General features: G+C 66.2%; 96 protein-coding genes (2 of these 96 cut by a window edge). 51 read left to right on the forward strand and 45 right to left on the reverse strand.

The window, feature by feature from the left end; all coding sequences use genetic code 11:
- The 5 genes from AB4Z00_RS11630 to AB4Z00_RS11650 form a co-directional block, all read right to left on the reverse strand.
- Positions 1-295: the 5' portion of a hypothetical protein gene (locus AB4Z00_RS11630; RefSeq protein ID WP_134094314.1), read on the reverse strand. Its footprint begins 200 nt before the window's first position; the window shows 295 of its 495 coding nt (coding positions 1-295); its start codon is at positions 293-295; the stop codon falls past the left edge of the window.
- A gap of 88 nt (positions 296-383) precedes the next feature.
- Entirely contained in the window at positions 384-899 is a 516-nt protein-coding gene (locus AB4Z00_RS11635; protein ID WP_442046049.1) for a hypothetical protein, read from the reverse strand.
- Positions 900-1,201: 302 nt separating this feature from the next.
- Positions 1,202-2,242, reverse strand: coding sequence for an alcohol dehydrogenase catalytic domain-containing protein (locus tag AB4Z00_RS11640; RefSeq protein ID WP_442046050.1), 1,041 nt, complete (start codon positions 2,240-2,242; stop codon positions 1,202-1,204).
- A gap of 18 nt (positions 2,243-2,260) precedes the next feature.
- Positions 2,261-2,785 carry a nuclear transport factor 2 family protein gene (locus tag AB4Z00_RS11645; protein ID WP_442046051.1) on the reverse strand — a complete coding sequence of 175 codons (525 nt, stop codon included), beginning with the start codon at positions 2,783-2,785 and terminating at the stop codon, positions 2,261-2,263.
- A gap of 10 nt (positions 2,786-2,795) precedes the next feature.
- Positions 2,796-3,605 carry an SDR family NAD(P)-dependent oxidoreductase gene (locus AB4Z00_RS11650; RefSeq protein WP_442046052.1) on the reverse strand — a complete coding sequence of 270 codons (810 nt, stop codon included), beginning with the start codon at positions 3,603-3,605 and terminating at the stop codon, positions 2,796-2,798.
- Positions 3,606-3,714: 109 nt separating this feature from the next.
- On the opposite strand from AB4Z00_RS11650, the gene AB4Z00_RS11655 reads away from it, so the two are divergent.
- From AB4Z00_RS11655 to AB4Z00_RS11665, 3 genes are all read left to right on the forward strand, one after another.
- On the forward strand, positions 3,715-4,626 hold the full coding sequence (locus tag AB4Z00_RS11655) for a LysR family transcriptional regulator (RefSeq protein ID WP_442046053.1): 912 nt from the start codon (positions 3,715-3,717) through the stop codon (positions 4,624-4,626).
- A gap of 183 nt (positions 4,627-4,809) precedes the next feature.
- Positions 4,810-7,323 carry a TonB-dependent receptor plug domain-containing protein gene (locus tag AB4Z00_RS11660; protein WP_442046054.1) on the forward strand — a complete coding sequence of 838 codons (2,514 nt, stop codon included), beginning with the start codon at positions 4,810-4,812 and terminating at the stop codon, positions 7,321-7,323.
- Between the two features lie 8 nt (positions 7,324-7,331).
- A complete protein-coding gene (locus AB4Z00_RS11665) occupies positions 7,332-8,432 on the forward strand; it encodes a cytochrome-c peroxidase (protein WP_442046055.1) in 1,101 nt (366 codons plus the stop codon).
- Here the strand turns inward: AB4Z00_RS11665 and AB4Z00_RS11670 are convergent.
- The gene (locus tag AB4Z00_RS11670; RefSeq protein WP_442046056.1) at positions 8,419-8,781 is read right to left on the reverse strand and encodes a hypothetical protein; all 363 of its coding nucleotides are present in this window, start codon (positions 8,779-8,781) and stop codon (positions 8,419-8,421) included. The genes AB4Z00_RS11665 and AB4Z00_RS11670 overlap by 14 nt on opposite strands.
- A 56-nt stretch (positions 8,782-8,837) precedes the next feature.
- Between AB4Z00_RS11670 and AB4Z00_RS11675 the strand changes: the two genes are divergently transcribed.
- Entirely contained in the window at positions 8,838-9,575 is a 738-nt protein-coding gene (locus AB4Z00_RS11675; RefSeq protein WP_442046057.1) for an energy transducer TonB, read from the forward strand.
- Between the two features lie 37 nt (positions 9,576-9,612).
- On the opposite strand, the gene AB4Z00_RS11680 is transcribed toward AB4Z00_RS11675, so the two are convergent.
- Entirely contained in the window at positions 9,613-10,926 is a 1,314-nt protein-coding gene (locus tag AB4Z00_RS11680) for a cytochrome P450 (RefSeq protein ID WP_442046058.1), read from the reverse strand.
- 227 nt (positions 10,927-11,153) lie between these two features.
- On the opposite strand from AB4Z00_RS11680, the gene AB4Z00_RS11685 reads away from it, so the two are divergent.
- A complete protein-coding gene (locus AB4Z00_RS11685; protein ID WP_165921425.1) occupies positions 11,154-11,747 on the forward strand; it encodes a TetR/AcrR family transcriptional regulator in 594 nt (197 codons plus the stop codon).
- 20 nt (positions 11,748-11,767) lie between these two features.
- Here the strand turns inward: AB4Z00_RS11685 and AB4Z00_RS11690 are convergent, their stop codons facing one another.
- Positions 11,768-12,511 (reverse strand): SDR family NAD(P)-dependent oxidoreductase, encoded by a 744-nt coding sequence (locus AB4Z00_RS11690; protein ID WP_442046059.1) that lies wholly within the window; start codon positions 12,509-12,511, stop codon positions 11,768-11,770.
- A 504-nt stretch (positions 12,512-13,015) separates the two neighbouring features.
- Between AB4Z00_RS11690 and AB4Z00_RS11695 the strand changes: the two genes are divergently transcribed.
- Positions 13,016-15,796 carry a TonB-dependent receptor gene (locus AB4Z00_RS11695; protein WP_442046060.1) on the forward strand — a complete coding sequence of 927 codons (2,781 nt, stop codon included), beginning with the start codon at positions 13,016-13,018 and terminating at the stop codon, positions 15,794-15,796.
- Positions 15,797-15,813: 17 nt separating this feature from the next.
- Here the strand turns inward: AB4Z00_RS11695 and AB4Z00_RS11700 are convergent, their stop codons facing one another.
- Positions 15,814-16,002 carry a hypothetical protein gene (locus AB4Z00_RS11700; protein ID WP_442046061.1) on the reverse strand — a complete coding sequence of 63 codons (189 nt, stop codon included), beginning with the start codon at positions 16,000-16,002 and terminating at the stop codon, positions 15,814-15,816.
- A gap of 315 nt (positions 16,003-16,317) precedes the next feature.
- Between AB4Z00_RS11700 and AB4Z00_RS11705 the strand changes: the two genes are divergently transcribed.
- The 3 genes from AB4Z00_RS11705 to AB4Z00_RS11715 all read left to right on the forward strand — a co-directional run bounded on the left by AB4Z00_RS11705 (position 16,318) and on the right by AB4Z00_RS11715 (position 20,961).
- Entirely contained in the window at positions 16,318-17,622 is a 1,305-nt protein-coding gene (locus tag AB4Z00_RS11705; protein ID WP_442046062.1) for a sugar porter family MFS transporter, read from the forward strand.
- 118 nt (positions 17,623-17,740) lie between these two features.
- On the forward strand, positions 17,741-18,532 hold the full coding sequence (locus tag AB4Z00_RS11710; protein ID WP_442046063.1) for a TetR/AcrR family transcriptional regulator: 792 nt from the start codon (positions 17,741-17,743) through the stop codon (positions 18,530-18,532).
- A 227-nt stretch (positions 18,533-18,759) separates the two neighbouring features.
- Positions 18,760-20,961: a glycoside hydrolase family 3 C-terminal domain-containing protein gene (locus AB4Z00_RS11715; protein WP_442046064.1), complete on the forward strand. Its 2,202-nt coding sequence runs from the start codon at positions 18,760-18,762 to the stop codon at positions 20,959-20,961.
- A 120-nt stretch (positions 20,962-21,081) separates the two neighbouring features.
- Here the strand turns inward: AB4Z00_RS11715 and AB4Z00_RS11720 are convergent, their stop codons facing one another.
- Positions 21,082-22,929: a DUF885 domain-containing protein gene (locus AB4Z00_RS11720; protein ID WP_442046065.1), complete on the reverse strand. Its 1,848-nt coding sequence runs from the start codon at positions 22,927-22,929 to the stop codon at positions 21,082-21,084.
- 175 nt (positions 22,930-23,104) lie between these two features.
- Between AB4Z00_RS11720 and AB4Z00_RS11725 the strand changes: the two genes are divergently transcribed.
- Entirely contained in the window at positions 23,105-24,805 is a 1,701-nt protein-coding gene (locus AB4Z00_RS11725) for a thiamine pyrophosphate-binding protein (RefSeq protein ID WP_442046066.1), read from the forward strand.
- A 15-nt stretch (positions 24,806-24,820) separates the two neighbouring features.
- On the opposite strand, the gene AB4Z00_RS11730 is transcribed toward AB4Z00_RS11725, so the two are convergent.
- The 3 genes from AB4Z00_RS11730 to AB4Z00_RS11740 form a co-directional block, all read right to left on the reverse strand.
- Positions 24,821-26,608: a DUF4153 domain-containing protein gene (locus tag AB4Z00_RS11730; RefSeq protein WP_442046067.1), complete on the reverse strand. Its 1,788-nt coding sequence runs from the start codon at positions 26,606-26,608 to the stop codon at positions 24,821-24,823.
- Between the two features lie 452 nt (positions 26,609-27,060).
- Positions 27,061-28,500: an NAD-dependent succinate-semialdehyde dehydrogenase gene (locus tag AB4Z00_RS11735; RefSeq protein WP_442046068.1), complete on the reverse strand. Its 1,440-nt coding sequence runs from the start codon at positions 28,498-28,500 to the stop codon at positions 27,061-27,063.
- A 202-nt stretch (positions 28,501-28,702) separates the two neighbouring features.
- A complete protein-coding gene (locus tag AB4Z00_RS11740; protein WP_134094334.1) occupies positions 28,703-28,909 on the reverse strand; it encodes a hypothetical protein in 207 nt (68 codons plus the stop codon).
- A 141-nt stretch (positions 28,910-29,050) separates the two neighbouring features.
- Between AB4Z00_RS11740 and AB4Z00_RS11745 the strand changes: the two genes are divergently transcribed.
- On the forward strand, positions 29,051-29,410 hold the full coding sequence (locus AB4Z00_RS11745) for a hypothetical protein (RefSeq protein ID WP_134094335.1): 360 nt from the start codon (positions 29,051-29,053) through the stop codon (positions 29,408-29,410).
- A 57-nt stretch (positions 29,411-29,467) separates the two neighbouring features.
- Here the strand turns inward: AB4Z00_RS11745 and AB4Z00_RS11750 are convergent, their stop codons facing one another.
- The 5 genes from AB4Z00_RS11750 to AB4Z00_RS11770 form a co-directional block, all read right to left on the reverse strand.
- Positions 29,468-31,276 carry a M14 family metallopeptidase gene (locus AB4Z00_RS11750; RefSeq protein ID WP_442046069.1) on the reverse strand — a complete coding sequence of 603 codons (1,809 nt, stop codon included), beginning with the start codon at positions 31,274-31,276 and terminating at the stop codon, positions 29,468-29,470.
- A gap of 22 nt (positions 31,277-31,298) precedes the next feature.
- Positions 31,299-33,479 (reverse strand): TonB-dependent siderophore receptor, encoded by a 2,181-nt coding sequence (locus AB4Z00_RS11755; protein WP_442046070.1) that lies wholly within the window; start codon positions 33,477-33,479, stop codon positions 31,299-31,301.
- Between the two features lie 348 nt (positions 33,480-33,827).
- Positions 33,828-34,430 (reverse strand): fasciclin domain-containing protein, encoded by a 603-nt coding sequence (locus tag AB4Z00_RS11760; RefSeq protein WP_442046071.1) that lies wholly within the window; start codon positions 34,428-34,430, stop codon positions 33,828-33,830.
- A gap of 87 nt (positions 34,431-34,517) precedes the next feature.
- Entirely contained in the window at positions 34,518-35,201 is a 684-nt protein-coding gene (locus AB4Z00_RS11765) for an anti-sigma factor (protein WP_442046072.1), read from the reverse strand.
- Positions 35,194-35,760: a sigma-70 family RNA polymerase sigma factor gene (locus AB4Z00_RS11770; protein ID WP_442046073.1), complete on the reverse strand. Its 567-nt coding sequence runs from the start codon at positions 35,758-35,760 to the stop codon at positions 35,194-35,196. Before AB4Z00_RS11770 ends, AB4Z00_RS11765 begins: the two co-directional genes overlap by 8 nt.
- A gap of 231 nt (positions 35,761-35,991) precedes the next feature.
- Between AB4Z00_RS11770 and AB4Z00_RS11775 the strand changes: the two genes are divergently transcribed.
- A complete protein-coding gene (locus AB4Z00_RS11775; RefSeq protein WP_442046074.1) occupies positions 35,992-37,065 on the forward strand; it encodes a Ca2+-dependent phosphoinositide-specific phospholipase C in 1,074 nt (357 codons plus the stop codon).
- A gap of 15 nt (positions 37,066-37,080) precedes the next feature.
- Here the strand turns inward: AB4Z00_RS11775 and AB4Z00_RS11780 are convergent, their stop codons facing one another.
- From AB4Z00_RS11780 to AB4Z00_RS11795, 4 genes are all read right to left on the reverse strand, one after another.
- Positions 37,081-38,427, reverse strand: a complete 1,347-nt coding sequence (locus tag AB4Z00_RS11780) for an MFS transporter (RefSeq protein ID WP_442046214.1) — start codon at positions 38,425-38,427, stop codon at positions 37,081-37,083.
- A 29-nt stretch (positions 38,428-38,456) separates the two neighbouring features.
- On the reverse strand, positions 38,457-39,665 hold the full coding sequence (locus AB4Z00_RS11785; RefSeq protein WP_442046075.1) for an MFS transporter: 1,209 nt from the start codon (positions 39,663-39,665) through the stop codon (positions 38,457-38,459).
- A gap of 94 nt (positions 39,666-39,759) precedes the next feature.
- The gene (locus tag AB4Z00_RS11790; RefSeq protein WP_442046076.1) at positions 39,760-41,319 is read right to left on the reverse strand and encodes an alginate export family protein; all 1,560 of its coding nucleotides are present in this window, start codon (positions 41,317-41,319) and stop codon (positions 39,760-39,762) included.
- A gap of 17 nt (positions 41,320-41,336) precedes the next feature.
- Positions 41,337-42,335: an MBL fold metallo-hydrolase gene (locus AB4Z00_RS11795; protein WP_207912993.1), complete on the reverse strand. Its 999-nt coding sequence runs from the start codon at positions 42,333-42,335 to the stop codon at positions 41,337-41,339.
- 150 nt (positions 42,336-42,485) lie between these two features.
- Between AB4Z00_RS11795 and AB4Z00_RS11800 the strand changes: the two genes are divergently transcribed.
- Entirely contained in the window at positions 42,486-43,145 is a 660-nt protein-coding gene (locus AB4Z00_RS11800; protein ID WP_132266859.1) for a TetR/AcrR family transcriptional regulator, read from the forward strand.
- A gap of 79 nt (positions 43,146-43,224) precedes the next feature.
- Here the strand turns inward: AB4Z00_RS11800 and AB4Z00_RS11805 are convergent, their stop codons facing one another.
- The gene (locus AB4Z00_RS11805) at positions 43,225-44,364 is read right to left on the reverse strand and encodes an FAD-dependent monooxygenase (protein WP_442046077.1); all 1,140 of its coding nucleotides are present in this window, start codon (positions 44,362-44,364) and stop codon (positions 43,225-43,227) included.
- 137 nt (positions 44,365-44,501) lie between these two features.
- On the opposite strand from AB4Z00_RS11805, the gene AB4Z00_RS11810 reads away from it, so the two are divergent.
- From AB4Z00_RS11810 to AB4Z00_RS11825, 4 genes are read left to right on the forward strand one after another with little or no spacing between them, the layout of a single operon-like run.
- Complete coding sequence (locus AB4Z00_RS11810) at positions 44,502-46,976, forward strand: TonB-dependent receptor (protein ID WP_442046078.1); 2,475 nt, start codon at positions 44,502-44,504, stop codon at positions 46,974-46,976.
- Between the two features lie 22 nt (positions 46,977-46,998).
- Positions 46,999-48,402: a sulfatase-like hydrolase/transferase gene (locus AB4Z00_RS11815; protein ID WP_442046079.1), complete on the forward strand. Its 1,404-nt coding sequence runs from the start codon at positions 46,999-47,001 to the stop codon at positions 48,400-48,402.
- A gap of 9 nt (positions 48,403-48,411) precedes the next feature.
- Entirely contained in the window at positions 48,412-49,332 is a 921-nt protein-coding gene (locus AB4Z00_RS11820; protein WP_442046080.1) for an NAD-dependent epimerase/dehydratase family protein, read from the forward strand.
- 31 nt (positions 49,333-49,363) lie between these two features.
- Entirely contained in the window at positions 49,364-50,368 is a 1,005-nt protein-coding gene (locus tag AB4Z00_RS11825; protein WP_442046081.1) for a LysR family transcriptional regulator, read from the forward strand.
- Positions 50,369-50,395: 27 nt separating this feature from the next.
- Here the strand turns inward: AB4Z00_RS11825 and AB4Z00_RS11830 are convergent, their stop codons facing one another.
- Positions 50,396-50,842 (reverse strand): winged helix-turn-helix transcriptional regulator, encoded by a 447-nt coding sequence (locus AB4Z00_RS11830; protein WP_442046082.1) that lies wholly within the window; start codon positions 50,840-50,842, stop codon positions 50,396-50,398.
- Positions 50,843-50,952: 110 nt separating this feature from the next.
- Between AB4Z00_RS11830 and AB4Z00_RS11835 the strand changes: the two genes are divergently transcribed.
- From AB4Z00_RS11835 to AB4Z00_RS11850, 4 genes are all read left to right on the forward strand, one after another.
- On the forward strand, positions 50,953-51,762 hold the full coding sequence (locus AB4Z00_RS11835; protein WP_442046083.1) for an SDR family NAD(P)-dependent oxidoreductase: 810 nt from the start codon (positions 50,953-50,955) through the stop codon (positions 51,760-51,762).
- On the forward strand, positions 51,762-53,345 hold the full coding sequence (locus tag AB4Z00_RS11840; protein WP_442046084.1) for a phytoene desaturase family protein: 1,584 nt from the start codon (positions 51,762-51,764) through the stop codon (positions 53,343-53,345). Before AB4Z00_RS11835 ends, AB4Z00_RS11840 begins: the two co-directional genes overlap by 1 nt.
- A complete protein-coding gene (locus tag AB4Z00_RS11845; RefSeq protein ID WP_442046085.1) occupies positions 53,345-53,584 on the forward strand; it encodes a hypothetical protein in 240 nt (79 codons plus the stop codon). The genes AB4Z00_RS11840 and AB4Z00_RS11845 overlap by 1 nt, the downstream gene beginning before the upstream one ends.
- A gap of 109 nt (positions 53,585-53,693) precedes the next feature.
- A complete protein-coding gene (locus AB4Z00_RS11850) occupies positions 53,694-54,764 on the forward strand; it encodes a VOC family protein (RefSeq protein WP_314466877.1) in 1,071 nt (356 codons plus the stop codon).
- A gap of 6 nt (positions 54,765-54,770) precedes the next feature.
- On the opposite strand, the gene AB4Z00_RS11855 is transcribed toward AB4Z00_RS11850, so the two are convergent.
- From AB4Z00_RS11855 to hisD, 7 genes are all read right to left on the reverse strand, one after another.
- Positions 54,771-55,772: an MBL fold metallo-hydrolase gene (locus AB4Z00_RS11855; protein ID WP_442046086.1), complete on the reverse strand. Its 1,002-nt coding sequence runs from the start codon at positions 55,770-55,772 to the stop codon at positions 54,771-54,773.
- A gap of 62 nt (positions 55,773-55,834) precedes the next feature.
- The gene (locus tag AB4Z00_RS11860) at positions 55,835-56,122 is read right to left on the reverse strand and encodes an antibiotic biosynthesis monooxygenase family protein (protein WP_132266839.1); all 288 of its coding nucleotides are present in this window, start codon (positions 56,120-56,122) and stop codon (positions 55,835-55,837) included.
- A complete protein-coding gene (locus AB4Z00_RS11865) occupies positions 56,119-56,526 on the reverse strand; it encodes a VOC family protein (RefSeq protein ID WP_442046087.1) in 408 nt (135 codons plus the stop codon). The genes AB4Z00_RS11860 and AB4Z00_RS11865 overlap by 4 nt, the downstream gene beginning before the upstream one ends.
- The gene (locus AB4Z00_RS11870; protein ID WP_442046088.1) at positions 56,519-57,547 is read right to left on the reverse strand and encodes a Rieske 2Fe-2S domain-containing protein; all 1,029 of its coding nucleotides are present in this window, start codon (positions 57,545-57,547) and stop codon (positions 56,519-56,521) included. Before AB4Z00_RS11870 ends, AB4Z00_RS11865 begins: the two co-directional genes overlap by 8 nt.
- Before the next feature lie 48 nt (positions 57,548-57,595).
- The gene (locus tag AB4Z00_RS11875) at positions 57,596-58,747 is read right to left on the reverse strand and encodes an alpha/beta hydrolase (protein ID WP_442046089.1); all 1,152 of its coding nucleotides are present in this window, start codon (positions 58,745-58,747) and stop codon (positions 57,596-57,598) included.
- Between the two features lie 25 nt (positions 58,748-58,772).
- Positions 58,773-59,528: an SDR family NAD(P)-dependent oxidoreductase gene (locus AB4Z00_RS11880; RefSeq protein WP_442046090.1), complete on the reverse strand. Its 756-nt coding sequence runs from the start codon at positions 59,526-59,528 to the stop codon at positions 58,773-58,775.
- A gap of 2 nt (positions 59,529-59,530) precedes the next feature.
- Positions 59,531-60,862 (reverse strand): histidinol dehydrogenase, encoded by a 1,332-nt coding sequence (gene hisD / locus AB4Z00_RS11885; RefSeq protein WP_442046091.1) that lies wholly within the window; start codon positions 60,860-60,862, stop codon positions 59,531-59,533.
- Positions 60,863-61,048: 186 nt separating this feature from the next.
- On the opposite strand from hisD, the gene AB4Z00_RS11890 reads away from it, so the two are divergent.
- Genes AB4Z00_RS11890 through AB4Z00_RS11910 form a run of 5 tightly spaced genes read left to right on the forward strand, consistent with a single transcriptional unit; the run spans position 61,049 to position 65,258 of the window.
- Positions 61,049-61,993: a fumarylacetoacetate hydrolase family protein gene (locus AB4Z00_RS11890; RefSeq protein WP_442046092.1), complete on the forward strand. Its 945-nt coding sequence runs from the start codon at positions 61,049-61,051 to the stop codon at positions 61,991-61,993.
- Positions 61,990-62,538: a cupin domain-containing protein gene (locus tag AB4Z00_RS11895; protein WP_442046093.1), complete on the forward strand. Its 549-nt coding sequence runs from the start codon at positions 61,990-61,992 to the stop codon at positions 62,536-62,538. The genes AB4Z00_RS11890 and AB4Z00_RS11895 overlap by 4 nt, the downstream gene beginning before the upstream one ends.
- Positions 62,538-63,287 (forward strand): SDR family NAD(P)-dependent oxidoreductase, encoded by a 750-nt coding sequence (locus AB4Z00_RS11900; RefSeq protein ID WP_442046094.1) that lies wholly within the window; start codon positions 62,538-62,540, stop codon positions 63,285-63,287. Before AB4Z00_RS11895 ends, AB4Z00_RS11900 begins: the two co-directional genes overlap by 1 nt.
- A gap of 50 nt (positions 63,288-63,337) precedes the next feature.
- Complete coding sequence (locus tag AB4Z00_RS11905) at positions 63,338-64,552, forward strand: MFS transporter (RefSeq protein ID WP_442046095.1); 1,215 nt, start codon at positions 63,338-63,340, stop codon at positions 64,550-64,552.
- Positions 64,545-65,258, forward strand: a complete 714-nt coding sequence (locus AB4Z00_RS11910; protein ID WP_442046096.1) for an SDR family NAD(P)-dependent oxidoreductase — start codon at positions 64,545-64,547, stop codon at positions 65,256-65,258. Before AB4Z00_RS11905 ends, AB4Z00_RS11910 begins: the two co-directional genes overlap by 8 nt.
- Before the next feature lie 3 nt (positions 65,259-65,261).
- Here the strand turns inward: AB4Z00_RS11910 and AB4Z00_RS11915 are convergent, their stop codons facing one another.
- Both AB4Z00_RS11915 and AB4Z00_RS11920 read right to left on the reverse strand, forming a co-directional pair.
- Positions 65,262-66,461 (reverse strand): MFS transporter, encoded by a 1,200-nt coding sequence (locus tag AB4Z00_RS11915; protein WP_442046097.1) that lies wholly within the window; start codon positions 66,459-66,461, stop codon positions 65,262-65,264.
- A gap of 10 nt (positions 66,462-66,471) precedes the next feature.
- On the reverse strand, positions 66,472-67,506 hold the full coding sequence (locus AB4Z00_RS11920; RefSeq protein WP_314466890.1) for an aldo/keto reductase: 1,035 nt from the start codon (positions 67,504-67,506) through the stop codon (positions 66,472-66,474).
- Between the two features lie 114 nt (positions 67,507-67,620).
- On the opposite strand from AB4Z00_RS11920, the gene AB4Z00_RS11925 reads away from it, so the two are divergent.
- Positions 67,621-68,532: a LysR family transcriptional regulator gene (locus tag AB4Z00_RS11925; RefSeq protein ID WP_442046098.1), complete on the forward strand. Its 912-nt coding sequence runs from the start codon at positions 67,621-67,623 to the stop codon at positions 68,530-68,532.
- A gap of 141 nt (positions 68,533-68,673) precedes the next feature.
- Entirely contained in the window at positions 68,674-70,227 is a 1,554-nt protein-coding gene (locus AB4Z00_RS11930) for a class I SAM-dependent methyltransferase (RefSeq protein ID WP_442046099.1), read from the forward strand.
- A gap of 13 nt (positions 70,228-70,240) precedes the next feature.
- Here the strand turns inward: AB4Z00_RS11930 and AB4Z00_RS11935 are convergent, their stop codons facing one another.
- Together AB4Z00_RS11935 and AB4Z00_RS11940 are read right to left on the reverse strand one after the other, a co-directional pair.
- Complete coding sequence (locus AB4Z00_RS11935; protein ID WP_442046100.1) at positions 70,241-70,885, reverse strand: alpha/beta hydrolase; 645 nt, start codon at positions 70,883-70,885, stop codon at positions 70,241-70,243.
- Positions 70,886-71,050: 165 nt separating this feature from the next.
- Entirely contained in the window at positions 71,051-71,437 is a 387-nt protein-coding gene (locus AB4Z00_RS11940) for a hypothetical protein (RefSeq protein ID WP_442046101.1), read from the reverse strand.
- 374 nt (positions 71,438-71,811) lie between these two features.
- Here AB4Z00_RS11940 and AB4Z00_RS11945 point away from each other — a divergent pair, with 374 nt between their 5' ends.
- Positions 71,812-73,572, forward strand: a complete 1,761-nt coding sequence (locus tag AB4Z00_RS11945) for a putative bifunctional diguanylate cyclase/phosphodiesterase (protein WP_442046102.1) — start codon at positions 71,812-71,814, stop codon at positions 73,570-73,572.
- 29 nt (positions 73,573-73,601) lie between these two features.
- Here the strand turns inward: AB4Z00_RS11945 and AB4Z00_RS11950 are convergent, their stop codons facing one another.
- Positions 73,602-73,811, reverse strand: a complete 210-nt coding sequence (locus AB4Z00_RS11950) for a hypothetical protein (RefSeq protein ID WP_132266810.1) — start codon at positions 73,809-73,811, stop codon at positions 73,602-73,604.
- 422 nt (positions 73,812-74,233) lie between these two features.
- Between AB4Z00_RS11950 and malQ the strand changes: the two genes are divergently transcribed.
- A complete protein-coding gene (gene malQ / locus AB4Z00_RS11955; protein WP_442046103.1) occupies positions 74,234-76,294 on the forward strand; it encodes a 4-alpha-glucanotransferase in 2,061 nt (686 codons plus the stop codon).
- Positions 76,295-76,310: 16 nt separating this feature from the next.
- Here the strand turns inward: malQ and AB4Z00_RS11960 are convergent, their stop codons facing one another.
- On the reverse strand, positions 76,311-78,728 hold the full coding sequence (locus AB4Z00_RS11960; protein WP_442046104.1) for a TonB-dependent receptor: 2,418 nt from the start codon (positions 78,726-78,728) through the stop codon (positions 76,311-76,313).
- A 142-nt stretch (positions 78,729-78,870) separates the two neighbouring features.
- Positions 78,871-79,902: an alpha/beta hydrolase gene (locus AB4Z00_RS11965; protein WP_442046105.1), complete on the reverse strand. Its 1,032-nt coding sequence runs from the start codon at positions 79,900-79,902 to the stop codon at positions 78,871-78,873.
- Positions 79,903-80,040: 138 nt separating this feature from the next.
- Here AB4Z00_RS11965 and AB4Z00_RS11970 point away from each other — a divergent pair, with 138 nt between their 5' ends.
- Positions 80,041-80,598: a DUF1993 domain-containing protein gene (locus AB4Z00_RS11970; RefSeq protein WP_442046106.1), complete on the forward strand. Its 558-nt coding sequence runs from the start codon at positions 80,041-80,043 to the stop codon at positions 80,596-80,598.
- Between the two features lie 24 nt (positions 80,599-80,622).
- Here AB4Z00_RS11970 and AB4Z00_RS11975 read toward each other — a convergent pair whose 3' ends face one another.
- Positions 80,623-81,354 (reverse strand): helix-turn-helix transcriptional regulator, encoded by a 732-nt coding sequence (locus AB4Z00_RS11975; RefSeq protein ID WP_442046107.1) that lies wholly within the window; start codon positions 81,352-81,354, stop codon positions 80,623-80,625.
- Positions 81,355-81,451: 97 nt separating this feature from the next.
- On the opposite strand from AB4Z00_RS11975, the gene AB4Z00_RS11980 reads away from it, so the two are divergent.
- Positions 81,452-82,063, forward strand: coding sequence for a glutathione S-transferase family protein (locus tag AB4Z00_RS11980; RefSeq protein WP_132266801.1), 612 nt, complete (start codon positions 81,452-81,454; stop codon positions 82,061-82,063).
- A 230-nt stretch (positions 82,064-82,293) separates the two neighbouring features.
- On the opposite strand, the gene AB4Z00_RS11985 is transcribed toward AB4Z00_RS11980, so the two are convergent.
- Both AB4Z00_RS11985 and AB4Z00_RS11990 read right to left on the reverse strand, forming a co-directional pair.
- Positions 82,294-82,926, reverse strand: a complete 633-nt coding sequence (locus tag AB4Z00_RS11985; RefSeq protein WP_442046108.1) for a response regulator transcription factor — start codon at positions 82,924-82,926, stop codon at positions 82,294-82,296.
- Positions 82,923-84,497 (reverse strand): sensor histidine kinase, encoded by a 1,575-nt coding sequence (locus AB4Z00_RS11990; RefSeq protein ID WP_442046109.1) that lies wholly within the window; start codon positions 84,495-84,497, stop codon positions 82,923-82,925. Before AB4Z00_RS11990 ends, AB4Z00_RS11985 begins: the two co-directional genes overlap by 4 nt.
- A 215-nt stretch (positions 84,498-84,712) precedes the next feature.
- Between AB4Z00_RS11990 and AB4Z00_RS11995 the strand changes: the two genes are divergently transcribed.
- Positions 84,713-84,943: a hypothetical protein gene (locus AB4Z00_RS11995; protein ID WP_132266798.1), complete on the forward strand. Its 231-nt coding sequence runs from the start codon at positions 84,713-84,715 to the stop codon at positions 84,941-84,943.
- A gap of 66 nt (positions 84,944-85,009) precedes the next feature.
- On the opposite strand, the gene AB4Z00_RS12000 is transcribed toward AB4Z00_RS11995, so the two are convergent.
- Both AB4Z00_RS12000 and AB4Z00_RS12005 read right to left on the reverse strand, forming a co-directional pair.
- A complete protein-coding gene (locus AB4Z00_RS12000; protein ID WP_442046110.1) occupies positions 85,010-87,046 on the reverse strand; it encodes a TonB-dependent siderophore receptor in 2,037 nt (678 codons plus the stop codon).
- Between the two features lie 224 nt (positions 87,047-87,270).
- Positions 87,271-87,780 carry a winged helix DNA-binding protein gene (locus AB4Z00_RS12005; protein WP_314466903.1) on the reverse strand — a complete coding sequence of 170 codons (510 nt, stop codon included), beginning with the start codon at positions 87,778-87,780 and terminating at the stop codon, positions 87,271-87,273.
- Positions 87,781-87,901: 121 nt separating this feature from the next.
- Here AB4Z00_RS12005 and AB4Z00_RS12010 point away from each other — a divergent pair, with 121 nt between their 5' ends.
- The 7 genes from AB4Z00_RS12010 to AB4Z00_RS12040 all read left to right on the forward strand — a co-directional run bounded on the left by AB4Z00_RS12010 (position 87,902) and on the right by AB4Z00_RS12040 (position 97,331).
- Entirely contained in the window at positions 87,902-91,525 is a 3,624-nt protein-coding gene (locus AB4Z00_RS12010) for a hydantoinase B/oxoprolinase family protein (protein ID WP_442046111.1), read from the forward strand.
- 24 nt (positions 91,526-91,549) lie between these two features.
- The gene (locus tag AB4Z00_RS12015) at positions 91,550-92,239 is read left to right on the forward strand and encodes a 5-oxoproline transporter, DUF969 family subunit (protein ID WP_442046112.1); all 690 of its coding nucleotides are present in this window, start codon (positions 91,550-91,552) and stop codon (positions 92,237-92,239) included.
- A complete protein-coding gene (locus AB4Z00_RS12020) occupies positions 92,236-93,189 on the forward strand; it encodes a DUF979 domain-containing protein (protein WP_132266788.1) in 954 nt (317 codons plus the stop codon). Before AB4Z00_RS12015 ends, AB4Z00_RS12020 begins: the two co-directional genes overlap by 4 nt.
- A complete protein-coding gene (locus tag AB4Z00_RS12025; protein WP_132266786.1) occupies positions 93,186-94,193 on the forward strand; it encodes a DUF2891 domain-containing protein in 1,008 nt (335 codons plus the stop codon). Before AB4Z00_RS12020 ends, AB4Z00_RS12025 begins: the two co-directional genes overlap by 4 nt.
- Before the next feature lie 84 nt (positions 94,194-94,277).
- Positions 94,278-95,207, forward strand: coding sequence for a histone deacetylase family protein (locus tag AB4Z00_RS12030; RefSeq protein ID WP_442046113.1), 930 nt, complete (start codon positions 94,278-94,280; stop codon positions 95,205-95,207).
- Between the two features lie 113 nt (positions 95,208-95,320).
- Positions 95,321-95,575 carry a hypothetical protein gene (locus AB4Z00_RS12035; RefSeq protein WP_134094381.1) on the forward strand — a complete coding sequence of 85 codons (255 nt, stop codon included), beginning with the start codon at positions 95,321-95,323 and terminating at the stop codon, positions 95,573-95,575.
- 115 nt (positions 95,576-95,690) lie between these two features.
- Positions 95,691-97,331, forward strand: coding sequence for a S10 family peptidase (locus AB4Z00_RS12040; RefSeq protein WP_442046114.1), 1,641 nt, complete (start codon positions 95,691-95,693; stop codon positions 97,329-97,331).
- 54 nt (positions 97,332-97,385) lie between these two features.
- On the opposite strand, the gene AB4Z00_RS12045 is transcribed toward AB4Z00_RS12040, so the two are convergent.
- On the reverse strand, positions 97,386-98,120 hold the full coding sequence (locus AB4Z00_RS12045; RefSeq protein ID WP_132266778.1) for a FadR/GntR family transcriptional regulator: 735 nt from the start codon (positions 98,118-98,120) through the stop codon (positions 97,386-97,388).
- Between the two features lie 184 nt (positions 98,121-98,304).
- On the opposite strand from AB4Z00_RS12045, the gene AB4Z00_RS12050 reads away from it, so the two are divergent.
- From AB4Z00_RS12050 to AB4Z00_RS12100, 11 genes are all read left to right on the forward strand, one after another.
- Entirely contained in the window at positions 98,305-101,070 is a 2,766-nt protein-coding gene (locus tag AB4Z00_RS12050) for a TonB-dependent receptor (RefSeq protein WP_442046115.1), read from the forward strand.
- Positions 101,071-101,107: 37 nt separating this feature from the next.
- Complete coding sequence (locus AB4Z00_RS12055) at positions 101,108-102,820, forward strand: GH39 family glycosyl hydrolase (protein ID WP_442046116.1); 1,713 nt, start codon at positions 101,108-101,110, stop codon at positions 102,818-102,820.
- A gap of 113 nt (positions 102,821-102,933) precedes the next feature.
- On the forward strand, positions 102,934-104,145 hold the full coding sequence (locus AB4Z00_RS12060) for an MFS transporter (protein WP_442046117.1): 1,212 nt from the start codon (positions 102,934-102,936) through the stop codon (positions 104,143-104,145).
- Positions 104,142-105,320 (forward strand): L-rhamnonate dehydratase, encoded by a 1,179-nt coding sequence (locus AB4Z00_RS12065; RefSeq protein WP_442046118.1) that lies wholly within the window; start codon positions 104,142-104,144, stop codon positions 105,318-105,320. The genes AB4Z00_RS12060 and AB4Z00_RS12065 overlap by 4 nt, the downstream gene beginning before the upstream one ends.
- Entirely contained in the window at positions 105,317-106,183 is an 867-nt protein-coding gene (locus tag AB4Z00_RS12070; RefSeq protein ID WP_442046119.1) for an NAD(P)-dependent oxidoreductase, read from the forward strand. The genes AB4Z00_RS12065 and AB4Z00_RS12070 overlap by 4 nt, the downstream gene beginning before the upstream one ends.
- Positions 106,184-106,303: 120 nt before the next feature.
- Positions 106,304-107,041, forward strand: coding sequence for an isocitrate lyase/PEP mutase family protein (locus AB4Z00_RS12075; RefSeq protein WP_442046120.1), 738 nt, complete (start codon positions 106,304-106,306; stop codon positions 107,039-107,041).
- A gap of 202 nt (positions 107,042-107,243) precedes the next feature.
- The gene (locus AB4Z00_RS12080) at positions 107,244-107,816 is read left to right on the forward strand and encodes an RNA polymerase sigma factor (RefSeq protein WP_442046121.1); all 573 of its coding nucleotides are present in this window, start codon (positions 107,244-107,246) and stop codon (positions 107,814-107,816) included.
- Between the two features lie 76 nt (positions 107,817-107,892).
- The gene (locus AB4Z00_RS12085; RefSeq protein ID WP_314466917.1) at positions 107,893-108,819 is read left to right on the forward strand and encodes a FecR family protein; all 927 of its coding nucleotides are present in this window, start codon (positions 107,893-107,895) and stop codon (positions 108,817-108,819) included.
- A gap of 92 nt (positions 108,820-108,911) precedes the next feature.
- The gene (locus AB4Z00_RS12090; protein WP_243654265.1) at positions 108,912-112,088 is read left to right on the forward strand and encodes a TonB-dependent receptor; all 3,177 of its coding nucleotides are present in this window, start codon (positions 108,912-108,914) and stop codon (positions 112,086-112,088) included.
- A gap of 68 nt (positions 112,089-112,156) precedes the next feature.
- Complete coding sequence (locus AB4Z00_RS12095; protein WP_442046122.1) at positions 112,157-113,155, forward strand: nuclease; 999 nt, start codon at positions 112,157-112,159, stop codon at positions 113,153-113,155.
- 14 nt (positions 113,156-113,169) lie between these two features.
- Positions 113,170-114,735 carry an alkaline phosphatase D family protein gene (locus AB4Z00_RS12100; RefSeq protein ID WP_442046123.1) on the forward strand — a complete coding sequence of 522 codons (1,566 nt, stop codon included), beginning with the start codon at positions 113,170-113,172 and terminating at the stop codon, positions 114,733-114,735.
- 34 nt (positions 114,736-114,769) lie between these two features.
- Here AB4Z00_RS12100 and AB4Z00_RS12105 read toward each other — a convergent pair whose 3' ends face one another.
- Positions 114,770-115,343, reverse strand: partial view of a YeiH family protein gene (locus AB4Z00_RS12105; protein WP_442046124.1) — the 3' portion only. Its footprint extends 494 nt past the window's final position; the window shows 574 of its 1,068 coding nt (coding positions 495-1,068); its start codon lies beyond the right edge, outside the window; the stop codon is at positions 114,770-114,772.

A 115,343-nucleotide genomic window follows, 5' to 3' on the forward strand; every position in this document is an offset into this window, starting at 1 on the left:
AAAAGGACCATTGCACGGTATAGGCCAGCAGCGCCGCGCCATTGGCGGTATTTGCCAGCGTGAAGGCATTGCTCGCGCCCGATCCGGTGGCCCTGATCGTATATCGCGACAGGCTGGCATAGACGCACACCGTCTGCGATCTCGTCTGGCTGGCCGTCAGGGACGAAAGCGTGCCGAAGGAGACATCGCTCAGCGCATTGATCTGGAATTGCTGCGCCTGCACCTGGGAGACAGGCAGGAGCAGGCCGGTCAGCGCAAGAGCGCAGCCTGCCGCCCGCCCCATCGACGAAGCCATGAACGGTCCTTCCCTTGGAGAGGCCGCTGCCGCTTCCGCATCGGGCGGGACCCGATGTGCCGAAGCGGCAGGCCCTGGTGAGCGCGCCTTACTGCGGCGTCACCAGCAGGGTCAGTACGCCGGTGTAAGCCGCATTCGCGATCATGGAGTTCTGGTCGGTGGCAAGGATGGTCACGAAGAGCTTCGCGGTCGGGCTGGCGCCGGCGGCGCAGAGCGGGGTGACCGCCGTGCTGGTGAAGGCGGCGGACGTGACATTGGTCGTCAGCCCGGTGCCCGAAGTCGCGCTTGCCGAATTGGCCCAGGCGACGGTGTAGGGCACGGGCGCGTTAGTGCCGCTGGCGAGTGTGAAGGCGCCAGTCGTGCCATTGCCGGTGGCCCTGATCGTATAGCTCTTGCTGGAAGTATTGCTCCACACGCAGACGTTTTCGGTCTGCTGCGCGTCGGCGGCACCCGTCAGCGCGCTGAATGTGATGTCGGTCAGGTTCGAGATCTGCACCAGCCCCGCGATGGTGGCGTTGATGGTGACGGTGCCGGTGGATGTCGTTCCCAGCGCGCCCTGCGTTGCCGCATGGGCCGAGGCGACAGGAAGAATAGAGCCCATCATGGCAAAGATCATTAAGGAACGGCGCAAGCGATTGTTGTTAATCACATTCATGGCCTTCAATCCTATCAGGACCACCGAAGATGGATATGATCCAATATGACTTCGATTGCGGTCGTTGAAGACCACCTATCTAACTCAATAAATTCGTTCAGTGCCATAGAGATCCCGAATATATTGGATGTCAGACCGGCTGTAATTTTGCACCGATCCAGTTCCATCATTAATAATGACGAAAATCTGTTCATTCGATGATCTGGCGGGGGTGCCGCGAGCCCACGCGGGACGGCTGCGATTGTGGCTCGTCAACCCGGCGTAAGGCGCGGATCGACGATGGTGCGGATCGGTGCCGATGGGCCGGACATGTCCGCCATGGCCTGCGCCACTCCGGCGATGCCGATCCGTTCTCCAAGCCAGGGACGCACATCGATGCGCCCATCGGCGATCGCGCGCAGGGCAAGCTGCATGTCCTGCGGCTCCTCACCCCCTGCGAACTGGATGTTGAGCCGCTTGTTCTGGGCCGCGAAGACCAGCAGCTGTTCCGGCTCCATGCAGTAGCCGCCCATGACGATGCGCGCATCGAACCCGACCGAAGAGATGATCTGCTGCAGCATGCCCGGCATGCCCACGTTCTCGTAGACGAGGTTCACGCGCCAGCCGCCAAGATCCGGCAGCGGCGCATAAGGAGAGATCTCGCGCGGATCGACGGCGATTTCCGCGCCCATGGCGATGGCAAGGTCGCGGCGATCCTGATGGAAGTCGGCGGCAACGACGGGCGCGATGCCCAGAAGCTCCAGCCCGGCGATGACGCCCAGGCCGATCGCCCCGCAGCCCAGCACCAGGACGACATCGTCCTTCGTCGGCCGCCCGCGCCGCGCATGCTCCAACCCCACGGCGAGCGGTTCGGTGAGGGCCGCAAGATCGTCGTCCAGGTCCGACGGCACTTCCAGCATCATGTCCTCATCGAGGAGCATGTATTCTCCGAAACCGCCCGGGCAGTCGTGGCTGAAGCCGACGATGGCATGGGCGCCCGACTGCCGCATGATCGGGATGGAGGTGACCTTGCGCCCGGGCTTCACCTTGCACGCACTGCCGGGACCGTAATCGATGACTTCGCCGACATATTCGTGCCCGGGCACGAAGGGCCGCGCGAAATCGAGACCGGCGTAAGGCCCGCCGTGCGACCGGGACAGGGCGATGATCGTCTCGCCGGCGTGGAGGAAGTGCGCGTCGGACGCACACATTCCGCAGCTATGCGTTCGCACCAGGGCCTGGCCTTTGCCGGGGATGGGGTCGGGCATGTCGCCAAGGCGGACCAGGCCGTTCTGGATGTAAGCGGCTCGCATGGGACGGGGCCTTTCGGATCAGGATTGCGCGCGGAGCACCGCGTAGGAAGGATCGTTTGCATCGCGCCGGGACAGCGGGTCGGCGGAGAGGCCGCCTATGTCGCGCATCTCGTCGAAATCGCGAATGGCCATGCGGTGATCCAGCGCCCAGTGGCCATCGCGGCGCGACCAGCGGTCGACGTAGCGGGAGCAGGTCGTGATCTGGAACGGCGTCTCTCCGCGCAGGCCTTGAAGCGTGGCGGTGACGTAGGACTCGCTGCCGGCGGTGTCGCCGCGCAGTTCGATCAGGATGTTCGCGATCTGGTGCGAATGGCGTAGCAGTTTGCGGTGATCGGCGCAGATCCTGTCGATCACATCCCGCCCGCGCCCGCTGTGATAGCCGCCGCCGTACTCGGCCGTCGCATCCTCGTGCCAGACCGAATGCCCGAGCGGAATGTCGAGCCGGTCGACGGCCCGGCAATAGCGATGGATCTGCTCGGTGATGGCCTGCTTGTCCAGAAGGGCCTGAATGTCGCGGGCCTGGAGGTCATCTCGCCCCGTCATGCCGAATACCTCAATTTCGCGTGCTCCCGGCCATGTCCGCCATGGCCTTTTCGACCATCAAGATGCGCTCGCGCCGCGCTGCCGCCGATTGGGGCGCGTAGCCCTGCTCGTCATCGGCCAGCCCCCAGTTATGGACGGGGCCATGGGGCAAGCGCTCGAGCCCCACCCGCGCGACGTCTTCGGGCGAGGCGAGGCCGACGGGGATGGGCGCGCCGCGGCTCTCCAGCAGGCGCCGCAGTTCCGGCGTATCGGTGCGGCCGAGCAAGAGGTTCAGCACATCGACGCCGTGCCCGCGCAGTTCGGCCCAGAGGCCCTCCCCGAAGCACAAGTCGAACGCTTTCGTGCCGGAATAGACACCAAGCCCCCGTGCACCGCCGTAGCAGGCCCCGGAGCCGACCAGGATGATCCCTCCGCGCTTTCGGGTCCTCATCGCCCCTGCGAAATGATGGCAGGCCAGCATCGTCGTCACGACATTGCGCTTCACGAGATCGAGCCAGGCCTGCGGATCGTTCGAGAGAAAGCTGGAACTGTTGGGATCGGCACCGGCATTGCTGACGAACAGGCCGATTTCCCGTCCTGCGCTGACAGTCTTGAGCTGTTCGGCGGCACTGTCGGAAGCCAGATCGATCGTTTCGGCGGTGCATTCGATGCCGTGCGTCGCCGCCAATTCATGGGCAAGCGCGTCAAGCGGGGCGCGCCTTCGGGCGATCAGCACCAGGTTGAGACCGCGCGCCGCCAGTTCGCGGGCGAAAGCCGCGCCGGTTCCTTCGGATGCACCGGCGATCAGCGCCCAAGGGCCGTACTTCTCGGTAAATGCCATGGCAGGCCGCTCCCCCTCGTGTTGTTTCATGGGGACATAAAATGGCTGTACCCATGCATCCATTTCAATTTACGTGCTCCTGTCATCGCAGAATGAGATAGGTCGTCATATGGAAATGCGCCGCCTGAGCTACTTCGTGCGGGTCGCCGAAGATGCCTCGCTGACCCGCGCGGCAGGGGTTCTCAATATCGCGCAATCGGCCCTGAGCAGGCAGATGCGCTTGCTTGAGGAGGAACTGGGCGTCGCGCTGTTCGCCAGAACGCCGCGCGGCATGCGCCTGACGAGCGAGGGCGCGCAGCTGCGAACCGCCGTTGCCGGGCCGCTGCGCGAACTGGAGCTGGCCATCCAGAACATGCGCGCGCTCCCTTCGCAGATCGACGGCAACGTGGCGCTCGGCCTGACGCCGGGGATCGCCGATCTGATTGCGCGGCCGCTGGCCGAGGAACTTCACGCGACTTTCTCGAGAGTCCGTTTCCGACTGAGCGAAGGGCCGACGGGCAGCCTGGAGGATTGGCTTCGGCGCGGGATGATCGACCTGGCCGTGCTGGAGCAGCCCTCCCAGAGCGAGCAATTGGTGGTCGATCCGCTGGCCGATCTGCCGTTCTGCCTGTTCGGCGCAAGCGCGGCCTCCGAACTCGGGTCGCAGGCGCCGGACACGCTTCTGAGCCCGGATGCGGCCTTCGCGTTCCCCCTGATCGTGCCTTCCCACCATATGGGCATGCGCCCGGCCATAGACGATGCCGCGATGCGAACGCGCGTGCAGCCCCGGATCGCGTTCGAGGCGGACTGCACCCGGCTTATCAAGGATCTGGCGCTTTCCGGAATGGGCCACGCCCTGCTGCCGCTGGCCTACATCGGCGCGCAGGACGGGAATATGCGCGTGCAACGGATCGACGATCCCCTGTTCACGCTGAGGATTTCGCTCTGCACCCGCAAGGACAGCCAGATCTTCGGCAGCAAGCGCGCGATGATCGATGCCGCCATTGCCCGAATCCTGCGCGAGAAGCTGGCGCTGGTTTAGGGCAAGGCCTGCAGCTTTCCCCGTATGGATGCTCACCGAGACGAGGGGCGCGAGATTGTCGCCCCGTCACCGCGCGGTCCCGACGCTTTCCGGACATGCAGTAAAATATGCTAATGAGAATCGGTTGCAATAACTGACCTGTCTGGCTAGAGGCCGCCCCAACAAAACAACAGGGGTCGCCCAATGCATATTACACTCGCGCGAGCGTTGCTCGCGACGGCTATGGTCGTGCCTGCCATTCCGGTGCAGGCGCAGGACCAGTCCGCCTCCGGCACGGTCGAGCAGCAGTTGCCGGCAGTCGTCGCGGACGGAGAGCGGGCCGATGAAAGCTATGTCATGGGCACCGGCGCGGAGGCCGGGACGACGCGGATCACCGAGAAGGAAATTCGCGCCCGCGCGCCGGGCTCCGGCGATGCCAACCAGCTCCTGAAAGCGTTGCCCACCGTGCAGTTCCGGCGCGACGAGTACATGGCAACGCGCGAGGATATCCAGGATATCCGTCCGTCTGACATCTCGATCTCTGGCGGGCGCTACTACGAGAACCTCATTACGCTTGACGGCATCGATGCCAATGCGCGGGTGGATATCACGGAGAACAAGGCCGCGAACTTTGCCGAACCCGTAGGCGCGTCCGCGCAGGCGCTCTGGGTCGACACCAATCTGATCGGCGAGATCACGCTTCGCGATTCCAACGTCTCGGCAGAGTACGGCCGTTTCACCGGCGGCGCGCTAGACATCAAGACCCGCGCACCGAAGCGCGAGTTCGGCTTTACCAGCACAGTGTCCTACAGTTCGGACGCGATGACCCACTTCAGGATCTCCGAGGGATCGCGCGAAAGCCTGGACGGAGAACTTCCCGCAAAGCCCTCGTTCGAGAAGTGGCGCTATGGTGCGACCGTCGACCTTCCCGTCAGCAGCGCCATCGGCCTGCTCCTGGGCTACAACCGATCGCAGTCGCGGGTCACTTATACCAAGGCGGAAGCCTACGGCAGCAAGCCTTACGGCCAGTCCAGCACCAGCGACAACTTTCTCGCCAAGGCGGATGCGGATCTTGCCGGCGACCTGAAGCTGACCGGGCAGTTCTCCTACACGCCTTACGAGAGCGAGGCCGAGGTGAACAATTCCATCGATTCGCAGATGGTGTCACACGGGGGCGGCGTGACCAGCCGGCTTGAACTGGCCAAATCGGGCGAGACCAACTGGTCGCTTTCCGCCAGCTTCTCGCACAGCGATACGAGCCGCGACGCGCCCGGCACGCTCTACAGCATTTCTTCGTGGACCGAAGTGGGCAGCGGATGTTCCACCTCCGCCAACTGCGCGATCGGCAGCTTCGGCGATATCCGGCAATGGCAGAACAATTATGCGTTGACCGGGCGCTGGTCGATGCCGCTGGGGCCGGGCCGTCTTGCCGCCGGCTTCGACTACCAGCGGATCGAGGCCATGCGCAGCCGCCTGGAGGACAATTATTCCTACCGGGGAACGACGGACCAATCGGACGCGGCGACCATCGCCTGCGCACAGCCTGACAGCCTGACTTGCACCACCGGTGAATATGCGCTGACGACCGCTTCGCTCTATCAGGCCTATCGCGCCCGCGTGAACCTGGACAGCGTGTCGGGATGGGCGGAATACACGGCCGAGATCGGCGATTTCACGCTGCGCGGCGGGCTGCGCTACGATTACGAGAGCTTCCTCGGCAATAGCAACTTTTCCCCGCGCCTTTCCGCGACGTATGCGCTGCCGTGGGACGGCTGGAGCGTGACGTTGGGCGCCAACCGCTATTACGGACGCTCCATGCTGGGTTATGCGCTGCGCGAGAAGTACCCGGACAACTACATCTATACGCGCACCGGCGTCACGAGCAGCGGGATCACCACCTATTCCGACGAAGACTGGTATCTGTCCAGCACCAGCCATACGGCCAGCTATTCGGACGGCAAGAAGAAGACGCCCTATTCGGATGAACTTTCGGCCGCACTGTCGGCACGCCTGCTGGGCGGCAGCCTGAGGATCAAGGGCATCTACCGCGAGGGGCATGACGAGTTCACCCGCTCGGCGGGTGAGAAGGTGAGCAAGACTCTCGATAACGGTAAAATCTCGACCTATACCCAGTACGTTCTCACTAACGACGGCTACAGCAAGTACCGGGGCGCGTCCTTCGAATGGACGCGCAGCTTCGGCAAGCACTCGGTCGCCTTCAATACCAACTTCTCGAAGACCACATCCACCAACGACGACTATACGGTGGAGGTGGACGACGACCTGGCGAACCTGATGGTATCGTTCCAGGGACAGGTCCTGAGCTATTCCGAGGTCATCGCCCTCAACCAGCGGCCCGACATGGCGGTGYCGTTCATGGCCAACATGACCTGGACCGCGCTCTGGCTGGACGACCGGATCACCACCAACGTCAATCTGCGTTATACGGACAAGTTCAAGCGTATCGAGGACACCGGCAGGAACGAGACCGTCGATGGCGCCAGTTACGATGTCTACGACTATGTGAAGTATCCACGCTCGATCGACGTGAACCTCAATGCGCAGGCCGAACTCGTCCGCTCCAGCTATGGCGTACTGACTGCGGACGTGGGCGTGGCGAACCTGTTCGACCGGATTCCCTCGCCGAACAGCACGGCGACCGCGCAGCCCTACCAATATGGACGCTCGTTCTGGGTCGGCCTCAACTACCGGTTCTGATCGTCTCGATGTCCGGTTTCCGCCTGCTGCCGCGTATCGTTCTGACGCTCGCGATCCTCGCGGTCGGGGGGAGTGTCGTGGGCCGCGCGCAGCAGGCGGGCGGGGAGGGAGTTCCGGCAGTGGGGGCACTGCGGGCGCTCTATGCGGGCGGTCCGGCAACATGGCCGCGCCCGCGCCTGGGGGAGGGGGCTCGCTTCACCGAGTTCGGCCCGCTTCCCCGGCTCCCCGAAGCCTCTCCGCGCGAACAGGCGCTGGCGGAGATCGGCAGGCGCATGTTCGACGATCCGGCGCTGTCGCGTTCCGGCCAGATTGCCTGCGCCTCGTGTCACAGCCCGGAACTGGGCCTGGCGGACGGGCTGCGCACCGCGTTCGGGCATGACCGGCAGCGGGGGCGGCGCAATGCCCAGTCGCTCTATGCCGCGGCCTGGATGACGCCCTTGTTCTGGGACGGCCGCGCGGCAACGCTGGAAGAGCAGGCGCTCCACCCTCTGCTCGACGGCAAGGAGATGGCGGGCAGCGCGCGCCTGATCGAACCGCGCATCAATCGCGACAAGGGCTACCGCGCCGCGTTTCGTGAATTGAATGGCCATCGCCGCGTGACCTTGCAGGACGCCGCTGCCGCGATCGCGGCGTTCGAGCGGACCTTGCGGCCCCCGCGTTCGCGTTGGAGCCGGGTAATGGAGCGGGGCGTCTCGGTGCTGACCGATCAGGAACTCGCGGGCCTGCATCTGTTTCGAACGAGGGCGGGGTGTGCTGCCTGCCACAACGGACCGCTGCTGAGTGACGGGCAGTTCCACAATCTCGGCATCAGTTTCTACGGGCGGTCTCGCGAGGATCTGGGGCGCTACGAGGTTACGCGCGATCCGGCGGATGTCGGTCGGTTCCGCACACCCTCCCTGCTGGGCGTAAGCCGCAGCGCGCCTTATATGCACAATGGTCTGTTCCCCACGCTCGAGAATGTCGTTGCGCTCTATAACGGCGGGGGCGGACGGGATCGGGCGAGGCGAATGGGCGAGGCACCCGCGCCGATACCAGACCCGCTGGTTTCGAAGCTCGGTCTGACGCGAGACGAGCAGGCCGCGCTCGCTGCCTTTCTCAGGACGCTTTAGCGTGAGCGCGTCTGGCTACGAGATAAGTGAGCGCGGGCGGCAGGATCGCAACCGGCGCGGTCCACGCGAATGGATCGGCAAAGCCGAGCAGCAGGCCGAACAGGCCGAAAACCAGCGCGGCGCCGTTCACGAGGGTCTGAAACAAGATGCGGCGGCGAAGCGGGCACAGGATGCGGGCAACATTGCCGAGCCAGAGCAGCGCCAGCAGCGCGAAACCCGCCACCAGAGCATGCTCGGGAGAATTGCCGAGCGCATGCAGCGACAGCAACTTGCCGACGAACCCGAGGCAAAGCAGCGCGTAAGCGCCATTCACGGAAAGGGCCAAGGTATCCAGCCAGCGCAATTTCATCGCAGTTTCCCGATATGCTATTGCGACACGATAGCAATAAACATAGGCGACGCGCAATGAATTCGTTTCGAATCTCGTCGCTTGCTCTGACTTGCGCCGTCCATGTGACCGTTCTCGGACTGGCGTGGATGGCGTTCGGTCCCTCCAGACAAGTGGGCGAACCCGGGCACCGGGGCGTCGTGTCGTTCCGCTCCGTGGACCTCTCCCGGCCGGACGAGACGCCGCAGGCCGAGCCCGCGCCGGATCCCCCTCGCAAGTCCCTTTCCGTGGCGAATGCGACCGATGCGCCCGCGCCGACCGTCAGGCCTGTGGTGCAGGTGGTCGCCCCGGTTTCCCCGCTGCGCCTGTCGGACGACATGGCGCCGGCACCTGCCGTTCCGCTTCTCGCGGCATCTCGGCCGCCGTCTTCGAACCCTGGGAGTGGAGTGACGGCGGGGTCGTCATCCGGCGAGGGCAAGGCAGCCGCGCAGGACCGTGCCGCGCCGCCGTCTGCGGGTAGCCGGGGCGAGGATTCCTATGCGCGCCGGGTCTTTGCATGGATCGGCCGCCACAAGGGTTACCCGGGGCGTCTGGCCCGCAAGGGCTGGGAGGGCACGGCCTTGGTGCGCCTGCTGATCGACGAGAATGGCCGCCTCGAAACGGCCGAACTGGTTGGCTCCAGCGGCCATCCGCCCCTGGACGGCCTCGCGCTGAAACAAGTGCGCGACGCAGTGCCCTATCCGCGTCCCCCCAAAGGCCTCCCGCGTGCAGGACGGCAGTTCCTTGTGCCCATGACTTATCAGCTGGAAGGATGAGCGGGCCGGTTGATTCCTGTGATTCAGCCGGACGAACTCAAACCGCGGGTTCCAGTTCGACATGGAGGTTCGCGAGGCCTCGCATGCTATAAGTGGGCTCGAAATCCAGGATGCGGTTCTCGGCGGTGCCGTGGCGATCTTCCGACAGCGATATCCAGCGCGTGTGTTCGAGGAACTTCTCGAAGATGATGCGGACCTCATAGCGCGCGAGCGGCGCTCCGGCGCAAGTATGGGCGCCGCGGCCGAAGGCCAGGTGCTGTTTGATACCCGGCCGCCCGAGCCTGAACGCGTGAGGTTCCTCCCACCGGCGTGGATCACGATTGGCGGCGGAAATGGCGATCACCACCTTGGTCCCCGGCGCGATCTCCATGTCGCCGACCCGCATGGCACGCCTGGCAAGGCGCTTGACCACTTTCGTCGAGCCTTCGAGCCTCAGCACCTCCTCGAGAAACGCCGGGATCAGGCTATGATCGTCGCGGAGTTGCTGCTGCAGGCCCGGCACGTCGACGAGATAGCGCATGGCATTGCCGATCAGCTTGGCGCTGGTGTCCTGCCCCGCTCCGAACAGGAAAGTGGCGAGACGGATCAGTTCCGGGATGTCGGGCTGGGTGCCGTCCGGATAGCGGGAGTGGGCGAACTCGGAAAGGACGTCTTCCCGGGGCGGCTGGGCCCGGCGCTCGGAAATGTAGCGGTAGAAATAGGCGGCCATATATTCGAGCGGATTGACTTCTTCGGTCTCGCGCGGCCTTGCAGCCCATTCCGCTTCCTTGCCCGGAGGCGGCGCGGCCTCCATGTTTCCGGGCGGCGGGGCAAGGTCGATGATGCGGCGAAAATCGTCCCGGTCGGCTTCCGGCACGCCGAGGATATCCGATACCACGAAAGTGACGAAGGGGCTGGCGATCGCGCCGATCAACTCGCATCCGCCCTGCGCGACGACGCCGCGAACCATGCGATCGGCGAGCGCGGTGACGTAGGCCTGGTTGGCCTTGAGGCGCGAGGGCGTGAAGAGGGCGGAGATCAAGGCCCGCGATTGGGCATGCGGCGTGCCGTCCTTGGCCACGAGGAGATCGGCAAGCGGGATGTCGCCGCGGTGCTCCTCGATCTGCCCGGAGATGTCCTCGGCGTCGGGTTCGAACGGCAGCGGCAGAAGCGGGCCGCTGACACTGATCGCGTTCGACCAGTCGGCCGCGTTGTTGAGCAGCTCGACCGCTTCCGCAAAGCCGGTGACGAGGACAAGATCGCGGTTGGCCATGCGGCATACCGGTCCCTTGGCGCGCATTTCCTCGAACCAGTCGTAAGGATCCAGCAGGACCGTGCGGTCGGTGTAGTAGTCGCGCTCCGTCGTGTTCATGATGCTCTCCCGTCAGATAGGGCCAGGGTCTCGGTCCGCACGGGGCAGGACCGCCGCCCATCGGCGCCGCTTCGAATGATTTTAGGCACATGAAGGCCGGCAAATGCCTTGACGCGGCGGGCCATTCGATGATGACGCTGATACCACCGCGTCGATGAATGAGCAGGCCGCCTTGCCGTTTCGGCGCGCCGCGTATTACCGTCAGCGTGCAACAGAGGATTGTTCGAGTGTCGATTCCAGACCGCGCCCGCGAACGCATCAGCAGACCGCACGACGCCCGCGTGACGCGCTCTCGCGAAGCGCTGAAGACAGCGCTGCTCGAACTCATAGACACCAAGCCCCTCGATCTCATCACCATCAAGGAGATCACGGCGCAGGCGAAAGTCAGCTACCCGGTGTTCTTCCGGCAATTCGCCAGCAAGGAAGACTTGCTGGCCGATGTCGCGACCGAACAGGTGCGCCATCTGCTGCGCCATTCGCAGCCCGCGTTCGAGCGCAAGGCCACCAGCTCGCTCGATGACTTGTGCCGCTACGTGAACGATCATCGCAAACTCTGGTCGACCCTGCTGACAGCCGGCGCGAACGAGAAGATGCGCGCGGAATTCTCGCGCATCGCCAACGAGATCGCGGAGAGCAGGCCCCGCGCCAACCCGGCCCTGCCGGCCGATCTCGTTACCGAACTCGTCACCAACGCCATATTCGACATATTGCGCTGGTGGCTGCGCCAGGACGAGGACTATCCCGTTGGCAATGTGGTCAAGTTGCTGGACACGCTGGTCGTGCGCGCGTTCACGCGGCCGATCGCGATCCATCTGGACTAGGCTGCCCGTCATCGGCCGGCTCAGGAGTACATGCCGCCGTTCACGTTGATCTCCTGCCCGGTCACGTATCCGGCATGGTCCGAACATAGCCAGTCGCAGGCAGAGGCAATGTCTTCGGGCATGCCGATCCGCTTCAGGGGGACGCCCTGCACCATCGCATCGATGCGCGGGTTGCTGCCGTCGACCTCGGTACGGCGGCTCAGCCCGGTATATACGATCGCAGGCGGGATCGTGTTGGCCGTAATGCCCAGTTCCGCGAATTCGCGTGCCACCGCCTTGGTCAGCGACGTGACGCCGCCTTTCGATGCCGAGTAATGCGCCATGCTGGGCGCGCCGACTTGCGCGCTCATGGACGAGATCGTGACGATCCGCCCCCACTTGGCGGCGATCATGTCGGGGATGGCCAGTTGGATGCAGTGAAACATGCCGGTGAGGTTGACGTCCAGCATGCGCTGCCATTCTGCCACGGTCATTTCGACGAAGGGCTTGTATTCCGAGATGCCGGCATTGGCGATCAGCAGTTCGATCGGTCCGAACGCCTGGCGCGTTTCGGCGACAGCCGCTTCCACCTGATCGCGATCCGCCACATCGACGGTGAAGGGACGCGTGTCGAAGCCCCCCGCATTGAGCTTGTCCGAGGCTGCCCGCACCTCATCCCCATTGCGGTCCATCATCGCCACCCGGTGCCCCTTGGCGGCAAACCACTGCGAAACACCCAGGCCGATGCCGGAAGCAGCGCCCGTCACGATTGTCACTCGTCCCATATCGAGTCCTTTTACATTATTAGGAATAACGTAAAATCCGAAACCTCGCAGGTCAATCCACGCCGGAGCGCGCGATGGGACTTCGCCCCGGCGTTGTTTCACGGTCGGGCCGGCTCGCTGATCCCGATCAATCGCAAAGCGCCTGATCTCCCCGCAGCAGCCAGTTCATCAGACAGTCCGCAGCCCGTCACGGTTGGTGCGTCCGGCGGCGGGACATTCCAGAGGGTGGCGGCATTCCGGTCATCAGCACCGGGCCGCTACCCTTCAAAGATTTAATCCAACAGCCGCCGGGCCGGAGCCGCCGCCTTTGTCGCCACTTCGATGGCCTGTCAGCGCACGGCTTTGCGACATTATCTGACTCAGGCGATATACTCAGACTAATTTTTGATTGTCGAATCGATTTGAGAGCGATAAATGAAACTCAAATAAACAGATATTCCCAATCCTACGGACCTTTAGTGGGTCGTCGGATCAGCGGAATTGGGGAAACGGGGGAGATGCCAGATGCTTAAAGTCGGACTGTATCTATCGTGCGCCTGTGCCGCATTCGCGGCGCCTGCTTATGGTCAGGACATCGCACGCGATGAGGCCAATCAAACGGATCAGAAGTCTTCGCAGCAGGATAAGGCCGATACTGCGGCTTCGGATCCTGTCTCGGCTGAGGACATCATCGTCACCGGCTTCCGGGCCAGCCTGTACAATGCGGCGCAGATCAAGCGGGAATCCGATGCGATCGTCGATGCCATCGTTGCGGAAGACATCGGCAAGCTGCCGGATAACAACGCAGCGGAATCGCTTGCGCGAATATCGGGCGTCCAGGTCAGCCGGTCCGGCGATGAAGCCAACCAGGTTCTTGTCCGCGGCCTGCCCGATGTCGCCACGACTTTCAATGGACGCGACATATTCACGGCGGAATCTCGCGGGGTGGCGCTCTGGGATTTCCCTCCGGGCGCGTTGCGCGCGCTTGAAGTCTTCAAATCCGGCACGGCCGATCTGGTCGAGCCCGGGCTGGCCGGTCTCATCAACGTCCGCACCTGGCGCCCGTTCGACTTCAAGGGCTTCGAAATCGCAGGCGCCGTTCGCGGTACTTACAACGACCAGTCGAAGAAGTACGATCCGGCCAATGCCAATCTCCAGATCACCGACCGCTGGCAGACCGGTATCGGCGAGATCGGCGCGCTCATCAACTTCGCCTATACGCAGCAACAGTTCCGTAATGCTGCCCGGTGGAACAGTGCCGACGTATTGGCGCCAGATGTCGCCAATACGGTCGAACCGGAATCGGTCGGCCGCGACTTCGTGTTTCCCGAGGCCGTCGGCGTCTTCTACAACAGCGGCATCCGCAAGCGTCCGTCGATCAATGCCTCGCTTCAGTGGAAGCCGGCGCCCAATCTTGAAATCTACGTCGACGGCCTGTGGCAGGCCTATCGCGGCCGCGACGCCAACGACTTCTTCGCGACATCGCTTCGCTTTGCCGGCGCGCAGCTCAGCAATATCGTGCTCGATCCCGACGAACCGAACAAGGTCGCAAGTCTGACCAAGACCGGAGGCTGGCGCCCGGACATCTATCGTTCGACCGTCAATGGCGACACCAACACCTACCAGGGCGCGATCGGCGCGATCTGGACGACCGGCAAGGCGACGATCTCGACCGACTTCGCTTATACCGACAGTACCTTCAAGCAGACCGAATGGAGCCTCGATTCCGCCCTGACATCGGCCCCGACGGTGGATGCGGCGTTCGACGTGAAGGGATCGGCTGCCTTCTCACTGCCTGGCTTCGATGCGACCGACCCCAGCCATTACCAGTTCCGCGGGTTCTTCGACCGCACATATGTCGGCAAAGGAAACGGCATCCAGTGGCGGGGCGACATTTCGCTCGAAACCGACATTCCGTTTCTTCCGCAGTTGCAGGTCGGCAGCCGCGTGACCACGCGCAATTCTTCGGTCCGTTCAGGTTCGCGCTATGCCTACCTCATGGACCTTGGCATCGGCATGAACGAACTCGGCCTGGGCGCCATGTCGCTGGTGGACGACAGCTTCCGGGGCGGCGTGCAGGGCTTCACGCAATGGCTTGCCCCTGAACGGTCGGCCATCCGCAGCAACATCGATGGCCTGCGAGCGATCGCCCTTGCCGGGTTGCAGCAACTCTCGGCTCTCAATCCGAATGACGCCGGGCTTGCCGACAACGTCGCGCGTTGGTCCAGCACCGACGTGCCGATCGACCCATTGGCATCGTGGGAGGCCAGCGAAAAGACATATGCCGCCTATGCCCAGGGCAAATACGCTTTCGACATCGGCGGAGTGGACGTCGGCGGCCTTGTCGGCGTGCGGATCGTCAACACCGACGGCGTCTATTCGGGCACGTCACTGGTGGACGGAGTTCAGACCCCGGAACAGAACCGGCAGAACTACGTCGACGTCCTGCCCAACGTCAGCATGCGCATTCGTCCCACCGACAAGCTTCAGGTTCGACTGGCCTATACCGAAACGCGGACCCGGCCGACTTTCGGCCAGCTCAATCCGGCGGTGAACATCACGCGCGCGCAGAACACCGGCGGCACGYCGGGGCGCTATGACGCTTTCGGGCGCGCCGGCAACCGCGATCTCGCGCCGCTGACCTCGCGCAATTACGATGGCACGATCGAATACTACTTCTCACCCCGGGCGGCGGCAGGGATCTCTGTGTTCTATCGCGATCTCGACGGCTTCATCAGCGACTATACCCGCGATGTACAGGATCCGGTCTATGGCCTGATCCAGGTCGTGCGCCCTGAAAACGCGGGTTCCGGACGTATCAAGGGCATCGAGGCCGGGTTCCACAGCTTCTTCGATTTCCTGCCGGGCTGGCTTTCCGGATTTGGCGTTCAAGCGAACGCAACTTATCTGGACGGCAAGAACCAGCTTCCCAACGCTCTAGGGCAAGACACCAAGATGGTGGCCATCCCCGGCGTGTCGAAGTGGAGCTACAACGCCGTATTGTTCTACGAGCGTGGTAAGCTTTCGACCCGCCTTTCTTACAACTATCGCTCGAAATTCACCAATTTCTATTCGCCGGATGCCAATGGAAATCTTTACGTAGGCGAAGGCACCAAGCCGATCGCACGGTTGGACTACTCCCTTTCCTACACCGTCATTCCGGCCATCACCATCACGGCGGACGTCAGCAACATCCTGGGCAAGCCGTTCAACAACTACCGGTACTTCAACCAGACCCAGACCTACCCGCGGGATATCCGATACGAGGGTCGCTATTTCGGATTGGGCACGCGCTTCCGCTTCTGAGGACTTGCAGGCGCCATTCAACCTTCCGCGCCTGCAGCCACTAACCCGTCCGGTTCAATGATCGGACGGGTTTCTTGTTTGAGCAGATGATCTTGTGTCCTTCGCATTCTGCCTTGTTCGGCCGCGCTGCGCCTGAAACGCTCAAGCGTGGGAAGCCTTTGCCCGGGATTGCGGAGGGCAAGCCGGATCCGCAGGAACTTGTCCATGCCGATCGAATTTTGCACGCATCGCGGATCGCTGCATCATTCACGATGGACTTAAGCGCTGCCTCTTCGTAGCAATTCCTGACGAGGCGGAAGCGGTTGGTCTTTGGCCGGGAGAGAGCATCGTGAGCGAGAACCAGGGCAGCGCCAGATCCGCGATCACCGTGTTATCCCCGCAGCATTTGCCATCTCCTTAGGTGTCGTGGATTTTTCCCGAGGCGGCTGATGGGCTGAAGCTGGGGCGTATTGGAGTGCGTTCGACCTTGGCGGGAAAATTCGGCTCCAAATCGTGAGTTTGGTTGGAAAGGACACATCCTGATGAATGCGACGCTTTTCCGAGGCGTGCTGGTCGGCGCGCTGGCCGGGCTCCTGTTCGGGTTCGATACGGCGGTGATCGCCGGCACCACGGAAGGCATCCGGACCGCCTTCGGTCTCGACGCCACCGGCGTCGGGGTAACCGTCTCCAGCGCGCTCTGGGGCACGCTTGCGGGCGCGCTGCTCGCAGGCATTCCGGGGGACCGCTACGGTGCACGCGCGTCGTTGTCGGTGATCGCGCTGCTTTACCTGGTGTCCGGGATCGGCTGCCTGCTGGCGGTGAACTGGCCGATGCTGCTCATCATGCGGGTGCTGGCGGGCTTTGCGGTGGGCGCGTCGTCGGTACTGGCGCCGGTCTACATCGCCGAGATCGCCCCGGCCGAGCGGCGCGGCATGATGGTGGGCGCGTTCCAGCTCAATGTCGTGCTGGGCATTCTGGTCGCCTATCTCAGCAACTATTTCGTATCGGGCCTTCATCTCGGCGCGCTCGACTGGCACGTCAAGTTCGGCGTCACCGCGCTTCCGGCCGTGCTGTTGCTGGTGATGATGCGAACCATCCCCGACAGCCCGCGCTGGCTCTTCGCCAAGGGCCGCGAGGCGGAGGCCGCCGCCGTGCTCGGCAAGCTGGGCAATGCCGATGTGGCGGGCGAGATGGCCGTCTGGCGCCGGGCGGAGGAGCAAAGCCACGCCCCGCGGCTCAGCTGGAAGCGCCACCACCGGCCGATGCTGCTGGCGATCGCCATTGCCGCGTTCAACCAGCTCTCCGGCATCAACGCGATCCTCTATTACCTCAACGACATCTTCGCTGCCGCCGGCTTCACGGGTGTTTCGGCGGACCGGCAGGCCATCGTCATCGGCGCCTGCAACCTGCTGTTCACCGGGCTGGCGCTCACCGTGATCGACCGGATCGGCCGCAAGACCCTGCTGTTGATCGGTTCCGTGGGATTGACGGCCGCGCTGGCAGGGGTGGCGACGATTTTCGGCAGTGGCACCCATCAGGGCTGGCTGCTCTATTTGCTGATCGGCTTCATCGCCTTCTTCGCTTTCTCGCAAGGCGCGGTGATCTGGGTCTATATCAGCGAGATCTTCCCTACCGACGTGCGCGCACGCGGTCAGAGCCTCGGCTCCTCGGTCCACTGGTTCATGGATGCGGTGATCGCCTTCGGCTTCCCGCTCGCTGCCGCGCATGCCCGCGCCCTGCCGTTCTGGCTGTTCGGCGCGATGATGGCGCTGCAGTTCGTGGTGGTGCTGGCCTTCTTCCCGGAGACCAAGCGCAGATCGCTGGAAGCTATCGGCGAGGCCATGTAAGGCAGGATCCGTCCGGGACTGGCTGTCCTCCCCGCGCATTCGCAGGGACCGCCGAGCAATCGGGATTGCCATCGTCACGGCCGAATTGACCCCGCCGCCCATCGCGGCGGGGTTTCGCATGTCGGGCCTCTCGTGCATCCTTTCGGGCGATCACGGGCCCCGGCTGATCGGGCAAGGCATGGAGAGCATCATTCACAAGCAGCCATCGGACGCGCCCACCGCTTCGGAACGGGCGGCGAAACAGGGCGAAGCTTCGGGCGGCCGTCGGCGGCTGTCGCAGGCGCGGGCCGAGGCCACGCGGTCGCGCATCCTGCATTGCGCGCGCCAGGTTTTCGCCGCGCACGGATTTGCCGCGGCCAATGTGCGCGACATCGCGCGGGCCGCCGGCACGACCCATTCGATGATCACCTACCACTTCGGCAGCAAGGACGAACTCTGGCGCGAGGCCGTGCGCGACATGTTCGCCCTGCTCCAGCGTCAGGTCATCGACCCGGTGGAAGCCGAGGCGGAACTCGATTTCGAACAGCGGTTCCGCAAGCTGGTCCACCTCTACACCCGCTACAGTGCCGAGCATCCGGAGCATGCCCGCATCACCGTTTCCGAAACGATCGCGGGCGGCGAAAGGCTGGAGTGGATGGTGCGGGAGTTCGTCAGCGCCAACCAGGCCGCCACGACCGGAAATCTGACGCAACTGCTGGACCGCGGCCTGGTGCCGGACATGCCGCTGCCCTCGCTGCTCTACGCGATGGTCGGCATGATCCAGCTGCCTTTCATGCTGCAGAAGGAGGCGCAGCTCGCGATGGGTTACGACTTCATGACGGACGAGGCCGTGGAAGCCCATGCCGAGGCCGTGGTCAGGCTTCTGACGGGCTCGGTTCACGGCCCCGCGACAAGGAAATCTCCGAGCTGATCCTTTGACCGGCGGCGCGGCGCAACAAGCCGCTTGACGCGGCTGGCGTTCGCCCGCATCTCTTTTCGTCCAGATGGACGAAAACAGGGGAGGGGGTTTGTGATGTCGCGATCGGCTGATCTTTCGGCGCGCTTGTCCGCCTTCACCGATGGTTTCGAGACACGCCATGGCGGCGTTCGTCCTGCCATCCGGGCCGACCACCGCCGCTTGAAATCAGGATCGCCGACATGACCCTTCGCCATTCGTTTCTTCTCGCCGGCGCGGTTGCCGCGTCCACGGCCATGCCGGCTGCCGCGCAGGATCGCGGCGCGGCGGCTTCCGCGCGCGCGGAACGGACGCTTGAGGCGATGACGCCGGAAGAGAAGACCGTGCTCACGGCGGGCATCATGCCCATCAAGCTGACGCCGACTTCGCCCGAGCCGCCGGCCGAAGCGGTTCCCGGCGCGGGCTATATCACCGGCATTCCCCGGCTCGGCGTGCCCGCGCTTCTGGAAACCGACGCCAGCCTGGGTGTGTCCTATGTGTTCGGCCTTCGCAAGGACGGCGCCACGGCGCTGCCTTCGGGCCTGGCGCAGGCGGCCACCTGGAACCCCGAACTGACCGAGCAGGGCGGCCGGATGATCGGCGCGGAGGCCCGCGCCAAAGGCTTCAACGTGCTGCTGGCGGGCGGCGTGAACCTGATGCGCGATCCGCGCAACGGTCGCAATTTCGAATATTTCGGCGAGGATCCGCTCCTGGCCGGTACTCTGGCCGGCCATGCCATTCGCGGCGTGCAATCGAACCACATCATCGCGACCATCAAGCACTTCGCGCTCAACGGGCAGGAAACCGCGCGCAAGGAAGTCGACAGCGTCATCTCTCCGGCGAATGCCCACGAAAGCGACCTTCTGGCGTTCAAGATCGGCATCGAGATCGGCAATCCCGGCGCGGTGATGTGCGCTTACAACAAGGTCAACGGCCATTCGGCCTGCGACAACGACTGGCTGCTCAACAAGGTTCTCAAGCAGGCCTGGGGCTACAAGGGCTTCGTCATGTCGGACTGGGGCGCGGTGCCTTCGCTCGGCACGGCGCTGAACGGACTGGACCAGCAGTCCGGCTCGGAGCTGGACAAGGACGTGTTCTTCGCCGCGAAGCTGGGCGCTGCGGCGAAGGCGGACCCGGCCTATGCCCGGCGGCTGGATGACATGAACCGGCGGATCCTCTGGGCCGTCTACGACAACGGCCTGGTCGAAAATCCGGTGAAGCCGGGCGGTGCCATCGATTTCAAGGCGCACGGCGACGTTGCCGAGGCCGTGGCGCGGCAGGGCATCGTGCTGCTGCGCAACGCGCGCGGCGTGCTGCCGCTGGCGGCTTCGGCCAAGCGCATCGCCGTGATCGGCGGCTATGCGAACAGCGGCGTTCTGTCCGGCGCGGGCTCCAGCCAGGTGCAGGGCGAGGGCGGCGCCGCCGTGAACGTGCCGCAGGGGGGCGAGGACGATTTCTCGCCCTTCCTGTTCGAAGCCTATCATCGGTCGGTGCCGATCAAGGCCATCCGCGCCGCCGCGCCTCAGGCCCAGGTGAACTATCGCAGCGGCCGCTACATCTCAGAAGCCGTGACTCAGGCCAAGGCGGCGGACATCGCCATCGTGTTCGCCACGCAGTGGTCCAGCGAGGGCTTCGACCAGCCCGACCTGTCGCTGCCCAACGGCCAGGATGCCCTGATCGCCGCGGTCGCCGCGGCCAATCCCAACACCATCGTCGTGCTGGAAACCGGCGGGCCGGTGCTGATGCCCTGGCTGGACAAGACGGCGGCGGTGCTGGAAGCCTGGTACCCCGGGGCAAGGGGCGCGGAAGCGATTGCCGCGGTGCTGTTCGGCCAGGCCAATCCTTCGGGCAAGCTGCCGATCACGTTCCCCACCGGCATCGACCAGTTGCCGCGCGCCACGATCGAGGGCTTCGATACGGTCGAGCCGGACTTTGCCGGAGCGCCCGACGTGCACGGGCAGAGGCTGGTGGCGGACTACAATATCGAAGGCGCGAATCTCGGTTATCGCTGGAACGCGGGCAAGGGCCAGAAGGCGCTGTTCCCCTTCGGCTACGGCCTCAGCTACACCCGGTTTGCGGCTGACGCGCTGAAGACCGACGGCGCGAAGGCGACGGCCCGTGTCACGAACACCGGCAAGCGCGCCGGCGCCACGGTGGCGCAGCTCTACCTGGTATCCCGCGCGGGCAAGCCGGTGCAGCGTCTGGTCGGCTTCCAGCGCGTGGAACTGGCTGCGGGGCAGGGCAAGGCAGTGGCCATGACCATCGACCCGCGTCTGCTCGCCGACTGGCGCGAGGGCAGCTGGGTGCTCGCTCCCGGCGATTACGGCTTCGCGCTGGGTGAGGATGCCGAACATCTCGGCCCGGTAACGACGGCGCGCCTCAAGGGCCGGACCTGGAAGGACTGATCCCGGCCAGCCGGCCCCGTCCATGAAAAAGCGGCCTGGATGTGCATCCAGGCCGCTTTTCCCATTTGCTTGCGGGCAGGCAGCGAAGGCGGCTTACGCCGCCCCCTATGGTCCCGGGGTTCAGCCGGCGGCCTTCTGCGCCGATACCCAGTTGTCGACCACGCGTTCCAGGACCGTCAGCGGCATGCCGCCGCCGGCCAGGGCGGTGTCGTGGAAGCCGCGAATGTCGAAGCGGCTGCCGAGCGCCGTGCGCGCCTTTTCCCGCAGGCGGACCCATTCGTTGTGCCCGACCTTGTAGGCACAGGCCTGTCCCGGCCATGAGCAATAGCGCTCCACTTCCGAGGTCGCCCCGCCTTCGGCGCGGCCGGTATTGTCGATGAAGTAACGGATGGCCTGTTCACGGCTCCAGCCCTTGGAATGGATGCCGGTATCGACCACCAGTCGCACTGCGCGGAACAGCAGGCTCTGGTAGAAGCCGACGCGGCCGAGGGCGTCGTTGTCGTAGGCGCCCAGTTCGTCCGCCAGTTGTTCGGCATAGAGGCCCCAGCCTTCCGCGTAGCTGGAGAAGAACATGAGGTTCATCAGCTTGGGTGCGGCGGGGCTTTCCTGCTGCAGGGCGATCTGCAGGTGATGGCCCGGAATGGCCTCGTGATAGGTTAGGGTGGGCAGGCCGAACTTGGGCCAGTTGGCCGTGTCGGTCAGGTTGATCCAGTAGATCCCCGGGCGCGTGCCGTCGAGGCTGGGCGAATTGTAATACCCCTGCGAGGCGCCTTCCTGGATCTCCGGCGGCACACGCTTGATCTGCACGCCGGACTTGGGCAGGCGGCCGAAAGCCTTGGGAAGCAGGGTCTGCATCGCCGCCATCTGTTCGTTGAGATGGGCGACGAGTTCGACTTTGGCGGCGTCGGTGTTGGGATAGACATTGGCCGGGTTCGCGATCAGCGAGGCCATGCGTTCGCCCACCGTGCCTTGCGACATGCCCTGCTTCTTCAGCATTTCGTCCGAACGCGCGGTCAGGTCCGCCACCTGCTCCAGGCCGATGCGATGGATTTCGTCGGCAGTCATGCGGGTGGTGGTGATGTAGTTCAGGCTATTGGCGTAATACTGCGCGCCCTGGGGCAGGCGCGATACCGAAGCCTCGTGGCCGGCCTTGGGCAGAGCAGCCTTCAGGGCGTCGTTCTGGCGCTGGAGGGCGGGATAGACCCGCTCGGCAACCAGCTTCTCCACCCGCGCGCCCCATTCGCCGGGGATCGACTGTTCGTGCGTGCGCCGCACGATCGACTGGACGAGCGTGGATTCTCCGGGTTTCGTGCCCAGCATGCCCGCCTGCAATCCGATGGTCTTCTTCAGGATGAAGTCGGGCGGGATCACGCCGCGGCCGAAGTCTTCGCTCATCCGGTCGGTTTCGGCGGCAAGGACATCCGCGAAGTCTCCGACGCGGGACACATAGGCTTCGGCATCGGCCGCAGTCTTGATGGTGTGCTGGTTGTCGAGGAAGTCGCCGGTGTTGAGATAGGCGCCGCCGCCCTGGCTGACGCGGTAGACCTGCGGCCATCCGCCCTGCCCATAGGGGATGGCGTAAGTCTTGATGATGGCATCGAGGTTCGCCGCGACGGTGTCGTAATAGATGGCGTCCTGCGCCGTCATCGAGGCGCGGTTCAGAGTGCCCAGTTCGGCGCGTGCCGCGCGGACGCGGGCGCGGTCCTTCTCCTCCTGCTCCAGCGTAGGCACGGTGAGGCGGGACTTCAGCGCGGCGCGGGCCCCGGTATCCAGCCCCAGCTGCGTCGCGGTTTCCGGCGAGGCATCGACCTGGGCTTCGAAATACTTGTCCATGAAGGCGGCCAGGGCGGGATCGGCCGAACCGGCAGCGGCGCCCTTGGGCGCGGATATGCGGGCAAATGCCGGACCGGCGGCGGCGAGTGCGGCCCCCGCGGACGCGGTGGCAAGGAAATGGCGACGGTCGATCATGGCGGCTCCCGCTTTGTTGCGGCGGAAGCCTACGCCACTTGCCCGCACGAATGCAATTGAAGCCACGCCGAAGATTTCCATTGCCTCATCGGTTCGGGCCGGTGCGCCCCTATCCTTTCGAGGAGCGCATGGGGCGGCGATGCGTTGGGAAGGTTTGGTCATTCGAGGAGCCATCATGTCGAAAACCGTTGCCGAACTTCTGGTCGATACGCTTGCACAGCTTGGCGTGGAACATGTTTTCGGGGTGGTCGGCGATGCCCTCAATCCGTTCACTCACGCACTCGATGCCGATGACCGGGTGGAATGGATCGGCGTGCGGCATGAGGAAGGCGGCGCGCTTTCGGCCGCCGGGCAGGCCAAGCTGACCGGGCGGCTCGGCGTGTGCTGCAGCACCACCGGTCCCGGCGGCAATCACCTCGTCGCCGGACTGTACGAGGCGCGCAAGGACCATGCGCCGGTGCTGGCGATCACCGGCGGCGTGCCGGCGGAGAAGCGCGGCACGGACTATCTGCAGGAAGACGATCCGGCGCTGCTGTTCCGGGACGTGTCGGTCTACAGCCAGGTCATATCTGCCGCGGAACAGGCGCCGGCGGTGATCCGAGAGGCGATCGCGGCGGCTTATGCCGAGCGCGGTGTGGCGCATATCAACGTGCCGCCGGATGTCTTCTCCGCGGCCGTGCCGGGACCGGTGCAAAGCCTGGCCACCCTGCGCCCCCGCCCCCAGATCGCGCCGGCACCCGCCGACATTGCCGAAGCCGCGCGCCTGATCGGCGAGGCGAAGACCGTCGCGGTGTTCTGCGGCAACGGCTGTCACGGCGCTGCGGCCGAGCTGGAGCAACTCTCGGAACGGCTGAAGGCGCCGCTCATGCACACCTTCCGCGGCAAGGACATCCTGCCGTTCGATCACCCGCACTGGATCGGCGGCGTGGGGCTGATCGGCTCCCGCGCCGGTGTGGACGCCATCAACGAGGCCGACCTGCTGATCATGCTGGGCACGCACTATCCTTATTCCGAGTTCCTGCCCGGCCACGGCCATGTGATCCAGATCGACGAACGCGCGCTTGCGCTGGGGCGCCGGGCTCCGGTGGCGCTCGGCATTGTCGGATCGGTTCGCCCCGCGCTGACGATGCTGCTGGAACAGCTTCCCGCGCGAACGGACACGGCGTTCCTGGCCAAGGCGCAGGCCGCGCGGGCGGATTGGAACACCATGCTCGACAAGCGTGCGGACACGGCGCGGACGCCGGGCAAGTTGCATCCCCCGGCGGTGGCACGCGCCGTGAGCGACCACGCCGCGGATGATGCGATCATCGTCACCGATACCGGGGAGGTTACGCTATGGGCCGCGAACTGGTGGCGCCAGAGCGGGCGGCAGCGGGGCACCGGCTCGTTCAACAATGCAGCGGTCGGCACCGGGCTGGGCCTCGCCAACGGGGCGCAGTTGCTCGATCGCGGGCGGCAGGTGATCGCCCATGTCGGCGACGGCGGCATGACCATGCTGCTCGGGGAGTTCATGACCAGCGTAGAGCACGACTTGCCGGTGAAGATCGTGGTCTATGACAATGCCCAGTGGGGCCTCGTCCATCTCGAAATGGAGGCGGCCGCGCTCCCGGCCGCGAAAGGAACCACTTTCCCCAACGTCGATTTCGCCCTGTTCGCGCGGGCCTGCGGCGCGCAGGGCTTCACCGTCAGCGACCCGGCGCGGCTCGACGCGACGATGGCGCAGTTCCTGGCGGCGCCGGGGCCGGCCATCCTCCACGCCATCGTCGATCCCGACGAGTTGCCGACGATGCCGCACATAGAACCCGCCCAGGTCATGCGCTTCGGCATCGCAAAAGTGCGGGAGGCCTGGCGGGGGCTGCGCAAGACCGGCACCTGATCCGGGTTCAGGGCGTCACTCGAACTCGCTGCCGACCGGCTGGCCATCCACGAAGACCTGGCGGCGCGTGACCTTGCGGATCTCGACGCGTCCGGCCTTGAGCGCGGTTTCGAGGCGCTCGACGGCCTCCTGGCCGGTGACGTTGGGCCGCCCCGGTGCGGGGTTCCAAGTGCCGTTCTCGCCCTTCCAGAGGAAGCTCCGGTCGTTGGTAACGATCACGGCCTCGTCGCTGTCCTTCTCGAAGAGAACGGTACAGGCGCCGGAGAATCCGCAGGCATTGTAGCCCTGGAGCTGGCCGTGAAGCGCCTTGGGCAGCACCGTGCCGCGTGGCAGCACCAGCAGGCGCGCGGGGTCGATGGGCGTCTGCCGAGGTTCGATCGAGACCGGGTCGAGCGACCAGCGGTTCTTGGCATCCCGCGCCTTCTTCGCAGCGGCGCGGATTTCCGGCGTGCGGCCGGTTTCGGCGAGGCGGCGGGTGGCAGCTTCACCGGCGCGGCCGAAGTCGAAGCGCATGGCGCGCCAGTCGAACCTGGCCAGCGGTGTCCGTCCGCTCTGCAGCCGGGCGAGTTGGTCGCGCGTGGACAGGGCGCCGAAATTGACCAACGGCGTGGAGAGTACCAGCGCCACGAGGCAGAGCCCGGCCGCCAGGCGCAAGTTGGCCGTGCGCAAGTGCGGTGCCGCGCGGATGCGCCAGCGCACGAGGACGACGAGATAGGCCAGGCCATAGGCGCAGGCGATGGCCGTGAAGACCACGGCCCAGAGCCGGTCCGGCGTCAGGCCATATTGCTGGATGCGCAGGCCGGTGGAGATCGCGGCAATCGCGCCGAGCGGCAGCATGGCAATGCCGAGCGCGGCCACGCTGCCGCGCAGCAGGGGACTGCGCGCCTCGTGTGGTGCCTCGTCCCCGATCACGGCATTGGCCAGGGAGAGTGCGCCGATCACGCAGCCGAGCAGGATCGGGCTGGTCGAACGGGTCGCGTCCCACAGCGGCGCGAGGCCGGTGAAGGGGATCGCCGCCAGGAAAACGACCAGGCCAAGCGCGAGCACCGGCGCCAGCACGGACAGGATCGTCGTCACCACGCGCTGCAGCAGGCGCAGGATGCCGTCACGCTCGCGCAGGAGGCCGATCCCGGCGCCGAGTGCGGCGCCTGTGAGCAGGAGCGCTGCCCAATCCTTTGCCAGCAGGTCCTTGAGCAGGCTGATGCCGATCAGGCGGAACAGTTCGGACAGCAGCAGCACCATCGCCCAGACCACGCCGACGAAGACCCATGCCGCGCACCACAGCACCACATTGGTCCACGCGTGGCCATGCGCTTCCGGATAGGGAATGGTGATCGACCGGGGGCGTCCCCGCTGCCCATCCGCTGACGAGCCCGGCATCAGGCGCGCGTCCCGCCAGGCCTGGAAGAGAGGCGCGGCGATCACCACGGCCAGCACGGCGCAGACGATCCGCCAGGGCTCTTCGCCATGTTGACTGCCGAAAGGGCCGTTCCAATAGATCGTCAGCGCGACCACCGCTCCGCCGATCGCGGCACAGGCGGCGCTCCAGTGGATACGCGTGCGCTCCACGAGGAAACCGAAGATCAGCGACCCGATGCCCAGGAACGTGGCCAAGGCCACGCGGGTCTGCATCAGGTCGAAATCGCCGTGATGCTTGTCCGGGCGGACGATCCAGTAGATCGCCAGGCCCACCACTGCCCCCAGCAGGGCAAGGCCCCAGGATCGCAGCGGCCATTCGCCCGCCTCGGCTTCGGGAGAGGCGGCCGCATGTTGCGGGATCGCGGAATCTTGGGGGCTGTTCATCGCTGTCCTCTCGCGAAGGTCAATTGACGGTGCTCGGGAAGGTCTCCCAGGCCCTCGCCCGTTCGTTGCGCCTGGCTGGCCGAGGCAGAGACGGCCAGCGACCTTGCGGAGGCCGCAAGACCGCAAAGGGCTTTGCGGCCCGTCCGAACGGGGAAACGGGACATGCGGCATTCCTCGATCTGCTGCTTGTCACGAGAGTTATCGCAAAATTAAGCGGCGTTCAATATCTTATTATACGCTGTGTATTTCGGAGCACGAGAGTGCATTCGCTATAGGGGAATGCTCGAAACCTATCGGCGCGAACTTGCCGCGCTGTCGGCTGACGGTGCTCCCGCGCGGTAAAGGCTGCGTTTGCCCGGTGACGGCGAAATGGGCCTGACGCGACAATCGCGAAAGCGCCGGCGGGCGCTCTCGCGATCTTCTGTCGGTCATGCCGGGCGCGAAGCCGGTGCTTAGACGTTCGCCACTACGACGGCGCGCGTGTTGAGGTAGTTGTCCAGTGCTTCGGGGCCGCCTTCGGTGCCGTAGCCTGAATCCTTGATGCCGCCGAAGGGCAGTTCCGCCGAGGAAGCCGCGGGCGTGTTCACCCAGAGCATCCCGACTTCGACCCGCCGCGTCAGCAGGTCGGCATTGGCGAGCGACCGCGTGAAGGCATAGCCGGCCAGCCCGAAGGAGAGGCGGTTGGCTTCGGCGATCGCTTCTTCCAGCTTGTCGAAGCCGCGAATCCCGGCGACCGGACCGAAGGGCTCGTCGTTGAACAGGCGTGCATCGAGCGGGACATCGGCCAGCACGGTCGGCTGCCAGAAGTTGCCGACTTCGCCGATCCGCTCGCCGCCGGCAAGCAGGCGCGCGCCGCGTGCCACGGCGTCCTGCTGGAACTCGGCCATGGCCGTCAGGCGGCGGTCGTTGGCGAGCGGGCCCATCTGGGTTTCCGCGTCCAGACCGTCACCTACGGAGATGCCCTTGGCCAGCTCGGCCATGGCCTGCGCGAACTGCTCCTTCACGCTGTTGTGGACCAGGAAGCGTGTCGGCGAGATGCAGACCTGCCCGGCATTGCGGAACTTGGCGCGCCCGGCGCTGCGCACGGCGAGGTCGACGTCCGCATCCTCGCAGACGATCACGGGCGCATGGCCGCCGAGTTCCATCGACACCCGCTTCATGTGCTTGCCGGCGAGGCTGGCGAGCAGCTTGCCGACGGGCGTGGATCCGGTGAAAGTGATCTTGCGGATCACCGGGCTGGCGATCAGGTATTCCGAAATCTCGGCAGGGTCGCCATAGACCAGGTTGAGCACGCCTTCGGGAAGACCGGCATCCTGGAACGCGCGAATGAGCGCGGCCGGGCTTGCGGGAGTTTCCTCCGGCGCCTTGACGATCATCGAGCATCCGGCGGCAAGGCCCGCGCCAATTTTCCTGACGACCTGGTTGATCGGGAAATTCCAGGGCGTGAACGCGGCGACCGGGCCGACCGGGTCCTTGATCACCATCTGGCGGACCGACAGGTCGCTGCGGTGCGGCACGAGGCGGCCGTAGACGCGGAAGCCTTCTTCGGCGAACCATTCGATGATGTCGGCCGCTGCCATGGTCTCGCCCTTGGCTTCCGCCAGCGGCTTGCCCTGCTCCAGCGTCATCACCCCGGCAATGTCGGAAGCACGCTCGCGCAGGAGCGCGGCGGCCTTGCGCATGATCGTGCTGCGCCTGGCGGGCGTGAAATCGCGCCAGACTTCGAACCCGCGCTCAGCCGAGGCGAGCGCGAGGTCCAGATCCGCGCGGTCGGCATGGGCAACGCGGCCGATTTCCTGTCCGGTTGCGGGGTTCTGCACCGCCAGCGTCCGGCCACCGGCGGCATCGCGCCAGGCCCCGTCGATGAAAAGCTGGGTATCGGGATAGGCCATTGCTGCACTCCTTTAGGCGGGGCCGGCGCCGGAAGAAACCGCGCTCGGCCGGACCGACCATATCGGGAGCCGAGGCCATGGCCGCAACCGGCGCAAGGCCGGATGGGCCGTGCAATTGGAGTTTCGGGACTTGCCCTTTTCTCATCGTTCGGCGCGCTGGGACAGCCGGCGCGCCGCCGATGAAAACGCGGGCGCGAGGACGTCAGGGCAGATTGCTGTCCCGCCGCTTTTCGCTGAGTTTCCGGGCCGCATAGGCGCCCACGGCCGCGGCGGCGATCCCGGCAAGGCCGAAGCGGCGCAGCACGGTTGCGGCCACGACCCCGGCAATCGCGCCGCCGGTTTCATCGACACCCGCCACATTGCGGGCGATCCGTTTGCCCGCGATTCCTCCGATGATCTTGCCTAGCATTCAACAGTCTCCTTCTGAGAAAATAGCGAGCGGGGCCGCCGATGGTTCCGTGCCCGACCGGCTGCGATCCCGTCAGGACCGACCTTGGGTTCTGTCCTTTCGCCCCGAACCTGGCTAGGGCGGCGGGAATTGGAGATAGAGATGAGCGATCCGTCGAAGGCATGGGATGGGGAACAGGTCCGCAAATGGCTGGAGCGCCGGTTCGAGGCTTCCCGGCTGGATCAGGCCGCGGCGGATCGGCGCGGGTATGAAGCGCAGGACGATTACGACAAGGCGGCGGCCGAGGAATGGGTTTGCCGCACGTTGAAGTCTGCCGACTGCACGAACGAGCAGGCCGCCTTCGCCCAGCGTATCAAGGAACTGATCGCTCAGGACGAGTACAAAGTGACAGGCATCTACGACGACACGCGGTTCGAACGGAACGTGCGCGGTCATCTGAGGAAGCTGGCGAAGATGACCAAGGCCAATGAAGGCTTCGAGAAAACCCTGCGCTATCAGTGAGCAGGGCCGAAGGGCCGGGCGCGTCCGCGCTCCAAACCCGTCGGCCCCGGCGCTGCATCAGGTCTCCCGGCGGATCGGATAGACCCCGGTTTCCCGGTTGGGCGCGGGCGTGCGCTCCATCAGCCATTCCAGCCGCGCTTCGGGGTCCTGCGCGAAGTGAGCATCGCTTGCCACCCGCGCTTCGAAAGCGGTGCGGATTTGCGCATCGCGGGCCAGCAGCGCATCGGCGATCGGCGCCAGCACGAAGTCCTCGCTTCCCGCCGGCGGGGAAAGCACCTCGGGGAAGAAGCCCCAGGCCAGGAACGAGTCCTGGCTCTCCGGCTCCAGCAGGGCCGCGGCCAGAAGCCCGAGCGGCTGGTCGGACGGTACGCGGATGGTGCCGGCGGGCACGGTCTCTGTTGCCCGGGCATGCTCGAACCTCGCCTGCAGCGGCACCCGGCCGTCGTGCGGGGCCTGGAGGGCGGGATCTTTCAGGCGCACCCGGTCCAGTTCCAGCGCGCGGGCCTGTTCGAGAATTTCCATGCGGATCCCGTGAAGGCGTAGGCGGTCGATCACTTCGGCTTGCGCGGCCGGCACCAGCCAGGCCTTGGGCAGGGTTACGGTTTCCACCGGCTCCTGGCCGACGATCGGCATGCGCAGGCTCTTCGGCCGGGCGGTCCAGCGCTGCTCCATCCGTCCCGAAGCGGGCGAGGCATAGCTTTCGAAGGCGACGCCCTTGAACCCCTCGACCCAGCCCACCGGCTCCTTCGCCGGTTGCCAGCGGGTCAGCAGGGTTTCCGGGCGGGCGGCACGGTCCACCGCTTTCGCCGCGGCAATGGCGGGGGCATCTTGCGCCGCCAGCGTCATCGCCCTTTCCAGCAGGACGTAAGTGCCGAGCACCCGCTGGCGATAGGGCTTGAGCATGTGGTTCTCGACCAGCACCGTGGGCACGCCGATGAAGTCTCCATAGCCCGTCGAGTAGCGCGGCCCTTCCGGGCTCTGGCGGATGCCGCTCTCCGGGCGGCGCGTGTCGATCGGGCTGGGGTAGATCGTGGGGGTGTGGCCCGCCTTGGCAAGCGCTGCGGTGACGCCGGGGCCGAAGCGCTGCTCCAGCCAGTTCGCCGTCGCGCGGTGGCGCGCATAGCGGCCCCACCCGGCATAAGTGAACGTGATGTCGTACTGCATGTCGAAGCCGCCGCTGACGTGGCAGTCGATGTAAAGAATCGGATCGAGCCGCCGCAGCAAGGCGATCATCGCACGGGTTTCAGGCGCATCGGCCTTGGCATAGTCGCGGTTGAGATTGATGCCGCGCGCATTGCCCACGGTGCCCTTTTCGTCCGGCCCGCGCACATGGAGGAAGTTCCAGGCGCTCATGCGCTCGTGGCCGTCGATGTTGAGGATTGGAACGAAGACCAGGTCCACCTTGTCCAGCAGGCGGTCCTTGCCGCGCAGGGCGATATCGCGCAGCAGCATCAGGCCGGCGTCCTTGCCGTCGATCTCGCCCGCGTGGATCCCGGCCTGGACCAGGACCACGGGCTTGGACTTGCCATCGGCGGCAGGGCCCTTGCTCGCGCGGACCAGCAGCATGTCGCGCCCTTCGCCGGTCTTGCCGAAGGTTTCCAGTGCAATGAGCGGCGACGCCTGGGCAAGGCGTTCGAGCCAGGCGCGCACTTCCGCGTAGCGCGGCGTGGCTGCGAAGTCGGACACTTCGGCCGGGGTGATCCAGGGGTCGTCTTCGCGGGCGACCAGTTTCTCGCTGGCGCCTGACCAGGCGAGTGCCGGGGGCAGGACATGGGGCGGCGCGTGGCTGGCCTGCGCGGAAGGCTGCGCGAGTGCGGGCGAGGCAAGTATGGAGAGCGCCGCGAAGGCGAGGGAAGTCTTCAGCATGAGGAGGGTCTCCCGGAGGATTTCAAAAGCGGGCGCGCAGGCCGACGGTGGCGGTGCGAGGGGCGCCCGGCTGCACCCAGAGCGGGGTATAGCTGTTGGCGTACCAGTCCGCGTCGAAGAGATTGGTCACGCTGCCGAACAGGGCGACTGTTTCCGTCAGGTCCAGCTCGCCGAACACGCGGGCCAGCGTATGCGCGGGCAGCGTGAAATCGGTGCCGGTTTCGCCGCGCCGCCGGCTGACATGCTGCCCGCCGCCGCCCAGTGTCGCTTCGCGCGAACCGATGGCGAATGTGCGCGCGATCTGCATGTTGACGTTGTGGTCCGGGATGTTCGCCAGCGGATCGCCGGGATTGACCTGGAAGGAATAGGCGGGGTCGAGAACGCTCGAACGGGCCTCCGCATCGATATAGGCGTAGCTCAGCAGAAGGTCGAAACCGCCGGGGAGCCGCCCGGCAAGGTCCAGTTCCACGCCGCGGCTGCGGGCCTTGCCGATCGCGACCGAGAAACCGGGGTTGTTGGCGTCGCTGGCGAGCACGTTGGACTTTTCGAGCTGGAACACGGCCAGGGTTCCATTCAGCTTGCCGCCCAGCAGCGAGAGCTTCACGCCCGCTTCCAGGGACTCGCTGGTCTCGGGATCGAAGATCAGCCCGGCCGCGTCGGTGCCGACATTGGCGCGGAAACCCTGGCCGTAAGCGGCATAGAACGTGACCGGCGCGCTCAGCTTGTAGACAAGGCCGGTCTGGGGGCTGAATCGACCCTTGGTCCGTTTGCTCCGGGTGGCGGTCAGGCGGTTGTCGGTTTCCGGCGTCACACTGTCGTAGCGCCCGCCCAGACGAACCTGCAGGCGATCGGTCAGTTCGATCTGGTCCTGGACATAAGCGCCACCAGCGCGTTGCCGGTCGACCCTGTCAGTGATGACGGCGGTGGCGGGCAGGGGATACTGTCCGTAGACGGGATCGAGAATGTCGATCACGTAGCCGGCCGCTGCGCCGGGGTTCGACGCCAGGAGCGGCGGGCGAAAGCGGCGGAACACCTGGTCGTACGTGAAGGAGTCGTAGTCGGCCCCGATGAGGGCGCGGTGGCGCAGGCTGCCCGTATCGAACAGGCCGGCGAGTTCGGCGCGGACGACGGAATGGTCCGCATCGTAGTAACGCGAGCGTCGTTGGCGCGACAGCGAGCGACCATCGCTGTAGATCGCCTGGCGCGAAGCCACCGTTTCCGCATCGGAGGAAAAGCCGGTCAGCAGGGTCTTGCGGATGCTGCCGCCGACAAGCAGGCTCCAGCCGCCGCCAAGTTCGTGCTGAAGGCGCAGTTGATGGCCGGTGGCGCGTGCGATCGTGTCTCCGTCTCCCGGCTCGCCCAGAAAGCGGGAGCGTGGAACGGTGTGGAAATTGCCGTCCAGAACCACGATACCGCGATCGAACGGCACTTCCACGCGGCTCTTCTCGAAATCATAGGTCAGGCGGGTGCGCTCGCCCAGCGAGAGGCCGATGGACGGCAGGAAGCCCCAGCGTTTCTGGTGGACATGGTCGCGGAAGGTGTCGCCGTCCTCGGCATAGCCGATCAGCCGCGCGGTGAGGCCGCCGGTCAGCGCCAGATTGACGTCCGCCTCGCCGCGCAGCCGGTCGAAGCTGCCGTATTGCACCGAGGCAGTGCCGTAAGAGCGGCCCAGTTCGGCCTGCTTGGTCACCAGGTTGATGGTGCCGCCCGGCTCTCCGCGCCCGATGAGGGCAGCCGCCGGGCCCTTGAGCACTTCCACGCGTTCGATCCCGGCCACGTCGCGCGGGCCGCCGAAGCCGCGTCCGCCGTTGAAGCCGTTGACGAGATAGCCGCTCGGCATGTTCTCGTCGCCGGTGAAGCCGCGAATGGCGAAAGCGTCCCACAGCCCGCCGAGCGTGTTCTGGCGGGCGACCGATGCGTTGAGGTCCAGCGCGTCGCTGAGCCGCTGGATGGTGTTGCGTTGCAGGGTCTCGGCATCGATTTCGGCAATCGACTGCGGTATTTCGGACAAGGCGAAATCGCCGCGATAGGCCTGGCGCACGCCGGTGACGGTAATGGCGCCGCTGCGCTCTTCGCCCGAAACCTCTTCTTCGCGGCGCTGCTCTTCCTCGACCGTTTCCGCAGAGACGGGAAAGGGCGCCATCGCAAAGGCGAGCGGCAGGGTTCCGGCCAGCAGGCGGCCGTCCTTGGCGAAACGAAACATGATGACCCCCGGTAGTGACGTTGCGGCGGAAGCGCGCAAACGCTCCTGACGGAGGGGCTTCTGTCAGTGCGGCTTTCGCGCGTCAATGATATGTTGCAACATCACTTAAATTTCGGAGGTGATCCCGTTGCCGTCCCGGCCACCGGTCTCTTTTGCAAGGCCCGCTTACAGCTCAGGCCCGCGACCGGAAGTTATGGGGAATAACCTCGGTCACGGGCCTGAAACTGCGCCGCTATGTCGATCGTGCGACCCGAAGGACTGCGGCGGTGTGGTTCTCCCGGCCATGGGACGGGAGAGGGTCATGAGGCAGCGACTCTTGTCAGTCGGCCCCATGCGGAAAAACGCGTGTCAGGGCATCAGGACGGTGTCGACGACATGGATCACGCCGTTGGACTGCATGACATTGGCGATGGTGATCCTGGACTTGCCGCCCTTGGCATCGGTGAGCCACCAGGCGCCGGCCTTGTCCTTCCAGGCGGTGAGCTTCTCGCCCTCGACCGTGGTCAGCATGGCCTTGCCGCCATGCGCCATCGCATTGGCGGCGATGTCGGCGGCGGTCATCCGTCCGGCCACGACGTGATAGGTCAGGACCTTGGTGAGCATCGCCTTGTTCTCGGGCTTCATCAGCATGTCCACGGTTCCGGCGGGCAGCTTGGCGAAGGCGGCATTGGTGGGTGCGAAGACGGTGAAGGGCCCCGGTCCCTTGAGAGTGTCCACCAGCCCGGCAGCCTTGACGGCGGAGACGAGCGTGGTGTGATCCTTGGAATTCATCGCATTGTCGACGATGTCCTTGGTCGAATACATGGCAGCGCCGCCGACCATCGGATTGCTGGCCATCGACTTGCCGGCCATCGCCTTGTCGGCGGGTGCCTTGGCGCCGACCGAAGCGGCGCCGGAAAGCAACAGGGCGGCGGTGAATGCGGTTGCAAGCGTGCGGGGTAGGGCGTGCATGTCTGACATCCTCTCTTCCGTTTCGCATTCCGTTTCCTGGGATGCGCTCCAGATACGGTACGGCGACCGGCCCGGATGCAGAGGGGATCAGATTTCCGAGATTTTTCCGGTCATGACCGGCGCGGCGCTGGGCGCCTGGTGCGGTGCGGTGGCCGGATCCTCCATGGTGATGGCCAGCGTAGCCCCGGTTTTCAGGAAGGGCCGCATGGGATCCGCGACCGGCATTTCGGCGCTTCCGGCGTGAATGAGCCCCAGCGAGCGCGGCACGCCGTCCTTCGGGATAACCCATAGTTCCGGACTCTTGCCGGTGCCGGTGGGAGAACCGGCGTCGAAGCGCAGGACCCCGCGGCGGGGATCGAACGCAACGGCCATGATCGCGCCGCCTTCCACGCCGGACATCTGCGACACCGCCATGCTGCCGTCGGGCACGGTGGGTGCCGGTCGCATCGCCACGAACAGCGCCAGGCTGGCGGCAAGGGCGCCCGCGCCCAGCGCGGTGGCCCGCCAGGCACGCAGCCCGCGCGGAGCCGCGGCGACCGGCGCGCCGATCCGCGCCGCAATGGCGTTCCACACCCTGGATGAAGGCTCGGCGGCGGGAACTGCGGTCAGCATGGGCGAAAGCCGGAGCTGCCACTGTTCCACCCGCCGGGCGAAGGCCGGGTCGCTCAGGCAGAGGCGCAAGGCGGCGGCGCGATCAGCGCCGTCAAGCAGGCCGAGCGCAAGTTCGGCCGCCAGGCCGTCGCGATCCTGATCTTCGGGCATCTCAACCATCGCCCAGGCAATCCTTCAATTTCTGCATTCCCCGTCTGATCCAGCTCTTGATCGTCCCCAGCGGCGTATCCGTGCATTCCGCCAGTTCCTGATAAGTCAGCCCTTCCAGGAACGCGCGGCGGATCGCCTGCGCCTGCTGCGGTTGCAGCCCTTCCAGGCAGAGCCGCAAGCGCCGGTGCTCGTCGTCTCCCTCGATCACCGCATCCGCCAGCGGGCTTTCATCGGCAATGGCTTCCACGACACCCTCGGGCGCCGCGTCGAAGCGCCGGTCGGAGCGGCGCCAGTCGATCGCGGCATTGCGCGCAATGGCGGCGAGCCAGGTGATCGGGCTGGCTTTCGCCGGATCGAAGGCCGAGGCGCGGCGCCAGACCTTGACGTAGACGTCCTGAAGCACGTCTTCCGCCGCCTCCCGGTCTCCGCAGATGCGCAGGCAAATGCCGAAAAGCTTCGCGCACGTCATGTCGTAGACCCGGCGCAAACCCGCAGGATCGCCGGCGGCGGCCAGATCCATGGCCGAAACCAGTCTTGTCCGCTCGTCTGCCACGGCTGTTTCTCTCATCCGTCCGTCCTGACCTCAAGCCTTCCCCGATCAACGGCCGACGGCGCAATTGGCTGCCCGGGCTTTCGGGCGAATTCGCATGATATACGCAGCGGGCCGGTGCGCGGATGCACCCTTGTCGCAATCCGCAATTTCAGCGCCTTGTCGCGCCGATCTGCGCGCTTCGTCAAATGCCTGTAACCGAAGGCGGGAAGGGGCCTTGCGCCAGACCGGCATTTTTTCGGAGCCTTCATGACCCTGTCCGTCCTCGTCCTTGCCGCCGCCGCGATTGCCGCCCAGCCTGCCCCTGTTCCTGCACATGCGCCGAAGATGAACGATATCCAGGTCGTTGGCACGCACAATAGCTACAAGCAGGCGATGAGCGATGCCGTCCGCGCCCGGATCGCGGCGCAAAGCGAGAAACTGGAAATGGCGCTCGACTATTCCCACCGCCCCTTGTCCGAGCAGCTCGACCATGGCGCGCGCCAGTTGGAGATCGACGTCAACTACGATCCCGCGGGCGGCTACTACGCCAAGGGCGCTGCCGACGCGGAACTGCTGAAGCCGGGCTTCAAGGTGCTGCACATGGCCTTCAGCGATGCGGCCAGCAGCTGCGAACGGCTCGTCACCTGTCTGACGGAGATCCGCGACTGGTCCGACGCCCATCCCGATCATGCGCCGATCATGCTGATGTTCAACGCCAAGGAAGACGCCGATCCCGAGCACGGCAAGGCGGCGCTGCGCTTCGACGAGAAGGCCTTCGACGCGCTGGACCGCGAGATTCTCTCGGTCATCCCGCGCGGGAAACTGATCCTGCCTGACGACGTGCAGGGCCGCTATCCGACCCTGCGCGAGGGCGTGCTGGCCGGAAACTGGCCCAGCCTTGCCGCGGCGCGGGGCAAGATCTTCTTCGCGCTCGACGAGCACGAAGCCAAAGTCGCGATCTACCGCGGCAAGCGCAAGTCGCTGGAAGGGCGGGTCTTCTTCGTGAACACCGATGAGAACTCCCCGGCCGCCGCCTATCTCACCCTCAACGATCCCATCGCCGAGGCCGACCGCATCGCGCGCGACGTGAAGGCGGGGTTCATGGTGCGGACCCGCGCCGATGCCGATACATGGGAAGCGCGCGCGGGAACGCTGGCGCGTCTGCGCGCGGCCCTGGCGAGCGGCGCGCAGTACATCTCGACCGACTATCTCTGGGAAGACCCACGCCTGCCGGGATACCGCGTGTCGCTGCCGGGCGGCGCGCCGGTTCGGTGCAATGCGGTGCGGCTCGCCGGTCAGGACCTGGCGGACTGCACGGCGGACCTCGCATCGGTTCGGTGAGGGCTTGGAGGCCTCTCAGGCCTGAGCAGACGGCTCGCCCGAGGGCTGGTCGTCCCGCTCGCGCAGCAGGAGCAATGCTCCTGCCGCGACGAGCGAGCCCATGCCCATCAGCACGGCGACGATCGACAGGCCGAACCCGGCATTGAACAGGAAGCCCGCGACGATCGGGCCGAGCGCGGCACCGCCCCGGCCGATGCCGATGACGAAGCCGGTGCCGCCCGCGCGCACTTGTGTGGGGAAGACCTTGGCGAAAAGGGCGTAGAGGCCGACCACGCCGGCATTGGTGCAGAAGCCCGCCGCTCCGGCGATCAGCGCCAGTCCGGCGAGGGTCTCCTGTCCCTGGCCGAACAGCGAAACCAGTACGGTGGAGGCCAGCATGGCCACGATCACCAGCTTGCGCACCGCGATCCGGTAAGTCAGCAGGCTCAGCAGCGTGGCTCCGGCCAGGCCGCCGACGTTCGCCCAGACCAATACGTCGCCCGCCTTGGATGCGGCATAGCCCATGTCCACGACGATCTTGGGGATCCACTTCAGGATGAAGTAGAAGGTCATGATGTGGCAGAAGTAGCCGAGCGTCAGCAGGACGGTGCTGCGCGCGAGGCCGGGCGCGAAAAGCTCTGCGATGGACGCTCTGGCAGCGGTGAGGGGCGCAGGCGGAAGCGCGTCGACGGTTTCGTGGCCGAGGCGGCGCAAGGTGGCGTTGATCCGCTCCAGCGCGCCGGGGCCGCGCTTCTGCAGCAGGAAGCCGATCGATTCCGGCAGGAGGAACCAGGCGATCGGCAGGAACACGGCCGTAACCACCGCGCCGAACATGAAGACGTCGCGCCAGTGGCCGGTCGCGAGCAGGCCGGTGGCGATCGAACCGCCGACGATGGCGCCCATCGGATAGCCTGCCGCCATGATCGCAACCGCCAGGTTGCGATGGCGGTCGTTGGAGAACTCTGCCACCAGGGCATTGGTGCAGGCCAGCATGCCGCCGATCCCCAGCCCGGTGACGAGCCGGATGATCGAGAGGTTCACCACCGAACTGGCCGTCGTCGCCATGGCCATGCCGCCCGCCATGATGACCAGGCAGGCCAGCACCGTTGGCCGCCGTCCGATCCGGTCGGCCAGGTTGCCCAGCGCCACCGAGCCCACCGCCATGCCGATCAGTTCCATCGACAGCACCAGGCCAAGGGCGGCCCGGTCGATCCCCCATTCCGAGGCGATGCCCGGCGAGGCGAAGCTGATGGCCAGCACGTCGAACCCGTCAAGCGCGTTGAGCAGCACGCAGAGCGTCACTGCCGCGATTTGCAGGGGGCGCATCGTTCCCTTTGACAGGATAGTCTGGGGCGACAGGATGGATTGGGGATCTCTGGTCATCGTCATGTCCGGTCTTGCGCGTTTACGCCCTAAAGCGACGGCGGATGGTGAACGGCGCGGTCGATCCGGCCGTAGGTTCGTTCCAGGCACCCCGCGGCCATCATGACCAGGGGCACCGGCAGCGCGAGGCACAGCAGCGCGGTGCCGCTTTCGACATCGCGCATCGTCAGGTAGCCGATCAGCAGCGGCCCGCAGGCCGCGCCGATCCGTCCCAGGCCCAGTGCCCAGCCCAGGCCGGTTGCGCGCGCGGCGGGGGGATAGAACAGCGAGGCGGCGGCGATCATGCCCTTCTGCCCGCCGCCGATGCCGACCCCGGCCAGCATGGCGGCGGCATGGAACGGCGCGCCGCCCCTGGCCGCGAAAGTGCCGAGGAAGACGATGCCGGTCAGCCCCACCGCGCTCATCGCCACGAGGGCGCGGAACGGGCCCATGCGGTCCGCCCACCAGATCATCGGCAAGGCGCCCAGCGCGGTGCCCAGCGTGAACATGCTGGTTGCCGCGACGGCGCTGGAATAGGACAGCCCCTCGCGCGAGGTCAGCAGCGGAAGCCAGGACTGGAGCGCGTAGAACAGGCCCAGCCCGATCGAGAACATGATCCAGAACAGCACCGTTCCGGCGCGCAGGCGCGGCGCGAAGAGGGCGGCGAGGGGGCTGGCGCTCCGTGGCTTGATCTCCTCGACGGGCAGCGCTGCGCTGAGCATCGCGGCGATGAGCAGGGCCAGGGGCACGGTCGCTCCCCAGGGCGCGCGCCAGCCGGAGCGGGGGACGACCCAGCCGCTCACCAGCCCTGCGGCCAGGAAGCCGAGCGAGAAGGCGACATAGATGCCCACCACTTGCGCGCCGCGCCAGCGCATGCGTCCGTGCTGGCTGGCGATGGAAACCGCGCTGGGCAGGGCGGCGCCGATGGCGATGCCGGTCAGCACCCGGCCGAGGAACAGCACTTCGAACCCCGGCGCGACCACGCAGACCATCGTTGCCAGCGCCAGGCCCAGCATGGCCCCGCAGAGCACCGGCCTTTCGCCCACGCGATCGGCCAGCGGCGCGACGAAGATGTAGCCCAGGAGCAGTCCGAAGATCGCGGAGGACAGCAGCGGGCCGATCAGCGCGCTTTCGAGCTGCCAGTCGTGCACCAGTCCGGGCATCGAGAAGCTCAGGGCCTGGAACGCATAGCCGCTGACGAACAGGGCCATGGCGCAGTAGAGGACCACTTGCCGTTCGCGTCCCTTGGACCGCACCACCCGCACACCGTCTCCCGCCGCCCGGCCGCGCCACGGGGGGCAGGCCCCCGTCCCGGCAGATGCGACCATCGGGAAAGCGGAACCGGCCACCGCGTCAGAACCGCAGGGTCATCATTGTCTGGACGAACAGGTTATCGCCATAACCCGCGCGGCGTAAGACCTTTCCGGCGTCTACGTAATTTACGAAGCCGGTGAGTGCGACATGCGGGTTCAGCGCCCAGTTCGCCTTGAGGCGGGCGACATTGGCGACATGCTTGCCCGCCACGTTCTGCGTGCCGGCGTAGACTTGCGAGTTGCCGCGAAAGACGGCGTCGTTCCGGTCCGGGCGCCAGTAGAACCCGGTTTCGCCGGTCAGCGAGAATGTCTTCGTCACTGGCACCACCAGCGTCGGCGCCACGCCCATCAGGTTGACCGCGCCCAAGTAGTTGTCGTCGCTGAAAATGATCGTGGCGTTATAAAGGAAGTTGAACGAGCCGACTTTGCCCGAACTGTCGAAAGTGCCGCCGCCCGAGGCATAATCGGCATGGAAACCGAGCCGGGGCGACGAAGCGCCCTTGGCCAGCGCGACCGACTGGTTGGTGCTCACGGCCCAGGCATCGACCGCGCGGGCGCCGAAACGGCCGTCCTGCTTCATCGCCGTCCAGTCGAAGGCGACCGGGCCGAGGTGGCCCCAGAGCCGCGCGCCGTAGGTCTCGCGCCGGTCCTTGCCGGAAAGGCGGCCTAGGGTGCGGTCGTCGTCCTCGAAGTGATAGTAGAAGGGATCGAGGTAGACCGCCGTGCGGCCCTTGGGCGCGCCGCCGGCAACCACGAAGCTGGAGTAGATACCGCTCAGGGTCTCGCCGTTGCCGATCTTGTCGTCCAGCAGGCCGGTGCCCTGCTCGGTCGGCACGAAGTGGAAGGCGCTGAAGCGGAACCGCCGCCAGTCCATCGAGAGGCGGGCGCCGTTCATCGAGACGCGGATGTTGGGATTTTCGCGCGGGCTGATGATGAAGCGCGGGCCGTCGAAGAACTCCTGCCGGCCCACCGTCACCCGTGCCGTGCCCGCGCCGACCGGCGCGCGCACTTCGGCGAAGAGCTGCTGGACGATCAGGTCGTTCTGCTGGATCGCTATGTGCCGGTTCTCGTTCTTCCCGAAGATCCGGCCCGACGCCAGTTCGCCGTAGAAGCGCACCGCGGGGCCGATCCTGAGATCGGCGCCCAGCGTCGTGCGCGAGAGCACTTCCACGCGGTTGGTCGTGTCGGAAAGCAGGGGCCGGGTGGAAAGGCTGACGCTGGCGCGCTGGTCGCCGTTCAGGGTCAGCGAGACGTCGCCGTCCGCCGCCAGCGGAATGAACTTGAGCGGAGAGGCCCATTCCCGCTTCGCCTTCTGGCTTCGCAGGAAGCGCCAGTCTTCCGCCCCGCGCAGCATCATGTAGTTGGGTCCGGTGCGCGGCCCCTGTCCGTCCGCTTCGGCCGGATAGGGCGACTTCAGCGGATCGCGTGCCGGGGTGCCGGCGGGAATGACGGGCTGCGGCGACGCGGCGACCACCGTCTGCGCGGGAACCGGCTGCACGTCATCGCCCGTGGCTGCGAAAGCGCAGCCCGGCAAGAGCAGTCCGATCGTCACGCATCCGGTGAGGCCCCGATCGCGCAGCGGAAAAGTCCGGTTGCGCATGATCGTCCTCTCGCGGCTTATCCGAGGGGGATTTCCATGAGATCGCGGCCGACCACGATCTCGCCCTTGAAGTGCCTGGCCACTTCGCTGCGCCACATGTCGTCCGTGATCCACTCCATGTCGCCGGGCACGAAGTGGCTGAGCACCAGCTTCCCGACTCCGGCGCGGGCGGCGATCCGGCCGACCTGTTCGGCGGTGGTGTGGCTCTCGATCAGGTGGTTGCGGAAAGTGGGAGTGCCGTTGGCCCGCTTCACCAGTTCGTCCACGCCGGGGACGTAGAGCACTTCGTGAACCAGCACGTCGGCGCCCTTGGCGAAATCGGCCAGGGCGGGATTGTAGGCGGTGTCGCCCGAATAGACGACACTGCCGTAAGGCGTTTCGAAGCGATAGGCCAGGTTGTCTAGCGGGGGATGGGGGGTGGTGAAGGCGGAGACCTTCACGCCGCCGTCCGACATGACCGGCCCCTGCTTCGGCGCGAAATCATGCGCGCGCAGCAGCGTGGCGGGATCGACGCGGCCCTCGTCCGACATGCGGGTGGCGATGTCCATGTGATTGAGGCGCCAGAAGTCCGCCGCCATCGCCTCTATGCCGACCGGGCCATAGGCGTCGACCGGGCTGCGCAGCGCGCCTGCGGCCCACATGTTGTAGACGAGATTGCCGAATTCGAGCTGGTGGTCCGAATGCATGTGCGAGATGAAGATCGCGCGGATATCGGCGAGGCCGAGCCCGGCTTTCACGATTTGCGCGGTCACGCCCATGCCGGTGTCGATGACGTAGACCTTGCCGTCCACCACCAGGGCATTGGCCGGGTTGGAGCGGGTGCCGCCCACGCGGGGACCGCCCTTGGTGCCGAGCAGCACGAGCTTCGCACCCTTTGCCGAAGCCTTGGCGGTGCTGGCCGGCTGGGCGAGCAGCGAAGAGGCGGAACCGGCCAGCAGGCCGCCGGCAGCGGTGGTCATGGCCGCCTGCAGCAGGCCGCGGCGGTTGAGCATGGGGATGCGCGACGCGAAATTCATGAAACTCCTCTCCACTCTGGGATCCAGCCCTGATCGGGCTTGTTGGCCTTCGCCTAACATCGCCCCGCAGAGCGAGTCAACAAGAATGCGAATCTCATTCTGTTTATCGAAACGTGGACAAGCGGCGCGCTATCGGCAATGCCTCTGTCCATGACGGAGGCGGCGGTGGCGATCGAGATCGAGGATGACCTGGCGAAGGTAGGGGTGACGCCCGCCGTGCAATCGCGCAGCCGCGCCTTGCGCGATCGCCTCATTCGCGAGGCGCTTGCCATCGCGCGCAACCAGCCCTTCGATGATGTCAGCATCATCGATATCTGCGCGGCGGCGAGCTGCTCGACGGGGGCTTTCTATTCGCGCTTCCCGGACAAGATCACGCTGTTCAAGGCGGTCATGGTCTTCGCCGCCGCGGAATCCGGCCCGCTTCTGGAAGGTATCGTGCGCGAGGCGCCCTTCGAGGAGATCCTGCCCAGGCTGGTGAAGGCGCAAGTCGATCGCTATCTGCGCCAGTCGACGTTCTTCAGGTCCGCCTTCAAGGTCAGCCTCGACGCCGAACAGGCGTGGGAGCCTTTTCGCCGCAATGCCCAGAACCTGGCGAGCGCCTATATCGAGCGCCTGCTGGCGCTGCCGGCAATCGACGCGGAGCACGTGAGCCTGGAACGGGTGCGCTTCGCCTTTCAGGTGATGTACGGGGTGCTCAACAATACCCTGATCAACCGGCCCGGCCCTTTCGTCCTCGAAAGCGACGAATTTCCCGCACTGCTCGAGGACGCGATGCTGGCGACCATGAAGTTGCCGCCGATCCCGGCCTGACTCACGGCGCCCCGGGCTTGGCTGGGCGTGCCTGTGCGAAAGGGGGGCGCCGAAGCGCGCCCATCCCTCGCGCGCGCGGTCAGAACGGCTCGTTGAGCCGCGCCAGCGCGCCTTCCAGCAAGGCCTTGTGCCGGTCCGGTGAGCCGTGCTCCAGTTGTAACCTGCCGATGCCCACGCTGCTTTCGATCACATCGCGGCACCGTTCGAAGCGGCGTTCCTCGTAGGCAGCCAGACCTTCTGCGACCGTATCTGCCCGGGCCAGTTCCTCGGCCAGGACGACGCCGCTTTCCACCGCCATCCCGGCGCCGGAGGCCAGATGGGGGGTAGTGGCGTGAACCGCATCGCCTACCAGCACGATCCGCCCGTTGCTCCAGGACCGGGGTTGGAGCGCGGCGGAGAGCGGGCGGTAGTTGATCCAGTCCCCCCGCGTCATGTTGTCGCGGATCCATCCGGCATTGCCGCCGAAGTCCGCGAGCAGCCCTTTCAGGGTCGTATAGAGTTCCTCTTCGTCCATGAAGGTTTCGCGCGGTTCGTGAGGCGTGAGCATCCACATATAGACACTGTCCGGGCTGCAGGCGGTGATGCCGCAGGGGTTGTCGTGGCCCAGGAAAAATTCGCCCGCCTCCAGACCGGGGGGCTTGCGGATCGAGATGCGCCAGCAGCCCTGGCCGGTCGGCTGCGCCGGGGCCATGTGGGGAAAAGCGATCTCGCGCACGGTGGAATAGACGCTGTCGGCCCCGACAACGAGGTCGTAGCGGCCCGTGCTATCGTCCGAGAAGGTGACGTCCACGCCGGTTTCGTCGGTTTCGAGCGTGGTGACCGTCAGCCCCAGGCGGACGGAGATGGCAAGGTCCTGCACCCGGCGCTGCATGATCCGGTGCAGCACCGGGCGCATGATGCCGCCGGTTGCGGGCAGACCTTCCTCGATCACGGGTTCGTCGAGATCGTGGAGATGCGTGCCGTCATGGCGGAACAGGCGGGTCTTGTTCGTGATGGCGCCGGCTTTCTTGATCTCCTCCAGCAGGCCGAGCCGCCGATAGGCCCGCAAGGTCGGCCCGGTTATGGTTATGCCCGCGCCATAGACCCGCCATTCCGGATCGAGGTCGATCAGGTCCACCCTGACGCCGCGTTCCGCAAGGCTGATGGCCGTGGCCATGCCGCCGATCCCTCCGCCCACGACCAGTGCCGTGGCGATGCTGCTGATGCTCTCCCGTGTCATGACGACGAGAGGTAGCGCGCCCGCTCCGCCAGACAAATCCGAACTGTGGATGCCTGGCCATCGATACAATCGGTGTGACCGGGAGCGATGGCTTGGCTAGCCCTGTGGCCAAGAACAAACACAACGGGAGGAGCGCCATGCGCAATCGACTTATCCATTCATCGAGTCTGGCCGTCCTGGCGCTCGCCGTTTCCGCAGCCGCCGCCCCGGCCGCGGCGCAGGAGGCAGCACCCGCCGCGAGCCCGCCGGCGCCGGACAACGCGGGAATCGGGGACATCATCGTCACCGCGCAGCGCCGCTCGGAAACGCTCCAGAGCGCCGGCATCGCCATCGATGCCGTGGGCGGCGAGAACCTGATCCGGCAGGGCATCACCCAGGCCGATGCCCTGAACAAGGCGGTTCCCGCGCTGACCGTGACCAATGGCGGCGGCTCCAACACCTCGATCTTCCTGCGCGGCGTCGGCAATATCACCAACAACAGCTACAACGATCCCGCCGTCACCCCCAGCTACGATGGCGTGGTGCTGGGCCGGGCGGCCGGTGCCTTCGGCTCGGCCTTCTACGACCTCGCGCGCGTCGAAGTGCTGAAGGGGCCGCAGGGCATTCTCTATGGGCGCAACGCTACCGGCGGCGCGGTCAACATCATTCCCAACCGTCCCGAACTCGGCCGCAATTCCGGCGGTTTCACGCTTTCGGTGGGCAATTACGACGCCGTGGGCGCGGAAGGGTTCTTCAACCTTGGCCTGGGCGACAACGCCGCCTTGCGCGTCGCCGCCACCCACCAGTACCACGACGGCTACAATCGCGACGGCAGCGACGATGCCAACCGCAGCGGCATCCGCGCGCAACTGCTGTTCGAGCCTACCGACAAGCTCAGCATCCGTTTCGGCGGCGATTATACCCATGTCGGCGGCGTGGGCGCGGGATCGAGTTATATCGGCGCCTTCACGCCCGGCCCCAACGGCTTCACTTTCGCGCCCGCGACGGGGCTGGGATCGTCCGAGGGCTTCAACACGGATGCGGCCGATGCCTATCGCCAGACCCAGCTCGGCGCGCCCGGCTTCGGCTTCCTGAATGCGCTTAACCGGCAGCAGATGATCGACGCCACCTATTGGGGGCTCAATGCCGAAGTCACGCTGGAAACCGGGATCGGCACGCTGACGGTGCTGCCAGCCTATCGCAAGACGGACTTCACGACCTACTTCTACGGACCCGCCTTCAACACTGCCTATAACGACGAGCAGGACCGCCAGGCCAGTCTCGAAGCGCGCCTTGCGGGCAAAGTGGGGATGTTCGACTACGTCGTGGGCGGCTTCTATTTCGACGAGAAGATCCGCAACGTCGGCGAATACAACCAGGAATTCGTGCTGCCTATCCAGCGCTATACCCACAAGACGACCAGCTGGGCCACCTTCGGCCAGCTTACCGCCCATGTCACCGACCAGTTCCGGCTGATCGGCGGCCTGCGCTATACGCACGACAAGAAGTCGATCAACGGCATCATCAACAACTTCATCGCCTATTGCGGCGGGCTGCCGCCCGTCACGCCGCCGGGATCGTTCGCGCAGGGCTGCGCGGTGCCGGGCAATCTCCCTCACTTCCCCAATTTCACCACGACGGGCGAGACGGTGAACTGGCTGATCGAAAACGGCTATATCGCGCCCGGCAGCACCGACGATGCGAACGGGCAGTTCTATCCGCTGCTGAACGGGGCCGGGATCATCCAGAAGACTTATTATCCTGTGGTCGATTCCGGCAAGTTCAGCCGCGTGACCTGGAAGGCGGGTGCCGAATTCGACATTGCGCCGGAATCGCTGCTCTATGCTTCGGTGGAAAGCGGCTACCGTGCCGGCGGCTTCCAGCTCTCCGAAGGCAATCCGAGCTACGATCCCGAATTCATCACGGCCTATACGATCGGATCGAAGAACCGCTTCCTGAACGACCGTGTCCAGCTCAACCTCGAAGCCTTCTACTGGAAGTACAAGGACCAGCAGATCAACTACTTCACGGTTTCGCCGGATTCCGTGCTGATCAACACCATCGACAATGCCGGCCGTGCCGACATCAAGGGCTTCGACGTCGATCTCATGGTCAAGCCGATGCGCAGCACCACGCTTTCCGCCAAGGTCCAGTACCTCGACACCGAGTACAAGGAGCTGACGCTGACGACCGCATCGCCGCGCAACAATATCAATTGCCCCTATACCGCCACGGGCAACTTCCTCAGCGACGGGAGCACCCCGATCCTGGCGTTCGACTGTTCGGGACGTCCGCTGCTCTATTCGCCCAAGTGGACGATCAACCTGGGCGCGGAACAGATCGTGCCGCTGGGTGACAAGTACGAACTGGTCGGCAGCGTCAACACGTCCTGGCGTTCTTCGCAGTACGGCGCCTTCGAGTACCTCGATTTCGAGAAGATCCGGCCCTACTGGCTGACCGACGCCAACCTGACCCTGCGCATGGCGGACGGCGGCTTCTCGATCGGGGCCTATATCCAGAATATCGAGAACAAGCGCCGGATCGCCACGCCGCAGTCTTCGCCCATCGGCTTCGCCGTGGCGCGCTATACCGCGCCGCGCACTTACGGCCTGCGTCTCTCGGCGAGCTTCTGAGAATATGGCCGAGGAAACGAGGATGCCTGCCGATCGCCGCCGGGTGCTGGGATGGCTGGGCGCGACGACCGCACTCGTCGCGCTTGCCGGGCCGGGAAGGGCGCTTGCCCGCCCGGCCCCTCCTTCGGGACGCCTGCCGAACATCGTCTACATCATGGCTGACGACCTCGGCTATGCGGACCTTTCCGCCACCGGATCGCATGCGATCCGCACACCGGCCATCGACAGTCTCGGCCGTGACGGGATGCGGTTGACGCAGGGCTATGCCAGCACGCCGATCTGCTCGCCCACGCGCACGGCGCTGCTGACCGGGTGCTACGCCCAGCGTTTCGCCATCGGTATCGAGGAACCGCTGGGCCCCGGCGCGCCGCCGCATATCGGTGTGCCGCTGGACCGTCCGAYGATCGCCTCGGTCCTGCGCGACCGGGGCTATCACACCAAGCTGATCGGCAAGTGGCACTTGGGTGAGCCGCCCGAACACGGCCCGCTCCAGCACGGCTATGACGAGTTCTTCGGCGTCGTCGAAGGCGCGGCGGACTATTTCCGGCATCACATGGTCATGGGCGGCAAGGACGTCGGCGTGGGCCTTGCCCAGAATAACGCAGCGGAGCAGCGGGAGGGCTACCTTACCGACTTGTTCGGGGACGAGGCGGTCAAGACCATCGAGGGGGCAGGCGACAGGCCGCTGTTCCTGTCCCTCCACTTCAACGCCCCGCACTGGCCCTGGGAAGGGCGCGAGGATGCGGCGGTGGCCAAAGTCCTGCCCAATTCCTTCCACTATGACGGGGGCAATCTCGCCAAGTACAAGGAAATGGTGGAGGCGATGGACCAGAACGTCGCCAAAGTGCTGGCCGCGCTGGAACGCACCGGCAAGGCGGACAACACCATCGTCGTCTTCACCAGCGACAACGGGGGCGAGCGCTTCTCGGAAACCTGGCCGTTCATCGGCCACAAGGGCGAAGTGCTGGAAGGCGGCATTCGCGTGCCGATCCTGATGCGCTGGCCCGGGCAGATCGCGCCGGGATCGATCTCCGATCAGGTCATGGCCTCGATGGATTTCCTGCCGACATTCCTGACGATGGCGGGCGGCAATGTCGCCAAGGCGGGCAAGTTCGACGGTGTTGACCTCTCCGCCCAATTGACCGGCAAGGCGGTATCGGTGCCGCGCACACTGTTCTGGCGCTTCAAGGCGAACGAGCAGGCCGCCGTGCGCCAGGGCAACTGGAAATACGTGAAACTCGGCGGGAAGGAACACCTCTACAACCTGGCCGAGGACGAGCACGAACGCGCCGAACGCGCTGCTGCCGAGCCCGTCAAGCTGGCCGAGTTGAAGGGCCTTTGGGACGGCTGGAATGCCCAGATGCTGCCCTACCGCGTCGATGGATATTCCGAGGACGTGCGCAAGGCGTACTCGGACAGATACTAGGAGAAGAACGTGAAAGTGCTCGTCACCGGCGCCGGCGGTTTCGTCGGCCGGCAACTGGTCCGCCGCCTGCTGGATGCGGGCCACGCGGTCGTGGGGATCGACAGCCATGCAGGGGCCATTCCGGCCGGCGCGCAGGCGGTGGAAGGCGATCTGGGCGATGCCGCCGTGCGGGCGCAAGCTCTGGCCGAGGGCTGCGATGCGCTCGTCCACCTCGCGACCGTGCCGGGCGGTGCGGCGGAGGCCGATCCTCTGGCTTCTCGCCGGATCAACGTCGATGCCATGTACGACCTGCTGCTGGAGGCAAGCGCGCGCACGCCGGGCTTGCGGGTCGCCTATGCCAGTTCGATCGCGGTCTATGGCGATCCGCTGCCGGCGCATGTCGACGACGGGACCCCGCTTTCGCCCAGGATGATCTACGGCGGGCACAAGGCGATGATGGAGCATGCCGTGGCGATGTTCTCCAACCGCGGGCTGATCGACGGCGTGACGGTGCGCCTGCCCGGCATCCTCGCGCGGCCGAAAGGGCCGTCGGGCATGAAATCGGCTTTCATGTCGAACCTGTTCCATGCGCTGAAGGCGGGCGAGCCCTTCACGTGTCCGGTCTCGGCCGCGGGCACGATCTGGGCGGAATCGCTGGAATGCGCGGCGCGAAACTTCGTACACGCCCTGACGCTCGATACCGCGCTGCTGCCACCGACCCGCGCGGTGACGCTGCCGGCGCTGCGCCTGACGATGGGTGAGCTTGCCGCCGAGATCGCGCGCCAGTGCGGCGTCTCCGCCGATCTCGTGCGCTACGAGCCTGACGCTGCGCTGGAGGCCGCCTTTGCCGCGCAGCCCCCGCTTGCCACGCCGGCGGCGGATCATGCGGGCTTCGCGCATGACGGCGATGCTGCTAGTCTCGTCGCCAGCGCCCTTTCGACTTTGGAATAACCACTAGCGAAACGGGGAGCGGGAGATGGCAATGCGTTTTGGAAGACTGGACCTCAACCTGCTGGTCGCGCTCGATGCGCTGCTGAGTGAGAAGAGCGTCTCGCTCGCGGCGGACCGGCTCTGCCTCTCGCAATCGGCAACCTCCAGCGCGCTGGGCCGCCTGCGCGAGTATTTCGCAGACGATCTGCTGGTGGTGAAAGGCCGCAACATGATCCTCACCACCCGCGCCGAGGAACTGATCGAACCGGTCCGCGCGGTGCTGGAGCAGATCCGCACGACCATCTCGGTCGCCCCGGCCTTCGATCCCATGACCGCCGACCGGCAAGTGCGGATCATGGCCTCCGACTATTCCACGCAGGTCCTGCTGGCCGAGGCGCTGTCGGAATTCGAGCGCGATGCCCCGCAGATGCGCTTCGAGATCCAGCCGATGAATGACTTTCCGATCGAGGCGCTCGAACGCGGCTACATCGATCTCCTGCTGACCATCGACTACGCGATTTCCGCCGATCACCCCAGCCTGATCCTGTTCGAAGACGACTATGTCGTGGTCGGCTGGGAGGGCAATCCGGCGATGCAGGGGCCGATGACCAAGGAGGTCTACTTCGAACTCGGCCACGTCACGGCGCGGTTCGGCAAGGCGCGGGTCCCCGCCTTCGACGACTGGTTCGTGCGCCGCCAGAAGCAGCAGCGGCGCGTCGAGGTGGTGGCGCCGACGTTCCTCTCGATCTCGGGCCTGGTGATCAATACCAACCGGATCGCCACGATCCACCGGCGCCTGGCCGAGCAGGTGGTGCAGAACATGCCTCTCATCATGCGGGAGATCCCGTTCGATTTCCCGCCGATCCGCGAGGCTCTGCAGTGGCACTTGTCCAACAGCAATGACCGCGCCCTGCGCTGGATCGTCGAGCGCCTCCAGCTCATCGCCGCGCGCAAGGTCGACGAACCCGGCAATGTCGTGGCGTTCGCCGCGCAGCGGATCGACCGCGACGCGCTGGAAGTCGAGTATCGGATGAACCACCCTCAGCCGCCGCGCTGAGCGGCCTGCGGTCACGGCGGTGCCGGCCTAGTCCTCCGCCTCGCGCGCGTCGAAAGCGACGCGCGCGGCAAGGATGGAACCTTCGTTGGCATTGACCCAGTCGATCATCGCCCGCGCCTGCAGGGCCAGCGCCCTCCCCAGCGGGGTGAGGGCATAGCTGACGCGCGGCGGTACGTCCGCACTGATGCTCCGCTCCACGAAGCCGTCGCGTTCCAGGGCGCGCAGCTTCAGCGTCAGCACACGCTGCGAAACGTCGCCTTCGTTGGACAAGTCCGACAGCAACCGGCGCAGCGCGGCATGGCGGCATGGCCCGGTGGTCAGCACCAGCAGCACCAGCGTGGTCCAGCGGTCTCCCAGCGCCCCCATGACATTGCGCACCGGCGCATCGCGGGCGGTGCCATGCGCCGCCATGTCGGCCGCCAGCGCGACGATGCCTGGCCGGGCTGGCAGGTCGTCCTCCGGCTCTGCCATCATCGCGCCGCTCCGCCCGAGGGTACAAAAAAGTGCCGTCTTCTCACCATCGAAGGCCACTTTATGACCAGTGAGGACAGGGTCAATCGCTGGCTCGCAAACGGGAGAGAAACATGGCCATCGACGCCATCCGCCTCGACGGGAAAGTGGCCGTCGTCACCGGCGGGGCAGGAGGGATCGGCTCGGCGACAGCGCGGCTGATGGCGGCGCGCGGCGCACGGGTCGTCATCGCGGACATTGCGGAAGAGGCCGCGGCGGCGCTCGCCGGGGAACTGCCCGGTGCCATTGCGGTGCCTCTCGATCTGGAGCAGGAAGCCTCGATCGAGGCGATGATCGCCGGCACCGTGGCCCACTTCGGCCGGCTGGACGTGCTGCACAACAACGCCGCGCTGCTCGGCCCCGACATCGCCCGGAACGACGGCGACGTGGAGCACATGGCCACCGCGCTCTGGGACCGGACTTATGCGGTCAACGTGCGCGGCACGATGATCGCCTGCCGCGCCGCCCTGCCGCACTTGCGCGAGACGCGCGGCAATATCGTCAACACCGTCAGCAACCTGGCGCTGCAGGGCCACCTGATTCAGGCGGCCTATTCCTCTTCCAAGGCGGCGGTGATCCAGATGACCCGCGCCATCGCCGCAAGCCACGGTCTCCACGGCGTGCGCTGCAACGCGGTCGCCCCCGGCATGACCATGACCCCGGCCCTGCGCGAAGCCTTCCCGCCCGTGCTGCGCCAGGCGGTGGAGGACGAAACCCTGCGCGATCGCCTTGGCGAGCCGGAGGACATTGCCGAGGCAGTGGCCTTCCTCGCCTCCGACGCGGCACGCAATATTACCGGGCAAGTGCTCGTCGCCGATGGCGGCTGCGCCAGCCACGTTCCCGGAATCGCACAGTTCCGGGCCTTCTTTTCGGGAGAACAGTGATGAGCCAGTACGACATCGTCGTCATGGGTGGGGGCCACAACGGCCTCGTCGCCGCCGCCTACATGGCCAAGGCGGGCAAGAAGGTGATCGTGCTGGAGCGTAAGCCCCACTACGGCGGGGGCGTTTCCACGCGCGAACTGATCCAGCCCGGCTTCTGGCATGACGAGCACTCCAACGTGCACATCATGATCCAGGGCAACCCGATGCTGCGTGAGGACGAACTGGGCCTGCTGGGCAAGTTCGGCCTGGAATACATCTACCCCGAACTGCCCCACGCCTCGATCTGGGAAGACGGGACGATGGTGCGATCCTGGCGCGATCTGGACCGCACATGCGAGGAAATCGCCATGTTCTCACCCCGCGATGCAGAGGCCTATCGCAAATTCGCCACCGCCTCGATGGCGGCGCTGCCGATGTTCATGTCCGGCCTCTATGCCCCGCCGTTCCCGATGGGCGCTTTCGTGGCGATGATGGACCAGTCGGACGAAGGGCGCTTCCTGCTCAACGTCATGCAGCGTTCCGCGCTCGATGTGGTGAACCAGTATTTCGAAAGCGACCTGCTGCGCCTTCACATCGTCCGCATGGTCACCGAGAACCTGCAGATGCCCGACGAACTGGGCACCGGCATGGGCGCCTTCCTGATGCCGGGGATCATCCACGCCTATGGCTGTTCGATGCCCAAGGGCGGTTCCGGCCAGCTGAGCCACGCGCTGGTCCGCGCGATCGAGCATTTCGGCGGCGAAGTGCGCTGTAATGCCGAAGTGCGCCGGGTGATCGTCTCTGGTGGCAAAGCCACGGGCCTCGAACTGATCGACGGCGAGACTTTCATGGCGAAGGACGGCGTGATCGGCGCGATCCACCCGCACGTCCTGCGCAAGTTCGTGGCCGAAACGCCCGAACCAGTGCTTGAGCGGGCGGAGCGGGTGACGCAGTCCACTTTCTCGATCAACCTCACGCACCTGACCTTGAAGGAGCGCCTCAGGCTCAAGGTCGGCAATGAAACCAATGCCATGATGACCGAGCTGATGGACTTCTACACCATGCGCGACATGCTGCTGGAGTACGACAAGTTGCGGCGCGGCGAAGTGTCCGAACGGCTGATCGCGGGCGGGGACAACACGATCTTCGATCCCAGCCGCGCGCCGGAAGGCGCGGGCGTGTTCTACGGCGTGAACTTCGCGCCTTACGACCTCTGGCCCGGCGGCCCGGCATCGTGGGACGAACGCAAGGAAGAGATCGCGGACAAGGCGCTGGCGCAGTACCGCAAGTTCTACGCGAACCTTGATGACGACAACATCACCGGCCGCCTGATCCGCTCCCCCGTCGACCATGAGCGGGACAGCCCGGCCAGCTTCCTGAAGGGCGATATCCACGGCTGCGCGCCGTTCTTCTACCAGTCGGTGGGCCACCGTCCGACGCCGGATCTCGGCTCGTTCCGGGTGCCGCAGATCGACGGACTCTACCTCGTCGGGCCGTTCATGCACCCGGGCGGCGGCGTGTTCGGCGCGGGCCGGGCGACGGCGATCCAGATGATGGACGATCTCGATATCGAATTCGACAAGGTCTGCGGGGAGCGGGTGTGATGGCCGATGCCAAGAAGAAAGCGCCGGTCATGCGCATCCTCGACGCGCAGGACAAGGAACTGATGGCGGTGCGCCGGATCGAGCGGGACGGGGAGAACCTCGTCATTCGCGGAAAGATTTTCGGGGCCATGCCGATGGTGGCGAAAGTGACGCCCGAGGAGGCGCGCGCCGCGCTGAAGCTGCTCGATGCGCGGACGATCCTGTTCATCGTCAGTCTGCTGTTCCGCAGGAGCCGGTGAAGGCTGGCCGCATCGGCCCGCTCGATAGCACCGATCCCATTCCATGCGTTTTTCGGCGCGGCCCGCGGCCTCCATAAGGAAGGCTCAAGCAGCCGGGATAGAAACAAGCATGAGCATTCTGGGAGTTGAGAGCGTCCTGTTCGGCGTCGCGGACGTCGCGGAGCACACGCGGTTCTGGACCGATTTTGGCCTGCCGCTGGAAAGCGCCAGCGCGGACGAAGCGGTGTTCCGCCTGGCCTCGGGCAGCCGGGTTATCGTCCTGCGTCACGGCGATGCCCGCTTGCCGAGTCCGGATCCCTTTCCGGGGGACGGCCTCAAGGAGACCGTCTGGGGCGTCGATACCGCCGAAAATCTCCAGACGATCGCGGCGAGCCTGGCGGCGGAAGTCCCGGTGACGCGGGATGCGGACGGCACCGTCCATGCCGTCTGCCCGGACGGCCAGCCGCTGGCGCTGCGGGTCTGGAACAAGCGCGCGTTCCATTCGGAAGCCAGCCCGGTCAATACCCCCGCCAGCTATCCGCGCTTCAATCAGCACCGCATCTGGCGCAGCAAGGCGGTTCCCAAGACGATCAACCATGTCGTGTTCTTCTCGCCCGACTATGTCGGCAGCTTCGAATTCTACGAACGCCATTTCGGCTTCCGCTACGTCGATCATTCGAAGGGATCGGGCATCTTCGCGCGGGCCGGGGGGACTTACGAGCATCACTCGATCTTCTGGGTGAACTGCGACCTGCCCATCGCACCGGACCACTTCAAGTTCATGCACATCGCCTTCGGCATGGACGATATCGACGAAGTGATGCTGGGCGCCAACATCATGGAGCGAAAGGGCTGGAAGAACGAGAGCATGAACAGCTCGGGCGGTATCTCCCGCCACCGCATTTCCAGCGCGATCTACTATTACTGCGACATGCCCGGCAAGGCGGGCGAGGCCGAGTATCACGCCGATACCGACTATCTCGACGACAACTGGGTGCCGCGGGCCTGGGACTTCCGGTTCGGTTCGCTGCTCTGGTCGAACAATGCGCCGCCGATCTTCAGGGGCGATAACATTCCCTGGGACATGGCTTTCGACGCCGACCGCGCCAGCTTCGAACCGTTTCGCAAGGACAGGCCCGGCAAGCGCCCGATAGAAGGCAAACTGAGCGAGTTGACCGAGGACGATGAGCACGCCCTCTGACGGCGTTCACAAGGCTGAAAGCGGATCGAACGCGGCCCATTCGCCCGGTAGCAGCGGGACGAATGCGGCCGGGTCGATCCCGCGTTCCACCAGCCCCGCGCGCAGCCGCAGCGCGGGGTCTTCGCGGGGCTCGTCGGTCAGCTTGAAGGTGCCCCAGTGCATGGCCACGGCAGCGCGGGCGCCAAGGTCGCGCATGATCTGGATCGCCTCTTCCGGGTCGGTGTGCTGCGCGGCCATGAACCAGCGCGGGTCATAGGCGCCGATCGGCAGCAGGGCGAGATCGGGCGGGCCGAACTCCTCGTGCAGGCGGCGGAAGATATTGCCGGTGCCGTATCCGGTATCGCCCGCGAAGTAGATCAACCGCTCCCCCACGCGCAGCATGAAGCCGCCCCACAGCGCCATCCGCCGGTCGCCCATCCCGCGTGACGACCAGTGCAGGGCAGGGACGATATGCGCCCGTGCGCCGGGGGCGATGTCGAAGGCGTCGCCCCAGTCGCCGGCCGATACCCGCGCTTTGGGAATGTGGCGCAGGATGGTACTGTCGTTGCCCAGGGGCGTGACGATCAGCGGCGCGTGCCGGGCATGGAGGGCCTTGAGCGTCGGGATGTCGAGGTGGTCGTAATGGTTGTGCGAAAGCAGGACCGCATCGATCGGCGGCAAGTCCTCGATGCGGATACCCGGCGCCGTCACCCGCTTCGGCCCGGCGAACTGGACCGGGCTCGCGCGGTCGGACCAGACGGGGTCAGTGAGGATATTCAGTCCGCCGACCTGGATCAGCAGCGTGGCATGGCCCACCATGGTGACGCGCAGGCCCTCCACCCGGCTTTCGGGAACGACGGGGGTAACGGCTATCGTCTTGGGCCATTTCGTGGCGGGCGCGGTACGGCGCCAGCGCAGGATATCGCCGAAGGAACGGTCGGTTTCCGGCTCACCGGCAGGATTGAGAAAGCGCGTTCCGTCGAAATGGTCGGTGACGGGTCCGGTATAGTAGCGATTGCGATCTGGCATGTGGGGGCGACCTCCGCACGCCATGTAGGAACGGCCTGCGGAAGTGCGAGGGCAGAACCGCGTTAAATCAACGCGAAGTGCTCGACCGAAGGTGTGCCCACGAAAAACGGCCCCGCCAGCGCGCGCCAGGCCTGGAAACCTTCGGACTCGCGAAAGTCGACCATGTGGGCCTCCACGCTCTCCCAGCCGACGACGAGGTGATAGCGTTCGGGATTCTCCACCGAGCGATGGAGCGCGAAGGAGACGTACCCCTTTGCCGCTTCGAAATGCGGCCGGGCTTCTGCCACGGCAGCCTCGAATTCGGCGGCGCGGGCAGGGTCGATGGTCAGAGTGGCTATCTCGTGGATCACAGGTTCGGCTCCTCGACGAATTCGATCAGATTGCCCGCACAGTCGCGGATGAAGCAACCCTTGCCGAAAGCTTCGCGCACGACGAAGGCGATGTCGGCCTGCTTCTCTTCCATCTCCGTCAGGAATGCTTCGAGGTCTTCCACCCGGAAGGCGACGTGCTTGTTGCCGTGCGTCTTGAGATCGCGCGGCGGGAAGCGGCGGTCTTCGGGGAGGGGGGCGGCGCCTTCCACCTCGAAGATCTCGAACCGCAGCCGGCCCTTACGGACCATCGCAGTGCGGGACTTTGCCGCCTCGATATAGAACGTCTTCTCGACCTCGAACCCCAGCACGCGGCCGTACCAGTCGATCGCTTCGTCAAGGCTGGGGACCGAGACGCCGCCGTGGTGGAAAGTGAATTCAGCCATCGTTCTTCTCTTGCGCAATGAAGCGTTCCAGCAGCCGCCGCGCGCGGGTGGCGCCCTGGTCGATGCCCAGCGAGAGTGGTTTTTCGCTCCAGAAATCGCGGCCCTTCACGTTCTCATAGGCCGCCTCGATCATTGGTTTGTCCTCCAGGTCGAAAGCCTCTCCGAACAGAGCGCGAAGCGCAGCGTCGGTCTCTTCGGAATCGAGATCGTCGTAGCGGGTGGAGGACCAGAAATAGTGGGTTTCGTGCTCGCTTGCCGGTGTCAAAATATGCGCCTGCGGCACTTCGAAGCCGCTCTCCCGCCCTGTGCCATGCGGACAGACGCCGACCGTGAGCCGCATCGCGGCGGGTGCGTTCCAGCGCATGTCCAGCCAGTGATCGACTTTCGCATCGGCCGGGAAATGCGGCCGCGCGACGGAGGGCGGCGGGATATCGGGCATCCACCAGTTGGAATGGAGCGTGCGATCCTCAACCTCCACCGCGTGCTTGCCGGCGAAGATCACGCCTTGCCCGGCAAAGGTGCCCTTGTGGACGAACTCGATGTGGGAGAGGTCCAGCAGGTTGTCGGTGCCGTATTCGTAATTCGCCTTCATCAGCGTGTAGCCGCGTACGGTGCGGCTGTACGGGGTATCGGGCACGAAGGAGAAGTCGGGGATCAGCGCTGCATCCGCCGTGTCCGGATCGCCGCCCCAGAGCCAGACGATGCCGTCGCGTTCGGCGGCGGCGAAGCGCGGTATCGTCGATCCCGCCGGGATGCGGTCGGCAAAGGGATTGCGTACGCAGTGCCCGTCCGGTGCGAAGGCAAGGCCGTGATAGCCGCAGACCACCACATCCCCCTCGCGCGATCCCTTCGACAGCGGCGCGAAGCGGTGCGGGCAACGATCCAGCAGGGCGGCCGGCGAACCGTCTTCCAGCCGGTAAAGATAGACCGGCCGGTCAAGGATACGGCGGGACAGGCCGGTTTCGCCTAGTTCGTCGGACCAGCCTGCCATGTACCAGCAATTGCGCAGATATCGTTCCATTCGTGGCCTCTCCCCAGTCCTCTTTTATCGTTGTTCAGGCCGGACGGGTCAGCCCATTTCCGCGAAAGTCTCGGCGCACCAGTCGGCGATGTAGTCGCGCATGCCGGTGCCGTTGTCGGCGCCGCAGTGCTCCACTTCGAAATCCTTCTTGGTGAAGACGCGCAGCGTGCGCTTGGGGCTGTTCACGGCCTGATCGTAGCTGAGCTGGGCGTTGAAGGCGGGGATCTGGCGATCGTTCTCGCCATGGGTGATCAGGAAGGGGACGCGGATCTTCTCCACCTGACCGTCCAGCGTGATCTGGTCGGCATATTCGAGGAAAGCGTCGCGGTCTTCGATGCCGAACACCCACATGACGTGATCCCAGTAGTGCGGCACCGGGTTCTCGCCCTCATTGGCGAGGCGTTCGCGCTGGCGGCGGCCCCAGACGTGGTTGGCGCCCATCACCGCGCAGAGCGCATAGCGCGGCTCGTTGGCGGCGATGCGCGGGGCGTGGTAGCCGCCGAAGGAGAGGCCGAAAATGCCGATCCGGTCATGGATCACGTCATCGCGCGTCAGCAGGTATTCGAGCGCGGGCGTGCCCCAGCGTTCGCCGTCGAATACGGCCGGAAGGTCGCGCTTGCGGATCGCCTCGCCAGTGCCGGGCTGGTCTACGAACAGGGTGTTCATGCCCCGCTCCAGATTCGACTGGCCGTGGCCCGCCATGCAGACCTGCTCCTTCATTGAATCGAGCCCGTTGACCGAAACCAGCGTGGGGCGCGGCGTGCCGGAGCCGTCGTGGACGAAGATGCCGGTATAGGCGCCGTCCTCGTATGGGATTTCCACCTTGTCGATGTGCAGTCCGCGCAGCTTGGCGCCCTTGTGGAAGAGTTCCAGCCCCTTGTCATAGGCCGCCCAGCGCGGGGCATAGTCGCGGCTCTGCATGCGCTCGGCAGCGAGGTAGTAGCCCGAGGCGCGCAGGTACTTGGTGCCGGCGGAGAGCAAATAGCCAGCCGCCTCGTCGGCCTCGGCATTGGCGCAGACCTGATCGGCGACGGCGATCCAGCTATCGAACATCTGCGCGGAGCCGGCATCGGCGCCGGCCTTGCTGGCTTCCATGATCGGGCGGTTGGCCTCATCGATCTCGCCATAATTGCCGCCGCAGGCGAGCGCGAGGTTGGTGGCGAGGTTCCAGACGTAGTTTCCGGGAAACGGTTCGAACATGATCTATCCTGCGATTTTGAGATGATTATTCGGCAGTCCAGCCGCCATCGACGATAAGGCTGGTGCCGGTCATGAGCGCGGAAGCGTCGGAGGCGAGGAACAGCACCGCGCCCATCAGATCCTCCACCTGGCCGATGCGGCCCAGCTTGATCTTGGAAAGGACGCTGGCCTTGAACGCTTCGTCTTCGAAAAACGGCTTGGTCAGCGGGGTCTCGATGAAAGTCGGAGCGATGGTGTTGGAACGGATGCCGTGGGGGGCAAGGTCCAGCGCCATGGCCTTGTTCATGCCTTCCAGCGCCCATTTGCTGGCGCAGTAGAGTGAGCGGTTCGGCCCGCCGACATGGCCCATCTGGCTGCCCATGTGGATCAGGCTGCCCTTGGTGTCGGTGGCGAGCATCCGCTTCACGCAGGACTGGGCCACGAAGAAGGCGGACTTGAGATTGAGGTCGAGCACGGCGTCGTAATCGTCCTTGCTGACCTCCCACATCGGCTTTGGTCGGTTGGTGCCGGCATTGTTGACGAGCACGTGAAACGGAGCGCGGTCTGCGAAGAACGCGGAAACGGCATCGAGGTCCGAGACATCGAGCGTCGCGGCCTCCGCGCCATTGCCGATTTCGGCGGCAGCGTCCTCGATCTCGGCCGAGGTGCGGGCGACGAGCGTGACTTCGGCACCCGCCCCGGCCAGCGCAGCGGCGGCGCCGAGGCCGATGCCCCGGCCCGCTCCGGTCACCACAGCCCGTCGCCCGTCAAGGCGCAGGCTCGGCGTCTTCGGCAGGCTCACGGTCAGGCCGCCGTTTCGGGCGTCGGCTCGGCCTGCCCGGCATAGGGTACCTTGCGGCCGCCGAAGCGGCGTACGCGGATGTTGGCCTGTTCGCCATGCCCAGCGAAGCCTTCCAGCGCACAGAGGCGCGAGCAGTATTCGCCGATCAGCGCCGAAGCCTCATCGGTGGTGACGCGCTGGTAGGTGCAGGTCTTCAGGAACTTTCCGACCCACAGACCGCCCGTGTAGCGCGCCGACTTCTTCGTGGGCAGCGTGTGGTTGGTGCCGATCACCTTGTCGCCGAAGCTGACATTGGTGCGGTTGCCCAGGAACAGCGCGCCGTAGTTGGTCATGTTGTTCAGGAAGTAATCCGGATCGGCGGTCATCACCTGCACATGCTCGCTGGCGATCTCGTCGGCGACCTTGACCATCTCCTCGTAGCTGTCGGCCACGATCACTTCGCCGAACGTCTCCCACGCCTTGCGGGCATGGTCGGCGGTGGGGAGGATCTGGAGCAGGCGGTCGATCTCGGCCATGGTCGCGCGGGCGAACTTCTCGGAATTGGTCAGCAGCACGCCGGGGCTGTCCGGGCCGTGCTCGACTTGCCCGAGGATATCGGTGGCGGCGATTTCAGGATCGCAGCCGATCTCGTCCGCGATGATGAGGGTTTCGGTCGGTCCCGCGAACAGGTCGATGCCGACGCGGCCGAAAAGCTGGCGCTTGGCCTCGGCGACGAAGGCGTTGCCGGGGCCGACCAGGATGTCGACCGGATCGATGCTCTGCGTGCCGATCGCCATGGCGCCCACCGCCTGAATACCGCCCAGCGCATAGATCGCATCGGCCCCGGCCATGGCCTGCGCGGCGACGATGGCGCGTGCCGGCTGGCCCTGAAACGGCGGGGCGCAAGTGATGACGCGCTTCACGCCCGCGACCTTGGCGGTGATCACCGACATGTGGGCGGAAGCGAGCAGCGGATACTTGCCACCGGGCACGTAGCAGCCTGCTGAACCCAGCGGGATGTTCTTGTGCCCCAGCACCACGCCGGGCAGCGTCTCGACCTCTACGTCCTTCATCGAATCGCGCTGGATCTGGGCGAAGTTCTTCACTTGCGCCTGCGCGAACTCGATGTCCTTGCGCTCCTGCGGGGTCAGGCTGTCGACGCAGGCGTCGATTTCGGCCTGGCTGAGGCGATAGTCGTCGCGGTCCCAGCCGTCGAACTTGATCGACATGTCGCGCACCGCTTCGTCGCCGCGCTTCTCGATATCGGCGAGCGCCGCCTCGACGATGTCGCGGACCTTGCGGTCTGCGTCTGCCTTTGCCTCGGCAGTGGCGCCGCGCTTCAGCCAGATGGCCATGATATTCTCCCGATCCGGTGTGACGTGATTTTCATCGGACCTAGCGCCGGGGAGCGAGCGGGGACCATCGCATGTTATCGATGCCTTGCTATCGATCCTATGCCGTTGTTGCCGCAAGGGGGCTTCGCTAGCCCGGTTCTCAAGCAAAAAGCTTTCGACACGGCATTCTTGGGAGAACAAGGAACAATGCGCCTCGCCACTCTCGATGACGGCACCCCGGACGGGCGCCTCGTCGTCGTTTCGCCCGAGGGCGATCGTTATGCCCACGCGCCGGTGGATACGCTGCAACAGGCGATGGAAAGCTGGGCTTTCGTCGCGCCCGTGCTGGCCGAGATTTCCGAATTTCCCGAAGCGCTCGACGCTGCGCTGCTGCGCGCGCCGCTGCCGCGGGCGTGGCAGTGGCTCGATGGTTCGGCTTTCGCCTGCCACGGGGAACTGATGGACAAAGCGCTGGGCGTGGTGCCGGTGAAGACCGGCAAGCCGCTGATGTATCAGGGCACGTCCGACAAGTTCTACGGTCCTGTCGAGGACGTGCGCTACCTCACCGAAGAGAACGGTATCGATTTCGAGGGCGAGTTCGGCGTGATCGTCGATGCCGTGCCGATGGGCACTTCGGCTGACGACTGCCTGAAACACATTCGCCTGATCGTGCAGATCAACGACTGGTCGCTAAGGAAGCTGGCCGGGCCGGAGATGAAGACCGGCTTCGGCTGGGTGCAGGCCAAGCCGCCGTGCTCGATGGCGCCCTTCGCGGTCACGCCGGAGGAACTGGGCGACCAGTGGCGCGGCGGCCGCGTCTGCATGGACCTGCTGGTGGACTGGAACGGCAAGCGCTTCGGCGCCGCCAATGGCGAGCCGATGGGCCATGGCTTTCATGAGCTTGTCGCCCATGCCTGCGCCACGCGCGATCTGGTGGCGGGCACGGTGATCGGATCCGGTACCGTCTCCAACGAGAATTACCGCGAAATCGGTTCCTCCTGCATTGCCGAGCGGCGCGGGATCGAACTGGTCGATTTCGGTGAGCCGAAGACCGAATTCATGCGCTTTGGCGACAGTGTGCGCATGCAGGGAACTCTTGCCGACGGCCGCGCGCCGTTCGGCGTGATCGAACAGAAGGTTGTGAAGGCATGAGCGAGGTTCTTTCCGATTCCGGTCTGCCGCCGGTCCAGCGCGTCGTCACCGGACATGACGAGAATGGCCGTGCCGTGTTCCGCTCCGAAGATGTGACGCCGACCAGGATGGTGCCCTCTGGCGATGCCTCGTTCCTGACGATCTGGACCACCGCCACCGTCCCCGCCGATAACAATGACGAGACCGAGGGCCGCGAACGCCCCACCGGCACGACGCTGGAGGGCGGCTCGGTGATCCGCGTTGTGGACATGCTGCCAGGCAAGCAGAGCCCGATGCACCGCACCAACTCGATCGACTATGGCATCGTGCTGAAGGGCGAGATCGAACTGGAACTGGAAGACGGCCGCAAGAAAACCGTGCGCGAAGGTGGGATCATCGTCCAGCGCGGCACCAACCATCTGTGGCGCAACACCACCGAAGAAGTCTGCCGCATCGCCTTCATCCTGATCGAAGCGCCTGCGTACCTCCATGACGGCGTGCCGCTGGATGAGGCCAAGCCCGAGCAGGTCGATCCGGTCTATAACGAGGCGGCGAGTAAGGCCTGATGTTCGACCTTACCGGCAAGAGCGCGATCGTCACCGGCTCCACGCGCGGGATCGGTCGCGCCATTGCCGAGGGGCTGATCGCCCAAGGCGCGCGTGTGGTGATTTCCAGCGAGGATGCAGGGGATACCGCGCGGGTCGCCGCCGAACTCGGCATGCCCGGCCAGCCTTGCGACGTGACCGACGATGCCGCGCTGGCCGCATTGGTGGACCGCGCCGTGGCGGAGTTCGGCGGGCTGGACGTGCTGGCCTGCAATGCCGGGATCACCGGCAAGGCAGGGCCGTTCGCCGATCTCGACATGGCCGACTACGCGCGTGTCATGGCGATCAACCTCACCAGTCAGGTTGCGCTTTGCAACCTTGCCCTGCCGCAGATCGCGGCGCAGGGCGGCGGCGCGGCGGTGCTGGTGTCCAGCCTCTCGGGCCTGAGGGGCAATGGGCGAATCAACGCCTATGCCCTTGCCAAGGCGGGCGTTGCGCAACTCGCGCGCAATCTGGCGGTGGAGTGGGGGCCGCGCGGCGTGCGCGTCAACGCGATCTCGCCCGGCTTCATCGCCACCGAACTGTCCGGTCCGCTGCTGGCCGACGAGACTTTCATGGCCCGCCGCATGGCGATGACGCCGCTGCGCCGACCCGGCACGCCGCAGGAGGTGGCAGGCGCCGCCGTGTTCCTCGCCTCCGATGCCGGGGCTTTCGTTACCGGACATAATCTCGTCGTGGACGGCGGTACGCTCATCACCGACGGAAGCTGAAAATTGTGTTTCTATCGGCCCGGAGACAGGCGGCCGAAGAAAGGGAGAGAATGACACGCCATCCCGAGCCAGGCCTGCTGACCGGCATATCGCTGCTGCTGCCGATCACGCTGACGACCATGGCCATCGTGCTGCTGGCGCCGATCATCCCGGATCTGATGGCGCACTACGCCGCGGTGCCGGGTCATGAATACTGGGTGCCGATGATCCTCACGCTGCCCTCGCTCTGCGTGGCGTTGCTCTGTCCGCTGGCGGGGATACTGGGAGACTGGTTCGGGCGGCGCCGGCTGCTGCTGGCGGCATTCCTGCTCTATGCGGTCGTCGGCGTGATGCCCGTGTTTCTCGACGACCTCACCCATATCCTGATTTCGCGCGCAGGCGTGGGCATTGCCGAGGCCCTGATCTACGTGCTCTCGACGACGATGATCGGCGACTATTACAAGGGCGCCTCGCGCGACAAGTGGCTGGCTGCGCAGACGGCCTTCGCCTCGATGTCGGCGCTGCTGTTCTTCAACCTTGGCGGGGTGCTGGGAGAAGGCGGCTGGCGGACGCCGTTCTGGGCCTATGCCTCGGCGCTGGTCATGTTTGCGCTCGTCTGGAAGTTCACATGGGAGCCATCGCGCGATGGCACCGCCGATGTCGAGGCCGATGCGCCGCCGCACAACCGCTCCTGGGCGGGTTTTCCCTGGGCGACGATGGCGATGATCGTGGCGATTACGGTCTATGGCTCGGTGTTCTTTTATACGGTGCAGATCCAGGCGCCCAGCGGGCTGGCCGAACTCGGCATGGCCAGTCCGGCGGAGCGGGGGTTCCTGACATCCATCGCCTCTATTGGCGTGCCGCTGGGGACCTTCATCTATTCGCGCATCGGCACGCGGCTGGCAGTGGGGCGGCTGCTGCTCCTCGAGTTCGCCCTGCTGGCCATCGGCTTCATGCTGATGGCAAGGTCCGGCACCGTTCCGGGCTTCCTGGCCGGATGCTTCGTCAATCAGATCGGGGCGGGGCTGCTGCTGCCCACTTTGCTGGTCTGGTCAATGTCGATCCTCAGGTTCGAATTTCGCGGCCGGGGGACGGGCTTCTGGCAATCGGCCTTCGCGTTCGGGCAGTTTCTCTCCCCGCTGGTGGTGACCTTTGCGGGACGGCACACGGGCGGCCTGCTGGGGGCCTTTTCGGTCCTGTCGCTCGCCGCGCTGGGCGGGGTCGTCGTGGCGCTGATCGCTTCGCGCGCATCGCACGGCGGCAATGGGGCGATGGCGCATGGCTGATCGTCTCGCGGGCAGGATCGCCGTGGTCACCGGTGCTGCGAACGGCATAGGCGAAGGCGTCGCGCGCATCTTCCGGCAGGAGGGCGCGCGGGTGATCGGCGTCGACCTTTCGGGAACGGACGAGGCCTGCGACCTCATCGACGAGGCAGCCACCAGCGCGCTCTTCGCCAGGATCGGCGCGGAGCACGACCGGATCGACGTCCTCGTCAACGCGGCGGCATTCGCAGTCTTCTCGTGGATCGAGGACCTGAGCTATGCCGACTGGAAACGGACGCTGACGGGCGAGCTGGACATCGTCTACCTGGCGACCCGCGCGGCCTGGCCCTGGCTCAAGGCGAGCGGCACGGCCAGCATCGTCAACTTCGCATCGGCCAATGCGCGCCATGCGCTGGAGGGTTCCCCGGCGCTGGCGCACTGCGCGGGCAAGGGCGGCGTGCTGGCGATGACGCGGCAACTTGCCATGGAAGGCGCCCCGCACGGCATTCGCGCGAATACGATAGCGCCCGGTTTCATCAGGACGGCGGCCACGGCCCGGCACCTGGAGGCCGATCCCGACTTCGGGCGCCGGGTCCTGGCCGGAAACATGCTGAAGCGGCTGGGCGAGCCGGAGGACATCGCCTGGGCCGCGACCTGGCTTGCGAGCCCGGAGGCGCGCTACGTCACCGGAGCGGACATCGCCGTGGATGCGGGGGCTACGGCTTGGTAGATCTCACGATAGCCGCGCGCCGCCGGTGCATTCGGCTGCCATTTCGCCGCCCTGGCGTGCCGCGCTCCGGCCGCTCGTCAGGAGCAGCGCCGCCAGGCCGATGACGGAGGTTGCCGCGCCGGCCAGCGCTACGGCAGGATAGCCCAGATCGAGAGCGATCACGCCGCCGCCCAGCGCCGCGCCCAGCGCATTGCCCAGGTTGAAGGCGCCGATGTTCATGGACGATGCCAGGTTGGGCGCGTCGCTGGCTGCGTCCATGACCCGCACCTGGAGGGGCGGCACCAGGGCGAAGCTGGCGATGCCCCACAGGAAGATCACGATCGCGCTAGGCGCGGCATGGGTCATCGTCATGGCGAAAGCGATCAGGATCGCGGCAAGCGAAGCCAGGGTGACGATCAGCGTGCGATCGACCGAACGGTCCGCGAACTTGCCGCCCAGCCAGTTGCCCACCGTCAGGCCGAGGCCGTAAGTCACCAGCATCGCCGTGACGAAGCCGAGAGAGGCGCCCGTCGCCTCGCGCAGGATCGGGGTGATATAAGTGAACACGGTGAACATGGCGCTGGAACCCACGATCGTCAGGGCCAGCGCGCCGAGAACGGGCTTGCGGATCAGGACGCGCAGTTCGGCCGCGACATCGCCGCCGTCCGTAGAGGGCAAGGGAGGCAGGGTCAGGCGCAGCGCCGCCATCGTGACACCGCCCAGCGCCGCGATGCCCCAGAACGAGGCGCGCCAGCCGAGGTGCTCGCCCGCCCAGGTCGCCAAGGGCACGCCCACGACATTGGCGATCGTCAGCCCCATGAACATCGCGGCCACCGCGCCGGCCTGGCGGTGCGGCGGGACCAGGCTGGCGGCGACCACCGAGCCGACGCCGAAGAAGGCGCCGTGGTTGAAGGAGGTCAGCACGCGGGCGGCCAGAAGCATGCCGTAGCTGCCGGATACCGCTGCCAGCAGGTTGCCCAGGGTGAAGATCCCGGCCAGGGCGATCAGCAGCGTGCGGCGCGGCACCCGTCCGGTGGTGAGCGTCATCACCGGCACGCCCAGCACCACGCCCAGCGCATAGGCGCTGATCAGCAGCCCGGCGGCGGGGATGGAGACGCCCAGGTCTCCGGCAATGACGGGCAGCAGGCCCATCGGTGCGAATTCGGTGACGCCGATGCCGAAAGCGCCGACGGACAGGGCCAGAAGGCCGGGATTGAGCTTCATCGGATGGTCCTCAGACCAGCGGCGGGTTCAGCCGAGCGAACCCTTCCTGCTGGCGATAGGGGGTGTGGGGATAGGGCGGCAGCACCTCGCTGGCGGCATCGAGCCGGGCGACCTGCTCGGCAGTGAGCGACCAGCCGACCGCGCCGAGGTTCTGGCGCAGCTGTTCCTCGTTGCGCGCGCCGATGATGACCGAGGAGACGGTCGGGCGGCGCAGCAGCCAGTTGAGGGCGATCTGCGGCACGCTCTTGCCGGTTTCCCCGGCGATGGCTTCCAGAACGTCGACCACGGCGTAGAGCAGCTCCGTTTCGACCGGCGGCGCGAACTGCTCGGTATCGTGCAGGCGGCTCCCCGCCGGTACGGGGCGACTGCGGCTGATCTTGCCGGTGAGGCGGCCCCAGCCAAGCGGGCTCCAGACCAGCGCGCCCAGGCCCTGGTCCGCCGCGAGCGGCATGAGTTCGTGCTCGTAGGCCCGGCCGACCAGCGAATAATAGACCTGGTGGGCCACCAGCCGCGGCATTCCGTGGCGGTCGGCGACGGCCTGTGCCTTCATCACCTGCCAGCCGGGATAGTTCGAGACCCCGGCGTAGCGGACCTTGCCCGCGGCAATCAGCCGGTCGAGCGTGATCATCAGCTCTTCCGCGGGCGTATGGGCATCGAAGGCATGGAGCTGCAGCAGGTCGATCCGGTCGGTATCGAGACGGCGCAGCGCGGCCTCCACCGCGCCGATCAGGCGCGAGCGCGAGGCGCCCCAGTCCTGCGGTCCGTCGCCGGTGGGCAGCCCGGTCTTGGTGGAGATCAGAGCGTCGTCGCGGCGGCCCTTGAGCGCCTGGCCCAGGATTTCCTCCGAGGCGCCGTTCGAATAGACATCGGCCGTGTCGAACAGCGTGACGCCGGCCTCCAGGCAGATGTCGAGCAGGCGCCGCGCTTCGGCGGTATCGCTGCTGCCCCAGGCGGCGAAGAGCGGACCCTGGCCGCCGAAAGTGCCGGTCCCGAAGCTCAGGGCGGGGACACGCAGGCCGGATGAGCCGAGTTGACGATATTCCATGAACAATCCTTCTCGCGGCAGCGGCGAATTTGCTATGCAGGCGCATAGATGGCGGCAAAATACCGAAGGCGGTACTGCCCACGAACGCGAAGGAATTTTGACTGTGGCGCAAAGATGCTGAGCGAAGCCAAGCTCGCGGGCGGCACTGACCGGGCCCGTGCGCTCGAACTGTTCGTGGCGGTGGTGGAGCAGGGCAGCTTTTCGGGCGCCGGCCGGCTGCTGGACCTCAGCCCTTCCGCCGTCAGCCGCGCGATCGACAGGATCGAGGCGCGGCTGGGCGTGCGGCTGCTGCTGCGCTCGACCCGGGCGCTGGCGCTGACGTCGGAAGGTCAGTCCTATCTCCAGATGGCGCGCCGTATCCTGGCCGATCTCGACGATGCCGAACAGCTCATCGCCGATCAGGGCGCGCCGCGCGGGCGCTTGCGGATCAGCGCCGCACTCTCGCACGGACGGCTATGCGTGGTGCCCTTGCTCGGCGCGTTCGCAGCGCGTCATCCGCATATCCTGGTGGACATTGCGCTTACCGACACACTGGTCGACGTGGCGGCAGGGCAAGCGGATATCGCCATCCGGTTCGGACCGCTGGCCGACAGCACGCTAACGGCGCGGAAGCTGGGCGAAACGCGCCGGGTGATCGTGGCCGCGCCGGACTACCTCGCGCGGAACGGCACGCCGCAGGAGCCCGAGGATCTCCACGGCCATAACTGTCTCAACTTCAACTTTCGCAGGGCCGAGCCGGTCTGGCCATTCCTGCGCGAGGGGCGCGAATTCGCGCTTTCCGTGAAAGGCAGCATCGAGGCCAACAACGGAGAGACGCTGGGGCAGCTCGCGGCGGCGGGGGTCGGCTTGGCGCGGGTGGGGCGGTTCAGCGTGGATCGCGAGATCGCGGACGGGCGGCTGGTGCCCATTCTGGAGGCGTTCAATCCCGGCGACGTGGAGTTCATCCACGCGGTGTTCGTCGGCGGCTACAGCACCCCGGCGCGCATCCGCGTCTTCGTCGATTTTCTCGCTGCGAACCTGCGCTGACACGGGCGAGGCGCCGCGAGGCGACCGCTATCCATAGGCCGGCCGCCGATCGGCCCCGGGCCCCGCAAGGTCCGTTTCGTCAAACCGTCACGGTTGGCGTGCCAAGCCGGGCACTGGCGAATTATGATCGGGGTGCGACAGATGGATGACCGGACGCATGGCTACGACGTCTCGGTAGGCTACACTTACGGCTATTGCCGGGAAATGGCGCCTGCCTGGATGGATCTTGCCGCGGGAGCAGGCGAGACTTCGGCAGCAGGGGGCGGGCGCTTTCTGGAACTCGGGTGCGGGCAGGGCATCGGGCTGTGCCTGCTGGCGGCGGCCAATCCGGGCAGGGCGTTCGTCGGCATCGACCTGATGGCCGAGCATGTCGACCACGCGAACGGGATCGCGGCATCGGCCGGTCTTGCCAATGTGCAATTCGTCCAGGGAGACTTCGTCGAGCTGGCACGATCCTGGCCGGAGGCGCTCGGCCGCTTCGATCATGTCGCGCTCCACGGCGTCTACAGCTGGCTCACGGCGCCGGTGCGCCAGGCGCTGCTGCAGTGCATCGGGCAGGCGAGCGCGCCCGGGGCGCTGGTCTACATCGGCTACAATGCGCAGCCCGGCTGGCTGGCGACGATGCCCTTCCGGCACATCGCGCGGCTTATCCACGAAGAAGGGGCGGCGCCGGTGGCGGAAGTGCTGGACCGTTCGATCTCGCTGTTCGAACAGCTGCGCGGCGGGGGCGCCGCCACCTTCCAGCTGCTGCCCGGGCTCGGCGCGAGGCTGGATTCGCTGCGCAAGCGCGACATTGCCCAACTGGCCCACGAATATCTGCACGAAGGGTGGGAGCCGATGTGGCATTCGCAAGTCGCCCGCGAGGTGGCCGGGGTCGGGCTGGCCTTTGCGGGCTCGGCAACGCTGCCCGAAGCGCTGCTGCCCGCCTTCCTGCCCTCGGCCCTGCGCGACACAATCCTGGCACAGGGCGATCCGCTGCTGCGGCAGGACGTGCAGGACTTCGTCATCAACCAGTTCTATCGGCGCGACATCTACCGACGCGGCGAAGCGCCTCCCACGCCCACGCTCACGCCCACGCCCACGCCCACGCCCGGCGAGCGGGCGGCGCAGACCCGCTTCCTTCTGCTCGATGCCCCTGCACCCGGGGCAACCCTGTCGGTGCGCACGCCCTTCGGCGAACTCGCGCTGCAACCGCCTGCCTATGCCGGGATCGTCGAGGCTCTGGCGGAACGATCGCTGACATTGGCGGAACTGGCGGTGCTGCCGAAGGCCGGCGGCAAGGATCTGGCGGAAGTGCTGCAACTGGTGCTGATGCTGCTACATGCCGGAACGCTGGGCATCGAGGCGCCGCGCACGGACCACGCACCCGCCCAGCGCCTCAACGCGGCCATAGCGCGCGAAGCGGTACGCGGCATGCCTTACGATCATCTCGCGGCGCCGGCGATCGGCGGCGCCGTGCCCGTCGACTTTGCCGACCTCATGCTCATCGATGCCTGGCTCGCGCTTGGCGATCTGGCCGACGAGACGGCGCTGTCCGAACGGCTGGTCCTTTCGCTCGCCGGATCCGGCAGGACGCTGCAGCGCGGCGGAAGCCCGCTCGAAGGCGTCCAGGAACGCCGCGAGGCACGCAGCCGCGCGCGGACATTCCTGGAGCGTGACCTGCCGAAATGGCGAGGGCTCGGCGCGCTCGCCTGAGCGGGTGCCGGAGTCAGGTCAGGACGCGCCGCGCGAAATTCGTGGCTGCGACGAGACCGTCCTGGCTCACGCCGTGGCCGATCCCCGGCGAGACATGCGTCTCTACCGGCACGCCGGTTTCGGTGAGGACGGTGGCGGCCATCTCCATCGAGCGGAACGGCACGACTTCATCCTCGGTGCCGTGGATGAGCAGGACCGGCGGGCGGCTGCGGATGTCCGCCTGCAGGCTTTCCGGCGCCACGAGCATGCCGGAAATGCCGACGATGCCGGCTGCTGCATCGGGGCGCCGAAGGCCGACGTGAAGCGCCATCATCGTCCCCTGGCTGAAGCCGACGAGAAGCAGGCGGTCGCTGGAAAGGCCGGCCTTTTCCAGTTCCGCCGTGATGAAGGCGTCCAACCCGGGCGCGGCCGCCGCCGCGCCCGCGGCGCGCTCGGCCATCGAGAAGGTCTCGATCGGCCACCACTGGTAGGCGGCAGCCATGTGCGGCAGCTGCGAGGGGGCATTGGGCGCGACGAAGGCCGCGCCGGGAAGCATGGGCTGCATCGCGGCCGCCAGCGCGATGAGGTCATCGCCGTTGGAGCCATAGCCGTGGATCAGGACCACGAGCGCATCGGCACTGGAGCCGGAGAGGGGGGCAAGGCGGGGGCCGTCAAACAAGGCGCATATCCTTTCGGCGGATCGGGGAGATCCTGGTCGCAACTCTGAGAGGCCGAAATTCGCCTGACGGCAAGCGCGAATTTCCCTTCCGAAAGCGGCACGGCGCCGAGAACCTGCGGAGCGTTGCGAAATTCCGGCCGCTGGTTCCCGCCGCTGGCGGGCGGCTCAGTGTCCGGCGCGGGAAGGCGGCTCGCAAAGCGAAGCTGCCTGCTCGGCCAGGGCGAAGTCACCGGCCTGGAGCGCTGCACGCTTCGCGCTGGCACATTTTCCATCGGCCACGAGTGCGCCCACCGTCTCGCGAAGTTCCTGCCCTTTGCGGGCCTGCGCGAGATTTTCCTCGTCCTCCCGGCGCTGCTGGTTTTCGTTTCGCTGCCGCTCCAGTTCCTGGAAGGCGGAATAGCGCTGCCAGGCCGGGTTGTCGCTGGCCCCGCCGGATCGGACGCTGCAACTGGAGACATTGCCCAGAAGATAGCAGGTCGAGGTCTGGGCTGCAGATGGCAGCGACAGGAAGGCGGCAAGAGCGGCCGCGCCGGAAGCCAGCACACACTTCATGGATTAAACCCCCTAAAGCGGAACCGCGAAGAACGGCGCCGCGCAACTTCATGAAGCCTTTAAAGTAGCGCTTTGGCCCTCTCGTCAAGGTCTTGATCCTGCCATGATGCCGGGCGCGCGCAGTGGCACGTTACTTGGATGGCGACGGCAATGTTGATGGACTTTGTCACGGCCAGAGGAACTTCGACTGCGCGGAGCCCTTCCTAAGGGGTGGAGAACGTCCCCGAGCGGGCGGCAGAAACGGGAAAGCAACCGGATCGGCTGTTTCCCTTCATGCCCGATCACGGGGAAATTAAGTTTCCGTAGATACAGTGGCCTTGCGTGCAAAACAGCGGATGTCTCATGTGATTGACTTTCAAAGCACTATTTTGGAGATGATTGCCAAGGGGCAGCCGCTATCCGAGACGGTGTATCGTCTTTGCCGTGAAGTTAATCGCTTGGCGCCGGATGTAATCTGCTCCGTTGTGACTGCTGATGCCGATGGATGCCTCCGTCCGCTGGCGGGTCCGGGGCTTCCTCCTGCCTTTTGCGATCTGGTCAGCGGCGTTGAAATCGGACCGACCATCGGGGCCTGCGGGGCCGCGCTCTATTTCGGGACCGAGGTGCTTTCCCAGGACATTGCGGAAGATCCGCATTGGGAGGGCTTTCGCGATCTCATTCTGCCGCTCGGGATACGCGCCTGCTGGTCGAGCCCGATCCTGGGGGCGAACCGCGAGCCGATAGCCACTTTCGCCTTCTACTTCGGAGAGAAACGCGGGCCGACCCAGAGCGAGCGGGAGATCGTCGATCAATGCGTCCACTTGTGCGCCATCGCGCTCGACCGGGAACGGCGGGTGGAAGACCATAACCGCCGCGCCCATACTGATGCCCTGACGGACTTGCCGAACCGGGCGGCTTTCAATGCCGCGCTTTCCGGCCTGAGCTGCGAGATCCCGGGCGCCTGGGCGCTGGCGGTGATCGATCTCGACAACCTGAAGGTCACCAATGATGCCTTCGGCCACCAGGCTGGGGACAGCCTGCTGCAACTCGTTGCCGAATGCCTCTCCCGTGCCGCGGCGCCGGAGCCGCTGTTCCGTATCGGCGGGGACGAGTTCGCCGTGATCGTCCAGGACCCGGCCGCCCTGCGCGCGCTGGACGAGACCATGGCCGGCTACCTCGCCGCGCTGGCCCGCGCCGGCGGGCAGGTGGACAACCCCATCGTGCCGCGTGCCACCATCGGCTATGCCGAACTGGCCCCGGGCGACCTGCTGCCGGAGCRCGTGCGGCAAAAGGCCGACTTTGCGCTCTATCACGCCAAGGATACCGCCCGCGGTTCCCACGTTCCCTACTCCGAAGAGATCGGATCGCGCATCACCCGCAGGCTCGCTGCCGTTCGCGAGGTCGACGTCGCCTTGCGCGAACACCGCATCGAGACGTTCTATCAGCCGATCGTCCTGATCGAGACCGGCGAGATCGTCGGCGTGGAAGCGCTTTGCCGCATGCGCAGCGGCGACCAGCTGGTGTCGGCCTCCGCCTTCCATGAGGCGACGTCCGACGCCGGCGTGGCGACGGCGCTGACCAGGCAGGTGATCTCACAAGTGGCCAGGGACGTCCGTGGCTGGCTCGATCTGGGGATCGCATTCCAGCATGTCGGCATCAATGTCTCGTCGGCCGACTTTCACAGCGGCACGATCTACGCGGTGCTCGCCGAAAGCTTCGACCGGGAGAATGTCCCGCTGAAGCATGTGATCGTGGAAGTGACCGAAGTGGTCTGCATGGATGACGACGCGGGGATCGTTCGCAAGTCCATGCAGGCGCTGCGTTCGCGGGGCATCCGGCTGGCGCTGGACGATTTCGGCACGGGCTATGCCTCGCTTACCCATCTGATGACGGTGCCGGTGGACATTATCAAGATCGACCGGAGTTTCGTGGAAGACCTCGTTTCGAGAGGCCCGAGCGCCGCCATCGTCGAGGGTGTCATTGGCATTGCCAAGCGGCTGGGCATCAAGGTGGTGGCCGAAGGAATCGAGAATGCCGACCAAGCCCGCGAGCTGCTGGCGCTCGGCTGCCTGCTGGGACAGGGTTTCCACTATTCGCGGGCGGTTCCGGCTGCGGAGGCGGGGGCGATGATGCTCAAGCTGGCGGAGACCGTCTAGCCGCCTGAGGGCAACCGCAGCCCGCCCTGTCAGGCTTTGAGGCTGGCAGGCATCCACACGTCGTTCGCGGGACGGCGGATGGAACAGAGCTTCCGGGCACCTTCCCAGAGTTCCGCCGAACGCTTCGAAGCCTCGCGGTGGGCGATGACGAGCGCGCCGGTCATGTCCGAAGCCTTGAATTCGAGACGCCGAGCCACGCCGATATCATCGTCCGAGAACTTCAAGGTATAGGTCTTCATACGTGGCTCCAGCTAACCGGATGTCGTTGCACGCAACCGGTAAAGCGTGATTCTGGTTAAAATTTCGACGGTTAAGGTTGGCAAAGGGCAAAAAGTTCCTGCGCGGCCGGGGCGTAAGCGCGGTGGGCGTCGGAACTTGCATTTTAATCGGCAAGCCGTTGGACCTGTCCAAACCATGCTGGATGGGGCTGGCGAAAGCCGCACCTCCTGTGAAAGCCGGGAAGCTACCGCGATAAACGGGCGGCCGGGCAAGCGGGCGACCGGGAAGGCGCCTGAAGCACGCGCTCTCTTTCGGCGCCGGGACCTGGTTCGGAACCTTGCCGGTCTTGCGGCTTTGCCTTTGAGCGAGGAGGCGAGATGCGACGGAACATTTTCGGTGCAGGTCAGAGACCGGAAACGGTTCGGCGCTTGAAGGTGCCCCCTTGTCTCTAGACGTCGCCGCCGCGCCGAAGTGCGAGCCGCGCACGCCGCTCCACGATCTTGCCGCAGCAGTGGGCGTCATGCGCGCCTGGCGAAGCGCCGAGGGAACCGAGTGTCTGGTTGCCGACGAAGTGCTCGTCTCGGTGCTGGGTGCGCTGGGCTATGCGGCCGGGTCGGACGACGAGATCAGGCAGAGCTTCGCCCGGTGGCGGGAAGAGGCTCTGGCGCTTCCCGGTCTGATAACGGCGGAGCAAGGTTCGCCCGTCCGGTTGCCCAAGGCGCTTGCCCACTTGCACCGGGTAGATCTCGTTTCGGAGGACAGCGGCATTTCGCGCGCCTTGCCTGCGCACAATGGGCTGGTCATGGCGATCGAGGAGCCCGGCTATTATCGCCTCCATGCCGGTGGCCAGTCGGTGCGCTTGGCGGTCGCTCCGCACCGTGCCTTCTCGCTCGGCCATGACCTTCATGGATTGAGGACATGGGGAGCGGCCATCCAGATTCCTTCGCTGAGGAAGCATGGCCCCGCGCCATTCGGCGACCTGGGGGCGCTGGCGGATGCCGCGGCCCGCTTTGCAGGGCTTGGCGCCGATGCGCTCGCGATCAGTCCGGTACATGCGGTCTTCGCCGGTCAGTCGAGCGGGTTCAGCCCCTATGCCCCATCGAGCCGCCTGTTCCTGAACGCCGCGCTGGCTGCGCCCGAACTCGCGGGCCTGGCGCCTTACGCGGAGCCGGAGGGTGCAACCCTGATCGACTGGGACGAAGCCCTGCCGCGCCGCCTGGAATCGATGCGAAAGCTCCATGCCGTTTGCGGCAGCGAGGTGCGGGAACAAGTCGACGGCTGGGCTGCAAAGGTAGCGGGTGCCTATGGGCATGCCCTGTTCGATGCGCTCTCGCTGCATTTTGCGGCGCATGGCCGGGGCTGGAAGAACTGGCCCTCCGACTATCACGATCCCTCCGGCAGGGAGCCGGAACGGTTCGCCGGGGACCATGCGGAGGAGATCCGGTTCCACCTCTTCGCGCAGTGGCTTGCCGCGCGGTCGATGAAGTGCGTGCAGCAGTCCGCGCTGGAGGCCGGGATGAAGATCGGCATCGTCAAGGATCTCGCGGTCGGGATCGATCCGCTAGGCAGCGATGCCTGGGCGATGCAGGAGAGCCTCCTTTCCGGGCTGACCATCGGTGCCCCGCCGGACCCGCTTGGCCCGGATGGGCAGAACTGGGGGCTGACCAGCTTCTCGCCGCGCGGGCTGGTGGCCAGCGGGTTCGAACCGTGGCTGGCCACGCTGCGCGCGGGGCTGCGCGATGCGGGCGGCTTGCGGATCGACCATGCCTTCGGGCTGGCGCGGCTATGGGTGATCCCGGAGGGTGAGCCGGCCAGCAAGGGCGCCTACCTCAACTATCCCATTCACGACCTGACGCGCCTGGTCGCGCTGGAATCGCACCGCGCCCAGGCCTTGATCGTGGCGGAAGACCTGGGCACGCGGCCTCCGGGCTTCGACCATCTGCTGAGCGACCGGGAATTTCTGGGCATGCGCGTGCTCTGGTTCGAACGCGACGAAGACGGAGGCTTCCAGGCCGCGTCCCGCTACGACCGTTCGAGTGCGGCGATGACCGGAACGCACGACACGGCGACCGTGGCAGGCTGGTGGTCCGGCCGTGACCTCGAATGGAACCGTGTCCTCGGCCGCGGCGCGACAGGCGAGGCTGCGGACGACCGGCGATCCGCCGACCGGGCGGCGCTGTGGCGCACGATCGGCGAAGGAAAGCCTCAGCCTCTGCCGAGCGAACCGGCCGATGCCGTCGATGCGGCGATCCGCGAGATTGCGCGGGCGGGGTCCGACCTCGCTATCGTGCCGCTGGAAGATATCCTCGGCCTGGAGGAACAGCCGAACCTTCCGGGCACTGTGGACGAACACCCCAACTGGCGCCGCCGCATGGCCGCGCCGCTCGATGCGATCCTGGACGGTGAGCGCGTCGCGGCGCGGATCGCGATGCTGGACGGGCGGCGCAGCATGGCATTTCCCGAGGAGGACGCCGCGAACCGGTCTGCACCGCCTGCCGTTTGAAGGGGTGCGCCGGCCGTCAGCGGCCCTGCAGCAGGCTGCTTTTGAGCGTCAGCTGCAACGTGACCGAGCGCGGGGGGCTGGCCGTGCCCAGCACGTCGCCCTGAACCGTCGCGGCGGTGCCCGTCCCGCTGGCAGTGGCGCCCACGACCGAGCCGGCGACGACATAGAGCCTGTTCGTGAGATTGCGGCCGATCAGCGCCAGTTCCCACGGTTTGTCCTCCCCGCCGTTCAGGGTTACCGCACCGTTGAGCAGCCAGTAGGAGCCCTGGCGGTTCAGCGGGTTGGCCTCCGTCTGGGTGATGTAGCTGCTGGAATAGCTGGTATCGACGGCCAGGGTGCCGCCCAGGCGTTCGGAGAAACTGTGGTCGTAGGCGGCGCCCGCGGTCAGCGTGAACAGCGGTGCGCGGAACAGCCGCTGTCCGGTCTGGTCCTGATCCTGATAGGGGTTCGCTGCCGTGCCGTATGTGGAGGCGGCGAGGCTCGGATTGCGGGGGTTGAGATTGCAGCCGGCGGCCACGGACTGGCCGGCGTAGCATCCGCCGATAAAGTCGGTGTAGCGCGAGTGGTTGTAGGCCGCTGCCGCATTGAGCGAGAGCCCCGCAAGCGCGTCCGGCCGCACCGTCACGCTGGCCTCCACGCCCTCGATCTCCGCGCCCCCGGCGTTCTGCGTCAGCTGCGTGAAGGAGGCATTGTCGTAGCGCGAAAGCTGGAGGCCGGAATACTTGTAGTAGTAGCCGACGAGGTCGAACAGGATTTGTCGTCCGGCGAGGTATCCCTTGATCCCGGCTTCGCCGCCTTTCGCGGTCATCTGGCCATAGGACAAATCCACGCGGGGAAGCGAAGGGTTCGCCTGCGAGCGCAGTGTGGTGGGCACCGTGTTGAAGCCGCCGGAAGTGAAGCCCTCGCGATAGGCGGCATAGAGCGTGAGGTCGTTGCTCGGCCGCCAGGTTAGGGTGACTTCCGGCGAGAAGTCCTCGTAAGTCCGCCGCGGGTTCAGCACGTCGATCGGGCTGGCGAAGGAAGTGCCCTGGAGGGACTTGTCCTCCCACGAATAGCGACCACCCGCCGCCAGTTCGAGGTCGTCGGCCAGCTTGTAGCGGCCCTGTCCGAAGACCGAATAGGCGCTGGTATGCACGTCATAGAAAGTGGAGCCGACGAGGAAAGGCCGTGTCGTCCCGCCGAAGTCGACGGCGAAGGCCTGCCGGATCTTGAAGTGCGCGTCCTGGAAGAAACCGCCGAAGAGCAGGTTGAACGGCCCGTCGAAGTCGGTCGCGACGCGGATTTCCTGGCTCACCCCGTCCGCGACGATGTCGTTCGATGCCCCGAAATAGGGAACATTGGAGAAGGTGAAGGGATCGACCGACTTTTCCCCGAGCCGGTAATAGCCGGTTACCGACGACAGCGTGAGTTCGTCGGTAAGGTCCTGGTCGATCGACAGGGAGGCGAGGAACTGGGTCGACTTCACGAAGGGAACGCCGTCACCCAGCGTCGGGTCCAGCGCCGTCATCCGGGCGGGCAGGATCACGCTGTAGAACTTGCGGTTCAGCTTGCAGTCGATGGCGCCGGACAGCCGGCTGACGCCGCCCGGGCAGAAGACGATCTGCGACCCGCCGGTCGGCCCCACACCGTCGCGGGTGCGGCGGCCATAAGCGACTTTGGCGGTGGCCCTGGTGGCGCCGCTCGGCGAATGGAAGGACAGCGTGCCGCGCACGAACACGTCTTCGGCATTGTAGCTGTCTGYCGCCGGGCCGGGCGTGACGCCGGCGATCGGCACCGCGACATTGCGGAACCAGCCATCCTCCTTCGAGTAGTAGCCCACGACGCGGGCGCCGACAGTCTCGGTCAGCGGCGCCGAGACGGAGCCTTCCACGAAGCGCTGGTCGGCTGCGAATTCGTAGCCGGTGCGCAGCTTCGCCTCGAAACTGGAGCCCGGATCCTGGGATACCAGTGAGATGATGCCGCCGGGGCTGTTCTTGCCGTAGAACAGGGCTTGCGGCCCCTTGAGCACTTCGACGCGGGAGAGGTCGATCTGGCCAAGGCGGATCGCGTTGCCGTAGCTGATCGGGATGCCGTCTATGTTGAGGGTGACTGCCGTTTCGGTCGAAGGATTGGAAATGCCGGATCCGATACCGCGCAAGTTGATCGAGCCGCCGACCTGGTTCTGCGATTCCGCGATGACGAGCTGCGGCACCTGCTGGCTGATCGAGGTGAGCGTGACCGTGGCATAGCGCTGGAGCTGCTCCTGGGACAGCGCCGAGACCGCGACCGGCACGTCCAGCAGGCGTTCGCTGCGCTTGCGGGCCGTGACGATGATCTCGCCCGATCCGGTTGCGGCGGCACTGGAAGGCGCTTCCTGGGCGCGGACTTCAGGCGAGGTGAGGGATATGCCGAGAATTGCCGCGGCAAAGCCCACCGCCAGTTGTTGCCTGTCCATCGTCTTCTCTCCGCCGCACATGAACGGCGAGGGTTGGTGGACAGGCATTTTGTGTCAATCGACCGGAAGCCAATGATCGGCGGGGCGACGTTTGCTTCCTCTCCAGTCAAGTCATCATGGGAGCAGGCGCAAGCAGAGCGCTTTATTCGTTCCAATGCGCCTGAATGAAGCGCCGAATTTCCGCTTCCAGTTCCGCGTCTTCCGGGGTGCCGCCCATGAAGCCGCCATGCGGCATCGCCTCGAAGACGTGAAGTTCGGCCGCTACGCCCGCCTGCCGCAGCGCGCGGTGCATCCTGACGGTGTTCGACAGGAAAAGGTCGCGCGTGCCGGATTGCAGGAATGTCGGCGGGAAGCCTTGCAGGTCTGCGAACAGCGGGGAGAGGCAGGGATCGGCGAGATCGGCGCCGCCTGCATAGAGACGATTGTTCGAGGGCAGCGGGCGTGGCAGCACCACGTCGAGCATGCGGTTGGTCTCGAAGCTGTCCCCGGATTCGGTCAGGTCCACTTGCGGCGAGAGCAGAACGAGGCTGGCCGGCATCGGCAGGCCTTCCTCCCGCGCCCTGAGCAGCATGGCCGCGGCCAGGTTGCCTCCGGCCGAGCGGCCGCAGATGGCGATGCTGCCTGGAGCATGGCGGTCCAGAACGACGCGATAGGCCGCCAGGGAATCGTCCAGCGCGGCCGGATAGGGATGCTCGGGCGGCATCCGGTAATCGACACCGTAGCAGGCGATGCCATGCTGATCGGCCTGGCGGCACGCGCCGATGCGGCAGGCCTCTCCGCCGCCGACGACGAGGGCGCCGCCGTGGAAGTCGATCAAAGCCCTGCCGTCTTCGGCCGGAGCCTCCGGCATCGCGACGTGGATCGTGGCACCGCCTTGTTCCATGGTCGTTGCGGCGGCGCGCAGGCTGCCGGCGAGACCTTGCACGGTGGCGGCGTATTGCGCGTCCGCTGCGGCCTTCATGCGCATCCAGCCCGCGAAATCGTCCGGTTGCGGCATCTCGTAGTGGGCATGGAGGGGGATGCCGTCCTCGCCGACGAGACGAGCCAACGCCGCCTGCGCCTCTTCGCTGATCGACCGGGGGATCGGGATCGCCCTGGGTCCGAGCTTCACGGCGCCTTTGTCGCCGGTCTTGCTGCGATCCGTGCCGCCGTTGCCCGCTTTGCTATTGTTCATTGTCTCGCCGCATGCTTGTTCGTCCATGACCAAGTGTTCGATATCGCGTCGAAAGGCGGCCGGATGGCGTTCACTATGTCCTGCCGCCAGCGCCCGTGCAAGCCGTGCCGCCTGGCCCCAACGATCGGAAAGACCATCATGACGCTGTCGGATATCCTAGTGCCTACCTACCTCCAGATGCTCGGCGCCTTGTCGGCATGGCTCGGCAAGGCCGAAGCTGGCGATCAGGCCGATGCGCTGATGGCGGCGCGCCTGGCTCCCGACATGTTTCCTCTGTCCACCCAGGTCCGCTTCGCCTGCGTCCAGGCACAGGAAGGCATGTTCAGGCTGCGCGGGGAGCCTCTTCCGCCCTCGATCGCGGAACTGCTCGACGAAGGACGCAAAGGGGGAGAGCAGCCCGGCTCGATTGCCGAGGCGCGCACCAGGATCGCCGAGACCGTGGCGATCGTGGAGCAGGCGGCGGTCGGCATGCCTGAGGTCGATCCGGCAGCCGCCATCGCTCACGCCCTGCCGCAGGGCATGGTCTTCGATCTGGACGCGGCCCAATATGTCCGCGACTGGGCGCTGCCGCAGTTCTACTTCCACGTCATGACCGCCTACGCCATCCTTCGCGCCCAAGGCGTGGACCTGGGCAAGGCGGACTATGTCGCGCACATGTTCCCTTACGTCCGGCCGGGCACCATGCCCGGGCAATAAGCGCGGACCGAAGCTGTCACGGGTTCACGCTTCGGCGGCCGCGCGCTGACGGGCGCGGCTCGCCTCCGCCATGTGCCGTTTCCAGCGCTGGCGCAGGGTGCTGGCCCGGACTTCGTGCCGATCGTCCAGGAACTCCGCCTGGAGCACGCGGTCGGCGCGGAAGTGGCGGAAGTCCTCGCGCATTTCGCACCAGGCTGCCAGCATGCGGGCATTTTCCATGAAGCCCACGATCACCGGCCAGATGGTGCGCCGGGAGGTGCGGCCCTGCTCGTCACGATAGTCGAGGACGATCTTGCGCCCCTCGTGGATCCAGGTGCGGGTGCGGGCCAGGTCGATGCCGTCAGGCGCCATGGACCGGCCCGGCCACTGCCCGCTGGACGGCGTGCCGATGGAGGGCGTGGCGATGACCGAGCGCAAGCGTTCGGGCGCGACGCAGGTGATCTTGGCGATGAGGTCCCGCGCGGCGCGGGCCAGCACCGGATCGCCGCGGCCCATCACCCATTGCGCGCCCAGCACGGCAGCCTCGATCTCGTCCGTCGTCAGCATCAGCGGCGGCATGTCGAACGCGTCGTCGAGGATATAGCCGAAGCCGGTCTCGCCGCGGATCGGGACGCGCTGCCCGACGAGGTCGGCGATGTCGCGATAGACGGTGCGCTGCGAGACTTCGAGTTCGCCGGCGATCTCTCCCGCCGTCACCGCCCGCGACGACCGCCTGAGGATCTGGATGATCTGGAAAAGTCGGTCCGCCCGTCGCATCGCATGCCTCCTACTGACATTATGCTGTCAGTAGGGCTTCTCTATCGGGAACTTCGCGGCGTGACCATGCGCCGCGAGAATTCCAGGAGACCTACCGATGCTCACTTTGTTCCATGCGCCGAATTCGCGTTCCTCCCGCATCGTCTGGATGCTGGAGGAATTGGGCGCGTCCTACGAAATCCGGCCAGTGACCATCTTTCGCCCGATGACGGGAGAGGGCACTCCGGACGCATCCAACCCCCATCCCGAGAAGCGCGTGCCGGCGCTGGACCATGACGGTGTCTTTCTGGCAGAATCGCAGGCCATCGCCCTCTACCTCGCGGATGCCTTTCCCGAGCAGGGCCTGGCGCCGAAGCCCGGCGATCCGCGCCGCGGTGAATACCTGACCTGGATGGCCTGGTATGTGGCGGAAATGGAGCCGGCTCTCTTTGCCGGATTTACGGGAGAACTCGAAGGATCGCCAGAGAAGCGGCGCGGCTACGATGCGGTGCTGCGAAAGCTGGCCAGTGCCTTTGCGGCGGGTCCCTACGTCATGGGCGAGCAGTTTACGGCTGCCGACATTCTCATCGGCAGCGCGCTGAACTTCGCCCGCCGGGCGTTCCCCGAAGATGCCGCTATGGACGCCTATGTCGCGCGGTGCCGCCAGCGCCCCGCCGCCCAGCAGGCATTGGCGCGGGACGGTGCCGCCGGTCTGCAGAACGCGGCCTGACCCTACTGACGGCGCCATCGCCCCGATGGTGCCCTTGGGCAAACCGGACTTCACGATGGACCGGGAGCTTGCGAAAAGGCCGGCGCAGGCTCGGGAGCCTGGCCGGCCAGGGCAGCCTGGTCCATTGTGGAATTCGGACAGGCCTTCGGGTCGCATGGGGAAACTGGCGCGGGGCAAGTGCCGGGTCGATCCGGGAAATTCCCGGTGTTCCGAAATTGGGGGCCGGAAACCTAGACCGCTTCCCCGCGGCTGAGAGCGATGAGCTGGGCCAGGCCGTTGGTCCTTGTCTTGGTGACGATGGCCGCGCGGTGATCTTCCACCGTCCGCGCGGAGATCGCCAGGCGCTCGGCGATCTCCTTGTTGGAGTGGCCGCGCACCAGCAGGTCGAACACGTCGCGCTCGCGCCGGGTGAAGGCGGCGGTCATGGCGGCGATGCGCCGCTCCCGCGCGGACCAGCCCAGGCCTTCGGCCACGGCGGCGATCAGGCGCGGTTCGTCGATCGGCTTTTCGAGATAGTCGATCCCGCCGTGGCGGCGCACCGCATCGACGGCATGGGCGGTCGTCGGCCAGGCGGTCATGAACACCAGCGACACGGCCGGATCGCGGGCGCGCAAGGCGTCGGCGAAGGCAAAGCCGTCCATCTCGCCCATCTGGATGTCGCTGATGACGCATCCGAACGCGCAATCGGGCAGGATGGCCAGAAGCGCCCGCGGGTCCGTGAAGGCCCGCGCATCCATCCGGTTGCGCGCCAGCAATCGCGCCACGCTGGCGCCGAGATCGGCATCGTCGTCCAGCACGGCGACGAGAGGGGCGGCGGGAGAGGCAGCGGGAGAGGCAGCGGGAGAGGCGGCGGGGTCGGTCATGGCAGGGGTCCGGCGACGAGAGGCAGGGACAGAACGAAGCGCGCGGTATCGAGGTCGTCCTGCCGGACGAGCGTGCCGCCATGCGCCTCCACGATGGTGCGGGCAATGACGAGACCGATTCCCATGCCCGCCCCCAGGGGCTGAGCGTCGGTTTTCCGTGCGGCCAGGAGCGGATTGGTCACTTCGATGCGGACTTCGTCGGCGACGGCCCCGGCGCGCAGCGCGATCGTTTCGCCGGGGCTGGCCGCGACGGCGTTGCGCAGCAGGTTCACAAGCGCCTGTGTCATTTCGATCTCCTGCGCCTGAACGGCAAGGTCCGGGGCGATGCCGAGACAATCGACCCGGCCGCCGGACGCGCGTAATTCGGCCGCGACGATCTGGCAGGCGGTCTGCAGCAACATCGAAACGGGCAGCAGCGAGGGCTCGTCCACGTCGCGGCCGCCGAAGCGGCGCAGGCGGCGCACGAGGTCGGATAAGTCGCGCGCCTTGCGATCGACCAGCGCCGCGCTCTCGGCGATGTCGGCGTCAAGATGTTCGGTCGCCCGGGCGAGGTGGCCGGCTTCGATGGCCAGGGTGGAGAGCGGCTGGCTGATCTCGTGGATCACCGCCACCGACATCGCTCTCAGGGTCTTGAGTCGCTCGGCCTGGAACAGCAGGCGATTGCGTCTCTCCAGCATGATCCGCGCGGTCTTCTGCGCGTCGGAGAAGCTCCCCGCGAGCCAGGTGACCAGCACGACCGCGGCAATGCCCAGATGCAGCTCCAGCCGCGTCGCATCGTCCAACTGGCCGGACGAATAGGGAAGGAAGGCCAGGACTTGCGCCACGATCGCCAGCCAGGCGGCAATGCGGCCGTGGCGCAGGCCGATCCAGGCGCCCGCCAGCAGTCCCGGCGCCGGCTGCGCGCCCAGCCCGGCGCGCCACAGGGCAATCGTCAGCAGCAGGCAGCCCGACAGGACGAGCGCATCCTCCAGTACCGCCCGCCGCGAGGGCGGCCGGGGCAGAGCCTGCCGCGGGCCGCCCGTCAGCGCCGCGATCCACAGCAGGGGCGGCGCCAGCACAAGGATGCCGAGCAGGTCTCCCACGGCTAGCCCGGTAAGCGAGATCGCGATGTCCACACCGATGCGGTATCGCCCGGCATCGGCCGGCAGCAGGGCGTCGATGGGCGCCACGAGCAGGGCATTGAGCGCCGGTGCCGCAACCGCGGCCAGCCCCATCATCATCGGCGGCAGCGAAAAGGTGTCGTCCTTGCCTCGCGCAATCCCGCGCGTGACGGCCAGCGCCAGGCCATACGTCAGCCCCGGTCGCATCGCGCCGATCACCGCCTGAAGCAGGCCCGGAGCGCCGATGTCGATGACGCCGGAGCTGAAGTCTGCGGCCAGTTCGGCAAGGACCAGCCAGGGCGCGAAGCGGGCGCCGCGGCTCCACAGCACCGCGAAACGCAGACCCGCGGGCGGGTACCATAGCGAGAAGAAGCCCGCACCGCTCCAAGGGCTGGCCGTCCAGTGCAGCAGCGCGAACGCGAGCGCGTAGAGGACCAGCAGGGGCAGATCGCTCGCCCGCAAATCTATCATTCGCCCCTTTATCCGGCGGTCATGATGGTGTGGGAGCGCAGTCATCGGCGCAAGCTGTGGCAGATCGCAAGGCGCGGATAAACCCGGAGGTTTTACGGTAGCGGGACGATCGCGCCCCGGAGCGGACGAACCGCGGGTTCCTGTTGCCCGGCGTACTTATCGACAAGGCGAGGCAGGGCAAGGCAGCCTTCGGCCGCCTCATCGTTTTCTGAGTCATGACAAATGACACCATCAGCCGCGGTACCCTTCGCGAACTGCTGGATGCTCTGGAAGCGAGCATTCCCGGTTACTGGATCGACGGGCCCTATCCGCCGACATCCCGGGGCGGGGTAAGCAACTGGCAGGCCATGGCCTATCCGAAGGGCGCATCCGAAATGGCCGGCATGCTGGCGGCCAAGCGGCGGATCGACGAGCTGAAGGCGCGCAACCCCATCGTCGTCTGGTAAGCGGGCGCTCCGATCGAACCGTGAGAGGGCCGCGCCGGAACGAACGCGGCCCTCTCTTCAAGGCCGCTACATCCGCATCCCGATCGTGGCGAACAGGGTCCGCGCCTGCCCGGGAACGACGCGCAGGGCATTGCCGGCGGACTGGTCGTAATCGCGGTTGGTCAGGTTTCGCAGCGTCATGCGGGCATAAGCGCTTTGTCCGGAGGCGACTTCGAAGGCGTAGCCGGCGTTGAGGTCGAACGTCGTGTAGCCGTCCAGGAAGAAGGGCACGCTCGTCGATCCGTTCGGGGCCTGGGAAAGCCCGCCATAACGCCGGGCGACGCGATAGGCGCCGCCGCCGAGCGAAAGACCGTCCAGCGCGCCGCCGGGCCGGTAGGACAGCGCCAGACTGCCGGTATGCCGCGCCACGTTCACGACATTGTCCTGGAATGTGCTCTGCGGGTTCCGGGCGTCCGTGTAGGCATAGGACAGGATCACGCTCAGGCGGCGCGTGATCTCACCGGCGAGATCGAATTCCACCCCGCGCGAGGTGACCTTGTCGCGGGCTTCGGTGATCGTATTGCCGTCGCCGATATCCACCGTTTCCAGGACGTTGTTCTTCCGGATGTCGTAGACGGCCAGAGTGGTGGTGACGCCGGAAAACAGCTCGGCCTTCAGCCCCACTTCGTAGCTGCGGCTGCGCTCGGGCGGGAAGGGCCCGGAAGCCGGCTGGCTGCCCTCGGCGGGAACCGAGGGGTTCGGCGCGAAGGCGCGCGAATAGCTGGCATAGACCGACATGTTCGGGCGAGGTTGAAAGACCAGTCCCAGCCGCGGCAGGAAAGTATCGGTCTTCGAACGGTCGCTGACGTTCGAGCCGCTTTGCGTGAAGTCCCGGAAGGTCTCGTAGCGGCCGCCCAGCACCAGCGTCCAGGCGTCGTCCAGCATCACCAGGTCCTGAACGTAGAGACCGGCCGTCCTGTAGCGATCGACCGTTGCCGAATTGGGGGTGACAGTCAGCTCCGCGAGGTTCTGGTCCAGCAGGCCGTAGACCGGATCGTATATGTTGAAACCGCCTCGTCGCGGCGAATCCACCTGGAAGCCGCGCAGGCTTTCGTAAGTCTCGTAATCCGCGCCGAACAGCAGCTTGTGGCGCATGCCCAGCATCTGCACATCGCCGTGCAGGTTGAGCGAGAGATAGTCACGGTTGTCGTGAAGGTCGCGGTTGCCGTCGAGACTGCGGATGAGTTCGCCGGTCGCTTCGCCGTCGGCGCCGACCACCAGGCTGCGCGGGCGCACCTGAAGGTCGGAACCCGAAGTGCGCTGGATGGCGTACTTCGCCTCCATTCGCCAGCCCGGCGCGAAAGCGTAGCCAAGCAGGACGTTCCCCGAATGAAGCCTCTGCTTCAGCGTGGTGAACGCTTCTCCGAAGTACCGCGTGGCGGGCGTGTCGAGCCGCTTGCCGTTGTAGTATACGCGGCCGCGGTCGAAGGGCTGGGTGCTGTCGGTATATTCGTAAGTGGCCAGAAGGCTGAAGCCATGGCCGCTCCACGAGAGGCTGGGGGCCACGAACGTGCGTTCGATGTCATGTCCGTGCGGGCGCCAGTAGTCGCTGTCCTCGCGCTCGCCGATCAGGCGGAATGCGAAGCCGCCGCCAAGCGGGCCGGTAACGTCGGCCATCTGCCGGCTCTGTCCGCGCGTGCTGGCATTGGCACTGATGTTGTAATGGAAACTGTCGAGCGGCTTCTTCGTCACCACGTTCACCAGGCCGCCGGGCTCGAAGCGGCCGTAAAGCAGCGAAGCCGGGCCCTTGAGCACTTCCACCCGCTCGGTCGAGGCATTGAGCGCGCGCACCTGCACGCTCAGGTAGCCGTCTCGCAGGACCGAGCCCTGGCCGCTCTCGAAGCCGCGGATCATGAAATTGTCGCCGGTGTTGCCGAACGAATTCGCCTCGGTGATGCCGCTGACGTTGCGCAGCACGTCGGTCAGCGTTTCGGCCGATTGCTCCAGGATCACGGCGTTGGAGATCGCCGTGATCGATTGCGGCGTCTTCAGCACGGGCACGTCGATCTTCATGCCGGTGCTTGCGGTGGAAATGCCGTAGATTCCTTCGGACCGTCCATTCACGACGATCGGGTCGTTTTCTTCGGCAGCCCATGCCGCAGTGGAAAGGACCGGCGCCGCCAGCGCCAGTGACTTCAGAATTGCTAACCTGGAAATGTCGCGCCCCTGTCAAAATGCTGCAGCGCAATAGGCTATTTTGCATATGCGAATCAATCGCATTATCAGCATTTTCGTTCGGGGACTGATCCTGCGGACGCGGATGCAGCGCGTCCGGCCGGTTCAGCCGGTCACAACGTGGCGGCGGCGCGGGCGGCCTGGCTGTAGTCTCCCGAGAGCATGCGCAGCGCTTCGGCCATCTGCGAGAGCGTTTCCTCGCTGAGGGAGGACTTCACGTCGCCGACCAGCACTTTCTCGCGGATTGCGCGATAGGCGTCGCAGAATGCGATGCCGGCAGGGGTCACTTCGATGACCTTTTCCTTGCCGACTTTGCGCGTCTCCACCAGTCCGGCGCGGGAGAGCTTGCGCACGGCGTAGTTCACCAGATGCGCATCCTCGACATGAAGCACCAGCATGAGGTCCATGAACCGCTTCGGGCGGTCGCGGTGGCGGACGGAGTGGAGCACCAGCACTTCCAGCGGCGCGAGCTGCTGGCCGGCCGCAGCGGCGCAGCGCACGATCCATTTCTGGTAGGCATTGGCCGCCAGCGTCAGGCTGAATTCCAGCTCGGAAAGGGCGGGAGACGCGCCATCTGCCAGATGGGCGGAGGAAATGATCGGACCCGGTTCGATGGCGCTCATGCGGTTTTATGAAATCCCGGCGGAGCGCTTGTCAATGATGCCGGGCCTGCCTGCACCCAGCTTGACAGGCGGGGCCAAGACCCCTCATTGATAATTTATCGATAAAATATCGGAGTGTGCGATGTCGTCGGGTTGGCAGTTCTGGATAGACCGTGGCGGCACGTTCACCGACATCGTCGGCCGCAGGCCGGACGGCACTTTCGTTTCTACCAAGTTGCTCAGCGAAAACCCGCAGCGTTACCGCGATGCCGCCACCGCCGGCATTCGCAGCCTGCTGGGGCTGGAGGCGGACGAGCCTCTGCCCCAAGGACTGGTGGCCGAGGTGAAGATGGGCACCACCGTCGCCACCAATGCCCTGCTGGAGCGGCAGGGCGCATCGCTGCTCCTGGTCCTCGACGAAGGGTTCGGCGACTTGCTGGAGATCGGCGACCAGAGCCGTCCCGACCTGTTCGCGCTGGATATCCGGCGACCTTCGCAGCTCTATACGGCTGTCGAGGAAGTGGGTGGGCGCTGCGACGTACATGGCCAGACGATCTCGGAACTGGACGAGGACGCGGCGGCGCGGATGTTCGCCCGCCACCGGGCAGAGGGGATATCGGCCTGCGCCATCGCCCTGGCGCATGGCTGGAAATACCCCGCGGCCGAGCAGCGGCTGGCGGAACTGGCCAGGGAGGCCGGCTTCACGCAAGTCTCCACCAGCCACGGCACCAGCGCGCTGCTGGGCCTGGTGCCGCGCGCGTCGACGGCCGTGGTCGATGCCTATCTCTCGCCCGTATTGAGCGACTACGTGGGCCGCGTGGTGGACCGGCTGGGCGATGTGCCGCTCTATTTCATGCAGTCCAACGGCGGCCTCACCGAGCATGACAAGTTCCACGGCAAGGACGCGATCCTGTCCGGCCCGGCAGGAGGCGTGATCGGCGCGGCCCGGACCGCGCAGGCGGCAGGCTTCGATCGCATCATCGGCTTCGACATGGGCGGCACGTCCACCGACGTGGCGCTTTATGCCGGGGCGCTGGAGCGGGTGGTCGACGCCGAAGTGGCGGGTGCCAAAGTCCGCGTGCCGATGATCGCGATCAATACGGTGGCGGCGGGGGGCGGATCGATCCTGCACTTCGACGGCGCGCGCTACCGCGTCGGGCCGGACAGTGCTGCGGCCGATCCGGGGCCGGCCTGTTATCGCCGCGGCGGCCCGCTGACGGTAACCGATGCCAATGTCATGCTGGGCCGGATCGCGCCCGCGTTCTTCCCGGCGATCTTCGGGCCGGAAGGAACCCTGCCGCTGGACCGCGAAGTGGTGGCACAGGGCTTTGCCGCGCTCGCACAGGAGGTCGCGGCGGCGACGGGGCGGTCTTCCGACCCCCGCGAAGTGGCAGAGAGCTTCGTGCGCGTGGCCGTGGCCGCCATGGCGCGCGCCATCAAGGAAGTCTCCACCGAGCGCGGGAACGACCTTGCCGATTTCACCTTGCAGTGCTTCGGCGGCGCTGGCGGCCAGCATGCCTGCATGGTCGCGCAGGAACTGGGCATCTCCACGGTCTTCATCCATCCCTTCGCGGGCGTCCTGTCGGCCTATGGCATGGGCCTGGCCGACCGCAGCGAAGTGCGCCGCGTGGCCGTGGAGCGCCCGCTCGATGGCGCTGCGGCCGCCGCGGCAAGCGCGGATGCGCGGCAGATCGCGGCGGAGCTGGCCCGCTCGATCGTGCAGTCCGGCGACGAAGCGCTGCTGCGGACCGAGGCCCGCGTGCATTTGCGCTACGAAGGCACGGATACCGGCATTGCCGTTGCGCTGGACGATGATGCCGCCATGACCCTGGCCTTCGATGCGGCGCATGTCGCGCGTTTCGGGTTCTCCACGCCAGGTCGCGGGCTGGTGATCGACAGTATCGAGGTGGAAGTGATCCTGCCGGGCGAACCGGCGGCGATGCCGCGACTGGCGCGGCGGCCGGAAGGCGCGCTGCCGCCGGTGCTCACGCGCATGCCGCTCTGGGCGAACGGCGCGGAGGCCCTGGCCGACGTTCATGACCGCGCGGCTTTGCTGGCGGGGGACCGCATCGTCGGCCCGGCGCTCGTTCGCGAGCCGCTGGCCACCACGGTGGTGGAACCCGGCTGGACGGCAACGACCGACGACTGGGGCAACCTCGTCCTGCGGCAGGAAGGCGCATCGGCAGACCGCAAGCGCCGCGACGATGGCGGCGTGGCCGATCCTATGATGCTCGAACTGTTCAACAACATGTTCATGGCCGTTGCCGAGCAGATGGGCGCGGTGCTGCGGCATACCTCCACCAGCGTCAATATCAAGGAGCGGCTCGATTTCTCCTGCGCGCTCTTCGACGCGGGCGGCCAGCTGATCGCCAATGCCCCGCATGTGCCGGTCCATCTCGGCGCGATGGGCGAGAGCGTGCGTGCGGTGCTGGCCGCGCGGGGCGACAGCCTCCAGCCCGGGGACATGGTCGCGCTCAACGATCCCTACCGCGGCGGCACTCACTTGCCCGATGTCACCCTGGTGGCGCCGGTCTTCGACGAGGCGGGCGAGCACATCCGCTTCTTCGTGGCCAACCGCGGCCATCATGCCGACATCGGGGGCATCGCGCCGGGCTCCACGCCTGCGGATTCGACCAGCCTGGAGGAGGAAGGCGTCGTCATCGACGATTTCCTCCTGCTCGAAGGCGGTGCATTCCGCGAGGCGGCCTTGCGCGAACTGCTGTGCTCTGCCCGCTATCCGGCGCGCAATCCCGACATGAACGTCGCCGATCTCAAGGCCCAGGTTGCGGCCAACGAGACCGGCATCCGCGAGATCCTGGGCCTGATGCGCCGCTATGGCTGGCCGACGGTCTCGACATATGTCGGCCACATGATGGCCAATGCCGAAGAGAGCCTGCGCCGGGTGATCGACCGGATCGGCGACGGTGTATTCGATTACCGCATGGACGACGGCGCCCGCCTGCGGGTGAGCGTGACGGTGGACCGCGCGCGCCGCAGCGCCACGATCGACTTCACCGGCACCGATGCACAGCGGCCGGGCAACTTCAACGCCCCGCCTGCCGTCACGCGCGCTTCGGTGCTCTATGCTTTCCGCTGCCTCGTCGATGCCGACCTGCCGCTCAACGAAGGGTGCCTCGTGCCGCTCGACATCGTCGTGCCGGAGGGAACTTTCCTCTCGCCCCATCCCGGCGCGGCGGTGGTGGCCGGCAATACCGAGGTGAGCCAGGCGGTCTGCAATGCCCTGCTCGGCGCGCTCGGCGCCACGGCCAGCGCGCAGGCGACGATGAACAACTTCCTGTTCGGCAACGAGCGGGTGCAGTACTACGAGACGATATGCGGAGGCGCCGGGGCCAGTCCGCGCGCGCACGGGGCTTCTGCCGTTCACACCCACATGACCAACACGCGCATCACCGATCCCGAAGTGCTGGAAATGCGCTACCCGGTGCGGCTCGAAACGTTTGCGATCCGCAAGGGATCGGGCGGAGAGGGGCGGCATCGCGGCGGTGACGGCGTGGTGCGCAGGATCATGGCGCTGGAGCCGCTGACCGCCACCATCGTTTCGTCGCGGCGTAGCGAAGGGCCGTTCGGTCTCGACGGCGGCGCGGCGGGGCAGCCGGGCCGGCAATGGGTGGAGCGCCGGGACGGATCGCGGAGCGATCTGGCCGGCACGGCGGAAACGCCGCTGGCACCCGGCGACGCCATCGTCATAGAAACGCCGGGCGGCGGCGGCTTCGGGGCGCCGGCCGATTCCGACGCCGCGGTCTGAACCGCTTCGAGGGGAAAGCATGACATGCTGGTTCTGTTAGCCGTCGTCGTCCTGGTCGCCGGGCTCGTCGTCCGGGTCAATCCGCTGGCCGTGGTGCTGGCTTCGGCCGCTACGGCGGGGCTGGCGGCGGGCCTGCCGTTCCTCGACCTGCTCGCCCGGTTCGGCGCCGCCTTCAATGCCAACAAGTTCGTCACGGCGGTCTTCCTGGTGATCCCCACCATCGGGCTGCTGGAACGCCATGGGCTGCAGGAGCGCGCGAAACAGCTCATGCGCGGTTTGCGCGGCATCACGCTGGGCCGCCTGCTGCTGGCTTACCTGCTCGCCCGCCAGCTGACTTCCGCCGTGGGCCTGACGCAACTTGGCGGACAAGTGACGATGGTGCGTCCCATGCTGGCGCCGATGGCGGAAGCGGCGGCCGAGAAGGACGGATCGGGGCACGACAGCGACCGCGCGAAAGCGCTCGCGGCGGCGACGGACAACATCGGCCTGTTCTTCGGGGAGGACATCTTTCTCGCGATCGGCTCCATCCTGCTGATGAAAGGCGTGATGGAAGGCTATGGCATGAAGGCCGAACCCTTCGCGCTTTCGATGTGGGCCGTGCCGACGGCGATCGCGGCCTTGCTGATCCATGGCACGCGGGTGATGCTGCTGGATCGCCGGAAGCGCCCAGATGCGGATGCTGCTGCAGATTCATCGACGGATTCGGCAGCGTGATCGGCCTCGAACTCGTCTATGCGCTGGCGGGCGCCATGTTTCTTGGCTTCGCGCTGGTCACGGCGTGGCACCGCCGGGACCGCAAGGGCCGCGCCACGGCGCTCCTCTGGGGGCTGATCGCGCTGAGCTTCCTGCTGGGCGACTATATCGGCGACATGGCCAACGGTCTGCTCGCCATCGTCATCGTCGTCGTCGCGGCTTCGGGACGTACCGGAGCGGCGCCGCCCGAGAGTGACGGGACCGCGAGCGCAACCGCGCTGGAAGCCTCTGCCCGGCGTTACGGCAACCGCCTGTTCCTGCCTGCCCTGGCCATCCCGGCCATAGCGCTGGGAGGAACGGTGCTGTTCAAGTCGGTGCCCGGGATCGTCAAGGCTTCCGACGCCACGCTGGTCTCGCTGGCGCTGGGGGCGGTGGTCTCGACCGTGATCTGCATGGTCTGGTTCCGGACGAAGGCGCAGGCGCCGCTGCGCGAAGGTGTGCGGCTGGCCGACGGCCTGGGCTGGGCGATCCTGATGCCTCAGCTCCTCGCCAGCCTTGGCATCATCTACGCCGCGGCGGGAATGGGTTCGGCGGTGGGGCACCTGCTGGACTACGTCGACACCGGCGGCAGCCTGCTGGCGCAAGTGGCGCTCTATTGCACGGGCATGGCGCTTCTCACCGTGCTGATGGGCAATGCCCTGGCCGCGTTTCCGGTCATGTTCGCGGCGATGGGCGCGCCTCTGCTGGTCAACGTGCAGCACGGCGACCCGGCAGCCGTGGCCGCGATCGGCATGCTGGCCGGGTTCTGCGGCACGCTGCTCACGCCCATGGCGGCGAATTTCAACCTGGTGCCGGCGGCCCTGCTGAACTTGCGCGACACTTACGGCGTCATTCGCGCGCAGGCGCCCACCGCGCTGGCCATGCTGGTGGCCAATATATTCCTTCTCTACTTCCTGGGGTTCTCGCGATGACCACGATCCTGACGGCGGAACACGCCTCGCGCTTTGCGCAGCTCACCCTTGGCCACCTCGGCCGCGAATATCCCAACAAGCTCGACCATGTGCTCGCCGGGCCGGAGGACGCGCAGACGCCTTCCGCGATGCATCCCGTGTTCTACGGCAGTTTCGACTGGCACAGCTGCGTCCATGGCTGGTGGCAGGTGATGCGGCTGCTGCGCCAGTTCCCCCAGATCCCGGAAGCGCCGGCCATTCGCGCGCATGCGGATGCGATGCTGGTGCCCGGGAAGATCGCCGGCGAGATCGCCTATCTGGCCCGCCCCCTGTCGCAGGGCTTCGAACGGCCTTACGGTTGGGGATGGCTGCTGGCGCTCCATCACGAACTCTCGCTGCATGAGGATGGCGCCTGGGCGGAGGCCCTGGCACCGCTGGCGGATATCTTCGCGCAGCGTTTCGCGGACTACCTGCCGAAGCTCACTTACCCGATCCGCCACGGCATCCACAGCAATTCGGCCTTCGCGCTTGTCCTGGCCCATGAATGGGCGGCATCGCGGCGCGCCGACCTTGCCGGTCTGATCGAGAGCCGGCTGCAGGACTGGTTCGCCGAGGACCGCGCGGCCCAGGCCTGGGAGCCGTCGGGCGACGAATTCCTCTCGCCGACACTGACCGAGGCCCTGGCCATGAGCCGCGTCCTGCCCCCGGCCGCCTTCGCGCTCTGGTTCGATGCTTTCCTCCCGGACATTGCCGAGGGGCAGCCCCGGACTCTCACGGTTCCGGCTTTCGTTTCGGACCGCACTGACGGCAAGATCGCGCATCTCGACGGGCTGAACCTCAGCCGGGCCTGGTGCTGGCGCCAGATAGCGGCGCGGCTGCCCGAGGGCCATTTCGTCCGCCGCGAAGGCGCCGCGATAGCCGAACGGCATCTGCAGGCCGCGCTGCCTCATGTCGCGGGCGACTATATGGGCGAGCACTGGCTGGCGACGTTTGCCCTGCTGGCAATCGGCAGCCCGGGACTCTAGCGCCGGGCGATCGGCAAGCGGGCCCGCGCCGGCTCTGGTGCGCGGGCTCGACGGCCACTGCCGGGACCGCTAGTCTGCCGGGCGATGCTGCATGTCGTCCACCATCCCGCATATGTGGTCCCGACAAGGGCGGCCGGGACATTTCTTCACGACAAATATGCGCTGGTGATGCACGCGCTTCGCGCCAGCCATGCGCCCATGACCGAGCACCTGCCGGAAGCGATGCCGCGCCGCTGGCTCGAAGCCGTCCATGACCCGGACTATGTCGAGGAAGTTCTCAGCTGCACCGTTCCGGCCGCCAAGGTGCGCAGGATCGGGTTTGCGGTGGACGCGGGCATTTCCCGGAGATCGCAGCTTTCCGTCGGCGGCACCTGGCTCGCGGCGAAGCTCGCCTTGCGGCACGGCTATGCGGCCAACAGCGCGGGCGGCAGTCATCACGCGCTGGCGGATACAGGGGCGGGCTACTGCGTGTTCAACGATCTGGCCGTGGCCGCGAACCGGCTGATCGAGGAGGGCGATGCCGCCCATATCCTGATCCTGGACCTCGACGTTCACCAGGGAGACGGCACCGCGGCGCTGACTGCCGGTCGCGGCGACATATTCACCTTGTCCCTCCATGCGGAGAAGAACTTCCCCACCCGTAAGGCGCGCTCCTCCCTGGATATCGCGCTGCCCGACGGGATGGGCGATGCCGCCTACATGGATATCCTTGGCCGCACGCTGCCGGGTGTGCTCGATGAATTCATGCCGGACCTGATCCTCATGCAGGCCGGTGTCGACGCTCATGGTGACGACCGACTGGGCCGACTGGCGCTGTCCGATGACGGCCTGCTCGCGCGGGACCGGATGGTCGCGCGCGAAGCGCGGCGGCGCGGCCTCCCCTTGGCGAGCACTCTGGGCGGCGGCTACGGCGCGGACCGCGCCGCCGTGGCGGGCAGGCACGCCCGCACCGTTCTCGCCCTGGGCGCGGGCCTGCACAATGCGGCAGGCGAGGCGGCCGGTCATGGTGCCTGAGATATCGCGGCCTCGGGAACAGGTCGATTTTTCGAAGCGGGGCGTGCGGGAGGTTGCACGGGCGATCCCGCCATGCAACCAAGCGTCTCTGTCACTTTTGAAGGACTTGCATGATGCCGACGATGCAGGACAAGCGCCACGATTTTCTCTGGCTGGTCCAGCTCTGGATGCAGCGGGAAAGAGACGTCGCCGGCTGGACCGCGGCTTGCGGTGACGCGGTGGCGGCGAGCTACCGCATCCCCGCCGACATGACGGCGCGGGACGCCGCTCACGATTTCATGGCCTTCAACAGCGAAGCCTTTCGCGGCGAGGCGGAGAACAAGTGTCCCGACTGGATGAACGCACTCCAGGATCCGCATTACGAATAATCCCCTCGCACCGGGCGGATTGCGGCGCACCGGCCATTCGGAAACGGGGCGGGCGTGTCATCGAAAATGGTATCGCGGCCTGACGATGCGGCCGCATTTTCCCGAAAGACGCTGGATGAAGTATTCTTTGGCCGCCCTGCCGCTCGCCTCGCTCCTGGCCGCGTCTGCCGCGTTTGCCGCGCCTGCGGCCAGCGCGCCGGACGTGCCTGCGGGCGATGCCGAAAACCCCGCGCTGTTCCAGCCCGAAGCGGTGCAGTCCACGGGCGCGGTTTCGATCGCGGGATCGCGCCTGGCCTACCACGCCGTGGCGGGCACGCTGGTGGTTCATGCCAAGGGATGGGAAGACACCGACGCCCTCGATGCCCGTTCGTCCGAAGACGAGGACGAAAAGAAGGGCGGCAAGGCCGAGGCCTCGATGTTCTACACCGCCTATTTCAAGGACGGCGTGCGGACGCCCGGTCGCCCGATCACCTTCCTTTTCAACGGCGGTCCCGGATCGTCGAGCGTCTGGCTCCACATGGGCGCCTTCGGTCCGGTGCGGGTGGAAACCGCCGACAGCGCCCATACCGGGCCGGCGCCGTACAATACCGTCAATAACGACGCGAGCCTGCTCGACGCCAGCGACCTCGTGTTCATCGATGCACCGGGCACCGGCTTCAGCCGCATCGCGGGGAAGGACAAGGCCAAGGCCTTCTATGGCGTGGACCAGGACATCGACGCCTTTTCGCAATTCGTGGAGCAATTCCTCTCGAAATACGGTCGCTGGAATTCGCCCAAGTACCTGTTCGGCGAAAGCTACGGCACGATGCGGGCGGCCGGCATGACCCTGGCGCTGCAGGCGCGTTCGATCGACCTGAACGGCGTGATCCTGCTGTCGGACATCCTGAACTGGGATCTGATGCCCGACGATCCGCAGTCCAATCCCTCGGTCGATCTGCCCTACATCGTGGCCTTGCCGACTTACGCGGCGACGGCATGGTATCATCGCAAGCTGGCTGACCGGCCGGACGATCTCAAGGCGTTTCTGGCGCAAGTGGAGGCCTTCGCCACCGGGGAATATGCCCAGGCGCTGATGAAGGGCAATGCGCTGACCGACGCCGAGCGGCGGCAAATCGCGGACCGACTGGCGGCCTATACGGGCCTATCGGCCGACTATCTCCTGAAGACCAATCTCAGGATCGAATATGGTGCTTTCCAGAAGGAACTGCTGTCGGACCAGGGACTGACAACCGGCACTCTGGACACGCGCTTCGCCGGGGCGACGCTCGATCCGCTCAGCAAAGTGGCGGACTACGACCCGCAGAGCGCGGCGCTGGAGGGCGCCTACGTTGCCGCCTTCAACCAGTATGCGCGCGGCACTCTGCATTACGCGGCGGGCGAGGGCGGCGAGAAGCAGTTCAAGCCCGGCATCGGCATCTATGGCAGCTGGGACTATCGGCACAAGCCGCCCGCCGCCGGGAAGCCGTTGATCGCGCTGCCCAATGTGCTGCCGGACCTGGCCATCGCGATGAAGCAGAATCCGACGATGAAGGTCATGGTCAACGGCGGCTATTACGACGTTTCGACGCCCTATTTCGAAGGCGTGTTCGAGATGCGGCACTTGCCGGTGCCACCCGCCCTGCAGGCGAATGTCGAGTATCAGTATTACGAGTCGGGCCACATGGTCTACGCGCACCTGCCGTCACTTCACGCCCTTCACGACAACGTGGCCGCCTTCATCAGCAAGACGTCAGGCGGCAGCGGAACGGGTCGCTGACGGAACTGTCGCAAGCGCCGAATCCCGTATGAAAAATAAACGAGGTCCTGGCCTCTAAGCGCCCGACATTCCCGCATCGCGCGAGGCATTGCCGATGAGGGCGAGCATCTTGAGCCGCGCGTCTTCGGGGTCCCCGCGCAGGATGGCGTCGAACACGGCATCGTGATCCGGCATGGGATCGCGCGATTCCTTGCGTTCGTCGCGGGCGAAGCGAGTGGTCCAGGCGACCACGGCGGTCACCGAAGTGGCCAGATTGATGAGCGCCTCGTTGCGGGTGGCCATCAGGATCAGGTTGTGAAAGCTCTGGTCCGCCGCACGGCCTTCCGAGGTCTGTAGCCCGAAACGGCGCATTTCCTCCAGCGCGTGACCCATGCGCGAGATGTCCTGTCCGTCGCGGCGCATGGCCGCGAACTGGGCTGCGGCGGGTTCGACCACGGTGCGCAGTTCGAAGATGTCCCGCAGGAATTCCGGCGTCGGCCCGGCCTCGAACATCCAGGCCAGAACATCGAGGTCTAGGATGTTCCAGCGCAGACGCTCGTTGATGCGGGTGCCGCTCTTGGTGCGGCTATAGACCAGGCCCTTGGCGGAAAGAACACGCACGGCTTCCCGGTAGGCGGTGCGCGAAACGCCCTGTTCCGCGCTGTAGCGCTCTTCCCCCGGAAGCATTTCGCCGGGCTGGTAGCGGCCTCCGACGATCGCGATCGCCAGGTCGTGTGCGATCCGATCATGGATCGCCCGTGTCGGCTGCGTCGCGTGCCGCGACAGGGGATGGTCGTCTTCAACGCTCATCCCCCCTCGTCTGCGGTCCTCGCGCTGACGTCAAGCCCGGAGCGACGTTGTCGCGCACATCTAGTATGAGAAAAAAACGCCAAATTTGGCTCTGAGGCGGCGATATGCCGGAATCAGGCTTGTCATGCTGGGAATGATCGGCAATCTAGTATGAGAAATAAAAGACAGACTCGGAGGGGATATCATGAAAACTGGATTTGGTCTGGGCAGCGCATCCGCGATCGCCATCCTTTTCACGCTATCAGGCACCGCCCACGCTGCTCAGGACGCAGCACGGAACGCCGCACAGGTTTCCGGGCCAGACTCTGCGCAGGATGCCGCTCAGGCCGTGGCAGCCGGGGGCGAAGCGCCGGACCCGGGCGTTTCCAGCCAGGACATCATCGTCACCGGCATGCGGGCCAGCCTCTCTTCCGCGCAGAACATCAAGCGCAACGCCCAGCAACTGGTCGACTCGGTCGTGGCCGAGGACATCGGCAAGCTGCCGGACAACAATGTCGTGGAAGCGCTCCAGCGTGTGCCCGGCGTCCAGGTCGCTCCGCGCGCCCGCGGGGAATCCGCCACCGTGCTGATCCGCGGGCTGCCCGATGTGGTGACGCTCATCAATGGGCGCAATATCTTCACCACCACCGGCCGCTCGCTCTCGCTTGCAGACGTTCCGGCGGATCTGGTGGCCGGCGTCGACGTCTACAAGTCCCGTTCCGCGGAGCAGCTCGAAGGCGGCATCGCCGGTCTTATCGACGTGCGGACCAGGCGGCCGTTCGACTTCAAGGGTTTCCAGCTCGCGCTGGCCGGCCGTGAGGTTTACAGCGAGCAGGCCGACAAGATCGATCCCTATGCCAGCGCATTGCTGACCGATCGCTGGTCCACCGGCATGGGCGAGATCGGCGCGCTGGTGAGCGTTTCGTTCCACCAGACCCGCTACCGCGACGAGACCATCTTCGGCGGCGGCTACTTCGGCTACAATCTCGACAACAGCCGCGCGCCTTACACGCCCGGCGTACCGCTCGACCCGCGCGGTACCGGCGCCGCCGACCCACGGGTGTTCCGCACGGATGTCATCGGCGCCTTCGACCGGATCGGCACGCGCAAGCGGCCCGCCGTGAACGTCGCGCTGCAATGGGCGCCGGACGACCGGCTGACCGTCCATGCCGACGGCCTGTTCTACGGCTACCGCGAAAAGGGCAACGGCAACCAGAACTTCACCTCGATGAACGGCACGCTGCTCTCGCCGCTCCAGTTCGTGGACGACACCAAGCTGGTGCAGTCGCTGAGCATCGCCGGCGGGCGCGTGGCGCAGTTCGGGCAAGCCTACCAGAACACCGCGGACCGCTACCAGGGCGCGCTCGGGGCGGATTGGAAGAGCGGCGACTGGGAGGCATCGAGCGAGTTTTCCTATACGCGCTCCAAGGCCACCGACATCGCCAACAACCTCGATGTCGATTTCATCGCCGCGCGCACGGATGCGGTGTTCAACAATGGTTCGGGAACGCCGACTTTCGTGCTCCCCGCCGACGACATCGCCGATCCGTCACGCTATTATCTCTCGCGCCTCTCGACGACGCGCACCGTGGGTGACGGCAAGGAGCTGGCGTGGCGTGCGGACGTCTCCTACCGCTCGCCATTCCTGATCTTTTCCGGGATCGACGCCGGCGCCCGCATCAGCAAACGGGATGCGAGGTCGGACTCCTTCGTGCAGACCGTCAATTGCGCCGCCACCGGCGCGGTCAAGTGCTACTCCATCAAGGCGGACGATCTGCCCGGCCTGATGACGCTGACTCCCGGCGGGTTCTACAAGGGCACGCGGCCCTATGTGCGGCAATGGGCGACGCCTTCCACCAGCTACCTGCTCGATCGGATCGGCGACTTGCGCCAGACGTTCGGCTTGGCCGCCGCCGATCCGGCTTTCCAGGATACGCAGCACTTCGACATCACCGAGAAGAACTATGCCGGCTATCTGCAGGCCAATATCGAGGCGGGGCGGCTGGACGGGCAGATCGGCTTGCGGGTTATCCGCACCGACATCACGTCGAACGCCTTCCTGGTCCTGCGCGGGGCGACCTCGCCCGTCACGATCCGCAACGAGAGCACCGACGTCCTGCCCAGCCTGGCGCTGCGCTACAAGCTGAAGGACAATCTGTTCCTGCGCTTCGCCGCCAGCAAGACGATCACCCGGCCCAGCTTCGCCCAGCTCAACCCGGCAGTGACGCTGACGCCGCCCGTCCCGGGACAGCAGCCTTTCGGACGCGGCAGCAGCGGCAATGCCGACCTGAAGCCGATCCGCTCGGACAATTACGACTTGTCGCTGGAATGGTACATCGATCGGTCCAGCTCGATCACCGCCACCCTGTTCCGCCGCGACGTGACGGGCTTCATCCAGTCCGTCACCAGCAATTTCGATATCGACTATCTCGGGGCCGACAACGGCGTCTACCAGATCACCCGGCCGGAAAACTCGGGCTCGGGCAAGATCCAGGGGATCGAGGGCGGTGTGACCCTGTTCCCCAAGGGGCTGCCCACCTGGCTCGACGGCATCGGCGTGAGCGCGAACGGCACCTATATCGACGGCAAGAACAAGGCGCTCTCTCCCCTGCCGGGCGTCACCGGATACATGGACATCCCGTTCCAGAACGTCTCCAAGTATTCCGCCAGCGCGACGCTGATCTATGAGAAGGGCGGTTTCTCGGGCCGGGCATCCTATGTCTGGCGCGACAAGTACAACGCCGGACTGCACTTCACCGGCATCAATCCGAATTTCATCACCAATGGACAGATCAGCAACCTTGACCTGTCATTCTCCTATGAGATCAATCCGGACTTCACGGTCGTGCTGGACGCGACCAATGTGTTGAAGAACCTTTACAAGACCTCTTTCAACGACCCGGCGCTCTTCCCGCGCGATACGGTCCTTTACACCCGCACCATCGCGCTCGGTTTCCGGGCCAAGATGTGAGGACTTTGGCAATGCTCCCATTCAAGAGGATGACCCGATGACGATATCCAGGGCGATCGCTGCAATGGCCGCGTTCATGACGCTTCCCCTGCCGGTCCATGCGCAGGCGGCGGCCGGCAAGGCCGGGACGGCGCTGGCCGATACCGCGAGGGACGTGACCGTCACCGTCGATACCGCCCGGGCCGAGGGCAAGCTGCCCCCCGTGTGGCGGTTCTTCGGCGCCGACGAGCCGAACTACGCGACGATGAAGGACGGCCGCAAGCTGCTGGTCGAACTGGGCAAATTGAAGTCCGGCCAGGTCTACTTCCGCGCTCATAACCTCCTGAGTTCGGGCGACGGCACGCCGGCCTTCAAGTGGGGCAGCACCAATGCCTACAGCGAAGGCAAGGACGGCAAGCCGGTCTACGACTGGACGGTGGTGGACGGGATCATCGACGCCTATCTGGCGCGCGGCGTGCGGCCCTATCTCCAGATCGGCTTCATGCCGGAGGCGCTTTCCAGCGCGCCCAAGGGTACGCCTTACCAGCATAGCTGGCGCCCAGGCTTCGACTACAAACTGATCGCCACCGGCTGGACCTATCCGCCGAAGGATTACGAGAAGTGGGCGGAACTGGTGCGCCAGTGGACGCTCCACAATATCGAGCGCTACGGCAAGGCGGAGGTGGAAAGCTGGTACTTCGAAGTCTGGAACGAACCCAATTCCAACTTCTACTGGTCGGCAAGTCCCGAGGAATTCTACAAGCTGCACGACTACGCCATTGCAGCGATCCGCAAGGCCCTGCCGAGCGCGCGCGTGGGTGGGCCGGATGTGGCGGGGCCCGGCGGCACGTTCATGGACGGTTTCCTCAAGCACGTATCCTCGGGGAAGAACTATGCGACCGGCGAGACCGGCACGCCCACCGATTTTCTCTCGTTCCATGCCAAGGGCAAGCCCTCCTTCGTGGACGGGCATGTCCGCATGGGCATAGCCACGCATCTGCGCGAGACCGATGGCGGTTTCACCAAAGTGCTGTCGATCCCTGCGCTGGCGGGCAAGCCGGTGGTGATCGGCGAAAGCGATCCGGAGGGCTGCGCGGCCTGCCCCGGCCCGCAGAACGACTATCGCAACGGCACGATGTATTCCAGCTACACGGCGGCCAGCTTCGCGCGGATCTGGGAACTGGCGCAGAAGCGCAAGGTCAACCTGGAAGGCGTGCTGTCCTGGTCCTTCGAGTTCGAAGACCAGCCCTGGTTCGCCGGCTATCGCCAGCTTTCCACGAATGGCGTCGACCTGCCGGTGCTCAACGTATTCCGCATGTTCGCCCAGCTTGGCGAGACGAAGCTGGCGACGGTCAACGCCGCGCAGATCCCGCTCGAAGCCGTGATGGCGCAAGGCGTGCAAGGCAATGCCGACATCGGCTCCATCGCCACGCGGACGGCCGAGGGCAAAGTGGCGCTGCTGCTCTGGCACTATCACGACGATGACGTCGCCGGGCCCGACGCCCAGGTGACCGTCAACCTCAAGGGCCTCAAGGTCGCGCCTGCCGGGGCGAGCCTGTGGCGGGTGGACCGCGATCACGCCAATGCCTTCGCGGCCTGGCAGAAGATGGGATCGCCCCAGTCTCCCGACCAGAACCAATATGCCCAGCTGGAAGCCGCGTCGCGCATGCAGGCGGAGCGGATCGCCGTGAGCGCAAGCGGCAAGGATGCCCGTGTCTCGCTGCGCCTGCCGCGTCAGGGCGTCGCCCTGGTCATGCTCGACGCCCAGTGAGGATGGCGGACGTGGAAGCCGTGGCCGGGACAGGGGCAGGGACAGGGACAGGGACAGGGGCAAGGCCTGAGACAGGATCAGGTCCGATACGGGGACGCTGGGCGATTGCGGCCATGATCGCCGTCGCCATCGCCATCAGCTATCTCGACCGCCAGACCCTGCCCTGGGCGATCAAGTATATCGAAGCCGATATCCCGATCGGCAACCAGACCAAGGCCTTCCTCGATTCCGCCTTCCTGGCCACGTATGGCCTGATGTACCTGGGTGGTGGCTGGCTGCTCGACCGCGTGGGAACGCGCGCCGGCTTTCTGGCGATCATGGTGTTCTGGTCCCTGGCCTGCGCCAGCCACGGGTTTGCGGGCGGGATCGCGGCACTGGTCGTCAGCCGCCTGCTGCTGGGCATGGGGGAGGGCGGGGGCTTCCCCGCCGCCACCCGCGCTATCGCCGAATGGTTCGCGCCCCGCCACCGCGCGGCGGCCATGGGACTGGTCAATGCCGGCACGGCTGTCGGCGCGGTCATCGCACCGCCGCTGATCGCAGGCGTGCTGGCCTATGGCCACTGGTTCGGCCTGGCGAGCTGGCGCTGGGTGTTCTTTCTTACCGGCGGCCTCGGCCTGGCCTGGGCGGTCTGGTGGTTCCTGACCTATCGCACGCCGTCCGAGAGCGCGGACGCGGAAGTGACGAGCGGCCCCGCGCCGACGCTGGCCGGGCTGGTCGCCCGCCGCGAGGTGCGCGGCGTCGTCTGCGCCAAGTTCCTCAGCGACGGCGCGTGGTACTTCTACTTGTTCTGGCTGCCCAAGTACCTGTTCGAGGCGCATGGCTTCGACCTCAAGCAGGCCGCCACCATCGGTTGGATTCCCTATGCCGCCTCGGGCGTGGGCAGCCTCTGCGGCGGCTGGCTGTCGAGCCGCCTGCTTTCGTCGGGTCATTCGGTCAACGCCGCCCGCAAGATCGCGCTCGGCGCCAGCGCCGCCTGCATGCCCTGGGTCATGTTTGTGCCGGCCACCGCTTCGGTCGCGGCCGTGATCGCGATCTTCAGCCTCGCCTTCTTCGGCCAGCAGAGTTGGTCCACCCTGGTCATGACCCTGCCGACCGACCTGGTTCCGCGCCGCGCGCTGGGGCGGCTGGCCGGGCTGGTCGGCCTGGGCGGCGCTTTCGGCGGCATCGTCATGGGGCAGGCGGCAGGCTTGGCGCTCGACATGGGGCTGGGCTACCCGCCCGTGCTGACCGTGGCCGCCATGCTCCACCTGATCGCCTTCGCGCTGATCTGCCTCACCATTCCCCGCATCTCGCAACTTGATTTTTCAGGAAAGGTCCTGCCTTGAAGATCACCGAAGTCCGCACCCGCGTCGTCCAGTGGCAGGGCGATACCGTGCCGCTGCCACCGCATTTCTGCACCAATCCCATGGACCTCGTGTCCCCCATGCTGTCGCCCGAGACCATGGGCACCTTCACGTTCCATGGCTGGCTGATCGTGGAGATATTCACCGACCAGGGGCTCGTCGGGATCGGCAATGCCGCGCTCGCGCCGCTCGTCACCAAGCAGATGATCGACCAGTACCTCGCGCCCCTGCTGATCGGGCAGGATCCGTGGGACAGCGAGTTTCTCTGGCAGCACATGTACCGCAAGACGATGGCCTTCGGGCGCAAGGGCGTGGCGCTGGTGGCCATTTCCGCGCTCGATATCGCGATCTGGGATCTCATGGGCAAGTCTGCGAAACAGCCGGTATTCCGATTGCTGGGCGGGCGCACCAAGGCGAAGATCCCGGTCTACGCCAGCCGTCTCTATTCGGTCCCGCTGGACGAACTCGCCCAGGAAGCCGCCCGCTACAAGGCGCAAGGCTACAAGGCGATGAAGCTGCGCTTCGGCTGGGGGCCCATCGACGGCGCAGAGGGCATGGCCCGCAACGTCGAACTGCTCCGCACCGTGCGCGAGACCGTGGGGGACGAGATCGACATCATGGCCGATGCCTACATGGGCTGGAGCCTCGACTATGCGAAGCGCATGATGCGGCTGATAGAGCCGTTCAACTTGCGCTGGCTGGAAGAGGCGATCATCCCCGACGACATCAACGGCTATCACGAGCTGCGCCGCTTCGGCACTACTCCCATCGCGGCGGGCGAGCACGAATTCACCAGCTTCGGCTTCCGCCAGATGATCGAGGCCAGGGCGCTCGACTACTTCCAGTTCGACACCAACCGGGTGGGCGGCATCACCGCCGCGCGCAAGATCCAGGCGCTGGCGGAAGCCTATTCCATCCCGGTCGTCCCCCATGCCGGGCAGATGCACAATTACCATGTGGTGATGGCCAGCCTCAATTCTCCGATTGCGGAGTACTTCCCGATGGTGGACGTAGAAGTCGGCAACGAGCTCTTCTGGTACATCTTCAAGGGTGAGCCGCAGGCGGTGGATGGGTACATCGACCTGGACGACAATCTTCCGGGGCTCGGCCTCGAAATCGACGAGGATGCCCTCTCGCGCTTCAAGGTGATCGGATGACGAGGATGAAAGTGGCCGTGCTCGGCCTGGGTATCATGGGCTCCGGCATGGCGCGGCAGTTGCTGGCAGCGGGCTTCGAGGTCGCCGTGTGGAACCGCAGCGCGGACAAGGCGCAGCCGCTGGCGGATGAGGGCGCGCGGATAGCGGCCTCACCGGCGGATGCCGGAAACGGGGCTGCGATCGTCATCGCCATGCTTGCCGACGATGCGGTGTCCCGCGCGGTCTGGACCGGCGAAGACGGCGCTCTGGCGGCCATGCACGAAGGGGCGATCGCCCTGGATTCCAGCACGCTCACCAGCGGTTGGGTGATCGAGCTGGCGGCGCTGGCCGAGGCGCGGGGCGTGCGGTTCCTGGAAGCACCGGTGACCGGCAGCCGCGATCAGGCGGCGCAAGGCGCGCTGCGCTTCCTCGTCGGCGGGGCAGCGGACGTCCTCGAAGCCGCGCGTCCCGTGCTCGACGCGATGGGAAGCGCGACGGTCCATCTCGGCCCGGTTGGCAGCGGTGCCACGGTGAAGCTCGCCAACAACTTCCTCTGCGGCGTCCAGGCGGCCAGCCTGGCCGAAGCCCTGGCGCTGTTCGAAAAGCGCGGACTCAACGTGGAGCAGGCCGTCTCGGTGCTCACCGAAGGCGCCCCGGCCAGCCCGCTGCTCAAGGCCGTCTCGCGTCGCATGCTCGACCGGGCCTACGATCCGCACTTCTTCGTGCCGCTGATGGCGAAGGACCTGAGCTACGCCGGTCAGGCTCTTGCCGAGGCCGGAATTCCGTCCGCCATTGCGGAGGCGGCGCGGAAGCGGTTCCTCGATGCGGCGGCGTCCGGACATGGAGAGCAGGACATCGCCTCGATCATCGAACCGCTGCGGTAATCCCGCGGGCCCTTGCGGGGGCGGCGACTGCGGTGCCGGAAGCATGACGGCGTCTAATCCCGGTTGCAGCATCGTGTTCGGCGAGATAGAACATGACGAGAACTTTCAACGGGAATCGTCATGCTCAACACCGGGGAAAAACGCGCCCGCTTTCGCGCACTGCACCAGGATGGCTTCTTCATTCTCCCCAATGCCTGGGATGCCGGCAGCGCGAAACGGCTTGAAGCCCAGGGTTTCCAGGCCATCGCCTCCACCAGTGCCGGTGCGGCCTGGGCGCTGGGCAAGGATGACGGCCAGCTGAGCTGCGACGAAGCGGTCGCGCATCTCGAAATGCTGGTCGCGGCAACCGTCCTGCCGGTGAATGCGGATTTCGAGAACGGGTTCGCGGACGCGCCAGAGGCGGTCGCCGCCAATGCCGTGCGCGCGGCGGCCACCGGCATTGCCGCCCTGTCGATCGAGGATTGGTCGGGTAGCGCGATCTACGACCGAAGCCTCGGGGCCGAACGTATCGCGGCCGTGCGCGAAGCGCTCGATCCCGATGTCCTGCTGGTGGGGCGAAGCGAATTCTTCCGCGCGCCGGAAACGCCGGCCGCCGAATGGATCGCGCGTGCGGTCGCCTATAGCGAGGCCGGCGCGGATGTCCTGTTCGTGCCTTTCATGCTCGATCATGGCGCCGTTGCCGAACTGATCGCCGCCGTCGCGCCCAAACCGGTCAACGTGCTGGTCGCCAGTTTCGACACCATCCCGGATTACGCGCGACTGGGCGCCCGCCGCTGCAGCGTGGGCGCGGCGCTTGCCGGTACGGTCTGGAAGGCATTCGACGAGGCTGCGGCCGCGTTGAAGGGCTTCGAAGCCTGATCCGCACCTCGCGGCGATCTGCCGCGAGGGCGCGATTCTTTCTGCCGGCCGGTGAGAGCATCTCCGGTTCTACCGGCCGCAGAACCATGCAATGCCATTCGCGCCGGACCGACGCAGCGTCTATTCTCGGTCCATGTAGCAAAACTTACATTATAGTCGCTTAGTCGCGGGCCGTCCTCTTCTCGCTGCCGAGCCATTCGCCGTGACCGCGCCTCAAGTTCGCCCGATTGATCGTTGGTTCGTCGACGAAGTCCTGCCGCATGAGCGGGCCTATCTCGCTTATGCGCGCCGCACCGTTCGCAATGACGAGGAGGCGGGCGATATCGTGCAGGACGTCTACGCCAAGCTGTTCACGCTCGATGGGTGGAGCGCCATTGCCAATCCGCCGGGCTATGTGATGCGCATGATCCACAACCAGGCGATCGAGCGTATTCGCCAGGCCCGGGTCGTGACCATGCAGCCGCTGCCCGAACTGTCGCTGCACGACGTTGCGGACGATACGCCCGACAGTTTCCGCACCGTCGCCGCGCGGATGCAGATGGCGCATGTCCAGAAAGCTATCGCGACCCTGCCGGAGCGTTGCCGGATCGCGCTGGTGCGCCGCCGCTTTGCAGAGGAAACCCCGCGAGAGATCGCCAGCGATCTCGGCATCAGCGTCTCCACTTTCGAGAAGCGCCTGGCGCGCGCGGTCGAACTTCTGACCCATGCCTTGACCCCGCAGGACCGCACTTGCGAGGCACCATCGGAAGACGTGCGGGAGAAGATGCTTCTCTGATTTGCGCCAGCTTGATAGACAAGGGTCTCAGGACMGACACTTAGCCGATCGCAACCCACTGCAGACGCCGCGATACATGACGAATTCGAAAGATCCTCTGGGTCAGGATGCCCTTCTTGCGGAAGCCTCGCGCTGGTTCGCGGCGCTGGACGCGGGAACCGCGCGTCCGGATGAGTTCGAGGCGTGGCGCACCGGCAATCCTGCCCACGCCGTGGCCTATGCGCGGATCGTCGCGAAATGGGAGGGCATCGCCGGGGCTCCGGTCGCCCCGGCCGTGCCTTTGCGCGCCAGTCGGCGGCAGTGGCTCAAGGTTGCCGCCGTGGGCGTGCCGATGGCCGTGCTCGGCTCCGGCTTTCTGGCCGAGCGCGCCTATGCGTGGGATTCGGCGAAGACCGGGATTGGCGAGACGAAGCGCGTGGCCTTGCCCGACGGCAGTGTCGCCTACCTCAATACTGACAGTGCACTGTCCTGGCGGTTCGGCCGCCACGAGCGGACACTTCGGCTGGACCGCGGCGAGATGGCGCTGGACTTGCGGCACGGCGGCGCGGCGACCTTGCGCGCCAACGACGCTTCGCTGCCGCTGGCGCCGGGCCTGTTCGACGTCAGGATCGAGGACGGCCATGCGGAACTGACGCTGGTCGACGGCGCGGCGCTGCATCTGCCGCAGACCGCGAGCGGCCTGACCTTGCGCCGCAACGATTCGGTCATCCTGGTCGAGGACGGCTCGCCGCGCCTGGAAACGCGCAGCACGGAGCAGGTGGCCTCGCTGATGGCATGGCGGATGGGCGAGATCGTTTTCCTCGACGAATCCGTGGCGGAGGCGGCGAGCGAGTTCAACCGGCATCTCACGCGCAAGATCACGGTGGGCGATTCCGAACTGGCGCGCGAAAAGATCGGCGGTCGCTTCGATCTCGACCGGCCGGACCAGTTTCTTCAGGCCGTGTCCCTGAGCCTGAACGCGCGTGTCGTGACCAATGCGGCGGGTTACGAACTGATCCGCTGAATTTTTTTGCTTCGACTTGGAGGCAAACCTTTTCAATCCCGTCATCCCCGCGAATGGCGCAGACGTTGCGCCATATCGGGGGTAAGATTTTCATGTCCGTCCGTAGGTTCAATTCGCTTGTCGCCGCCATGGTCGCCTCGACCGCGATGCTTGCCGTTCCGGCGCAGGCTGCCACGATCTATTTCGACGTTCCGTCGCAGTCGCTGGGCCAGGCGCTGATCGCATTCTCGAAGCAGGCCAAAGTCAAGATCGTCTATCCGGCGGCCAAGATCCGCGGGCTGACGGCGGCCTCGGTGCGCGGTACGATGACCCGGCAGGAAGCGCTGAGCCAGCTGATCGCCGGTTCGGGCCTGCGCGTGGTGGGCGATGACGGTCAGGTGGTGGCGCTGGCGCAGGCCACGGAGGGAAACGGTCCCGTTGCTGCGGCGAGTGAACCGGCCCCGGAACCCGACATCGTCGTGACCGGCTATCGCCAGTCGATCGAGGAAAGCCTGGAGCAGAAGCGCCAGGCCAATGCCTTCGTCGAAGTCATCAATGCGGAAGACATCGGCAAGTTTCCCGACAAGAACGTCGCCGATGCCCTGCAGCGCATGCCCGGCGTGGTCATCACCCGCGACGGCGGCGAAGGTTCCCGCGTCAGCATTCGCGGGTTGCAGCCCGGTCTTACGCAGACTTTGCTGAACGGCAACTTCCTGGCCGGCGCCGACAGCGGCGATCCCCAGCGCTCGTTCAACTATGTGATGCTGCCCGCCAACTTCATCGCCAGTACCGAAGTCTACAAGTCTTCCGAGGCACGACTGGAGGAAGGCGGCATCGGCGGCACGATCATCCTGAACACCCGCCGTCCCTTCGACGTGCCTGCCGGTTCGGGCTTCATCTCCGCCGAAGGCACGTATTCGGACAATAGCGACAAGTTCGAGCCGCAGATCGGCGCGCAGTTCTCGTGGAAGAACGAGGACGAGACGATCGGTTTCCTGGTCGGCGGCGTCTACCAGAAGCGCACCAACCGCGAGATGCGCTCCACCGCGGGCACCTGGCGCTGGTGGAGCGATCGCGGCGCCGATGGCCAGGTCCTCGAACGCGCGACCGACGTGAACGGCAATCCGATCGCCAACGATGCGGCGGTCTCCTACTGGACCGGCGGCGGCCAGAGCACGATCGACGGCGATCACTACACCGGATACTGGGCGCCGCAGTCCGTGCGCGCCGAAGTCTTCGACCAGGATCGTGAGCGCTTCGGCATCCAGGCGACTGCGCAGTTCCGTCCGACCGAAAACCTGACGATTACTGCGAACTACTTCCGTTTCGAATATAGCAGCGACTATGTGATGAACCAGCTGACCATTCCCGAGTGGGGATATGGCAAGTTCTTCAGCGACGCCGTGTTCGACCAGAGCGGCACGGTGATGAAGTCCGCCGCCTTCTCGGTCGACGGCGCGCCCTGCCTTGCCGCGACGCCGATGTGCACGATGGAGACGCCGCGCCTTACGGGGTATTATTCCAAGGAGAAGCAGCACTCGCAGACGTTCGAAGGCGAGGCGCATTACAAGCGCGATCGTTTCGACGCGGTGCTGAAGGTGGGCAAGACCGCGTCCCGCGGCGGCCCGACGATGCGGTTCCAGGTCGCGGCCAAGCCGCGCATCACCGTGACGGGCCAGGAGCAAAACGGCAACTTCCTCAGCGCCTGGGATCTCAGCAGCAAGGGCGTGGCGATGGAGTTCTCGCCCGAACTGCAACAGAACCTGATGAACGGTGTGGCCCAGATCGACATCGGCGGCACCAATTCCAGCTTCACCAACAGCGCGATCGACCAGCCCTATGTCCAGCTGGACCTCACCCGCTCGTTCGATGGCAGCTTCCTGCGCTCGATCCAGCTCGGCGGAAAATGGCGCCGCCTGAAGGTCCACCGCGAGACCGGGCGCAACGAATGGTACGCCGATGCGGAGAACAAGATCCGCTACCAGAATACGCCGGCCGGCGCCGTCGCGCAGCCGGAATACTTCTACGATACGCCGATGGGCAACATCAACGGCGGGTTCAGCGCCAACCTCTATCCCGGCGTCGATTTCAAGCGCTATCTCGACATCATCAATGAGCGCTACGGCCCCTCGGTGCGCGAGCCGGAGCCGAACAACGTCTACAATCTCAGCGAGGAAGCGCTGGGCGGCTATGCCCAGGCGAACTTCGGCAGCGGTGGCCTTCGCGGCAACCTGGGCCTGCGCGTCGTCAAGACCATCCAGCGCGACGAGACCTCGGACCGCCTCCAGTACCTCGTCGACTACTGCGTCGACGGACCGGGCGGCCCGTTCGATCCCAATCGCCCTCTGGGCGCGGACGGCAATTGCCAGGTCCTGCCGCTCGCCAGTCGCGAGATCATCGAGAACATCCGCCTGCACGAACGCAAGAGCTACACCGATGTCCTGCCCAGCCTGAACCTGTCCTATGACATCACCCCCACGCTGCTGCTGCGCGGCGCGGTGGCCAAGGTGGTGTCTCGGCCCTCGATCTCGGACCTCGCGGGGGCGCGTTCGCTGACCTACAAGTCGGAAGCCTATGCCTTCGACCGCGACCAGTTCGGCGAATTCGCCGGCTGGTCGGGCAGCGGCGGCAATTCCCAGCTCAAGGCGTTCAAGGCCTGGCAGTACGACATCGGCCTGGAATGGTACTTCCGCCCCGGATCGGTCGTCGGCGCCACGGCTTTCCGCAAGGACGTGTCGAACTTCATCGTTCCGCTGGTGATGGACGTGACCCGCGACGTGGCCGGCGAGCAAGTGCTGATCGAATCGTACTCCACGGTCGCCAACGGATCGAGCGCCGTCTCGCAGGGCGTCGAAGTCTATGCGCAGCACACGCTGCCCTTCGGCCTCGGCGCGCAAGTGAACTTCACCTACAACGACACCTCGACCGCCGACGTGACGCTCGACGGAGAGAAAGTCGGCACCTCGCCGCTGGTGGGCAGCGCCAAGACGCAGTTCAACGCCTCGGTCTTCTACGAGACCCGCCGCATGTTGCTGCGCGCCTCGTACAACCGCCGCGGAACTGTGGTGGGCGGCCTGTCCTCGGGCCTCAACACTTATACCGCGCCTTACGAGCAGGTGGACCTCAACGCCTCCTACGAGATCCGGGACGGCCTGATGCTCACTGCCTCGATCATCAACCTCACCAAGTCGCACGAGTGGCAGTACCTGGGCAGTGACACCAAGGACCGCCTGACCAGCTCGGTCTACTCGGGTCGCCGCGCCTACGTCGGTATCTCGTACAACTTCTGACATTCCGGCCGGCCCGGCGCTGCTGGCGCCGGGCCGGCCCTTTGCCTTTCTTGCGGAAACCTTCTCTCATGCGCAGACTTGCCTTTGCCGCCCTTTCGTTGCTTGCGACCGTGCATGCTCCCGCCGCTCTCGCCTGGGGCGGGCGGGGCCACGCGGTGATCGACCTGGCCGCGCTCGATACGCTGCCGGACGACGGCCCGGTGTTCCTGCGCCGATATGCCGAATATATCGGCGAAGAGGCGGGGGCGCCCGATACCTGGCGGTCTTCCTCGGAGCCGTTCTCCAAGATCGACGAGGATCCCAACCATACCTGGTTCGTCGAGCGGCTCCGCTTCCTCGATCCGGTGCCGCGCTCCCGCTATGCCTTCGTGCTGGCGCTCCACCGCGAGCATGAGCGGGTGGTGAAGACCGACCCCAAGGCCGCCGAGCGCCTCAACGTGCGCTGGACGGGCACGATGCCTTATGCCGTGATGGAAGGCTACGGGCGCATCGTGGCCGGGATGCGGAGCCTGCGGTCCAAGCGTTCGAAGGGGGAACCGACCGCGCATATCGAGCAGACGCTGGCATTCTACACCGCCTGGATGTCGCACTATATCGCCGATGGCACCAACCCGCACCACGTCAGCATCCATTGCGAGGGCTGGTTCGGCGACAATCCCAGGAACTACAATCGCAGCGGCGGCATCCATGGCCATTTCGAGATCGGCTATGCGGATTCCATCGATCTGCAACCGGCCGATTTCGAAAAGCGCATCGGCGTGCCGCAGCGGCAGGAAGGCGACCTCTTCACCCACGTCCTCGCGTTCCTGAACGAGAGCAACCGGGACGTGGAGACGATCTTCGCGCTCGACAAGCGCGGGGTGCTGGCAGACCCGGCGAGCCGTGAGGGCCGCGAATTCGTCTACAGGCGCAGCGCGGCAGGCGCCGCCATGCTGCGTGACCTGCTGACCCGCGCCTGGAAGGAAAGCGCCCGGCCGGGAGAAGGCGATCCGCGCCCGCAGGATCCCGCAGGTCCGCACTACGACCCGGAAACAGGATCGGCACCCGCGCCGCTCACCGCCCCTTGACCAGGAAAACCTCCATGCTTTCGGTCTCCCCTTTCATGAGCCTGAATCGCCGCACCCTGATGAAGGCCGGCGGCGGCCTGGCGCTTCTGGCGGGCGTGCCTGCCTCCGCCGCGGTACTGACCCGCCCGCTCGGCGCCGATCCTTTCACGCTGGGCGTGGCCTCCGGCGATCCCTGGCCGGACGGCTTCGTGATCTGGACCCGGCTGGCCCCGCGCCCGCTCGATGAGCACGGGGGGATGCCGCAGGCTGCCGTGCCGGTGGGCTGGGAAGTGGCCGAAGACGCGGGCTTCCGCCGGGTGGTGAAGAAGGGGCAGGCACTGGCGCGGCCCGAACTGGGGCATTCGGTTCACGTCGAACTGTTCGGCCTTCAGCCCCATCGCCACTACTGGTACCGCTTCACGGCACCCGGCAGCGATACCAGCCCAGTCGGCATGGCCCGCACGGCGCCCGCTGCGCAAGCCGCCGTCGATCGCCTGCGCATCGGCGTGGCGGGGTGCCAGCACTGGGAGGCGGGTTTCTTCGACGCCTGGGGCGCCCTGGCGCAGGAGCCGGACCTCGACCTCGTATTCCACTATGGCGACTACATCTACGAAGGCCGCGGCAACCCGAAGGCCGTTCGGCAGCATGCGGGCGACGAAATCTACAGCCTCGACGACTATCGTCGCCGCTATGCGCAGTACAAGGCCGACCCGCACCTCAAGGCGGCGCACCAGGCCTGCGCTTTCGCGGCCTCGTTCGACGATCACGAAGTGGACAACAACTGGGCGGGCGACTTCGATCAGGACGGCACGCCGCCCGAAGTGTTCCTGCTGCGGCGCATGGCGGCCATGCAGGCCTGGTACGAGAATATGCCGGTGCGCCGCGCGATGTTCCCCGGGACGCAGGGCATCACGGCCTATCGCCGGCTCGACTACGGGCAATTGCTGCGCACCCATGTGCTGGATACGCGGACCTATCGCACCGACCAGTCCTGCGGCGATGTCGCGCGTTCGGATGCCTGTACGCCGGAGGCCCATGCCAGCCCGCAGATGCTGGGCCATGCGCAGGAAGCGTGGCTGGACGAGGGGCTTTCGCGGCCCTCGACATGGAACCTGCTGGCCCAGCAGGTCATCGTCATGCCGCTTGACGTGCGCGCGGCGGGTGCCGGCAAGCCCACGTTCGAGACGGATCTCTGGGATGGCTATCGTCCGGCCAGGGCGCGCCTCGTGGAAAGCATCCGCAAAAACGGGCTGACCAATGTCGTGATCGCCACGGGCGATCATCACAAGCATGCGGCCGGCATCGTGCCGGAACGCGACGAGGCGCCGGACGGCAAGGCCGTCGCCGTCGAGTTCCTGGCGACCTCGATCTCGTCCGGGGGCAACGGCCATGGCGAGGCCGGGCTGGCGCACGTTCTCGACAACAATCCGAACCTCGATCTCTACACCGATCGCAGGGGCTATCAGGTGTTCGATGTGACGCCGCGGCTTTGGACCACGCATGTGAAAGTGATGGACGACGTGGAGAAGCCGGACGGCACCGTGCGGACGCTGATGCGCTACGAAGTGGCGCCCGATGCTGCGGCGCTGCACCGCGCCTGACGGGCAACCTGTCTCCGGTCAGGCATGCAAGGGGTCAGGCCATGTGAAGGGTCAGGACCAGCGCCAGGCTCATCGCGCCCAACACCAGCAGTGAAAGGACCACGGCGGCCGTGACCCGGCCGCCGGCGGACGCCACCGTGCGGACATCGACGCCCAGTCCGAGCGCTGCCATCGACACGACGGTCAGGAAGGTCGCCGTGGTCTCGGCGGGCGCGATCAGGCGCTCCGGCACGAGGCCGAACGAGCGCAGCGCGATGAGGGCCAGGAACCCGGCGATGAACCAGGGCACAAGGTGATGAAGCGCCGGTCTCGCGCGGGCGGGGCGATCTCCGGCGGGGTCGCGAGGCCAGGTTTCTCCCGCTTCGTTGCAGAGACGCGGTGCGGCGAAGGAGAGCAGCAGGCACACCGGCCCGAGCATCAGCACCCGCACGAGCTTCACCAGCGTGCCCATCTGCACGGCCACCGAGCCCAGCGGCGCCGCAGCGGCGAGGACTTGCGGCACGGCATAGACGGTGAGCCCTGCGAGCGCGCCGTACTGCAAGCCGCCAAGGTGCAGGGCCGCTCCGAACAGCGGCAGCACGAGAACGACGACGACGCCCAGCACGGCG

It is taken from the genome of Novosphingobium sp. YAF33 (assembly GCF_052113265.1).
Lineage (GTDB): Bacteria > Pseudomonadota > Alphaproteobacteria > Sphingomonadales > Sphingomonadaceae > Novosphingobium.

Bases quoted from the DNA above. Each gene is read 5' to 3' on its own strand.
- AB4Z00_RS11765 (WP_442046072.1), bottom strand. From the start codon at position 35,201: ATGGTTGAGATGCCCGAAGATCAGGATCGCGACGGCCTGGCGGCCGAA.
- AB4Z00_RS11735 (WP_442046068.1), bottom strand. From the start codon at position 28,500: ATGGCCTATCCCGATACCCAGCTTTTCATCGACGGGGCCTGGCGCGAT.
- AB4Z00_RS12055 (WP_442046116.1), top strand. From the start codon at position 101,108: ATGACGATATCCAGGGCGATCGCTGCAATGGCCGCGTTCATGACGCTT.
- AB4Z00_RS11655 (WP_442046053.1), top strand. From the start codon at position 3,715: ATGGAAATGCGCCGCCTGAGCTACTTCGTGCGGGTCGCCGAAGATGCC.
- AB4Z00_RS11640 (WP_442046050.1), bottom strand. From the start codon at position 2,242: ATGCGAGCCGCTTACATCCAGAACGGCCTGGTCCGCCTTGGCGACATG.
- AB4Z00_RS11870 (WP_442046088.1), bottom strand. From the start codon at position 57,547: ATGGAACGATATCTGCGCAATTGCTGGTACATGGCAGGCTGGTCCGAC.
- AB4Z00_RS11840 (WP_442046084.1), top strand. From the start codon at position 51,762: ATGAGCCAGTACGACATCGTCGTCATGGGTGGGGGCCACAACGGCCTC.
- AB4Z00_RS12010 (WP_442046111.1), top strand. From the start codon at position 87,902: ATGTCGTCGGGTTGGCAGTTCTGGATAGACCGTGGCGGCACGTTCACC.
- AB4Z00_RS11720 (WP_442046065.1), bottom strand. From the start codon at position 22,929: ATGATCGACCGTCGCCATTTCCTTGCCACCGCGTCCGCGGGGGCCGCA.
- AB4Z00_RS11805 (WP_442046077.1), bottom strand. From the start codon at position 44,364: ATGACACGGGAGAGCATCAGCAGCATCGCCACGGCACTGGTCGTGGGC.
- AB4Z00_RS11775 (WP_442046074.1), top strand. From the start codon at position 35,992: ATGACCCTGTCCGTCCTCGTCCTTGCCGCCGCCGCGATTGCCGCCCAG.
- AB4Z00_RS11800 (WP_132266859.1), top strand. From the start codon at position 42,486: ATGACGGAGGCGGCGGTGGCGATCGAGATCGAGGATGACCTGGCGAAG.
- AB4Z00_RS11755 (WP_442046070.1), bottom strand. From the start codon at position 33,479: ATGTTTCGTTTCGCCAAGGACGGCCGCCTGCTGGCCGGAACCCTGCCG.
- AB4Z00_RS11905 (WP_442046095.1), top strand. From the start codon at position 63,338: ATGACACGCCATCCCGAGCCAGGCCTGCTGACCGGCATATCGCTGCTG.
- hisD (WP_442046091.1), bottom strand. From the start codon at position 60,862: ATGGCCATCTGGCTGAAGCGCGGCGCCACTGCCGAGGCAAAGGCAGAC.
- AB4Z00_RS11990 (WP_442046109.1), bottom strand. From the start codon at position 84,497: ATGATAGATTTGCGGGCGAGCGATCTGCCCCTGCTGGTCCTCTACGCG.
- AB4Z00_RS11825 (WP_442046081.1), top strand. From the start codon at position 49,364: ATGCGTTTTGGAAGACTGGACCTCAACCTGCTGGTCGCGCTCGATGCG.
- AB4Z00_RS11690 (WP_442046059.1), bottom strand. From the start codon at position 12,511: ATGGGACGAGTGACAATCGTGACGGGCGCTGCTTCCGGCATCGGCCTG.
- AB4Z00_RS11740 (WP_134094334.1), bottom strand. From the start codon at position 28,909: ATGCTAGGCAAGATCATCGGAGGAATCGCGGGCAAACGGATCGCCCGC.
- AB4Z00_RS12090 (WP_243654265.1), top strand. From the start codon at position 108,912: ATGTCCGTCCGTAGGTTCAATTCGCTTGTCGCCGCCATGGTCGCCTCG.
- AB4Z00_RS11810 (WP_442046078.1), top strand. From the start codon at position 44,502: ATGCGCAATCGACTTATCCATTCATCGAGTCTGGCCGTCCTGGCGCTC.
- AB4Z00_RS11915 (WP_442046097.1), bottom strand. From the start codon at position 66,461: ATGAAGCTCAATCCCGGCCTTCTGGCCCTGTCCGTCGGCGCTTTCGGC.
- AB4Z00_RS11980 (WP_132266801.1), top strand. From the start codon at position 81,452: ATGCTCACTTTGTTCCATGCGCCGAATTCGCGTTCCTCCCGCATCGTC.
- AB4Z00_RS11675 (WP_442046057.1), top strand. From the start codon at position 8,838: ATGAATTCGTTTCGAATCTCGTCGCTTGCTCTGACTTGCGCCGTCCAT.
- AB4Z00_RS11645 (WP_442046051.1), bottom strand. From the start codon at position 2,785: ATGACGGGGCGAGATGACCTCCAGGCCCGCGACATTCAGGCCCTTCTG.
- AB4Z00_RS11700 (WP_442046061.1), bottom strand. From the start codon at position 16,002: ATGGACAAGTTCCTGCGGATCCGGCTTGCCCTCCGCAATCCCGGGCAA.
- AB4Z00_RS11725 (WP_442046066.1), top strand. From the start codon at position 23,105: ATGTCGAAAACCGTTGCCGAACTTCTGGTCGATACGCTTGCACAGCTT.
- AB4Z00_RS12040 (WP_442046114.1), top strand. From the start codon at position 95,691: ATGAAGTATTCTTTGGCCGCCCTGCCGCTCGCCTCGCTCCTGGCCGCG.
- AB4Z00_RS12060 (WP_442046117.1), top strand. From the start codon at position 102,934: ATGATCGCCGTCGCCATCGCCATCAGCTATCTCGACCGCCAGACCCTG.
- AB4Z00_RS12015 (WP_442046112.1), top strand. From the start codon at position 91,550: ATGCTGGTTCTGTTAGCCGTCGTCGTCCTGGTCGCCGGGCTCGTCGTC.
- AB4Z00_RS11865 (WP_442046087.1), bottom strand. From the start codon at position 56,526: ATGGCTGAATTCACTTTCCACCACGGCGGCGTCTCGGTCCCCAGCCTT.
- AB4Z00_RS12075 (WP_442046120.1), top strand. From the start codon at position 106,304: ATGCTCAACACCGGGGAAAAACGCGCCCGCTTTCGCGCACTGCACCAG.
- AB4Z00_RS12100 (WP_442046123.1), top strand. From the start codon at position 113,170: ATGCTTTCGGTCTCCCCTTTCATGAGCCTGAATCGCCGCACCCTGATG.
- AB4Z00_RS11635 (WP_442046049.1), bottom strand. From the start codon at position 899: ATGATGGGCTCTATTCTTCCTGTCGCCTCGGCCCATGCGGCAACGCAG.
- AB4Z00_RS11855 (WP_442046086.1), bottom strand. From the start codon at position 55,772: ATGCCAGATCGCAATCGCTACTATACCGGACCCGTCACCGACCATTTC.
- AB4Z00_RS11920 (WP_314466890.1), bottom strand. From the start codon at position 67,506: ATGGAATATCGTCAACTCGGCTCATCCGGCCTGCGTGTCCCCGCCCTG.
- AB4Z00_RS11965 (WP_442046105.1), bottom strand. From the start codon at position 79,902: ATGAACAATAGCAAAGCGGGCAACGGCGGCACGGATCGCAGCAAGACC.
- AB4Z00_RS11985 (WP_442046108.1), bottom strand. From the start codon at position 82,926: ATGACCGACCCCGCCGCCTCTCCCGCTGCCTCTCCCGCTGCCTCTCCC.
- AB4Z00_RS11910 (WP_442046096.1), top strand. From the start codon at position 64,545: ATGGCTGATCGTCTCGCGGGCAGGATCGCCGTGGTCACCGGTGCTGCG.
- AB4Z00_RS11780 (WP_442046214.1), bottom strand. From the start codon at position 38,427: ATGACCAGAGATCCCCAATCCATCCTGTCGCCCCAGACTATCCTGTCA.
- AB4Z00_RS11950 (WP_132266810.1), bottom strand. From the start codon at position 73,811: ATGAAGACCTATACCTTGAAGTTCTCGGACGATGATATCGGCGTGGCT.
- AB4Z00_RS12095 (WP_442046122.1), top strand. From the start codon at position 112,157: ATGCGCAGACTTGCCTTTGCCGCCCTTTCGTTGCTTGCGACCGTGCAT.
- AB4Z00_RS11930 (WP_442046099.1), top strand. From the start codon at position 68,674: ATGGATGACCGGACGCATGGCTACGACGTCTCGGTAGGCTACACTTAC.
- AB4Z00_RS11750 (WP_442046069.1), bottom strand. From the start codon at position 31,276: ATGCTGAAGACTTCCCTCGCCTTCGCGGCGCTCTCCATACTTGCCTCG.
- AB4Z00_RS12025 (WP_132266786.1), top strand. From the start codon at position 93,186: ATGACCACGATCCTGACGGCGGAACACGCCTCGCGCTTTGCGCAGCTC.
- AB4Z00_RS11760 (WP_442046071.1), bottom strand. From the start codon at position 34,430: ATGCACGCCCTACCCCGCACGCTTGCAACCGCATTCACCGCCGCCCTG.
- AB4Z00_RS11835 (WP_442046083.1), top strand. From the start codon at position 50,953: ATGGCCATCGACGCCATCCGCCTCGACGGGAAAGTGGCCGTCGTCACC.
- AB4Z00_RS12005 (WP_314466903.1), bottom strand. From the start codon at position 87,780: ATGAGCGCCATCGAACCGGGTCCGATCATTTCCTCCGCCCATCTGGCA.
- AB4Z00_RS12030 (WP_442046113.1), top strand. From the start codon at position 94,278: ATGCTGCATGTCGTCCACCATCCCGCATATGTGGTCCCGACAAGGGCG.
- AB4Z00_RS11730 (WP_442046067.1), bottom strand. From the start codon at position 26,608: ATGAACAGCCCCCAAGATTCCGCGATCCCGCAACATGCGGCCGCCTCT.
- AB4Z00_RS11790 (WP_442046076.1), bottom strand. From the start codon at position 41,319: ATGCGCAACCGGACTTTTCCGCTGCGCGATCGGGGCCTCACCGGATGC.
- AB4Z00_RS11830 (WP_442046082.1), bottom strand. From the start codon at position 50,842: ATGATGGCAGAGCCGGAGGACGACCTGCCAGCCCGGCCAGGCATCGTC.
- AB4Z00_RS11975 (WP_442046107.1), bottom strand. From the start codon at position 81,354: ATGCGACGGGCGGACCGACTTTTCCAGATCATCCAGATCCTCAGGCGG.
- AB4Z00_RS12035 (WP_134094381.1), top strand. From the start codon at position 95,321: ATGCCGACGATGCAGGACAAGCGCCACGATTTTCTCTGGCTGGTCCAG.
- AB4Z00_RS11665 (WP_442046055.1), top strand. From the start codon at position 7,332: ATGTCCGGTTTCCGCCTGCTGCCGCGTATCGTTCTGACGCTCGCGATC.
- AB4Z00_RS11705 (WP_442046062.1), top strand. From the start codon at position 16,318: ATGAATGCGACGCTTTTCCGAGGCGTGCTGGTCGGCGCGCTGGCCGGG.
- AB4Z00_RS11900 (WP_442046094.1), top strand. From the start codon at position 62,538: ATGTTCGACCTTACCGGCAAGAGCGCGATCGTCACCGGCTCCACGCGC.
- AB4Z00_RS11710 (WP_442046063.1), top strand. From the start codon at position 17,741: ATGTCGGGCCTCTCGTGCATCCTTTCGGGCGATCACGGGCCCCGGCTG.
- AB4Z00_RS11770 (WP_442046073.1), bottom strand. From the start codon at position 35,760: ATGAGAGAAACAGCCGTGGCAGACGAGCGGACAAGACTGGTTTCGGCC.
- AB4Z00_RS11875 (WP_442046089.1), bottom strand. From the start codon at position 58,747: ATGTTCGAACCGTTTCCCGGAAACTACGTCTGGAACCTCGCCACCAAC.
- AB4Z00_RS11650 (WP_442046052.1), bottom strand. From the start codon at position 3,605: ATGGCATTTACCGAGAAGTACGGCCCTTGGGCGCTGATCGCCGGTGCA.
- AB4Z00_RS11850 (WP_314466877.1), top strand. From the start codon at position 53,694: ATGAGCATTCTGGGAGTTGAGAGCGTCCTGTTCGGCGTCGCGGACGTC.
- AB4Z00_RS11995 (WP_132266798.1), top strand. From the start codon at position 84,713: ATGACAAATGACACCATCAGCCGCGGTACCCTTCGCGAACTGCTGGAT.
- AB4Z00_RS12050 (WP_442046115.1), top strand. From the start codon at position 98,305: ATGAAAACTGGATTTGGTCTGGGCAGCGCATCCGCGATCGCCATCCTT.
- AB4Z00_RS12070 (WP_442046119.1), top strand. From the start codon at position 105,317: ATGACGAGGATGAAAGTGGCCGTGCTCGGCCTGGGTATCATGGGCTCC.
- AB4Z00_RS12045 (WP_132266778.1), bottom strand. From the start codon at position 98,120: ATGAGCGTTGAAGACGACCATCCCCTGTCGCGGCACGCGACGCAGCCG.
- AB4Z00_RS11895 (WP_442046093.1), top strand. From the start codon at position 61,990: ATGAGCGAGGTTCTTTCCGATTCCGGTCTGCCGCCGGTCCAGCGCGTC.
- AB4Z00_RS11670 (WP_442046056.1), bottom strand. From the start codon at position 8,781: ATGAAATTGCGCTGGCTGGATACCTTGGCCCTTTCCGTGAATGGCGCT.
- AB4Z00_RS11925 (WP_442046098.1), top strand. From the start codon at position 67,621: ATGCTGAGCGAAGCCAAGCTCGCGGGCGGCACTGACCGGGCCCGTGCG.
- AB4Z00_RS11715 (WP_442046064.1), top strand. From the start codon at position 18,760: ATGACCCTTCGCCATTCGTTTCTTCTCGCCGGCGCGGTTGCCGCGTCC.
- AB4Z00_RS11890 (WP_442046092.1), top strand. From the start codon at position 61,049: ATGCGCCTCGCCACTCTCGATGACGGCACCCCGGACGGGCGCCTCGTC.
- AB4Z00_RS11745 (WP_134094335.1), top strand. From the start codon at position 29,051: ATGAGCGATCCGTCGAAGGCATGGGATGGGGAACAGGTCCGCAAATGG.
- AB4Z00_RS11970 (WP_442046106.1), top strand. From the start codon at position 80,041: ATGACGCTGTCGGATATCCTAGTGCCTACCTACCTCCAGATGCTCGGC.
- AB4Z00_RS12085 (WP_314466917.1), top strand. From the start codon at position 107,893: ATGACGAATTCGAAAGATCCTCTGGGTCAGGATGCCCTTCTTGCGGAA.
- AB4Z00_RS11845 (WP_442046085.1), top strand. From the start codon at position 53,345: ATGGCCGATGCCAAGAAGAAAGCGCCGGTCATGCGCATCCTCGACGCG.
- AB4Z00_RS11940 (WP_442046101.1), bottom strand. From the start codon at position 71,437: ATGAAGTGTGTGCTGGCTTCCGGCGCGGCCGCTCTTGCCGCCTTCCTG.
- AB4Z00_RS11680 (WP_442046058.1), bottom strand. From the start codon at position 10,926: ATGAACACGACGGAGCGCGACTACTACACCGACCGCACGGTCCTGCTG.
- AB4Z00_RS11795 (WP_207912993.1), bottom strand. From the start codon at position 42,335: ATGAATTTCGCGTCGCGCATCCCCATGCTCAACCGCCGCGGCCTGCTG.